Here is a 115343-nt window from a genome sequence, read left to right on the forward strand (position 1 = left end):
GCCCGCTCCCGTTCCTCGACGAGCGGTGCGAAAAGCAGCCCGTGAATCGCCTGCCGCCAGATGCGGGATTGGGCAGTCTGCAGCACCAACCCGGACAGTGGGCCGTGCAGCGTCGAAATATGCTGCGAGAGCTCGGCGGGATAGCGGTCGGCGGCATCCTTCGCCAGCCGCACGACGCCGGCATCGGCCAGGTTGTAAGCGAGGTCTTGCAACGATGCGTCGATCTGATCCGCGCTGATGCGCGCGTTCGCCCACGTGAACCCGATCGCCTCGTCGGGACTCGACGTTTCGCTGCCGAAATCGGTGACGTTGAGCAGATACGCGGGCGCGGCCCAGCGCAGCGCGCGGGCATGGCGCGCGAGCTGTTGGGCAAGCGCGTCGGTGTCGAACGGAGCATTGGCTGAACTGCGATTGCACGTCACGACCACGATCGCGTCGACCGGACGACGGCGGCGCAGGCGGCGGATTTGATCGAGCCAGTCCGTTTCGAGTGTGTCGCGGGTTTGCTGCGCGTACAGCAAGACCGCGTCGCCGGTAATCAGATACCCGGCCTCGACGAGTCCCGGCGCCAGGCGTTTCACCAGCGGCACGTCACCGGCGACGAGTACCCACCGTTCGCGATAGCGCCAGCGCCAGAAGTGACGGTCGGCAAGCAATTGCTTGAGCGCCGCTGCCCGCGACCGTGCGTCGTCCGGTTGTGCGCCGGCCGATGTGGAACGATCGAGAAGTCCCCGGTCGCGCGCCCATTGTTTGACAGCCCGCCATGCAATCGCGGGACGGGAGGAGTCGCTGAAGCTGAATGCAAGTAGCAGTACGACGAACACAATGCACAGCACAGCAATTGCCGGGCCGCGTTGCTCGGCCGATAGACCCACCCACTGCGGCCTCGACCAGATAATCAGCCCGGGCAGAACAACGCAAAGAATGCTACCCAAAAGGTCGATCTTGAATTTTCTGTTCATGCTGAAGCGAGCGTGTTATTTAGTTCGTGGTCGCCCTTGGTCACCACGGCAATGATGGTATGGTCTTCGTTGCGTTGGGCGACAAGCTGAGGCGTCGCCGAACTCGCTGCGCGAAGTACGGCACAGGTCGCTGTGAGCCACCCGGCTGACAGCCCTGCTCGCCCAACGCTGCGGTCGAGGTCAATTTCGGGCAGCGGTTCATTGCGCGGTTTGCCGCCACCGACGTGGCTCATCGCCGTATGCAGCGGTCCGACCGTTTCCCCATCAAACCCGGTCATCCAGGCCGACTCCAGTGAATCGAACTTGGCGTAGCCCCAGCGAAGGGCATAAGTCAGCGCATGTATCAGGTTCTCATTGCCAGACCGCAACGGGCGATGAAGCGAGGCAATAGGTCGCAACTTGTACCTGGCAGTGAGAGCTGTGGATGCGATAAGCAGCCCAATGCCGGCCTCCGCCGTACCCTCCGGCGGGTCTTCGTTGAGTACGGCGCTGAGCGAAACGGAAATCAGCAGGACGGCGGACCGGTCCAAAGGTGACGCTCCATCGCAGCCGTCGAGCCACGTGTCGACAGTCATCAGCCCGAGCGGCGCAGGAACCCGCTGAGTACGCGCGTCCCTCAAATTATGGTTGCGCCATTGCGCTTGCCAGAGCTCGACGAGGTCAGCGTTCCCGACATAGTCCGACACGTCGAGCAGGACGCGAAGCGGAACCTCGGCCGGCAGCGGTGTAATGGACTCAGTCAGATCGACCAGTAGCTTGTCGTAGAGCCATTCGAGAATCAGCGTATGGCGTTCTGCCTCGTCGGCGGCCAGGCGTGCGTCTATTGGCTGAAGCCACCGTGCAGCGACCGAGTCATCGACCGAGTGGTCGGAGGCCCTGGCGTCAAGTGTCATTGTTCGATCGGCAATATTCGCAACGCCATTCTCGGCATCGTCTTCCGTCACGCGTATCGCCGCTCCCAGGATGCGGAGCGGGATGCTTTCCTGCGTGAACTCCTGCTCGGCAAATTGTTTGCACGCCGCGTTCCACGCGAGTGCATCGAGACGACGCCCCTCGTAGACGCTGAAGACGCGTGACACAACGAATCCGGCGATGCCGGTCGGATAGACCGTGATGCAGATCCAGAACCACGGCGAGTGAGTTGACTCGCCTGCCGGCCAGAGCAGGAGCACTGCAAAGATACCGAGTAGCGTCAGCACGAAGAACACCACTGTCCAGACGAAACGAGACGGCGGCGTATCGGGAACCCGCTCTTCTGGTGGAAGATTGTCGAAGTCGAGCGCCATCGTTCAGCGGCGTCCGCTGTTCGGAAGTGAGGAAATCAGCCGGCACCCGCATTCGCACGAATCATCGTGCTGTGCGACTTCCAAACCATCGTCGAATGCGCCGGACGTGGCGGTACCGATCCGGTTGTCACCGTGCTTCGGGCAGGTAACGGGATCGTGAAGCCGAGCAAGGGCCTTGCCCATGAAATTCCGGTGTGGGGAACCGGATTCTACCTTTCCGCCACCTGTGTGGCTGTCGCCAACGCGAATAATGCCTGGCATATTAATCTCCCCTATAAACGTCGCTGAAGCAGCAAGCCTGCATACACCGCATCCCCGCAATCGATGTTTTGCACGCAGTGTTGAAGATCACTTTGGAACCACCATTCGATAAACCGTACCCAGGTCGTGTGAGCCTCCTGCGAACGTGACGCCGTAAAAGTAGCCATCCTTTCCGACCACGAGGCGTTCTTTGCTCGGACAGGTGCCGTCGACTGACGTGGCTCCGAAGGAGTACAGCGACGTCATCTCGCCATGCGGGCTCACGCGGTAGAATTGGCCCGCCGAATCGTAACCAATCTTGTTGGTCCCGCCGGAGCACGTTGTTCCATAAAGGTAGCCGTCACTTCCGACTACAATCGATGAAGGGCCTACGCCTATCGAACTCGCCGGTGGAAATGAATACACAATCGTGTATTTTCCGCTAGGCGAAAACCGGAAAATTGTCCCACTACCATTTTGTCCACCGACGGCAGTCGTTCCATACAGACTGCCGTCCTTCCCTTGTACAACGCCGGTTCCAGGGTTCTGGCCGTCATCGTCGAACACGGCGAAGGAATGCAGTACCGTGAATTCCCCGGATCGGCTTAACCGATACAGCGTTCCCCGATTCTCTTTGCCCCCGGCCCTTGTTGTACCGTATAGATTCCCGTCAAATCCGAGTGTAAGATCGCCTCCCGGTTCGGCACCATTCCGCTTATCTGGCTCGAAGAAATGCAGCACCGAGAACTCGCCTGATCGGGTGATGCGATAGACCGCGCCGCTGTCGGAGGGACCACCGCGTATCGTTGTGCCATAAAGGGTTCCGCCATGATCTTCCACAAGAAGGCTATTGGGCAATTGCGGTTCGGATTGCTTTACTCCAAACGTGTGCAGAATGGTAACTTTCCCTCCCGGAGTAAGGCGAAACAGTGTTCCAGTCTTTGTGTGGTTCTTATCGGTGTGAGTTGTTCCATAGAAATTTCCGTCCGAGGCCTGAAACACACCGTTAATTGGCTCAGCAGCGTCGACGTCCGGCTGATTAAACGAATAGACAAGCGACACATGCCCATCTTTCGTCATGCGAAAGATGGCGCCGAAACGGTCAGTTCCCGCCTTCGGTGATGTCCAATACAAGCGGCCATCATCAGCTTCCGTCAACCGTCCATCAATGGCAAGCGCAGAAGTATCCAACCGGTCTGCCCGTCCGTACGAACTGTCGATATTCATCAAGACAGATTCTCCAGGCGGCAGAGTGCTTTTGCAGGCAGTCAGCATCGCGCTGCCACTGACTGTAACGACGAGAGCGGCAATGACCATGCAAACACGGCGGTAGCCACTCATTTTCTGTCGTTCGGACAGCGAGGCATCGGTGGAACGACGGATCTGAAACGTGTGGTCGTCCCAAACGCGATGAATGCCTGACCAACGGCGTTCGCTGTCCGGCAACGAGGAAATCAGGTCGCATGTGCATTTACACAGATCGTTGTGTTGTGCGATCTCGATACCATCGCCGAATGGGCCGGACATGGCGGGTGCGATTCGACTGTCCCCATGCTCCGGTTCGGTGACGGGATGATAAAGACACGCAATTGCGTGCGTCATGAAAGAGCGCGCTGCTGAGTGCACCGGTACAACGCCGCCCGCAGTGCGTCTATCACCGATTCGAATGATGCCTGCCATATTGCTCCCCACGTTGAACTGCTGCCGCCACTGAGCTTTCGATAACGGTGTGCTATTGAGACGCGCTCAAAGACGACCCGATATCCGGGGGGGGCGGCGTCATGGCATCGCTAACCTGCCTGATACGCTCCGCAGCCTTTTCGTCGCGTTTGCGCTGCTTTTCCTCCTTGGCGTAGTCGCTTACGCCGAAGGTATCCGTTGCGCGTGTCTGGAAGTAGAGAGTCGACGACAACAAATGGTCGTGCCAGCTCGTCAGCATCGTGTCGTGAACCAGCAGATCGAACAACGCCATGACCTTGGGAGGAAGCGGATTGGACCCGTTCAGGCCCATCTTCCATGCCTGCGCAAGGGCCTCCTGCTCGGGCGACATCATCATTGCCTGGATCACGCCGACACTAAAGTCCGGGTCCGCATCCCAGGGCAAGTCACCGCTCTGGGCCATATCCTGCATTATTTTGACAGACCTCCGCAATCCAGCCTGTTGGGACTCGCGAGACATCATGTCCTGAGATTCCCGCTGGATGCGCTCCCAAATACCTTCTGAGGGGCGACGCTTTTCGATCCCCGCGTCGCGGCCGGAAACCATCTCCGGCAAGATCGAGTCTTGCCAACGTGCCAGTGCCTTGGCGAGCGTCGCACTGTCCGCTGGAGGGTTCTGATTTCTGAGCGCGATGTAAGCGGACTCGGCGTCCTGGTTTTCCTTCAACAGTGCGCGATGCTGTGCATCCAGCGTATCGAAGCGGCTCGTCACGGTTGAACGGAATGCGGGAGACTGATATCTCACCGCCATCCAGCGCAGGAACACCTGCATGTGCTCGAGGAAATTCAGTCGAGCGACTTTGGGAACGATCTCTTGGTATGCTTCGATCAGTTCTCCGATTTTGTACGTTGTTTTACCGTCGGAGAGCGGGTGGGCGAGTGTGAATTTGGCAAAGGTATCAGGCTTGTACTTGAACATATCTTCCATCAAATCAAGCACAATGCCATGCGTGATTGCCTCATGCAGCATATCGCGCAGAACCACGCGTTGCAGTTCGGCGCGAGCGCCCAGCGTACCCGCTGGCGCTCCACCAGTAATGTCTTCGCTGGTTCCGGGATAGAGATACTGAAGGCCTCGGGTTTTCTCGAGGCTATCGAGGCGCTGGTAGAAGCGTAGTTCATGAGCGGCTGCAAAATGCACACACCGCTCCACCGACTCAGGCACGGCAAGCTTTTGGTCGCCGTAGTTCTGCTTGATCATGTTGAGAGCTGGCACCATGCTCAAGACCTTGTTCTCTTCCATCAGCGACGACACGGCGTCGAGTAACCCGAGAAACTTGATCTCGATCGGTACGACTCTCTGGTTTGGGTCCTTCGGATCGACATACGCGAGCTTATCCGCGCTCGGATGCTTGTATTTTTCCGTCAGTTCGTTTGCCAGAGCCCGCGCAAGCACTGCGCCGCGGTCCGCTCCGAAGATCGAGACCTGAATACGCTGGATCTTCGGCATCTTCAATTTCGTGTCTTCGATGGCTTTTTCGAACTGTGTCTTCGCGGCGGCGACGCGAACCTCGACGCCGGTTCCGAGCAGCCGCGCCACCGCACGGTTGTCCCTGCACCACGGAATGAAATCCAGCGCGACGCCAATGAACACCTCTTTTGCAGTGTCCCATCCAACCTTCATCGGATTTTTCTTGGCGTCGTACAGAATTGCGCGCGCCGCGGCCCGTGCCCGTCGCACCCAGCGATCATCGTGCGCCAGCGTCAAGACGCGCCCGACGTTTTTCGGCACGGACGTCATTTTTCCGACCAGATCGTTGAAGGATTTGACGACCGGGCGGTAGGAAAAGTCCTCGAGTCCTTTCTTCACGCCGTCACTAAGAGCGCTTTGCGGCTTGACCGCCAGACGGTCGACGCCAGCCACCTTCTTTCCAATATCGACCGCTTTCTTCTCCGCGGCCGTGGCGGCCTCCTTGCCCGCCTTCATGACGGCCGAAGTCACCAGTCCTTCCCGAGCTTCCTTGTTCAGATCAGTGCCAAGGCCGGAATAGTAGAAGCGATACCAGAACTGGTTTGGTGTTTTCTCTCGCCGCCTATCTTTGTTATCTCGATGCGCCTCCCACAGGCGGCAGATATTCGAGTATCGAGACGTCGCAGGATCATCGTGATCGCGGTGCCGGCCAAATCCGTCGAAGAAGAACCCGATATGGATCACGGCACCGCACGGAATACAAGCGTCGGTCGGATATGCTCTCCGCTTTTCACCGATTGCAGTCTGCACGTCTATTGATGTCCGGTCGGCGGGATCGAGTTGAGTCGTGTCAGCCATGGTCGGCTCCTGTCAGTACATGCTCAAAATGGTTGCTCTTGATTTCCTGAACGACGGTATCGGGCAGTTTCTGAATCGCAACGCCGAATGCACCGGGTTTACCTTTTGTTTCCTGAAGGATGCGTTGCACGGCTGGATGCTCGTCAAACTTCGGGTTGACGAGCAGCGTGTAGTACACGTATTGCTCCAGATCTGCCGAGTCAGTCAGCCGGTATTTCAGCCAGCCTTGCGCCGCGACGCGTGCGGTTCGCCGAAACGCAGAAGCCTCATCAAGCCCGTCAGGATTCGCCGCTTTCCCATATTTTGTTTGGAACCAGTAATCGACCGCCGAATAATCAATTCGGCTACCACTAAGGTCATCCCGGAATTCAAACTCAATGTGATAATCCGGGTAGAAGTGCACAGCCAGCACCACCTCCCCGGCACCGCCAGAGATCTTCGTCTTGGGGAAATGCACCTGCGTTGTCTTGTGAATTTTCTTGATAGGCGCGTAAATGTTCTTAATCGCTTCATCAGCATCGTAAATTTCCCAGTCGACCGTGAAGTCCGTTCCTTTCAGCTTGTAGCAGCAGCTCAAACTGCCCTCACCAGCACCGGGCATGAGATCCCCTCCACCGCTGGCAGTGTTGCCATATTTGTCCCGAATCACGAATTTGGTGAGATTGAACGGGGTGTAATTCATCCCTTCCACACTGATCCCGCTATAGACCGGTTCCGAGGAAAATGCGTCGCAGCCCGCCAGTGACAACGCCACGAACAGGAGAATTATCCGTTTGATCACGCTCATCATGTTTAGCTCGCTTGTGAATTGGGCTGTTCGTGCATGCGGGAAGCCTGGCGCAGTACCTCACGATCGATGCCGGTCAAGGCATCGCGGTAAGTAATCTCGCCTTGCATCGCGCGTGTTAGCCGCTCCTGGATGAACGGGTGTTCGTCAAACCACGGCGAAATTACAAGTCCCTTGGAAACATAGTTCAAGAGATCCTCGTCGTTGGCAATGCGGTATCGTGCGGCTCGTCCAAGCTGTTCAGACACACGGTGAAACAGTGTCGTGTCCGATACGCTGTCGAGGATCGCGCCATACATTTCTCGCAACTGCATCGCCAGCTTATCGGCCCGACCGAGCTGGAGCAGGTTCGTATGTTGTTCAACTGTCAGACATTGCTCTTCAGGGAGAGCGGCAACCCCGACAGCAGCATCGTTGCGCCAGACAACGTGGTTCATGTCTCGATCGCGATACCTAAGCTCTACGCACGGCGAGAGAAATGCACGCGCCTCTTCCTCGGCCCAGATTGCGCGCAGGCGTTCAAGGATGCGATTGTCATAGAAATGCAGAAAGAACGCGCGCTTGTCTGGGATTGCGTATCTGCAGTAATGCCGGAAGTGCTGACTCAAGGAATCCAGTGTCAATGGTGAGCAGATCCACGTCAGCATGTGCCCTTCGAGTCCCTCTTTCCAGAGGCGCCGGACCAACCGACTCTGTAGGTCGCGTGGGTCGCTGAATGCAATCCGATCAATCTGAATCAGATACGGCGCGATGTCCGTGTAGGACTCGAGCACGGATTCCTGCCACAGGGATACCCAGGCGAGACCCGGCACCTGGGACAGGAGCTTGTCGACGCCAGGGTTGGCGCGAGAATCAATGAGGAGGTAGAGCTTTGCATGCTGCTCCTCGTCCGAATGAATTTCGAACTGCGCCAGCAGACGCTCGCGCCAGTTTTCCCAGGCAGACTCCACTTCCTGGGCCGAAGTCGGGCTCGTGGGCTCAGACATCATGCGACCTCCGTCATCGCTTCGACACCGCGGTGAGCGTCCAGCAGGCATTCCTTGCACGGCCCGATCGGCATTGCCGGTAGGGGAACGGACAGATTGCCCGGTCCGGTCCAGTGAAAGTTCCCACACTTGAGCGTGATGTCGCCGGGGCAGCCCAGTTCGATGTTGCCTCCGTCAATCTTGATGTAGGCTCCACGACTGGTCAGCGTCAATGCACCGCGGGACGCTGCGACGATCGATCCGTCAACGCTGTTGAAATGCAGGTCCTTCGATGCAGACAGCGCCATGGCGCCAGTGCGGGCTTGCATGATCACGTCCTGCTTTGCGGCAATGAGTCTCATACCTTGCGCCTGCGCGAAAAGCGCTACCTGGCGACCAGCCGCCACAGTAAAATTCCGCATGGTCCCGACATCGAAGTTTCCGCCCGCAGTGGCGATGAGGTTCTGGTCAGCGTTGACCTGCAGATGCTCACCTGACGTGAGTCCGATGCCCGATGGAGCGCTCACGAGAATGGCTGCCCGCTTCAGGCCATCAAGCGCTTCCGTATAGAGCGCTTTCTGCTTCTGCAGTTCGGCTACCGTGGCTTCCGCCGCCTGGACCGCCTGGGTCAGGGACTCCATACGTTCGATCGCCCGCTGCAACTGCTCCTGGGCTCCTTTCATGTCGAGCTGATGTCCCGATGCACCGGTCTGAGCTTCGGTGGTCAGCAGCATACCCCGCGGCCCGCGTGCCGTCAGATGCCCGTCGGTACGCAATTCAGCCCCCTGTCCGCGTTCCTTGCGGTCCCCATCGACCATGTGCCCGAGATTGAGCTCACTGGTCTGGAACGGCGTCGTCAGGTGGATGTGCTCGACGTTTTCCTTATCCTCCATCCGCAGCTCGTTCTGTGCGGCGGTGCGAACGATGTTGCGGGTGTGATTGAGGTTATTGACGAGATCCGGATGCAGGCTGTCGTGCATGGCCCCGATGATCACGGGCCGGTCCGGATTGCCATCGGTAAAGACGATGGCGACTTCCGCCCCGTCGATCAGCGGGAAGTGGTGCCCGTAGCTGTCCCCACTGTACGGCTTGGCAAACCGCACCGGCCGGCTCGTACCGCCCGGACTCCACTCGTCGAGATCGAACGGCAGCTTGATCACATACCAGCCCTGCTCGGTCAGGTACGCGTATTTGTAGTTGCCCGGCGATGTAATGCGGGCCGGCAGGATGCCGTCAATGGCCGGTCGCTTGATCGAGGCGATCGGCGTTCGATACGCGCGATCGGACGGAATCCCCTCGAAGCTCACCCAGTACGATTGGCTACGGCCGCCGCTCGATTCCACCGCGGTGATGAAGATCCCGTGCTTCGCGTCGGCCTGGACCGGCTCGACACGCATGACTTCGCCCGCCTCCAGCCAGAACGGATTGCCGGTGCCCTTGAAGGTGATCTGGTTCGCCAGATACGCCTCATGGCGCCGGCGGGCGATCTGCCTGCCCTCCTCCGGCGTTTCGTAATGCTCGCCCCAGCGGTAGTCGACACCGTTCGTCGACTTGTCGGCACGCGCGGCGTTTTCCTCGACGAGCAGCGATACGCCCGCCTCGCGATGGTTGTAGTCGTGCAACCGCACGGCTTCGGGTACGCGCCGGGTCCGCTTTTCTAGCGTCTTGATCGTGTCCGCGCCTGAGCTCTCGAGTCCGGCGTCTCGCAGGTAAGGCACCGTGCGCTGTTTGCGTGCATAGGCATCGAGATCGTCGCCGAACACGATCACCGCGTGATCCTTCTTCTGCTCCCAGCGGAACCAGATGCCCTCCTGCGCACAGAGGCGCTGGATGAAGGCAAACGTGGTCTCGTGGTACTGCGTCACGTATTCGTGCCGCTTGTACTGGTGGCGCAGTTGGAACACGAAGTCGACGCCGACGCGGTAGCCGTAATGGCGCAGCGTGTCGGTCACGATTTCCTCGATCGACTGCTTCTGGAACAGCCGGCTCGTCACGCCCCGGTGCAGGTCGGCGAGCACCGGCTCGAGCCGCACCCGGTAGTGCGTCTGGTCGGCCGTCGTGGCGAATTCATCGAATTCCGTGATGATGCCGTGGATGGTGTGCGCGGGCGGCATCTTGCTGAACTGCTCCGCGTTCTCACCGAACATCTTGCGCAGGTAGCCCATGTTCGGGTCAATCGGAGCGATGGTGAATCTCGCGGGCCGGCCGACCACCTGCTCCATCGGGATGCCCGCTGCCGGGCTGGTGAACTCGATGTCGTAGTGATACAGCTCGCTCACGGCGTCCCGGCCGCTGAACTCGAGCACCGAGAACGGCGCCGGATGCGGTGCGAGCTTCAACTCGTAGGCCTGGGTAGGCAGGATCGACGACATGCGGAAACTCCGTTGAGCAGGCACAAATACGAACCGCACCGCCGGAGCCTTCATGGCCCCGGCGGCTGATGCACTGAACTGGGCGGATCAGCGCGGCTTAACTCTTGGCCTTGGGCATCTGCGAAACCAGCGACAGGCCGATGTCCATCCCCTCCACCTGGAAGTGCGGAATGATGAAGAGCTTGATGCGGAAGAAGCCCGGGTTGTCATCGATGTCCTCGACCGTGACCTTCGCGTCGCGCAGCGGATGCGAGGCCTGCAGTTCGTCGTCCGGATCCTTCATCTCGGTCACGAGCCCCTTGATCCAGTTGTTCAGCTCGAGCTCGAGCAGACGCCGGTCCTTGGTCGTGCCGATGTTCTCGCGCTGGATCAGCTTCAGGTAATGCGCGATGCGCGACAGCAGGAAGATGTAAGGCAGGCGCGCGTTGATGCGGCTGTTGGCCGTCGCCTCCTTGGTCTCGTACAACGCCGGCTTCTGCGTCGAGCTGGCCGAGAAGAAGCACGCGAAGTCGTGGTTCTTGTAGAACGACAGCGGGATGAAGCCGAGATTCGCGAACTCGAACTCGCGTGTCTCGGGGATCAGCACCTCGGTCGGGATCTTCGGCTGCACGCCGGTGCCCAGGTCATACAGATGCACCGGCAGGTCCTCCACCTTGCCGCCCGCCTGCGGGCCGCGAATCTGCACGCACCAGCCGTTGTTCACGAAGCTGCGCACCATATTGGCCGCGAACGCGAACGACGCGTTGACCCACAGGTACCGGTCGTGGTCCGGGCCCTTCACCGCCTCCTCGTAATTGAAGGCACGCACCGGCGTGGTGTCCTTGCCATACGGCAGGCGGCCGAGCACGCGCGGCATCGTCAGGCCGACATAACGGGCGTCATCGGTTTCACGGAAGCTCTTCCATTTGATGTACTCGGCGCGGTCGAAGTAGTTGCCGATGTCCTGAATGGCCGCCACCTCTTCCATCGACTGCTTGCCGAAGAACGCTGCGCCCACCGAGCCGATGAACGGCATGTGGGCCGCCGCCGCCACCTTCGAGATGTTACGCAGCAGCGCCACGTCCATCGGCGAGTTCGTGAACTCGAAGTCGCTGATCATCGCGCTGATCGGCTGGCCTCCCGGCGTGTCGTACTCCTCGATGTAGGTGAGGCGATACAGGCCGCTCTGGATCAGTTCCGGCGTGTCCTCGAAGTCGCGCTGCAGCGCCTCCTTCGACACGTCGAGCACCTCGATCTTCGCGTTCTTGCGAAAGTCCGTGCGCGCGACGAGCATCTTGAGACCGCGCCAGCGCCCCTCGAGCGCCTGGAACGCCGGCGTGTGCATCACGGCGTCGAGCTGGCGGCTGATCTGGCGGTCGAGCTGGCCGATATGGAAGTCCAGCAGCGATTTGTCGAGGCGCTCGACCGGCTGGCTCGACTGCGCGATCAGATCCAGGAAGGCGCTCATGCCGCGCGCGATACGCTCGTCGGCTGACGCTTCGGAGAGCATGTCGTTGTCGCGGAAGGCCTCGAGCGGACGCGCCTCGGCGACCGGCGTGAGGTTGATCTTGCTGCAGAGCGAGGCATACACGCTGTCGTTTTCCAGCACGACGGTTTCGTTCACACCCTGACGGGATTCATTCTGCTTCATTGCTTGTCCTGTCTGCGTTCGTATGGATACCTGGGACCACGTTCAGGCCTGACCTTCCGGTTGGGTGGCTGCGGTGGCGACCTGCGCGAGCTCGCTGCGCAGCTTGTCAGACAGATGCTTATCCTTCAGGATCTTCTCGAACTCGCGCCTGAAGGTGCCGTTGTCGAGCAGGTTGCTTTTCAGATCCCGCAGCAGATTGCGCATTGCCAGCATCGCCTGCAGTTCCGGAATCTGCCGGGCCACCTGCTCCGGCTCGAAGTCTTTCATCGACCGGAACGAGAGGTTCACCGGCAACGCCGAACCATCGCCCGCGAGCGTGTTCTCGGCGGAGATCTTCAGGTCGGGGGCATAGTCGGCAAGCACGGCATCGAAATTATTCTTGTCGATATTGATCTTCTTGCGTTCGGCCAGCGGCGCCTGTTCCCGACCCGCGCTGAAGTCGCCGGCGACGAGCAGCTTGAGCGGCAGCTCGACCTTCTTCCGGGCTCCGCCCGTATGCAGATCCAACGTAATCGAGACGCGGCTTTTCGGAATTTCTCGCTGGAAGCTGTCCATAGGATTCCTCATCTATTTCAGGTTCACGACACCCGCAGAACTTGCCCGTTGCGATGCGGTGAGCTCCGTCGTGCGCATGCGCGTGAACGCGTACACGCGATTCACCAAGGAACACTGACAGCACCCCATAGCGCGGCCTCTATTCGTGCGTTTTTTATGACACGGCGTATTAAACAGGTTTACTGACGCAACGTCAAAGGCCCTTCGAGCGAAAAATAGACGGTACAGCTTCAAGAATCATCAAATAGATAAATTTAGTAATTTTTCTATTGCACGGCGATCATTCGGTGATGTAATAGACTGCTCCATTCACACGAAACACCTTACATATCAAGGCCTTGCTACATTCCATGATCTCGGTATTCGGCTGATTTTCAGATATCGGGTATTTTCTGAAATCTCATAAATTTCACAAACGCTTACCCGACAAGCATCAAGCAACAGCATTTAATCTTGATATTCAAAAATCTCAAGAAATCGTTCGCATGGTGAGCGATGCATATAGGATCACCGGACCTAGATAATCAACGAGAAGTCGCACACCACAGCTATGCGGATCGACAAACCGCTCTGGCATGAGGGCTTGGTCCTCACGCAGCAGCACTTTCAGCAACAGGACCGATGGGCGGGATTCGCGATGCAACAGGTCGCGGCCGCGGCGCACGCCGAACCATGGGACACCCTAGGCATCGAGGTCGACGAGGCGGCCCTGGCAACGGGCGCCTCAAGCTCACGCGGCTCAAGCTGCGCTTCCCGGACGGGACGCCGGTCGACACGACGATGGCCGATGAGGTTCCGCCGGCGCGCACGGCGCGGGACGCGCCCGCACCTGGACCCGGCCGACGGGCTGTACTCGATCATTGACGACAGGGGCTTGCCCACGAAGGGCAAGCATCCGGCCGGCGTGGTCCGGCAATACTGCGGTAACCGAGTTTGCAACCAAAGCGGAGATTGCGACAGGCAGTGGCGCAGCGCACGGCGAAGCGGCGCGCCCGCCGGCATCGTGCTGGCCGATGCCGGCTATGGAAACGACACCGCGCTTCGCGAAGCCGTCAGTGAGCTAGGGCTGGACTATGCGATGGGCATTCGCTAGAACAAGCCTGTAAGGGCTTCGGGCTCGGCCCCTCTACCGACCGAGCCCCCACGCGGAAGTCGGACCGGCCACGCAGCTTGTTGCGGCGCACGCCCGGGCATGAGCCGATCGGGGCAAGGATCCGGCCTCGACGCTCGATGCCCCGCGCTACCGCAACCTGAGACGGCACGAAGCCACGTGCGCGGTTAACGCTATGCCGCCATGCGCACGCGTGCTTCGCGCCGCAACGACTGGCGGCCCACACTGCGCGTTGAGAAACGGCGGCTGATCAGAATGGCTCGACGGTGATACGAAGCCACTCTGAATTCGGTTTGGGGCACTTCGAAGGACATGGCTGGCGTGGACTCCATCGCCCTGCGTCGTCGCGTGTTGCTGACACCATCGCGCGCCGGCTCAGGATGCGCCGGGCGCGGGGCATTCGTCCGGTCCCCCGCGCCGTGCCGATCGCCCGCTCGAACCGCCGGACGTTCGGCAGCACGTAGCGCCATTGCGCACGCGCTAGGAGGTGGCCGAAGTGTCGGCCGGCACCGTTACGCTGCCAGCCCGCCGCGGCTCAATCGCGGCATCGCGCTCGGTGCCGGGGCGGCCGGCGCCTGCCGGCTCGGCTTGGCGGCCTCGATCCGAAACACCGCAACCGCCTGGCGCAGCACCCCTGCCTGATCGGCCAGCGCTTGCGCCGAGGCCGAGGCCTGCTCCACCAGCGCCGCGTTTTGCTGCGTGACCTCGTCCATTTGACTGACCGCCACGTTCACCTGCTCGATCCCCGTGCCCTGCTCCGTCGATGCCGAGGCCACTTCCTCGATGATGTCGGTCACCTGCTGCACCGAGCGCACCACGTCGGTCATCGTCGAGCCCGCCTCCCGCACCAGTCGCGAGCCCGTGCCCACATGCTCCACCGACGCGCTGATCAGGTCCTTGATCTCCTTGGCCGCCGTCGCGCTGCGCTGCGCCAGCGTGCGCACCTCGCCCGCCACCACCGCGAAGCCCCGCCCCTGCTCGCCGGCTCGCGCCGCCTCCACCGCCGCGTTGAGCGCCAGGATATTGGTCTGGAACGCGATGCCTTCGATCACCGCGATGATCTCGGCCACGCGCAGCGAACTCGAGGAAATGTCCTCCATCGTCGACACCACCCTGTTCACGACATCACCGCCGGCGGTGGCCGTGGCCGACGCATTCGCGGCCAGCGAGCTGCCCTTGCGGGCGTTGTCGGTGTTCTGCCGGACCGCCGAGGTCAACTGCTCCATGCTCGCCGCGGTTTCCTCCAGCGAGGCCGCCTGCTCCTCGGTGCGCTGCGAGAGGTCGACGTTGCCTTGCGCGATTTCGCCAGCGGCAACCGCGATCGATTCGGCCGATGCCTTGATGTCCGCCACCATTTCACCCAGTCGCCCCCGCATCGACTCGAGCGATGCCATCAGGCTGTGCGTATCGCCCTCCTCGATCTGCAGGCTCACGGTCAGATCGCCGGCCGCGATGCGGCGCGCCACCTCCTGCGCCGCGGCCGGCTCGCCGCCCAATTGCCTCAGGATGCCGCGCGTGATGAAAAAGGCGGCGAGCGAGCCGACGGCCAATGCCAGCGCGACGAACGTCCATGTCGCCGCCTGCATGCGCTCCGAGCTCGCCTGGGCTGCCTGGGCCGCCTGTTCGTTCAGCTCATCCTCGAAATCGGCCAGCTCATCGAGTCGCGCGATCCAGGCGCGGGATGGCCGACGGGCCTCGCCCGTCAAGACCCGGATCATGCCGGCATTATCGTTGGCCCTGCCCAGGTCGACCGCCTTGGCCCATAGGGGCTTCGTGACCGCCTCGTCATCCTTCAGCTTGGCGAGCAGATCCCGCTCGCGATCGGTGGTGGACGGCTCCCGCGCAAAAATCGCGGCCAGCTTCGTGTACGCATCGGCGTAAGCCTGGTCCTGCTTGTCGATACGCGCGATCTGCTGGTCGCGCTCGGCCGGATCGGTCGACAGCGCCACGTTGCGAACCGCAATGGAGCGGTCTCGCACGGTGGATTTCATGCGGTTTGCCAGTCTTGCCTCCACGTTGTTCACGGAAGTGATTTTGTACAGGCTCACCGCAAGCGTACGCTCGGCGCGATATGCAGCTGCCGAAATCAGCAGGAGCAGAAACAACACAAGCCCGAAGCCCAGGGCGAGGCGAGTCGAAACTTTCATTTTTTCCATTTTTCGTCTTCAGTCTGGTGAGGGGAGCCAACGAGTCCCCCTTTATTACGTCCTGAAAATTGGAAAATTTAGTAATTTTTTATATGTATATATTTCAAACTAAATTGAAATATATACATGGTCTGTTCTGAATAAACTCTTTCGTAGCCCTATCGGCTATCACGCTGCCGGAACGCACCACCGTCCGCGGCGATCGACGCGCTGAATCGAGTTGCGCCGGCAACGACGTCGACAGGGTCGATGGCCAGCACGACATGAGGACGACAGCATCGGTGTCGCGCCCGACCCGTCTCCCCGCAGCGCCGCTGCCAGACGAACGGTGCTCCGCTTGCCCTGGCCGATTTTTTCGGCCGACCGGACAGCGAACCTCGACGCCATCCTCTGGATGATGACGAATCGCCGGGTATCCGTCATGTCGGGCATACCGCCGCCCTCGATGTGCCGGTCACTCTCACCGCAAACCGCCCGGCAATGTCGTTCGCTTCGATGTTCCGGCCGAGGCTCGCCCCAACACGCCCGGCACCTGGTACGACCGCAGTTCGCCCTTCGAGCCTTACCGCGGCTGTTGCACCGAAGGCGCGGACCGGCGTCTTGCCGGGCGTGCCGAACGCCTCGGCGATCATGCACCGCTCACGGGCGAAAGCGGCACCGTGCTGTTTTAAGCATCGGTTAATTCTCCCAACCTATCTTGGCAGCACCGAATAGATGTTTCGTGTGAAGGCCGATCCCGGTGTCGTCATCCCAATCGATGTTCTTGAAAGGAGAGTTGAAATGCGAATCCAGACCAAAAGGAAGGCAGCAGCTTGCTTGATGGCGGCAATTACCGTGGCGGTCGGTGCCTGGCCGGTCCATTACGCGTTCGCGTCAACCGTCGGGCAGACCGTCATGAAGCAGGACTTCACCAAGCTGTCCGACGCGGGAAGCCATGCCATGAACGATGTGGGAGCGGCACGTTCGGCGCTCTTCAATGGCGATCCGGAGGATGCGGCGCGTTTGCTGAGTCAGGCCAAAGTCGCGATGAAAGCCGCTGCCACCGATGATTCGGCATTTCTCCGTGCGGCATCATCGCTGACCGATGCAGCCGGAAAACACCCGAGCGCGTCCAGTGATACCCGATCAGCATGGCTTCCGGTCGCCGGCGAGGTGTCGATCCTGGACGACTTCGCCAGCCAACCGGCCAAGGCCAAAGCCGTCGATCACGCGAATGCGGCCTTGAAGAACGGTGACCGCTCGGCGGCGATCCGCGCGCTCAAGCTCGCCGATGTCAACGTCGATTACACCGTCGACGTGGTTCCGCTGGCCAAGACGGGGGCGAGGATCGATCAAGCTTCGGCGCTGCTGGATGCGGGCAAATACTACGAAGCCGGACAGGTGCTGCGCCAGATACAGAACAGCGTGCGGTTCGATCATCTCGACATCAATGCGATACCGCAGAACGCGGGCCGTGGTTGACAGCCATCCGCCGTCGAAGGGGGCCGGGCGTTCGGCCGCCTTGCCGATCTCCGGACAAGTACGGGTTTGGGCCGGTCCGCTCAGGCCCGGCCTGCCCGGCTCCCGACCTGCTGATCGCTTCGGCCGGATCCGTCGACCGCTATCACTTCGATATCCGAATCAATACCGTCTCACGAAAATAAAGTCGTATTGGATGGAGCGACATGTTGCGAGAGAAACTTGGATCGCATCTGAAATGGCTGATGGAAATATGCGAGCTGCTCGGCTTGATCGTGATCGGGCTCGGCACCGCGATCGCATTGGGGAATCTGGTATGGAGCGTGATCCGGACCGAGCAGGTGACGCTCACCGACCTGCTGCTGATGTTCCTGTTTCTGGAAGTCTTCGCCATGGTCAGCCAATATCTGAAATCCGGCCAGTTGCCGGTGCGCTTCCCGCTGTATATCGCGATTGGCTCCATTGCGCGTGACATCATTCTTCGGGCCGCGACGAATTCCGAGGCGCATTTGCTGGCCTCCGCTTTCGCGGTCGTCTTGATGGCGACCGGGGTGCTGGTGATTCGTTACGGACAGTACAAATTTCCCGGACAATCCACCGAGCCCAAACCCGAGGACATGGGTTAGCCGGGACGACAGCAGCGAGCTGCCGCACGGAGCGCGTCGGCGCGGCGCAGGCCGCCGCCGGGGCTGCGGGTTCCGCTCAGTCCATGAGTTCCGGCCAGTCGGCCTAGATTGCCTGCCGGGAGCCCTCCCTCAGGCAGTCGGCCACCCATACCGGATTGCCCGGCATCCTGAAGCGATTCAAGCAGTGGTACAGCCGGCCGGTACGCAGATCCAGCCCGAAGACCGAAGTCACGGCCTGGTCGGCGCTCGATGCTGAGTTTTGAGTCGAAAAGACGATATCGGTCGGCGTGTCTTCTACCAGACGGAAGGTTTCCCGATAGTCGGTGCCGTTCGGATCGCAGGCAACCGCCACCGAACCATTCCCATCGACCGATATGACGATATTCGATTTTCCGGAATCCAGATTTCTGGAGACATCGTAACCGCAGACGAACACGGGCTCCGCCCGCGGCCGAGCCGGAAAGGCGAAAATCAGCGTCGCCACGCACAAGGCGCCAATGAATACTTTCATTATTGTTTTGAAAAAATCCTTCTGTAATTGGCTTGTCGAATAATTTAAATTCCATGGAAAATTATTCGAATGGCGCCGCGCGTTTGTCAAGCAGAACGACGTGCGATCCGTCAGCGCGGCGGGTTTGTGCCATCATCAGGGCATCCCGGCACGACAGGCGGCGCCCACCATGAAGCACGGCCAGTGGTTTTCGCGGTTCTCCAGCATGCTGTCGACGGCGACCGGCCGCCCGGCCACCTTCATCCTCGCCGGCGGGCTCGTGATCGTCTGGGCCGTCTCCGGCCCGCTGTTCCACTTCAGCGACACGTGGCAGCTCGTGATCAACACGTCCACCACCATCGTCACGTTCCTGATGGTGTTCCTGATCCAGAACACGCAGAACCGCGATACCGCGGCCATGCAAATCAAGCTCGACGAGCTGATCCGCGCCGTCAACGGCGCGCATAACGCGCTGCTCGACCTGGAGGAACTCGACGAAAAGGAACTCGAACGCTTCCGGAAACATTACGAAGCGCTTGCCGAATGCGCACGGCGCGGGCTGCGAAACGGCGGGTCGGACACCGATTCGCCGTTCGTCGACACGGCGCAGCGTGAAGGGGACGGAACGCGCGTGAGGGAGGAGCAGAACAGCACGGATGACCACGGCGGTCGGCGCCCTTGAACGGGCCCTCGCGTGCAAACATGCCGGATGGCGGCGAAGTGGCCGGCTTGCCGATCCGCGCCTCCGAGCTTTGCCCTTACCGGCGCCACCGCGACGGGATCGCGCCGGAGCCGGCGCGGCCTCACCGGTTGACGCCGCGCCGACTTTCGTACCGCCGCGCAGCTATGCCGCCCCAAACCGGGGCACCCTCGTCCCGAGTCGTCGCCATATCAATGAAAGCTACGCCCCCGCACGGCATCGGACGTTGCGGCGATCACGATTCGCTCAGCGAAAACCGCCCGGTTCAAGGTAATCTGTGCATCTGAATCCGAATCCCGACATACCGTCCGCCGGATACCCCGTCCGCCGGAGGGTGTGCCCATAAAAACGCGGTCCCCGATTAGGGGAGTGTCCGCCGGCCTGGGTGGACAAAGGAAGTCCGACGCATGAGTACCAAAAAACAGAATATCGTCGATACCGCCACACGCCTGTTCGCCGAGAACGGCTATCACGCGGTCGGCATCGATCGAATCATCAAGGAGTCCGGCGTTGCCAAGATGACGCTGTTCCGTCACTTCGCGACCAAGAACGACCTGATCTCCGAAGTGCTGTCACAGCGCGCCAGTCAGGCGCTGCAGTCGATGGCCGACGCGATCGCCACGCGGTCCACGCCCGACGAGCAGTTGCATGAACTGTTCGAATGGCATCACCGCTGGTTCATGTCGAGCGACTTTTCCGGCTGCATGTTCGTGGGCGCGCTATCCGAGTTCCATGCGGACGCGGGCGAGATCGTGCGCATCTCGGTATCGCAGAAACAGGGGCTGCGCAGGTTCGTGCAGAACCTGCTGCGCGATCTGGTCTCGCCGGCGCTGGTCGAGCCGGTGGCGCGCCAGCTCGTGATGATTCTAGACGGTGCGATCATCGCGGCCACCAGCGGCGACCGCGACCATGCGGCCGGCGAAGCCTGGGAAGCGGCCCAGCGCCTGCTCGCCGCCTATCGCCGCGCGCCGGCCGAGCGCGAGGCCGCCGCGGCCTGAAGCCCGACACCTTCAGCCGCGCGGCTGACGGCATGTCCAAGCGGCTTACGCGCGGCCGGCCGGCAGCGCGGTCAGCTTCGCGTAGAGCGCGTCGTAATAGGCCTCGCAGGTCGCCATGCGCAGCGCGGCACCGAACAGGATGTCGTCGCCCACCGACGGCGTCTGCTGCACCACCGGCACGATCACGTCGTCCAGCCACCCTTGCGCGTGCACGATGTCGATCGTCACGTGCTCCTCGTAGTAGGCGAGCTCGCCGTTCGCGCCGAAACCCACGCGCTTGCAGCCGCGCACGAGCTTTTCGTACTGCGACGGGTCGAGCAACTCCGTCATCGCCATCACGCCGAGCAGCATGAAATAGTGCGCGCGGTTCAGGCTCGTCAGCATGAACAGGTTGTAGCCGGCATGGCCGTCCACCTCGAGCTGGCTTGCATGGCTGTCGGGTGCCTGGCCCACGCCCACCACGTCGAGCAGGCGGCGGAACAGGCTGACGTGGCTCAGGCTCGGGTTGCCGCGGCCCGCTTCGTCCCACAGGTTCTGCATCAGCTCCTTGCGCACCTCGACGCGCGAGCCGATCAGCGAATACAGCAGCAGGTCGAAGAAGCGGATGTTCAGCGCGCTGTCGCTGCGGAAGAACGTGACGATCTGCTCGCGCGTGGCGTCCTTCTCGAGGAAATCGAACAGCGGATGCGATGCGGCGCGATGCCCGGACCAGATCCCCTTCAACGCGCTCACCACCGCCGCGCTGTCGGTCACGCCGGTCTGGACCGACACCCGCTCGCGCTCGCTGGCGAGCCAGGCGCGTTCGATCACGCGGCGCGCCTGCGTGAGAAGCGGATTGAACTGATTGAGCGCACGCGCATCGGTACCGTCCGCGACGTGCAGGTCGTACAGCGTGAACAGCGCCGCGTGGACCTCGGCCAGCGCCGCCGCCTCGCGTGCGCCGAACGCGCGCGCCACCGTCTCGCGCAGCTTCGCGAGGAATGCCTCGCTCCGGCCCGGTGCCGCTTCGAACCACGCGTCGAGTTCCGGCTCCGCGCACAGCGCCGCCACCGCGGAATCGAGCGGCAGCGTCAGCACCGAGGCGAGCGCTTCGTCGACCTGAATTTCATTGACCGAATCGCGATCGGCCCCGCGAAACGGAGTCTCGTTTGCCACCGCTGCCATTTCGTGTCGCATGTTGTCCTGACTATTTTGTTGTGAAGTGCGTCCGGCGGCGCCCATCGCCGAATCCGTCAACACACTTGCCGGCATTCTACATAATCGAAATGGCGATACGTGAGGGGCATCGCGGTCGTATTGTCGTGATCGGCATGTGTCATATCAATACCCGATCGAATGCAATTCGCTGCGGCGTGCCGGCACGCCTTTCGGCTTGCCGGACTCCGCCTTCCTCAGGCCATGATCGAAGCAGGCAAAGCCATTCATCGGAATGCGGGCATCGATCATGTGCAAACGCAGCATTGGCATTTCGCGACGCGCTCGCGAGCACGGGCGAGCCGTTCGCAAGCATGGAACAACACCGGGAAAATGGCTGGAAAGCCTTATGGAGTGGGGGTTTCGCGGATCGGGGAACGGTAGCCGTCAGGCGGATTCCAATACCTTGCATATTGGAATCCGCGCCCTTGCTCGACAGCCTCTCAGGTCCTCGTTATTCGACCGGATATGATTTTTTTCGGAATATCCGTCCCGCCTTCGGAATGTCGAATTCGAATGTGCTACGCGATAGACCACTGGTATCAATAGACTATCGGTATCTTTTTGCCCCGTCTTTTCCACGTCCGGATCAAGCGCGGCACCGCCTCGTGCACCGCATTTTGATATCGACAAGACGAGACAGGTCGGTATCGCGCAGAGAATACTCCGAGATTTTTCCCAATGCAACAATTGGCCGACACCGATTGCATCGGGCACGACGGACAACGACGGCCGGGCAACGATTTTCGGCCGGGACGGTCGGGCGCCGCCCGCCGCTCGTGCGCACGACGCCACATACCGCCGTCGCGCGGTGGGTCCGATCCGTCGCCGCCGCGCGTATCCGTTAGAATCGCGTCACGCGCGATCCCCGATCGTCCCACCTCACCCGCGCCTGTGCGCCCTACCCCCTGCCCGGCCGCGCCGCGAGCCGGATGACGCCCGCTGCGGCACATGGCGCGCGAGCGCCCCGGCCGGCCCCAGGCGCCGCCGAATCCCGTTGGAGAAGATCTTGTTCATTTGCAAAAACCAGAGCTGCGGCACGCCGTGGGAACTCAGCGAAGTCGTCATCAAGGACGAGGGACAGGGCGACCTGTTCCGCTGCACGGTGTGCGGCGCGCGCAACTATCTCGAGCGCTTCGAGGACGACGAAGGCAACGTCGTCTACGAGCAGATCGAAGGCCGCCCCTTCTGAGTCCGGAGCCGAGATGACCCAACCCACGCCCGCGCGGCCGTTCAGCGCGCTGCCGCTCGCCCCCGCCGCGCTCGCCAACCTCGCGCAGCTCGGCTATCTCGAAATGACGCCGATCCAGGCCGCCAGCCTGCCCGTGGCGCTGGCCGGCCAGGACCTGATCGCGCAGGCCAAGACCGGCAGCGGCAAGACCGCCGCGTTCTCGCTCGCGCTGCTCGCGCGGCTCGACGCACGCCGCTTCGAGGTGCAGGCGATGATCCTGTGCCCGACCCGCGAACTCGCCGACCAGGTCGCGCAGGAGATCCGGCGCCTCGCGCGCGCGGAGGAGAACGTCAAGGTGCTGACGCTCTGCGGCGGCACGCCGATGCGCCCGCAGACGGCCAGCCTCGAGCACGGCGCACACATCGTGGTCGGCACCCCGGGCCGCATCATGGACCACCTCGAGCGCGGCAGCCTCGCGCTCGGCGCGCTCAACACACTGGTGCTCGACGAAGCCGACCGCATGCTCGACATGGGCTTCTTCGACGACATCGCCACCGTCGTGCGCCAATGCCCCACCGAGCGGCTCACGATGCTGTTCTCGGCCACCTATCCGGAAGGCATCACGAAGCTGAGCCGCCAATTCCTGCGCAATCCGAAGGAAATCCGCCTGGAGGAGACCCACGACGCCGGCAAGATCCGCCAGCGCTTCTACGAGGTGACCGAGGACCAGCGCCTGCACGCGGTGGGCCTGCTGCTGAACCACTACCGGCCGGCCAGCACGATCGCGTTCTGCAACACCAAGCAGCAGTGCCGCGACCTGCTCGACGTGCTGACGGCGCAGGGCTTTCACGCGCTTGCACTACACGGCGAACTCGAGCAGCGCGAGCGCGACCAGGTGCTGATCCAGTTCGCGAACCGCAGCTGCTCGGTACTGGTGGCCACCGACGTGGCGGCGCGCGGGCTCGACATCGCACAGCTGGAGGCCGTGATCAACGTGGACGTGACGCCGGACCCCGAGGTCCACGTGCACCGTATCGGCCGCACCGGCCGCGCCGACCAGGAAGGCTGGGCGCTGAGCCTCGCGAGCATGAACGAGATGGGGCGGGTGGGCGCGATCGAGCAGGCCCAGGGGCGCGAGCTCGAATGGCAGCCGCTCGCCGCGCTCGTGCCGACCGGCGACGGCCCGCTGCTGCCCCCCATGGAGACGCTGCAGATCCTAGGCGGGCGCAAGGAAAAGATCCGCCCCGGCGACGTGCTCGGCGCGCTGACCGGCGACGCCGGCTTCCAGAGCACGCAGATCGGCAAGATCAACGTGACCGAGTTCTCGACCTATGTGGCCGTGGAGCGCGGCATCGCACGCGACGCGCTGCGCCGCCTCAACGGCGGCAAGATCAAGGGCAAGAAGGTCAAGGTCCGCTTGATGACCGAATGAGGTGCGTCCGCTGGCCGGACGCCCGATCGAGCGCCGCGCTCCGATTGGCCGAGCGGCCGTCCAGCTCGGTACGCACCCGGCCGGGCGCGGCCACCAACACGGCGCGGCGGCTGTCGGGCCGGTGCGCGACGTGGCGTTTCGCGCTCATGGCGGGCGCTGCCCGGCTCGACGCCTAGCGATCCCAGGCGCCGTCGCTGCCGGCGATGCTCGCGAGTTCCGACGACATGATCGCGATCGTGCCGTCGGCGGACACGCGCGCCTCGAACATCTCGGCCAGCCGCACCGGGCCGAACGCGTTGACCCGCATCATTCCGCGAAAATCATGCTCGGGCGCCATGGCTGTCATCACCGCGATCACGAATCCGCGGGCTCGCGCCGGCAGTCAGAAGGAACCGCAAGGGGGTAAACGACACACCGCCCCGTGCGTTGCGAGACGGACGGGGCGGTGCAAGAGGCGATGCGGCGGACGGCGAGCCGCCGCGCCCGAATCGCGCGCGGGCAGCGGCTCGCGCCGCGCCCGCACGGGCGATCAGAAGCGCGTGATGATACCGGCGCCGACCGCCACCTGGCTGCGCGACGAGGACGGCGCGCTGTTCTGGCCGTCGCCGATGTCGGCCGTGGCCTTGATGATGCTGCCACCGAGCGCGAGCGTCTGGCCGCCGGCGCGCTGGTACGCCTCGAGGGCGTAGAGGCCGGTGCGCTTCGACAGGCTGTAGTATTGCGACAGGTTGAACTGGTGGTAGTAAGCAGCGTGCTGCACGCCGTTGGCGAGCGTCGCGCGCGTGTAGCTGTAGCCTGCCGCCAGATCCAGCGTCGCGGTCGGCTTGAAATGCAGCACGCCGCCGAAGGTGTTGAAGATCGCCGTGTTCGCGAACTTCGAACCCGTACCCGGGATGTATTGCACGTTCGAGTACGACGCCGTCACGTCCCACTGCGAGTTGAACGTCCAGCCGGCCGTGGCCGCGAGACGCTGTTGCGCCGCCGCGAACTGGTAGCCGTTGTTGATACCCGATACGCTAGGCTCCGAGCCGGCGTTCGAGGCCGTCGAGTTCGCCCCCCACGCGCCGCCGCCCACCGTCGAGTTGTTCAAGCGCATGAAGCCGACCGCGAGGCCAGCCGGGCCTGCCGCGTAACGGCCGGCCACGCTCCAGGTCGAGCCGTTGTTGACGCTGCCCGGCGTGCCGCCGAACGCATACGAACCGCCGAACGTGAAGCCGTTGTAGTTCGGCGACATGTAGACCAGTTCGTTGTTGACGCGGTAGGTCGTATCGAGCGAGTCGATATCACCCGGGTGCGCACCGTAGGCGCCCGTCAGCCAGGTGGTCGGGCTGTACGGCGAGAGCAGCGTGTAATACGCGGTGTACTGGCGGCCGGCCGTCAGTGCGCCGAAGCGGGCGTCCTGCAGGCCGACGAAGGCCTGGCGATTGAACGCCAGACCCGACACGGCCTGCGCGCCGGTCGCGCTGTTGAAGCCTTCTTCCAACGTGAAGATCGCCTTCAGGCCACCGCCCAGGTCTTCGCTGCCCTTCAGGCCGAAACGGCTACCCGCCCAAATGCCGTTGACCATCTTCGTCACCGACTTGCCGCCGGAGGTCGAACCGAGCGAGGTCTGGCTGCTTTGGTAGCCGATACCGGCATCGACGATGCCGTACAGCGTCACGCTGCTTTGTGCGTTCGCGACGCCTGCGGTCAGGCCGGTAAGCGTGGCCGCCGCCACCATGATGCGTTTCTTCATTGCGTCCCCTGTTCCAAAGCCTGCACCCCGCAGGCAGTGAGTCATGCATTTCAATTAACCGACGCCTTGCGTGCCGGCCGGTCTCCAGGCGAGGGGCGTTTCGTATCGCACACCGAGCGCCCCATCTAGTCAGACATCCTATAACAATATTGCGAAATTCAGCATTAGCTATTGCTTATTACTAGGGAAACCTCTGTGGCATTTATGCTGAAACCTGCTCTTGACAGTGCGATACGATTCTTATCCGATTGATTTTTATGACTATTTTATTTCTTTCATTTTCTTTTCGCAAACATACCGCACCGCTCCTGACGTGCTGCCGTCCTCGGACAACAAGCGGACACTCCGGCATTGAGCAGACGAAGCATGGGATGTACGACCAACTCCATGGAGTTGCCCCCGTAACTCAGGACACGGCACCCACTTAGGTTGCTGAATCCGTCGAACGTCGAAACTCGCGAGGCGAGCGGTACTTCAACGCGCTATGGGGATGCTTTTCGTTGTAGTGCTCGAATGCGATGGCCAGATTCCTGGCCGCGGTCGCTGCGTCCGGCTTCGGCATGATAGCGACGTAATCGCGCTTCATGGTCTTCACGAAGCTTTCCGCCATGCCGTTGCTCTGCGGGCTGCACACCGGCGTGGTCAACGGCTTCAGGCCGAGCAGCGCCGCAAACTGACGCGTCTCCTCGGCCGTATAGCCCGAGCCGTTGTCGCTCAGCCACTCGATTTCGGACTCGGTATGCAGCACATCCCCAAACCGGCTTTCCACCGCAGCCAGCATCACGTCGCGCACGATGTCGCCGCTATGGCCGGCCGTCGTGGCCGCCCAGCTCATCGCTTCGCGGTCGCAGCAGTCGAGTGCGAACGTCACGCGCAACGGCTCGCCGTTGTCGCAGCGAAACTCGAAGCCGTCGGAACACCACCGTTGATTGCTGCGCTCCACCGCAACCTTGCCATCGTGACGGCGCTGCGGCCGAACCGGTGTCGCTCTGCGTTGCATCAGCAGGCCATGCATGCGCATTACGCGGTAAATGCGCTTGGCGTTCAGCGGTGCCTGTCCCGCTGCAATGCGCTCGCGGCGCAACGCTCCCCATACGCGTCGATAGCCGTAGCTGGGCAGCTCGCTGATCACCCGCTGAATGGCTTCGACGACTGGTGCATCGTGGGTCGCTCTGGACTGCCGTGCGTCGCGCCAAGTCGCCTCGCGTGACCTGCGTGCCGATACGTTCGAGCGCGACACGCCGAGGACTTCGCAGACCAGTTTCACTGGCTGTCCTCCGGCAACGATGGCGAGTGCGCTATCCATTTTTTTGCCCGGCCGTATTCGACAGCCTCGCGAAGAATCTCGTTCTCCATCGTCTTCTTGCCGAGCATGCGCTGCAGCTCGCGAATCTGTTTGAGCGCGTCGGCCAGCTCCGAGGCCGGAACCACTTCCTCGCCAGCCTTGACCGCCGACAGGCTTCCATCCTGGTAAAGCTTGCGCCAGTGAAAGAGCTGGTTCGGATTCACGCCGTGCTGGCGCGCTACCATCGAAACCGATTTCCCCGGCTCGAAACTCTCGCGAACCATCGCCAGCTTTTGCTCTGCCGTCCAGCGCCGCCGACGCTCCGGGCCCGTCAACACGTCCATCACTTCCTGCCTGGTGTGAGTCAAAAACACGGTCTTATGCCTACCCGTTATTGTAAGTGGGTGACTGTGTCCGGTGTTTCAGGGGGCTGCTCCACTCCAGACCAGCCGAGCATTCACCGGATTGACAAGGGGACCGATGCAGGTCCTGGAATCACTGGACGCGGACGGCGCCCGCTCCTTACGCTGCGCTTGACGAAATTACGCCATTCTTACGACAGAATGCCGTCGGGTCCGTCCCGGCGGCCGGCACGGGCCGGCCACGCCGCCGCGCCATCCGCGGCTCAGCGCTGGCCGGCCGTCTCCGCCATCAGCATGTCGAGAAACGCGACGGGCGCCGGGTCGAGCGGGTCCGGCGCGTCCCCGGCCGCAGAGGCCGCGTGCGTGACCACCAGCTCCCAACACAGCTGGGTCTGTTCGAGCCGCACGCAGGCGAGCATGTCGGGGCGGCGCACCACGATGTCCTCGGGCAGCAGCGCAACACCGAGCCCCTGGCGGACCAGTTCGAGCAGTGTGTCGAGATCGCCGATCTCGAAGGCCACGCGCCGCTGGAGCCCAGCCTCCGCGAAGCCACGGTCTACCAACCGGCGCGTGCCCTGCCCCGGCACGAAATCGACGAACGCCTGCTTCGTGAGCCGCGACAGCGGCACCTGCCCCGACGCGGCGAGCGGATGATCACGCCTGCAGGCGAGCACCATCTCGTCGCAGGCGATCACGTGCGATGCGAGCCGCTCGTTGCGCTCCTCGATCGGCAGGATCGCCAAATCGAGTTCACGCGCGTCGACCTTTTCGTTCAGCTCGGCCGCGCCGCCCTGCACGAGCCGCACCTCCACGCCCGGATGAGCGTGGTAGAAACGCGACAGCAGCGCCGGCAATTCGAGAAATTGCGGCAGGCTCTGCACCGTGCCGATCGACAGCTTGCCGCGCCGCACCGAGGTGATGTCGGCCACCTCCAGCCCTGCCCGATCGAGGATGTCGAGCGCGCGCCGCGCGCTGTCGAGAAACACCGCGCCGGCTGCCGACAGGCTCACGCGGCGTGTGGTGCGCACCAGCAGCCTCGCGCCGAGTTCCTCCTCCAGCAGGCGGATCGAGGTGGACAGCGCGGACTGCACGATGTGGCAGCGCTCGGCGGCCCGCGTGAAGTTCGCCTCCTCGGCGACGGCGACGAAATGGCGTAGTTGTCTCAGTTCCACTGCAATCCTCTGGTCATTCCTCGTGGCATGCCACGGCCTCGTCGTTGCCTTGCCCGCCCGGCTTGCGCGGCGCCGGTCTCATCTCCGACGCGACCGGGCACATCGCCGGGCAGGCCCGGCCAAGGGCCGTCACGGCCATCGGGTTCGGATCAGCGCAACTGCCGCCCCCGCCGCGTAGACAGCCAGCGCCCGCGCCTCGCGAGTCGGCAATGCCGGTGCAGCGTGCCAGCGCCCAGGTCCGCGGCTTTCGCGATCGCGCTCGGCGCGACGCCGAGGAGCGCTGCCTATGCGTCGCGCGATGCGCACGCCGTGCACGATCGGCCCCGCGCCCCGTCGCCAGGCGAGATGTTACGCCGTGACGGCGCGGCGGGCGCCGGCTCGATGCGAGGCGACCAATCCGGGGCAAGCGGCCGGCTGCAACGCGATGCTGCGCGTGGCCGAGCCCACGCTCGCGTAGCTCCCGCGTGACGAGTGACGATCAGGAGACGGCGCGTGGCGCTGATTACGGCGCGCACGGCCGGCTGGCGGGCCGCAGCCGGCGCGCTTACAGGCCGCGGCAGGGCGCAGCCGGTGGATTCGCGAGATCGCCGCACCGCTGCGCGAGCCGCGTGCCGGCGCACGTCACGCGGCCGGGCCCGGCCACGCACCTGCCGGGCTCGTGAATCCGCGCGTGACCGCGCCGGTGCCGCGCATGAGCAGGCATGTCGCTGCGTCGAGCGAGAAGGCGATGCGCCTGCCCGGCTGGCGGCACCGGCCGCGAATCGAGCGCAGCGCCCGCGCAGACGCTAAAATCCGCCGCCAGAGGCATTCCCACGGCGAGCACACGTTTTGACTGATTTCGAGCAGGGTTTCATCCTGACCCGTCACTGGCGGGATACCGCAGCCGGCGTCGAAATCGAATTCTGGCTCGCGACCGACGCAGGCGCGCGCCGCGTGCGCCTGCGCCCGCAGGAATCGGTCGCGTTCGTGCCGGCCACGCAGCGCGAGGCCGCCGAGCGCGCGCTGGCGGGCGAGACCGGCGTCGAGCTGCGCCCGCTCGCGCTGCGCGATTTCCGCCGGCGCCCCGTGGTCGGCCTCTATTGCCGCCGCCACCGTCATCTCTCGGCCCTGCACAAGCGCCTTGCGCAGGCCGGCGTCGACGTCTACGAAGCCGACGTGAGCCCGCCCGACCGCTACACGATGGAGCGCTTCATCACCGCGCCGGTGCGCTTTCGCGGCCGGCCGGTGAGCGCGGGCCTGCTGACCGACGGCGAACTCAAACCCGACGAGGCCTACCGCCCCGCGCTGCGCTGCGTCTCGCTCGACATCGAGACGAGCGCGCGCGGCGAACTCTATTCGATCGCGCTGGAAGGCTGCGGCCGGCGCGACGTCTACATGCTCGGCCCGGCCAACGGCGGCGCGCCCGACCCCAGCCTCACGCTGGTCTACTGCGAAAGCCGCGCCGAGCTGCTCGCGCAGCTCAACGACTGGTTTACGCGCCACGACCCCGACGTGCTGATCGGCTGGAACCTGATCCAGTTCGACCTGCGCGTGCTGCACGCGCATTCGCAGCAGTTCGGCGTGCCGCTTCGGCTCGGCCGCGACGGCAGCGTGCTCGACTGGCGCGCGCACGGCGCGCAGCCCGACCACTTCTTCGCCGGCGCGGCCGGGCGGCTCGTGATCGATGGCATCGACGCGCTGAAGTCGGCCACCTGGAGCTTCCCGTCGTTCAGCCTCGAGTACGTGGCGCAAACGCTGCTCGGCGAGGGCAAGGCGGTCGACAATCCTTACCAGCGCATGGACGAGATCCAGCGCCGCTTCGATCACGACAAGCCTGCACTCGCGCATTACAACCTGAAGGACTGCGAACTCGTCACGCGCATCTTCGCGAAGGCGGACCTGCTGTCGTTCATGCTCGAACGTGCGACCGTCACCGGGCTGGCGGCCGATCGCACCGGCGGCTCGGTGGCCGCCTTCACGCATCTCTATCTGCCGCGCATGCACCGGCTCGGCTACGTCGCGCCCAACCTCGGCGACGTGACGGGACAGAACAGCCCCGGCGGCTTCGTGATGGATTCGCGTCCAGGGCTCTACGATTCGGTGCTGGTGCTCGACTACAAGAGCCTCTATCCCTCGATCATCCGCACCTTCCTGATCGACCCGGCCGGGCTCGTCGAGGGCCTCGACCGTCCCGACGACGCCCATTCGGTCCCCGGCTTCCTCGGCGCGCGCTTCTCACGCACGCAGCACTGCCTGCCCGACATCGTGCGGCGCGTCTGGGAAAGCCGTGAACTCGCCAAGCGCCAGCGCAACGCACCGCTCTCGCAGGCGCTGAAAATCATCATGAACGCGTTCTACGGCGTGCTCGGCTCGTCGGGCTGCCGCTTCTTCGATCCGCGCCTGGCTTCGTCGATCACCATGCGCGGCCACGAGATCATGCACCGCACGCGCGAGCTGATCGAGCAGCTCGGCCACGAAGTGATCTACGGCGACACCGATTCGACCTTCGTCTGGCTGCGCGAGCCGCATCGCGACGAGGACGCGGCCGCCAAGGGCCGCGCGATCGTCGAGCATGTGAACGGCTGGTGGCGCACGCACCTGCGCGAGCACTTCGGCCTCGAGAGCGCGCTCGAGCTGCAGTACGAGCGGCACTACCTGCGCTTCCTGATGCCGACCGTGCGCGGCGCCGAGGAAGGCAGCAAGAAGCGCTACGCCGGCCTCGCGCGCGCGGCCGACGGCAGCGACGACGTGGTGTTCAAGGGCCTGGAGACGGTGCGCACCGACTGGACGCCGCTCGCGCAGCAGTTTCAGCGCGAACTCTATACCCGCGTGTTCCGCCGCGAACCCTATGGCGACTTCATCCGCGACACGGTGCGCAAGACGCTGGCCGGCGAACTCGACGCGCTGCTGGTGTACCGCAAGCGCGTGCGCCGGCCGCTCAGCGAATACCAGCGCAACGTGCCGCCGCATGTGCGAGCGGCACGCACGGCCGACGCCTTCAACCGCGAGCGGGGCCGCCCGCAGCAGTACCAGCGCGGCGGCTGGATCAGCTACGTGATGACCACGGCCGGCCCCGAGCCGCTGGAAACGATGCGCTCGCCGATCGACTATGCGTTCTACCTGAGCCGCCAGCTGCAGCCGGTGGCCGATGCGATCCTGCCGTTCCTGAAGGACGATTTCGAATCGGTGGTGTCGGGGCAGGGCCGGCTGTTTCCGGCCTGAGCGCGGCGCCGTCGGCATCTGCTTCACGACCACGCACCAGCACGCCGAGGTGGGACGCGTTCGGAGCCGGCGCGGCGCGCAAGGCCGCTCGCGGCGACGCGGGCACGTTCGCGGGGGTGTTACTTACGCGCCGCCCTTTCGCCCTGAGCTTGCGCATGCAGGCATGGTGAGGCGAGGTGATCGAAACTTGCCGGTCGCGTCGGGGCAGTATCGAAATTCGTGCGGAAGCGCTAGAAACCCGCGCGCGGCAAGCCAGGGCCGGTGAGGCGAAAAAGCGGCGGGGCGCCGCCACGACGTGGGCCGCGCCCCCGGCCTTAGGGATGACGGCGGGAGGCGCTAAGAGGCCAGTTCAAAAACCCTGCTCAGCTCGTCTGAAGATGTTCCAACAGATGATCGAGCAGCCAAGTTTGAGGAATGCTTCGTGAATGTAGGCACGTCGCTCGAAGCGAGTGCGTAGGCGCCGGAAATTGTGGAGCCAGGAATGCGTACGTTCGACTACCCAACGATACTTGCCCAGACCACTGCCATGCTCGGTCCGGCGCTTGGCGATCACGGGCTTGATACCGCGTTCGCGCAACGCGCGACGATGTCGGGTGGAATCGTAGCCACGATCGGCGTAGACGACGCCGGGCTTCTGAAGCGGTCGGCCACGAACGCCGCGAATGGGTGGAATCGCATCAACGAGCGGCAGCAACTGCGTGACGTCGTTGGTGTTCGCGCCAGTCAGGATCGCAACGAGAGGAACGCCGTTGGCGTCTACGAGGACGTGGTGCTTGGAACCGGGTCGCGCGCGATCGGTGGGGTTCGGGCCAGTTTTTCGCCCGCCCCAACGGCGCGCACGGACGACGAATCGACCGCAGCGTATGACAGATCGATTTGGCCGGCCGCACGCAACTTGTCGAGTAGCAACTCGTGCAGTTGGTCCCATACACCAGCCTTTTGCCAGTCGCTCAATCGCCGCCAGCATGTGGCGCCCGAGCCAAAGCCCAGACGAGTCGGCAAGTGGTTCCAACGAATTCCCGTTTTGAACACGAACAGGATGCCGTTGAGAGCCGCACGGTCGGACACGCGCGGGCGACCAGGATCGCTCTTCGCTCGAAGCTTCGCAGGTGGCAGCAATGGTTCGATCAGTATCCACAGTTCGTCGTCAATGATTGGCGCTTCCATCCTTGGACTTCCGTTGTTCTGATGCCCAAGGTTAACAGCTTGCCGAGGAAGTAAACAGCCCCTCTCGGGAGTTTTTGAACTGGCCTCTAAGGGCTCGAGACCGGCGTAACGGCTCGGCGCCGCGCTGAGCAGCGGCCCCGGATGAAAGCCCCGATTCGTTTCGCGCGAACAACGCCGCATCGCGCCGCGCCGCAGCCTGCGGCTTCGCATGCAGCCCCTTTCGTGCTCGTCGCCCTCGCCCGGCAAGGCGCAAGCCATCCAGCATCCATCTCGAAGGCCGACGCCGACACGCGGTGCGCTCAGCGTACCGAGAAACGCAGCACGGTTTCCTCGCGCAGCGTGTCGCCGGGCTTGAGCACCGTGGTCGGGAACGCCGGATGGTTAGGCGAATCGGGGAAGTGCTCGGCCTCGAGCGCGAACGCGTCGGTCTGCCGGTAGGTATGGCCGCTCGCACCCACCACGCCGCCGTCGAGCGAATTCGCCGAGTAGAACTGCAGGCCCGGCTGCGTGGTGTCGACGGTCAGCACGCGCCCGCTGTGCGGGTCGCGCACGCTGGCCGCAAAGGCCGGCACGCGCTGGCCGCCGTGGTCGAGCACCCAGTTGTGGTCGTAGCCGCGCGCGTAGACCATCTGCTCGAAGTTCGAGCGCAAATACTTGCCGATCGGCGTGAGCCGGCGCAGGTCGAGCGGCGTTCCCTCCACGGGTGCCAGCTCGCCGGTGGGAATCGAGGTGCGATCGGTGGGCGTGTAGCGCGAGGCGGCAATCCGGATCTCCTGCTGCTCCACGCTGCCGCTGCCCTCGCCGGCCAGATTGAAATAGGTGTGGTTGGTCAGATTGACCACGGTGTCCCGGTCGGTGGTGGCCTCGTAGCGGATGTGCAGCGCGTTGTCGTCGGTCAGCAGGTAGGTGACGTGCGTCGTCAGCGTGCCGGGAAAGCCGTTCTCGCCGTCGGGGCTCACGTAGGTGAGCTCCACGCCGGCGCCGTCCTTGCCGCTCACGGGCTTTGCGCGCCAGACCTTCGAGTCGAAGCTGCCGGGTCCGCCATGCAGCGTGTTCGGCGCGTTGTTGATCGGCAACTGGTAGGTCTTGCCGTCGAGTTCGAACTTGCCGCCTGCGATGCGGTTCGCGTAGCGGCCGATCAGGGCGCCGAAATGGATGTTGCCGTTGTAGGCCTCGTAGTCCTTCAGTGACGCGAAGCCGAGCACGATGTTGGCAAACCGGCCGCGACGGTCGGGCACCTCGATGGCGGTGATGCAGCCGCCGTAGTCGATCAGCCTGACGGTGGTGCCGCGCGCGTTCTTCAGCGTGTACTCGGTCACCGGCTTGCCGTCGCTGGTCGTGCCGTAGGGCGCCTCGGACAGCGTTGCCGCCCACACTGACGACGCCGCCAGCCAGCCCGAAGCGGCGAGCGCGCGGGCGGCCAGCTTCAGACCGGGAAGAAGACCGCGGCGGGCGGGACAGGCTGCGCGGCGAGAAGCCGGGCGGCACATGGGCAGGGAAAGCGCTCTCATCGGATACCGGTTCCTTTCTGGCGAGGCGGGGAGGGCCGCTGGCCGGCGCGGCATGGCACTGCCACACCGGCCGGGCGGGACGCGTTCTGGCATGCGGCAAGGCCGATCTGTCGATTCTAATCATCCGGGGCCTGCGTCGTGGCACCGGCGGGCGCCGGGCCCTTCGGCCACGGCGCAGGCCATGCCGCCGGCGGACGCTGCGGCCGAGGCCGGGCCGGGGCGCGCCGGGGCGCCGCGGTGGCAAGCTCGCCGGAATTGCCGCAGACTGTCGGGCCGGCCAGCGCCCGCCTGTCCGCTGCCCGCCGCCGCGACACATGGCACTATCGTGACGCAATTCCGGTGCCCGCCGCGCCGCGCGCCGCGCGTCGCCGCTACCGCTCATGCCTCGCCTCAGGATCACGAACCCGGCGCACCGCGCCACGACGGACCACCAAGGACATCGACATGCCCCGCACTCCCGCCGAAAAACGCGCCGCCTTCCGCCAGCTCCACGAAAGCGGCTGCTTCCTGCTGCCCAACCCGTGGGACGTCGGCAGCGCGCGCTACCTCGCCTCGCTCGGCTTCCAGGCGCTCGCCACCACCAGTTCGGGTTACGCGTGGTCCACCGGCCACGCCGACAACACGGTGTCGCGCGCGGCCGTGCTCGCGCATCTGCGCGACATCGTCGGCGCCACGGATCTGCCCGTGAACGCCGATTTCGAGAACGGTTTCGGCGCGACCCCCGACGAGGTCGGCGAAAGCGTGCGGCTGGCGGTGGAGACCGGCATCGCCGGGCTCTCGATCGAGGACGCGACGGGCGACACGGCCACCCCGCTGTTCCCCATCGACGAGGCGGTGGCACGCATCGCCGCGGCGCGCCGCGCGATCGATGCCTCCGGCGGCGACACGCTGCTGGTGGGCCGCGCCGAGAACTTCGTGGTGGGCGTGCCCGATCTCGACGACGCGATCGCGCGGCTGCGCGCCTACGCGGCAGCCGGCGCCGACTGCCTCTACGCACCCGGCATCCGCACGCGCGGGCAGATCGAGGCGGTGGTGGCCGCGCTCGCGCCCAAGCCGGTCAACCTGCTGGTGGGCGCGCCGATCGAATTCTCGCTGGCCGAGATCGCCGGGTTCGGGGTGCGCCGCGTAAGCGTGGGCGGAGCGCTCGCGCGCGCGGCCTGGGACGGCTTCATGAACGCCACGCTGGGCTTGCTCGACGGCAGCTTCGCGCGGCTGCCGACGCTGTCGGGCAAGCAGATCGACGCGCAGTTCTGAACCGCGCGCCGTATCGTGCCGCGCGGCCGCCCGCTCGGCTGCACGAGAGCTTCCCGCAACCGCTCAACATCGGCGAGAGGGTACGCGCGGCGGGCAGGGAAATGCGGGCGCCGGCCGAACGAGCGTGGAAGCCGCACGACGGCCGTGGCGCACGTATAGCAAGCAGAGCCGCCCGCACGTCCGTTCGCGCCCGCGCCGGCACCGGAGCGTCGCCGGCGCGCCTTGCACGGCCTTCGCCCGTTTCCGCTACAGTGACATGCATGGCCCCGCACATGCGGCGCGGGCCGCCCTTTTTTTTCAGCCAGGGAGCGACGATGACTTCCAGCCAAGCCTATTCCGACGATGCCCCCACGCGCGCCGAGGTAGACGCGCTCGCCAGCGCCACCGTGATCGAGTTCGGCACCAACTGGTGCGGCGTCTGCAAGGGCGCGCAGCCCGCGATCCGCGAGGCATTCGCGGCCCATCCCGAGATCCGCCATCTGAAGATCGAGGACGGCCCCGGCCGGCCGCTCGGCCGCTCGTTCCGCGTCAAGCTGTGGCCCACGCTGGTGTTCCTGCGCGACGGCACGGAAGTGGCGCGCGTGGTGCGGCCCACCGAGGCCGCGCAGCTCGAGGCCGACGGCTTCGCCGCGCTGGCCTGAGGCGCACGCCGCTCATGAAACAGGCGATTCAGCACCTCGTCATCGAGACGCGCGGGCGCGGCCTCGTCGAATTCACCTCGCGCGTGCGCGCGTTCATCGACCAGCAATCGATACGCGACGGGCTGCTGACCGTGTTCTGCCGGCATACGTCGGCGTCGCTGCTGATCCAGGAGAACGCCGACGCGTCGGTGCAGCGCGATCTCGAACGCTACTTCGAGGAGATCGCGCCCGAGGACGCCGCCCGCTACGAGCACGACGCCGAAGGCGCGGACGACATGCCCGCGCATCTGCGCGCGGCTCTCACGCAGGTGCAACTGTCGATTCCGGTCGAGCACGGCCGCATGGTGCTTGGCACCTGGCAAGGCATCTACCTGTTCGAGCATCGCCGCGCCGCGCACCGGCGCGAGGTGGTGGTGCATCTGATCGGGTAGTGAGTGCGGCGCCAGTGCCGCCCACCGCCGCACAACGGCGGAACCGCGCCGCTCAGCCCTGCGGCGCGAAGTCGAGCAGCACCTTGCAGGCGTTCTTCGGGCTCTGTTCGGCCAGCTCCAGCGCGCGCCCCACCTCGCGGAAATCCACCTTGTGCGTGACGATCGACTCAGGCGTCACGAGCGCGCGCTCGAGCCAGCCGATCACGGTCGGGAACATCGCGCAGTTCAGGCGCGAGGCGGCCAGCGTCAGCTCCTTCTTGGTCAGCTCCTGCTGCGCGACCGACGACGGCGTGGACGAGAAGCCGAGCAGCCCGATGCGGCCCGCCGGCGCCGCGAGCCGCACCGCCTCCTCGAGGATCGACGGATGGCCGACCGCGTCGAAGATCAGCGTCGGGCCGCCCTCCACGCCGCGCTTTTCCAGCGCCTCGCCGATCGCTTCCTCGCCGGCGTTGATGGTTTCGTCTTCGGCCGCGCCGCAGCGGCGCGCCAGCGCGAGCCGCTCGTCGAGGCGGTCGGTGATGAAGGCGCGCACGCCGTACACGCGCTTGAGCACCTGCAGGATCGTCAGCCCGACGGTGCCGGCACCATAGACGAGCGCCACGTCGCCGGGCAGCACGCCGGTGCGTGCGGTCGCGTTGGCGGCCACCGCGAACGGCTCGACGACGGCCGCGCAGCTGTCGGCGATGCCCTCGGGAATCCGGTAGGCATTGGCAGCGGGCACGCAGACATACTCGCTGAAACCGCCGTCGCGATGCACGCCGAGCACCACCAGCTTGCGGCACACGTTGCGGCGGCCGATCCGGCAGGCCTGGCACCGGCCACAGCTGATCACGGGATCGACGGCCACCAGCTCGCCTAGGCGCGTGGCGTCCACGCCTTCGCCTAGCGCCTCGACGCGGCCCACGAACTCGTGGCCGATGATGCGCGGATATGAAACGAACGGGTTGTGCCCGCGATAGATGTGCAGGTCCGAGCCGCAAACGCCCGCGTAACGCACCCGCACGCGCACCTCGCCCGCAGCGGGCTGGGGCAGCGGCATTTCGCGCACGCTCAGGCTGTTCGGACGATCGACCACGACGCTCAGCATGTCAGGTTCCTCGGTGTTGAAGGCGTTGGAGATGGGGCGCGCGCGGCGGCGCTCACCAGTTCCACATTGCGCCGTCGCGCAGCCGCGCGACCGGCAGATAGGCGCGCTGGTAGGGATGCTTCGCGGCGAGCGCCTCGTCGATCTCCACGCCGAGCCCCGGCGCGTCGTCCATCACGAGGAAGCCCTGGTCGAAGCGGTAGCGGTGCGGAAACACCTCGTTGGTCAGCGCGTTGTGCGGCATCAGCTCCTGGATGCCGAAGTTCGGCGCCCATAGCCCGAAGTTCACGGCAGCCGCCATGCACACGGGCGACAGGTCGGTCGCGCCGTGAAAACCCGTGCGCACCTGGTACATCGCCGCGTAGTCGGCAATGCGCCGCGCATGCGTGATGCCGCCCGCATGCACGATGGTCGAGCGGATGTAGTCGATCAATTGCTCGCGGATCAGGTCCTTGCAGTCCCAGATCGAATTGAACACCTCGCCCACCGCCAGCGGTGTGGTGGTGTGGCTGCGGATCAGCCGGAAGCTTTCCTGGTTTTCGGCAGGCGTCGCGTCTTCGAGCCAGAACAGCCGGTACGGCTCGAGATCGCGGCCGAGCCGCCCCGCCTCGATCGGCGTGAGGCGGTGGTGCGCGTCGTGCAGCAGGTGCGGCCCGAAGCCCACCGCCTCGCGCACCTTGCGGAACAGCTCGGGCGTGTGGCGCAAGTAGAGCGCGGTGTCCCAGGGCTCCTCGGGCGGCAGGCCCTTTTGCGCCGGCTCGTATTCGCCGGCCACCTTGCCCACGCCGTAGACCTTGTCGAGCCCCGGCACGCCGGACTGCACGCGAATCGCCAGATAGCCCTCCTCGATATGCCGATGCACCGCGTCCACGGCTTCCTCGTGGTCGCGGCCGTTGGCATGGCCGTACACCATCAGGCCGTCGCGGCTCTTGCCGCCGAGCAGACGGTAGACGGGCATGCCGGCCAGCTTGCCGAGGATGTCCCACAGCGCCATGTCGATCGCCGCGATCGCCGTCATCGTCACCGGGCCGCGCCGCCAATAGGCGCCGCGATAGAGATACTGCCAGATGTCCTCGATGTTGCGCGGATCGCGCCCGACGAGACACGGGAACACGTGCTCCTCCAGGTACGCGCGCACCGCGAGTTCACGCCCGTTCAGCGTGGCGTCGCCGAGGCCGTGCACGCCCTCGTCCGTGACGATCTTCACCGTCACGAAGTTGCGGCCCGGACAGGTCACGATGGTCTGCAACCGTTCGATCTTCACTGTTTCCCTCCCTCTGCATGCAGCCCGGGGCGCGGCGGCCGGCGGGCGGTTCGTGTGGCGCCCGGGTCAGTCGGTGAAATGCGTGGGCACCCGCCCGCGCACCTCGGGCAGGTGCGAGCCGACGCGGTCGATGTGGCTGGCCACCGTGGCGCCCAGCAACGCGACGTTGCGCGACGCCAGTTGGGCGAGGATCAGCTCGTGCTCGTGCAGCGCGCGGCGCGCGTGATCGGCGACGCGGTCGAGCAGCAGCCAGCGCACGCGGTCGAATTGCCGCTTCATCGGCTGAAGCATCTCCCACACGTGGCCACGGCCCGCGAACTCGAACAGCCGCCGGTGCATGCGCTCGTCGAGATCGAAGAAGCGCTCCACGTCGCCGGCCTCCACGGCCTCGCGCTGCGCCGCGACGATCGCGCCGAATTCGGTCAGCTGTGCCGGCGTGATGGTCTGCGCGAGCTGCACGTGGTTGGCGCATTCGAGCGTGCTGCGCGCGAAGCGCCCTTCCTCCAGCTGCGAGACCGAGATCGGCGCGACCATCGTGCCGACCTTGCGGATGATGTTCACCAGATGCTCGTCGGCCAGCTGCGCGAGCGCCTCGCGCACCGGCGTGCGGCTGACCTCGAACGCTTCGGCGATGGCCGCCTCGGAGAGGCTCGTATGCGGCGGCAACGCGCCGCGCACGATCGCGTCGCGCAAAAAACGGTGAACCTGGGGGCGGTAGGGCTGGTCGGCGTTCGCCTCGAAGCCGCGCAGGGCTGCGAGCGCGATGTTTTCCTGCAGCGAGGGGGCCATGTCGGTCATAACGGATGGGCGTGCGATGATATGTACCATGGTAGCACTGCGATGATACGGGCAATTCCTAGCGTTTACACCGATAAAATCGGCGATACATGACGCCTATGCTTGGCTCATCACCAAATCTACCATGGTAAATGCCAGTCCCACGATGGCGAAACTCCTGAGCACCGCTGCGCTGTCGGCGCTGGCCCCGACCACACGACGGCCAACCTATGCGCGCGACCGGCTGCGCCGCGGCATCGTCCATCTCGGGCTCGGCGCGTTCCATCGCGCGCATCAGGCGCTCTACACGGAGGCGCTGCTCGAGCGCGGCGACGCACGCTGGGGCACGCTCGGCATCCATCTGCGCGAGCGCCGCATGGCCGACCGGCTCGCCGCGCAGGACACGCTTTACTCGGTGACCGAAAGCGACGGCGAGGCCGCGCACAGTCGCGTGATCGGCGGCCTGCTCGGCGCGCTGCATGCGCCCTCGGCGCTGTCCAGCGTGCTCGACGCGATCGCCGATCCCGGCGTCGCGATCATCAGCCTGACCGTAACCGAAAAGGGCTACTGCATCGCGCCCGCCAGCGGCCAACTCGACGAGCACGATCCCGACCTCCGGCGCGACATGCTCGCGCCCGACGCGCCGCGCACCACGCTCGGCGTACTCGCCGCAGGCCTGCGCCGCCGCGCCGCCGCCGCGCCGCTGACGATCCTCTGTTGCGACAACATGACCGCCAACGGCGATACGCTGCGCCGGCTGCTGATGCAGTACGCAGGGCTCACCGACGCCGCGCTCGCGCGCCGGATCGGCGACACCATCGCGTTTCCGAACACCATGGTGGACCGCATCGTGCCGGCCGCGACGCCGGCCTCGCTCGCCGCGGCCGAGGCACGCCTGGGGCTGCGCGACGAGGCCGCGATCGTCTGCGAACCGTTTACGCAATGGGTCGTCGAGGACCGCTTCAGCGGTCCTCGGCCGGCCTGGGAGGACGCGGGCGCGCTGCTCACCGCGGACGTCCATCCCTACGAGGCGATGAAGCTGCGGCTGCTCAACGGCTCGCATTCGGCGATCGCCTATCTCGGGCAGCTGCGCGGGCTCGCCACCGTGGCCGACGCGATGGCCGACCCGGCGCTGGCCGGCTTCGTGCATGGCCTGATGACCGAGGATCTGCTCGCCACGGTGGCCGTACCGGCCGGCTTCGACATCGGTGCCTATTGCCGCGACCTGCTCGCCCGCTTTCGCAATCCCACGCTCGCGCACGAGACGCGCCAGATCGCCACCGACGGCACCCGGAAGGTGCCCATGCGCTGGCTGCCGGCCCTGCGCGAGAGCCTGGCCGCCGGCGTCGAGCGGCCACGGCTCGAACGCGCGCTGGCCGCCTGGCTGCATTTCCTGGATACGGCGCGCAGCGACGCGGGCGAGCCGCTCGTGCTCGGCGATCCCGGTGCGGAGGCGCTGGCGGCCCGCCTGCAGTCGAGCGCCGCGCCGCTCGACAAGGCGCGGGCCGCGCTCGGCCACGCCAGCGTGTTCGGCAGCGTGCCATGGCCGGAGGCGTTCGTCACGCGGCTCGCGGGGCATCTCGACACGCTGCGCCGCGCCGGCACCGGCGCGCTGCTCGCCGTGCCCGGCCACCGCTGAGCGCCGCGGCACCGTTTACCGCGGCGCCCGGCCCGCGGGCCGGCGCCGCCTGCCCCGGCACGCGCGACACCGGGGACGGCCCGCCGGCCGGACGCGCGACCACGCATCAGGAGACAAGGCATGAAGCAACGCACCATGGGCTGGATAACGGTGTTCCTGTTATTCCTCGTCTACGGCATCAACTACCTGGACCGCGTGGCGCTGTCGCTCACCGCGCCGATGATCCAGCAGGACCTCGGCATCGATGCGGCGCAGATGGGCATCGTGTTCAGCAGCTTCTTCGTCGGCTACGCGCTGTTCAACTTCGTGGGCGGGCTGGCCAGCGACCGGCTCGGGCCAAAGCTCGTCTACGTGCTGGCCGTCGCGCTCTGGTCGCTGTTCTGCGGACTGACGGCCGTGACTATCGGCTTCGCGAGCCTGCTGCTGGTACGCGTGCTGTTCGGCATGGCCGAGGGGCCGCTCTGCGCCGGCGCCAACAAAATGGTCAACAACTGGATGCCGCGCGAGCGCGCCGCCACCGCGATGGGGCTGTTGAGCGCCGGCTCGCCGCTCGGCGGCGCGCTGGCCGGCCCGGTGGTGGGCCTGCTCGCGGCCAGCTTCGGCTGGCGGCCGGCGTTCTGGATCATCTGCGCGATCGGGCTCGTGTGGGTGGTGGTATGGATCGCCCTGACCGCCGACGAACCGGCCAGCAGCCGGCTCGTGGCGGCTGCAGAGGCGCAGCCGGCGGGCGCCGGCGTCGCCCGCGCCGCGCACGCGGCGTTCGGCGCAGAGGCCGCGCAGCTGTCGCTGTGGGCCTGGGTCCGCCAGCCGCTCATCATCGCGGCCGCGTTCGCATTCTTCAGCTACAACTACGTGCTGTTCTTCTTCCTGAGCTGGTTCCCGAGCTACCTCGTGCAGGCCCATCACCTGAACCTGAAGGAGATGAGCCTCGCCACCGTGGTGCCCTGGCTGGTGGGCACGGTCGGGCTTGCCGCGGGCGGCGCGATCTCCGATGCGATCTTCCGCTGGACCGGCAGGCTCATGCTGTCGCGCAAGATCGTGCTGGTGGTGGCGCTGGTCGGCACCGGGCTCTGCGTCGGGGTGGCCGGCATCGTGCATACGGCAGCGAGCGCGGTGGCGCTGATGTCGGTGGCGCTGTTCCTGCTTTACGTGACGGGCGCGCTGTACTGGGCCGTGGTGCAGGACGTCGTGCACCCGGCGAAGGTAGGCGGCGTGAGCGGCTGCCTGCATTGCCTGGGCAGCCTCTCCGGCGTGATCGGGCCGGCCGTGACCGGCCTGCTGGTGCAGCGCAGCGGCTCGTTCGCCACGGCGTTCCTGCTGGCGGGCGGCGTGGCGCTGGCGGGCGCGGTGCTGTCGGGGATCTTCATTCGCGAGCCGCGCGCACGCGACGCGATTCACGGAAGGCTGCTGCGCGAGCATGCCGGGCATTGAGCAAAAGGCGCGCGACGGCAAGGCAGGGCTTTGGAGCAGGCGCTCACCGAGCACTACGGCGAAAATCGCAGGATGGCGATCTCGCCTGGGCAAGCGATCGCCTCCCCGATGCCACGATTTCGAGGCAAGACGTCGAGGAAAATCGCGAAAGCCACCATCCGGCTTTCGTTGATTCGCGCTACGGCGGCAGCCTCCCATGCGCAAACCGGCACGCGGCTCGCGAAATGGCAATCGGTAGTGGATTCGCCACGAGGGCGTCCGCCAACCGCCTGTCGAGGCATGGCTGCAAAGCAGCCGACACTGTCGTTTCGGCATGTCATGCCTCGCGAAGCCCGCGATTGCACGAGGCCGCGACGTGATCCGGCTTTCATGGACGGGCGTGTCGATTATTTCCTCGCCGGAACTATCCCGAAAAAACTTCTGCCATACGCCCGGCCTCCTCCATGGGAAAGCCTGAAACCCTGCTTGCCAATCGACGATGCGAAGCCCATCGCTGCCCGCTCGTCACCCGCACGGCTCACCCCGATGGCCGCTCACCGAGCCCTCGTCCGCATCCTGCCCCGAACACTGCTGGCGCCGTCAGCGGCGCGTGCGCCGCGCGCGATAGATCGAGATCGTGCCTGCCCCCAAGCACGGCACGAGCCGCATCAGCATGCCGCCTCCTAGCGCCGCGAACGCGTCGGCGCTAGCCAACAGCACCGCTCCCAAACCACATTCGGCAAGCACTCCTACTCGCACCTTGCGATCGCGCAACGACATGCTTCGCACTCCGGATAATCTATCACCCCGTTACGCCATCGCAAGCCCACACGGCTTTGCCCATCAAAACCGGAATCACCCCATCCCCCCGCACTGCCCTGCTTGACCCGAGTCAACCCGGTCCGCTTCCCACGGGTGTTTCATAACTGCCGACATAGCAAAAAGATCCGCAATACACCCAGGGGGAACCGAGATGCCGTCACCAAGACTTTCATCGCGCTCGTACAAACGCCTTTCCATCGGCATCGCGGCCGCCGTCGTGCTCGGTGTGGGTGGCTTCCTGCTGCTGAGTTCGCCATGGATGTGGTCGATGACGCATCCGACGCGCAACGTCGCGAGTCCCGGCCCGGCCAATCCCGTCAACGGGCGCGAGCTCTTCTTGGCCGGCGACTGCGCGACCTGCCACGCGAGTCCGGGCCGCCACAACCCCCTGCTGCTCGGCGGCGGCAAGGCGCTCGACACCGCGTTCGGCAAGTTCTTCATGCCGAACATCTCATCCGATCCCGATGACGGGATCGGCCGCTGGACACTGGCGCAGTTCACGCGCGCGATGCGCGAAGGCGTCGGCCCCGACGGCCGGAACCTCTACCCGGCGTTCCCCTATACCTCCTACCAGCGCCTGAGCGCCGACGACGTGCGCGACCTGTTCGCCTATCTGAAGACGCTGCCGCCGGTGCCGGGCAAGGCGCCCGTCCACCAGTTGGCGTTCCCGTACAACCTGCGGCGCGGCGTGGGCATCTGGCGGCTCATGTTCCTCGACGGCAAGCCGCTCGACGGCGGCGGCCCCGCGCCCGGTACGCCGGCCTCGCTCGGCAGCACGCCTGCGATCCACGATCAACTGGTGGCACGCGGCCGCTATCTGGTGGAAGGCGCGGCCCACTGCGCCGAATGCCATTCGCCGCGCAACATGATGGGCGCGATCGAAAACGGCGAGCGCTTCGCCGGCGGCCCGGCGCCGGACGGCAAGGGTTATTTCCCGAACATCACGCAGAGCGACACCGGTATCAACTTCTGGGCCGCTGCCTCGATCGTCAATTATCTGAAGACGGGCGTGAGCCCGCTAGGCAAGACGGCCGGCGGCGACATGGCCGAGGTCGTGCAGAACACGCGGCAGTTGCCCACGCGCGACCTCTGGGCGATGGCCACCTACCTGAAGACGATCCCGGGCGTCGATCGCCCGGCTCCGGGCCAGCCGGAGCCGAACCGCACCGACAAGGTGGTGATGATCCCGGTGCGGCACGACGATTCGCCGCTGCCGGCCTCGCCGCAGGCCGACGTCGCCCGGACCGATACGCTCTACGTGGCGGCCACCAAGCCATTCTTCGGCAAGGCGGAGACGGTCGGCCGCAGCGACGGCAGCGACGGCAAGCTGCTGGCCGCCGCCACGCTGCACGTGCTCGAGCGCGACGGCGACGTGCTGCGAGTCGAGCTCGACGGCTGGCAGCCGGCCGGCGTGACCTCGGTTATCTACGCCCGCCGCGGCAAGCGGATCCTGTCCGCGCTGCTCGACGACACAGCGGCGGCCGGCCTCGAACGCGGCCCCGCCCAGGTCGATGCAGACACCGGCGCCGCGTGGACGCCAGTCAAACTCAGGGCGTGGATCGACGGCACCGATCTCAACACCAGCGTAGCGAATCTCTGGCGCTACTCGTCGGCGCTGCTGAACGGCACCTGCGCGGCCTGCCACTCGCTGCCCGAGCCGCGTCAGTTCTCCGCCAACCAGTGGGTCGGCACGCTCAACGGCATGCGCCGCTACACGTCGCTGACCGACGACCAGTACCGCATGCTGCTGAGCTACGTCCAGAACCATGCCCGGGACACGGCACCGCCTGCCGCGGCGAAGCCATGAGCCCCGCCGCCAACGGGCAGGCGGCCCGCGTTGACGAGCGCGAAGCGGCGGCAGCCGTGGCCGGCTGGTTCGGCCGCCTGCTGCTGGCGCCGCTCGACGCCGCGACGATCGAGATCCACCGCAACGACACGCTGCACCGCTTCCTGCTCGACCTCGGCAGCGCGCTCGGCCGGCCGGCCGCGGCCGAGGCGCTCTCGCGCTTCCTGCGCGAGCCCTCGGCCGAGCACGCCGCGGCCCGCATGGGCCATCGCTTCGTGCGACTGTTCGAGGGCGTGGCCGGTCCCGACGTCATCCCGCTCTACGAAAGCGCGCACACGGGTGACGGCTCGAGCCTCTATCGCGCGCCGTTCGTAGAAATGCAGGCGATCCTGCGCGAGCTCGACGTGGCCGTGGCCGATACCTGCCGCGAGCCGCCCGACCATCTCGGGCTCGAACTCGCCGCGTTGGCCGAAGCACTGGCCCAGCAAAAGCCGGCGCTGGCCGACCAGTTGGCCGCGCGCCTGCGCGGCTGGGTGCCGAACATCGCGCGCGCCCTGGCCGCGCGCCACGACACCGGTCCCTACAGCGAGCTCGTCACGCTGCTGGACGCCTTTCTCTCATACCTGCCACCGGCCGCGACGATGCATGGCGCGCCGGGCGAGCGACCTTCCTTCTAGGAGTCTCCGATGTCTGCCGTCACGCCCAAGCCTCACCCGACTCTCGACCGGCGCGCCTTCATCAAGAGCGCCTCCGCCCTGGCCGCGCTCGGCGCGCTCGGTGTGTCGCCGTTCAGCCGCGGCGCGCAGGCAGCAGCGCCGGACCGCACGGTGCTGTCGGCCTGCCACTGGGGCATCTTCCGCGCGCGCGTGCGCAACGGCCGCTTCGATCGGATCACACCGTGGGAGGGCGACCCGCACCCCACTCCGATGCTGCAAGGCGTGCGCGATTCCATCTATTCGCCGACCCGCATCAAATATCCGATGGTGCGCCGTGCCTGGCTCGAGCACGGCCCCGGCGCCGATCCGGACGGCCGCGGCACCGGAGACTTCGTGCGCGTGAGCTGGGAGCGGGCAATCGCGCTGGTGGCCGGCGAACTCGACCGCGTGCGCAAGCATCATGGCAATACGGCGATCTACGCCGGCTCCTACGGCTGGAAAAGCACCGGCAAGCTGCACAGCTGCCGCGTGCTGCTCTGGCGCATGCTCAAGCTGTACGGCGGCTTCACGAGTTCGCTGAGCAACTACTCGGACGCCGCCACCTCGGCCGTGCTGCCCTACGTGGTGGGCTCGGCCGGCGTAGTCGATCAATGCACGACCTGGCCCGTGATCGCGAAGCACACGCAGGTGCTGGTGCTGTGGGGCTGCAACCCGTTCAACACCTGCCAGATCGGCTGGCTCGTTCCCGATCACAACTACTTCGACCTGATCAAGACGGCGAAGGCGGCCGGCATCAAGGTGATCTGCATCGACCCGATCCGCACCGAAAGCTGCAAGCTGCTCGACGGCGAATGGATCGCGCCGCGCCCGCAGACCGATGTCGCGATGATGCTCGGCATCGCCCATACCCTCTACAGCGAGAAGCTGCACGACGAGGCATTCCTGAAGCGCTATACCACCGGCTTCGACGCGTTTTTGGCCTACCTGACCGGCCGCACCGACGGCACGCCGAAGACGCCGGAATGGGCCGCGGAGATCTGCGGCATCGAGCCCGCCAAGCTGCGCGAGCTCGCCCGCACCTTCGCCACGCACCGCACCATGCTCGCGCTCGGCTGGTCGACGCAGCGCCAGCAGCACGGCGAGCAAGTGCCGTGGATGCTCGTCACGCTCGCCGCGATGCTGGGCCAGATCGGCCTGCCCGGCGGCGGCTTCGGCCACGCCTACCACTACAACGCCGGAGTGCCCACCCACACCTCGCCGAGTCTTCCGGGCATGACCGACGGCAGCTCGGTCAAGGAACTCCGGCCCGGCTGCTATCCGGGCAACACCTCGTCGTATTGCCTCGACGAACAGGGCCCGGCGATTCCGGTCGCACGCGTGGTGGAGATGCTGCGCAACCCGGGCAAGACGATCGACTACAACGGCGGCAAGCTCACCTATCCGGACGTCAAGCTCGTCTACTGGGCGGGCGGCAATCCGTTCGCGCACCATCAGGACCGCAACGAAATGGTGCAAGCCTGGAAGAAGGTCGAAACCTTCGTCGTCCACGACTTCCAGTGGACGGCCAGCGCCCGCCACGCCGACATCGTGCTGCCCGTCACCACCTCTTATGAGCGCAACGACATCGAGCAGGTGGGCGACTTCGCGCTCAGCCACATCGTGCCGATGAAGAAGGTGATCGAGCCGCTCTACGAGGCGCGCTCCGACTACGACATCTTCGCGGACATCTGCGCAAAGATCGACCGGCGCGACGCGTTCACGGAAGGCCTGACCGAGATGGACTGGATCCGCCGCTTCTACGAGAAAGGCCGGCTGGTGGCGCGCGCCAAGGGCATGGAGATGCCGGTGTTCGACGTGTTCTGGGAGAGCGACGCACCGCTTGCATTCCCGCTCGCCAAGGGGCCGACCGACTATGTCGCCTATGCGGACTTCCGCGCGGACCCGCTGCTCAACGCGCTCGGCACCGCCTCGGGCAAGTTCGAGATCTATTCGAAGACGATCGAGAAGATGCACTACGACGACTGCCCGCCGCATCCGACCTGGATCGAGCCGGTCGAGCGGCTCGGCGGCCCCACCGCGCGCTTCCCGCTGCACGTCGCGGCGATCCATCCGAACTACCGGCTGCATTCGCAGCTGTGCGGCACGGCGCTGCGCGAGATCTATGCGGTGAGCGGGCGCGAGCCGTGCTGGATGAACCCGAAGGACGCGGCCGCGCGCGGCCTGAAAAACGGCGACATCGCGCGCGCCTACAACGACCGCGGCCAGATCCTGGTCGGCATCCGGGTGACCGACGACATCATGCCCGGCGTGATTCGGATCAACGAGGGCGGCTGGTACGATCCGGCCGATCCGCGCCGAGCGAACACGCTGTGCCGCTACGGCGATGTCAACGTGCTGACCACCAGCATCGCAACCTCGAAGCTCGCGCAGGCGACCTCGGCGCAGACCGTGATCTGTGAAGTGGAGAAGTTCCACGGCCCGATCCCGCCGGTGCGTGTGTTCGACGAACCGGACGCGCAGGCATCGCCCGCCGGGCGCAGCAGCAAGCGCTGAACGCCGCGCGGCGCACAAGCCCCCTGCCGTGCTGTCGGGCGGCATGGTGCAATGTGCCGCGACCGCGTCCGAGCTGACCGACAAGCCGGGACCGCTGCGATTCGAGCCGCGCTGCAGCGCCGCCGTCGCGCTCACGCCACCGGAATCGGGTTCTCGACCACCGCCTGGTTGAACTGCGCGACGAGCCCGTGCTCGCGCGGGCCGGCATTGTCGCGGAACGCCCGTGCTGCCTCCACCACCACCTCGTGTTCGGCCGTCTCGAGCCGCTCGAGCAGCTCGGCAATGAAAGCATCGAGCGGCATCGCGCGCGGGTCGCCGCTCTTGCGGACAAGATCGGTGTCCACCCACGGCGGTACGATCTCGAGCACCGTCACGCTGGTATCGCGCAACGCAAACCGCTGCGACAGCGTGTAGGAATGGATTGCCGCCTTGGTCGCCGAATACAGCGCGGTCGCCGCAAGCGGTACATAGGCGAGCACCGAGCTGTTGTTGATCAAATATGAGGCAGGCTGGCGCTTCAGGTGCCCGACGAACGCAGCGCTCACGCGCACCGGGCCGAGCAGGTTGGTGTCGATGAGCCGCACCGCCTGCTCGTCGTCGAGCGCGCCGGCAGCGTCGTCGAGCGCGCCGGCAGCGTCGTCGAACGGCATGATGCCGGCGTTGTTGATGACCACGTTCAACGACGGATGGCGTTCGATCACCTGCTGCGCGGCGCGCCGGATGCCAGCGGCGTCGCCGATGTCGAGCTCCACCGTGTCGATGCCGGGGTTGGCACGCGCGATCTCGTCGAGCAGCGCGCGGCGGCGGCTGGCGATGATCACCTGGTTGCCGCGCCGATAGAGCGCTTCGGCCATCGCGCGCCCGATGCCCGACGTGCTGCCGGTGATGAAGACGGTATTTCCGCTCAGCTTCATGATTCGTTATCCTCTGTTTTACCGTTAGCTATCGATTTGATGAAAAGTTCCGCCTTACCACCTCATCGCGCCACCGCATAACGCGGTGCCGGCAAATCGCTCGACAGGTGCGGCGCCATCGCCTGCCGCGCCGCCTCGTAGGCCTCCCATTGCTCGCCCGCGTGCAGCGACGGAATCGTCACCAACTCGCCGCGCTCGAAGCCGACCAGCGCGGCATCGACCATCGCCTGCACCGGCATCACGATCTCCTTCGGCAGATGTTCGACCGGCAGGCCACCGGTGCGCCAGAAGTCGGTGGCCGTCGCCCCCGGCAGCACCGCCTGCACGCGCACGCCCTGGTCGGCCAACTCGTGGTGCAGCGACTGGCTCAGTGCCAGCACGAACGCCTTGCTGCCGCCATACACGCCGTTCAGCATCTCCGGCGCGATCGCGACGATCGAGGCGATGTTGATGAGCGCGCCGCGGCCGCGCGCGACGAAGCCCGGCACGGCCGCATAGGTCAGGCGCATAAGCGCGGTGACGTTCAGCTCGATCATGCGCGTCATGTCGTCGACGTCACTGTCGAGCAGCGGCTTGTGGGTGCCCACGCCGGCGTTGTTGACGAGCAGCGTGATGCTGGCATCGCTGCGCAGGCGCCCCTCCACGGCCGCCAGGCCCGCGCGCGCGCTCAGATCGGCGACAAGGATTTCCACGTTGCGCTGCGTTGCAGCGGTAATGCGGCGCGCGGCGTCGTTGAGCCGCTCGCGGCTGCGCGCGACCAGGATCAGGTCGTAGCCGCGCCGGGCAAGCCGATCGGCATAAACCGCGCCGATCCCCGAGGAAGCGCCCGTGATCAGTGCCGTGCCTGGATGGGTGTGCGTCATGATTTCTCTCCGTAGTGGGTCAGATGGTGATGCAGTGAGAGAATTTTGATGCGATTCTGTTTCGGCACAAATGACGTAGATGGTCATGTTTTATGCCATTTCGGCGGCGCATGGAACCGCGATTTCTCGCCGGACACACCGTTCGAAATTTTTATCATCCGATTCGTCGGCACGGCTCCGCCGGCAGTCTTTCACCGATCGAGTTTGAACGGTGCTCCACGCTAAACGGCTCGTGAGCGCCCACGAACCTCTGGTCGGCCCAGGTATGGAATGCGCAGTTGCATCGCTTTCCCCCAAATTCCCCCTGAGGCAATCGGAAAAGCTTGAAAATCAAAAATTAAATAATATTTATTGATTTCAATATTAATTAATCAACATGCACGTTACATTACGATTTCATCTAGATTTCTTTCTAGTACCATCGACATATCCTGTTCTTGAGTAGCAGTGCGCTTCGGAGTCCGGCTACGATTCTGCGGCGAATGCTTGAATGGGCGCGGATTCACGAGCCCGCCTCACGCCAAGATGCCGATCGAGGCATGGCGACGAGAGCACAACGAGGTGCGGCCGAAGAAATCACCGGGTGGGCTGACACCGGCGACTTATGCTCGCCAACTGGCGGCAAAAGCAGAAACCTCAACCCCGGATGCTAAAGCCACATACCACTGAATGCGCAGGGCATCCTTATTTACATCGCAGCAGGAAGAGAACCCAGCCAACGATACAGGCATATTTTTTGACGGATGTTGTGCCCGATCGTGCTTGATCATGGAGCGCAGTCGTGAACAAAATTACCGTAGGCGTCGCGGACGACCACCCAGTCGTTCTACAAGGCGTTCAGCACATGCTATTGTCGAGCCCTGATATCGATTTGCATTTTCAAATCGATGCCATCAAACCACTGCTTGTGCAGCTAGTTGAGTCTCCGGTTGACGTGCTTCTCTGTGACTACGAATTCGAAGGAGACCCCGAGGCCGACGGCCTTCATCTGCTTGGCCGAATTAGGCGCATCGCGCCCCACACTCGAGTGTTGTTTCTCAGCTGCCATTGCGCCGCCTACACCGTCTCAGCCGCGCTGAGCGCGGGCGCCTCCGGGTTCATCGGCAAGAGACGCGAGGATTTCGCTAACCTCATCACCGCCATTCACGCGGTGAAAAGTCGCGGCTTCTACCTAGCCGACTCGATTGCCAGCCGACTGCTGGCAACGACGGGGCACGCCACCAACGACATTTGCTTGAGTCTCAACAAGCTTTCGGCGAAGGAGGCGGCCGTGGTGCGGCTAATCTGCAATGGGCTGTCGATCAACGACATCGCCAAACGCCTGAAACGTAGTCCGAAAACCATCAGCAATCAGAAGAACGCGGGCATGAAGAAGCTCGGCGTGAAGAACGATATCGAACTTGCCTCGGTGATGCGCGAGTGGCGTTGATTGAATGTACCCCTGTCTCCTTCGTCAAGCGCTAGGGCGCTGACTTGGGTTGGTACTCTCATGCCCCATGGCTTGGGACGGCCTCGCTCGTTCGCACAGTCTCCGAGATATTTAAGTGAAACGTCCGAGGCAATCAAGCTGCCGATAGGGTCGCAGGCCGCGTCGCGAAGTATGCCTCATCCGGCGTCTGATCTGTCCGACTCGAATGGGGCCGTTTCCGGCCGTACCACACGCCCTAGTCCCCGATCGTGCGCCGGCTTTGCGCTCCATCGACAGCCGGATGCCTCGGCCCGGCACCGGCTCGGTGAGCGCATCCGGCTTGAACTGGCTATCCTGATCCGGTTCACCATCTCCGGCAACCGGTGGCGGATCAACGCTTCTTCGGCCGTTCAGCGGGTCCAGATCAACGATGCATCGATGTCGCGAATCCGCGCTCGGCCGACGAGCGCCATCGCGGCCTCGAATTCGGTCTGCAGGATCGTCAGCATGTGGGCAACGCCGCGCATGCCCCCGACGGCAAGCGCGTGCACGACCGGTTGACCGATCAGCACTGCCGACGCACCGAGCGCGAGCGCCTTCACGACGTCGGTGCCGCGGCGGATACCGCCGTCGAGCAGCACGGGTACGCGCCCGGCAACTGCGCTCGCAACGCCCGGCAGCGCCTCGAGCGCGGCCGGCAGCGTGTCGAGTGTGCGGCCGCCGTGGTTCGACACGATCAGTCCCGCCGCGCCGGCCGAGAGCGCCTGCTGCACGTCGGCCGGGTTCAGTACCCCCTTCAACAGGATCGGCAGTACGCTGCGCTCGGCCAGCCACGCGATGTCGGGCCAGGTCGGCGCGCCCCCCAGCATCTGGCTGAACACCGGGCTACCCGTGCGTGCGACGGCGGGCGGTGGCAGCGCGCAAGCAGCGAGGTTGACGGCCGACACGCCATGCGGCAGGCGAAAGCCCGCGCGCTGCTCGACGTTGCGCGCGCCGCTCACGACCGCGTCGAGCGTGACAACGATCGCGCGGTAGCCGGCCTGCTCGGCGCGCCGGACCAGCGTGAGCGTATCGTCCCGGCGCGGCAGCCAGTAGAGTTGGAGCCACAGCGGCGAACTCGCGCGCTGCGCGATCGCTTCGAGCGGTACGCTCGCCTGCGCGCTGACGGTCATCCAGGTGCGCGTCAGCGACGCTGCCTCGACCGTGGCGAGTTCGCCGTCGGGATGCACGAGACGATGATAGGCGGTGGGCGCGAGCAGGATCGGATAGGCGAGCGGCGTGCCGAACAGTTCGCTGCTGGCGCTGGCGCCAGCCAGATCGGCCAGCGCGCGCGGCAGCAGCTTCATGCGCGTGAACGCTTCGTGATTGTCGCGCTTCGTGATGCCGTCGGCTGCCGCGCCATCGATGTAAGCGGCAATCGCCGGGTCGCAAAGCCGCGCGAAGTGCCGCGCGTAATCGGCGAGCGACACCGTGTCGTCGGGGATCGTGTACGGGGCGCTGTCCGCGCGTGCGTTCGGCTCTCCGCTCATAGCTCCGACCACCGGCGCAGCAGGTTATGGTAGTGGTTCACGAGGCTCAGCACCGCGAGATCATGGTCACCGAGCTTGCCGCGAATGTCGATGATCGCGAGATCGAGTTCATGCAGCATCGTGCGCTCTCCGGCGTCCTTCACGAGCGACTGCGCCCAGAAGAAGGCCGCATCGCGAGTGCCGCGCGTGATCGGCTCCACGCGGTGCAGCGTCGACGCGGGGTAGACGATCTGATGGCCGGCGGGCAGCTTGACCGCCTGCACGCCTGCGCTCGTCTCGATCACCAGTTCACCACCGTCGTAGTCGTCGGGGTCCGACAGGAACAGCGTGCTCGACACGTCGCCGCGAATCCACGCGCCGGCGCCCCCGGGGATGGCCTGGATCGCATTATCGACGTGCCTGCCGTAGGTCATGCCGGGGCCGTAGCGGTTAAAACGCGGCCTCAGCACACGCAAGGGCAGCACGGCCGAGTGATAGGCGCTGTTGCGACCGAGCGCGGCCAACACGATCTCGCTGAGCTCGCGGGCGACCTCGCTGTCGGCCGGGATCTGCAGGTTATGCTTGACCCGCGCAGCCTGATCGCCGGCCGTTACGGTGCCGTCTTGCCAGGGCGCGGCAGCCAGCAGGCGCCGGCACGCGGCGATTTCGTCACCTGTCAGCACGTCTGGGATGTGAATGAGCATGGGTTCCTCCCTTCGTATGAACTGCGGTGCGCACTCGCGGCGGCGAGTACGAATGGGCGGGGGAGCCAGCCCGGTGCCGACGGAGCCCGACAAGCGCCCGGTGGCACCGCGTTCGGCATGTCGCGGCTCAGAGCATGACGCCGAAGTTCAGCGTGACCGTGCGCCCCGAGGTCGGTACTGCGCGTCCTGAACTGAAGGCCGACTGGTAGTTCAGATGGTTGGTCAGGTTGTAGCCGTTCAGCGAGAGGCTGTAGCGCCCGTACTGATAGGCGATCATGGCGTCGAGCGAGAACGTGCTCGGTATATGCCCCGGATTCGCAGTCTTGGCGGCGTTCGCGAGATACGACGACGCATACTGCAGGCCGCCCCCGATCGTAAGCTTACCGGGCACCGGCAGAATCACATGTGGCAGGTCGTAGCTGGTCCAGAGCGTCAGGTTGTTATGTGGCACGTCCGGCGCATCTTCCCCGGCCCTGAACGGGATGCTCGAGTATGTAACCTTGCCGTCGAGATACGCGTAGGCGAAGTTCGCCGACCAGTGCTTCGTGATCTTGCCCGTCAGCCCCACTTCGAAGCCGCGCACGCGCAGCCCCTCGCCGTCCTCCTTGAAGCCGGCCAGCGTATCTCCCGTCTCCGGGTCGATCGAGTACGCATGGGTCTTCTTGGTTTGGAACAGCGCACCCGTCAAACCGAGCCGGCCGTTCAGCAAATCCAGCTTGGAGCCGATTTCCACCGTGTCCGAGCGCTCCGGTTCGCTCGACGGGCCGCCACTCGGCACTTCGGACCGCGAGCCACCCACCGCGTAGGCGATGTCGGTGCCGATCGGCCGGTAGGTGCGGGCAAACGACGCATAGAGCATCACGGCCTTCGTCGGCTCCCAAATCGCGCTGATCGACGGACTCAGCTTGTTGGTGTTCGAGGTGCCGCCCATCGACGAGGTATTCGTCGAAAACGTGCTGCGGAAATAGTCCCAGCGCAGTGCACCGAGCAACGAGAACTGGTCGTTGAGCCAAAAACGGTCGCTCGTGAACAGGCCGATGTCGGTTGCGTTCGCCGAGCGCGTGGTCGCGCCGTATGTGAGCGAATGGTTGCCCGGCATCGAATGGACGGGATCGATCACGGTCTGATTGTTAATGCGCCCGGTCCACTTGCCCAGATCGCGATGGTCCCGCTCGTAGATCGTGTCGAGGCCGACCATCGCCTGGTTGCGGAACCGGGCGAGGTGGAAGTCGAATTTACCGCTCAGCACGTTCTGAACAGCCCAGCCGCTCTGGCGGTAAGCCACGCCGCCACCCGCGCCGTAGCGAAGCGGCACATTTAGGCCGCTCAACAGCGTGTGCAGATCCGAGTTCTTCAGGCCGGTGGGCGTGGTAGCCGAGAATTCGCGGTCGTAGACGGTCACGCGCGTGTCGTTCTCGATCGCGATGCCGTTGCCGAGCGCCTTCTTGAAAAGCGAGGTGATGATATGCGTGTTGGTGTTGTCGCGGTCGGTATCGCGCACGTAGGAGGTGGACGGCGAGAGGCCCGGAACGTTGTATTCGGTGAGCGGACGATAGATGCCGTCATCGCCCGGCGCCATCGAGACGCCGTAGTCGGGCACGCCCTTTCGATGCAGGTATTCGTAATTCAAATGCCATTCGGTGTTCGTGCCGATCCCGGTGCCGAAATCGATCGCGACGCCGCGCCGATCGTCGCGGACCTGATCGCGGTCCGGCACGTTGCCGTCTTGATACATGCCGTTGATGCGCACCGCCGTGGTATCGCCGAGCTTGAAGTTGCTGTCCACCGTCGTGCGGAACGTCGACGCCGAGCCGATACTCTGGTTGACGCTGGTGCCAGTGTCGAGCACGGCACGCTTGGTCGTCTGGTTGATGATGCCGGCCACGTTGCCGACACCGAACGCGGCGCCCGACGGCCCCTTGATGACCTCGATACTGTCCGTGTCGAAGCTGTCGCGCTTGTAGGCGCCGAAGTCGCGCAGCCCGTCCACGTAGATGTCGCCCTTCGCCGACATGCCGCGGATGCTGAACTGGTCACCGCTCTGACCGCCGTTGCCTTCGCCGGTCGACATCGTGATACCGGGAACGTTTTTCAGCGCCTGCTCGAGCGAGGTGGCGTGCTGCTGCTCGATCAATTTCTGCGAGATGACGTTGATCGTCTTCGGCGTGTCGTGCACGGTGTCGCCGAGCCGCGCAATGCCTACGGGTGAGCGGTTCGTATTGCTGGTCGACTTGCCGTGGATGTCGATGCGCGGCAGCGCGGCGCTTTCCCGTATCGCGCCGGGCGTCGTGCCGTTGGCGGCGGCGCCGGCCTGTGCATGGGCGGCGAGCGATGTCAGCGAAGCGCTCATCGCAAGGCTGGCAGTGGTGGCGCCAGACGCAAGCACACGGAGCGCCGAGCGGCAGTTGATGAATGACATGATGTGGATACTTTCCCCCTTGGCAGTGGCGTGATGAAGCACCATCGAACCGCCCGGCTCATTGCGGCGCCACCGGCCACCGAATGCGGTGGAGCGCGCTGCCGACATCGTAGATAGCGAACCAAACTGCCCGTGTTCAGGCTTGTCATGCAAAGACATTTGATTCGGATACCAAAGTTATTGTCCTGAAATCGGGCAACGAAATGATGCTAACAAGAATGTAAATTATTACGATTTACGATTGTTGTGTTTGTTTCGTAAAATTGAGGACGATCAATATCAGGCAGAGTTTGCCGATAACCGATGGGCAGTATTTTGAGATCGTGGGCGATCCTACGACGCGCCGGCTCGCCAGATCGAATATCGCTGCGAGAGACAGCCAGCCTTCCCCGGTCCTGACAAACGTGATGTGCCTGCCACCCCCAGGGCGCGATCAGGCTGCCTGCCGTTGAAACGACGTTCGAGCAGGTTCGACGCTACGGGCCGGCTGTGCTCCGAGTCCGTCGTGACCCGCCTGGCATGCCTGTAGACCGGACCCAAGCCCGGCGCTGCAAGCTGCGTCGCACTCGCTGCTCGCTCGCCGAGCGGCCTTGAGTTCGCAATAGCCGCAGCATATGCGCGCGGCCATACGCGCCACGATGCTTGCGATGGATGGCCCCGACTTCCCCGTCCAGGGCCGCGTTCGCTTGCGCCTTCGCGCTGGTGGGATGAACACGCCACTGGCAATATCCGCTGCGCGACACGCCCAGAAGCCGGCACAGCCGCGTGACGCTGTACGGGTCGCGGTGCTCGTCGATCCATGCGTACTTCACCGCGCCCCCTTCGCGAAGTACGCCGTCGTTTTTAGCAAAATTTCGATATCGAGTTTCGCGCTGGCCTGTTCCTTACGCAGTCGACTGTCTCGGCAGCGAACTCGCTGATCGGGCGTGTCGCACGCCTGGCAAGCGCATCATGACCAACTGTCTTTTCCGTGCTGCTCGCGGGCGGGTTGCGTCGAGTTCAATTCCCTAACATTGCTACTGGAACGCCAAGCCCGCGCCGATGAATGCTGGCCGACCGATGCAGCAAGCCTGACAGCCTCAATCTCGAACTCGTCCGTGTATTGCCATTTCGGCATTGATTTTTCTGACGTGCAACCGTCCATACATATGAGAAATTGACTGAATTCATGCTGTACGTGAAATCGAGGCAGGGTCACACAATAGCCGATCGATGTGATAGCCGAATTTACCGGAACGACGATTTCCCTTGGCGAAATCGATTGCCGCGCACTCTCGGGCGGCAAACATAACAACTGCATCAGTTGAGTCACTCTTTCAGTTGGACATCACTGGATTGCCGCAGACGCTATCGTCGCGGCCCAGACGCGATTTGCTTCGCTCACGTGGCAAACGTCGATCACCTTGCGCACCACAGCCCCGAGCTCGTGATGCTGATGAATTATCTAGACATTGTGCGCGACGGCAAGGCGAGCTTCGTTGGGCGCTTTGACACGCCGCCGTTTCTGGCTGACATGACCGATACCGTGGTGTCGCATCAATGGTCGAACCCTTTGGACTATTTCTATTTCGACGTGTGCTGGCAAGGCTAGTCGGCATCGCGCAGCAGTTCGTCGGCCGAGGCGCCGGCGTTGACGGGCGCCAGCGAGAGCGCCGGTGCGGCGGGGGCAGCGGGGCAGCGGGTTCGGGCGCCGGCGTCTGGGCGTGCGCGAGGCTTGCCGCGCCGGCGGCCAAGCATGCGGCCGCGCATCGTACTAGAGTCGCTTTCAAGAGGCCTCCTGGCTGGTTCGAAAGGCGTGAAAGGGGCGGCAAGGCCGCGCGTCAGCGATAGACCGCGGCGAGCGCTTCGGTGTAGGCCGCCACGTTGTCGGGGTTGTGGATGTCGACCGAGTGCAGCAAACGGGCGGTGCGCTCGCGGTAGGCATCGAGATTCGCGTCGTGCTCGCGGTACGCGCGCAGCAACTGCCGGCCGCCTTCCTGGCAATCGAAGTCCGGATAGTAGTAGCCGCATTCGCCCAGGTAGGGCGAGTTGTGGACGAGCGGATAGCCGCCATACAGCAGCTCGTAATAGAGGTAGTTCTGGGCGTTCTCCCACGTGTGGGAGACCACGGCGTCGCCGTATTGCGACATGAATTCGTAGATCGCGAAGCGGCCCTCGAAGCTGGCCAGGCCGTGATTGACGAGGTCGAGGCTGCGCGCGAAATGCACGAAGGTGGTGTGGTCCTTCAGGTGCAGCGTGTTGCATACCCGCACGAACTCCACGAACGACGGCTGCGCGCGATACGCTTCCTCGGCCACCAGCATCGGGATGATGCTCGTCTTCACCATGCAGATGTTCGGCTCGAACATCGCGATGCGCCAGCGCGAGCGGCCCGGGCGATAGCCGAACGCGCGGCCCGTCTCGAGCGCGCCGCGCGCCTTGTCGAACAGCATCGGATGCCAGATGTGCGGGACGATCGTCACCTTCTGGCGCAGCCCCGTTTGCAGATAGTGGCGGCACGAGTGCTCGAATTCCGGAATCGTCCAGACGCCGTCGTACTGCGCGCCCGAGAACAGAAAGCCTGGCGGCTTGTCGAACATGGCACGCTCGATATCGATCACGTAGTCGTTGCCCACCCGCATCGTGATCACCTTGCCGCCGCGCTTGCGGAATACCGAGAGCCAGTCGGCGTTGAACAGCGCGCTCATCTCGATCAGCACGTCGCAGCGCGCCATCGCCTCGTCCATCGAGATCAGCGGCACGCTCCATTCATCCAGCATCATCTGCGGATCGGCCGGCTCGGTGCCGGCGCCGTTCACCATCACCGCCTCGGCCACCAGCGGCGACTGCCGCAACAGCAGCACCAGCAGCAGACAGTTCTGGAAGATGCCGTTTTCCCACAGCGACTGGCCGGCGCCGCGCACGTACAGCGAGACGCCCACCACGAGACGCTTGCTGCCGTTCTGGACGTCACGGACGGGAATATCGGACATGCAGGTTCTCCCGCTGAAATCGCTCAGGCCAACAGGCGTTCGACGTAGGCGTCGAGATTCGCCGGATTATCGATCGAGACGCGCCGCAGCATCGCGTCGGCCTTCTCGCGGTAGCCGGCCAGGTTCGCATCGTGTTCGCGCCACGCTTCGAGCAACACACGGCCGCCCGTGGCCGAATCGAATTCCGGATAGTAGTAGCCGGCGTCGCCGAGCATCGGCGAATTGTGGATCAACGGATAGCCGCCGTAGAGCACGTCGTAGTAGAGATAGTTTTGCGGATTCTCCCACTGGTGCGAAATCACCGCGTCCACGTGTTGCGAGAGAAATGACGGCAGTTCCAGGCGCGGTTCGAAGGTGGCCTTGTGGTGGCGCACCAGGTCGAGGCTGTTCGCGAAGTGCAGGAAGGTGCGATGTTCCTTCATGTGCATCGTGTTGACGACGTAGAGGTGCTGCACCGCTGCCGGCTCCGCGCGGTAGCATTCATCGGCCACCAGCATCGGGTAATGGCAGCTCTTGACCACCGAGATGTTCGGCTCGAGGATCGCCAGCCGCCAGGCGCCGCGGCCCGGCTGGTAGCCGAAGCGGATGCCTTCGCCGGCGAGCGCCGCAATGCGCCGGTCGATGAAGTGCGGCGACCAGATGTGCGGCATCGAATGGACCGGCACGCGCATCAGCGTGCGCAGCAGCGGCTTGGCCGTCTTGTCGTCCTTCGGCAGCATCCAGACTTCGTCATAGGGGCCGCCGTTGAAGATGTGGCCCGAGGGCTGGTTGAAGATCGGCGTTTCGCAGAGGCCGGCGTAGACGTTGCCGACGAAGCACATGATCAGCTTCTTGCCGAGCGTCTTCATGTAGCGCAGCCAGTCCACCGGCAGTTGCGCACCCATTTCGATCACCACGTCGAGTTCGTGCGAGACGTCGCGCGGGTTCACCAGCGCGATGTCCAGATCGGTGAAATCGAGGCCGGCAGGGATCTGCCGCGCGTCGCCGCCGTTCAGGAACACGATGCGGGCGATGCGTTCCGATCGCCTGAGCATCATCGCGAGGAACGCGATGTTTTGATGGATGCCGTTCTCCCAGATCGCCTGGCCGTTCCTCGCGAACAGCGAAATGCCGACGGTCAGGCGCCGGTCAGCGCCGTGGCTCGGCGTGGCGTGAGAAGTATCGATCACCAGCTGTATCCATATCCGACACCATACGTCTTGTTCTGGCCCGAGACGCCGATGCCCAGTTTCAGAATGCCGTTGGTTGTCACGTGCGCGCTTGCGCCGAACGCCATGCCCGACTGACCGGCGAAGCGCGCCACGCCGACCGCGACATTGATCGTCTTGCCCGGTTCGACCTGCGGCAGCATGGTCAGCGCGGTGGCGGCGGCAATGCCCTGGCGCGCCATCGTATCCGTTTGCCGCAGAGCCTGCTGGGTCTGCGTGATCTGCGTACCCAGCGTATTGATCTGGTTCTGCTGGCCGGCGAACGATTGTGACATAGAAGTCGACAGCGCACTCAGCTGGTTGAGGTTGACCGCGTCCGTGCCTTGCGTGCCCGGCGCCACGTTGGTGAGCTGGCGCTGTTGCGATGCACTGCCCACCGACACCACGTTCGAGCGCCCGTCGTCGTTCGAGCCCTGGCCGAGCGCGACCGAGTTCGAGCCGGCCGTGACCGACGGCGCCTGGGCGGCCGGACTCGACATGTCCGCCGCGTAGCCGCCGGAACTGAGCGAGCGCGTGGTGTTGTTGTTTATCGCCGTTGACAACTCGTTCAGCGTGTTGTCGATGTTCGTCACGCCGCTTGAGAGCGACGCAATGTAGTTATTCGTCGTGCTCAGGCCCGTGGATAGCGAACCGATGCTTGTCGAGATCGAGGTCGACAGCGAACCAATGGAACTGATAGCCGACGACAGGCCAGTCGAGGTCGACGTGGACAGCGAATAAAGCTGACTGCCGTTGATCGCGTCGGTACTGGTCGACGACACATCGCCGGGTGCGATGTTGATAATTCGGCGTTGAGTCTCGCGGTTCCCTACGCTGAAGACATTCGACTGTGCGTCATCCGTACTGTCATTACCCACCGCGACACTGCCGTTACCGGTCGCCTTCGAGTCTGCGCCGATGGCGACGCTGTGAAAGCCAGTCGCCGTTGCAGTATCCCCGATAGCGGTACTACGGCCGCCGTTGGCGGTCGCCGACGTGCCAACGGCGGTGTTGGCGTTCGTGTCATCGCCGCCAGCTAAAGTTTCGTAGCCATTCTTGGTCCGCGAGACGGCATAACCAATCATGTTCTTCGCGTCGTCTCCGACCGCTAGGTTGTTCGCCATTGCCGATTCGCCTAGGACGAATCCCAGAGCGAAGACGAGCGGGATTCTCGCGCTGACCCGGCCGACCTTCGGAATGGACGACTTATTCGCTTTACCCTGAGTGGAACAGAGTTCCGATGCAGCAACCCAAGCGCCGAGGGCTTCGTTCCAGATCGAGCGATATGCACGGTTCATGCCCTGCACCTCCAGACGACATCGGAACGATGTCCGTCGAAGTCGATGGAAGCCAGACGGAATTGATAGCTGCCGACAGACTTGATCTTATGCTCGACGCAATCATTGCTTTTATCTGAGACCGAAAAAGCATCGCTGCCTGCCGTGGCGATAACGCCAACGATTTCCGCAATCATTGTAGAAAAATTGCACATTCTCAAATTCCCCCAAGCAAGAGATATTGCACTCACGACATTCACCGCAGCGCTTACTTCTTCCTCAGAAGCGCATAACATCGATACCCAAACTATAATAATTAACGAAAAGAGTTTTTCTGATGCGGCGTGGACGCATCCGTCACCGATAGACGTACTTGCGCGTCGGGTATGGGATAATCCACCCAAAAGCAAGGATTTTTTCTATTTGCGAATGCAAGCTCAGACGCCGGAACCCATCCACCCAGCCATGCCTCGAATAAAATATATATTTTCGATAAATTAAAGGGCACAACCCGCTCGCGACTCTTTCAACACCGACCCGCACCCGATTTTCATACGCGCCACAAAAACCATTTATTCACGAACGCATTTAAAATGCAAACCATATCTAAACTGGGTGAATACAGTCACCATATGAAAAACCAGTAGACAACAAAAATCTGTCGAAATGGTTTCTGCAATTAATTAGAACTTGATCTTGCCTCAATCAAAACAAATGCCAAATCCCAAGAATGCAGATAAGAGTTGAGCGAGTCAGTCAAAGTTATCAAGCAGAAGTGCCCCACCGCCCTGATTGATGCCGCGCCCCATCAACCAACTCGATTCGGTCTAATCTCGATCAAAACAAGCCCCGGTCGGAATACGCGGAATTGCGCCCCACATATCGCAACACATATTTGCGCATCTCTAATTTCCTCACCCGAGCTACAAATGCAAGTGTATTGAATTTCACATAGCGGGGCACGAAGCATGCATTACATTTCTAGCACATAATACAGCATGCGATACACAGCCAAATTCGTAATTAATCGAGCAAAACAACAAACAATCTACAGATATCTGTTAAATTTTTTATAATCCCGAAAATACTCAACAATGCCACTCACCAAGCGACATTGAATTCGATCATGTGACTAACACGCGCACGCGACAAATGAATCCTTTTCCTTAGCGCGCCTGGCACCAGATCAAGCCACTCCCAATCCACAATCTACGTTTAGTACTACAGCCGTAGATTTGGCGAATCGGGAAGTATGCAAGCACGCCGTCGAGAAGGGCATTGTTGGGCGCGATACTGGTGCCTATGACGCTATATGGGCCAAGCCGGTACGTACTCGACGGTGTAAGAACCGCCAACACAAATCATCCGCGCATCTTGTGCAGATGACGGCGGCAGCCAGGACGCGCATGGCGTCGTGAATATCGAGACGACGCTCGAAGCGAATCCGCCGCTTACAAATCCAGAGAACCGGGAGTGCGTGCGCTCGACCGCCCAACGATGCCGCCGGAGCGGCTCGCCGCTCTCGAGACCACGGCGGTCAGCACAGGCCTTGATGCCGCGCCGTCTCAGATAGCGCCGACAACGGGCGAGGTCATATCCTTTATCCGCGTGTAGTTTGCTCGGGCACTTGCGAGGCTGCCGTTCAGTCCTCGGTAGCATCCAGCGTCGCCTCGAATGCCATCGACCGGTTTGCATCACATCTAGGATACCGTTGAGCGTAGCTCGGTCATCCCCGGTGCGTCGCCAGAGAGTGAACTCCGGAATCGGAGCTTCCAGCGCCACCCGCCACTCGTTGTCGATTTCGCGCCTTGTCATGTCGCATGGCAAGACGACGTCTGCGGCGTCATGTCTAGGTTCTGTCGGCGATTCTTAACAATAGGTCCCCAGTCCTGACACATGGTCGCTATGCCCGGACGTTTCACACACATGTCCCCGATGCGACTCGAATGCTGTCGCCTAGTCCATCATTTCTCATGCCGGGGATGAAGGAGCTTCGATAATCACATGAATTTGATGGCGCAGTCAGTTCAGGTTAAAAAATGCAACAACCTTACACAACATAAAACAACTGTATTGTTGAATCAACCGCATGCTTAGATTGCAGTCAAGTCAGCGACGGGCAGCTGATGTGTTTCCTTCAGCTCTCTCAAAGATAAGTTCGATCGAATGCTTGATACTCCCGGCAATTTTCGCAGCACTCGGTCGACGAAGCGGCTGTAATCATCAAGATCCCTTGCAACAACCTGCAGAAGGAAATCAGCTTCACCAGTCGTGTTGTGACATGCCAGCACCTGCGGGCACGCAAAAATTATTCGCTCGAACGCCGCCGTCACCTCATCGCCATGCTGAGTGCACACGATTTGCACAAAGGCCATGACTCCGCCCCCAACTTTCCGACGATTGACGATCGCCTCGTAGCCCTGAATGATCCCTTGCTCTTCCAATCGTCTCGTGCGCCGCCAGCATGAGGCATCGCTTATATGCAATTCTTCTGCCAGTTTTGCATTCGACAGACGCCCATCCATCTGCAATCGCCGAACAATCTCAACATCGACTTTATCAAGTTCTTCCATCCCAAAAATTCCCTCAAAAATTCAAATTATAATCTTTGCGCCATCTCTTGCGGCGAGGGCTACGGTGGCCGGCGTCAATGACGAATGCCACTCGGTCTTCCTTCTCCTTGCGTGGATTTGTCCACGATTTATGACCTAACAGGCTGCCGCAATACCTCAGCTGGAGTAAGGAAAACCAGGCTTTCAGAGCTGCCTCCTTGGCTAGATGGCACGAGCGGCATAAGAGCCGCGCCGAGAGGCTATTCTTCACGATATCGACCTAAATAGCACCCCAATAGCCCACCGTCATCCTTGCTTAAATCTTTCAATCAATGCCACAGAATGAATGATTCTTTCTAAAAATGATTATTCTTTTGTAGAATTTGAAAAGCTATTTCTGCTAAATTTGCCAAAATAATTGGATAATTTTGCTTGACATGGTGTGCGAGAAAGTGGCAATCGATAAGTTATTTTTCGCCCTCCAGCAGTATCCCAATGACCTCGATCCAGTTTGAGTCAAATATGGTATGTGCGTGGAATTCGTGGCGTGCGACATTTTCCCCAGCAACTGCCACGACTTGATTTTGCGGAAATCAGATATTATGCTGCCTCAAGTTCCGAATTACGAATTATCGAGTATCGCCTCGACCGCCAGACAGAAACTTGAAACGTCAAAAAGCGGGTGATTGATTATTTCGTGGCCATGCGCGAAAGCAGTTCGAAGCATCGCTTCGAAAAAAGCGGTTTTGCAACTATCCGTTTCAACCGAGCTTTATGCATGGAAACCCATTGACTGACCATGCTTTCGCAAGTGGTGCGGAGTTTCTCATAGTGGCACGGCCCGGTTTTGTTGACTGCGGCTCGCTAATCGCTCTGGGATGCCGTTTGGGTGGGTCCTTCGATGTCCTCGTCGATCAAGGGAAACGCCCGCCGGGTATCGAGGTGCGTCTCTATGTCTTTCGTTGGAGAGAGGCTGACTCGGGTTGGTAAATGGTGCCGTTGCGCGGCATGACGAGCCGGACGTCACAATGTCGCCGTGCCGGACCGGGGAGCGCTTGGCCGTGACACTTGCCTTGCCGGAGTTTGCGCGAATCGTGGCGACAAACTGCGCGACGAGCACGATCACGGCTTGTTCGCTCAGTGCTTGAACGATCGCAGCCGACTAGTCCTTGCTCGTGCGTCGAGCAAGCTTGGTCAGGCGATTAACACGTACCTTCTCGCTGAGGCCGGCAAGTGCGGTGGATAGCGCTCAAGCAGATCAAGCATCACCGCATGGTCGAGGCACCGTCCAAGAGCGCGCTCGAGCGCGTGATGGATTTGTGTAGACAGACCGCGAACGCGGTCACTGGTCTGCCTGGCCTGAGCGGCGGAATCATCACCGAGGCCGCACCGCGAAACCAGCGGCGAGTACGCCCTTGGCCGGGCGGCGGCAACGGCAAGTACCCCAATGGTGGATGGCAGATCGACGATGGGCAGTGGTTGACTGTGAGTCTCGAGTTCGGCGATGCGGGCTCTCAGCTTGAGATCGTCATTGGGTGGCGCTTTGCCGGACAGGCGCTTGCTATTCCGGCCGGGCCCGACAGCGTGATGCTGGCCATTACCGATGTCGACGCCGACGAACATATCGGCGCCATCATGCTGTTATTTTTTGCGTCGCATTTATGCAAAGCGAATGGAGCGGTCAGTAACGGTGGCGGCAAGTCTCGGCATTCGTTACGGACGGCGCCGAGCTATTTCGACCCAACGCTTATCAGCGATCACGCGCCGACAGGAAACAAAGATCACGCAGAATCCGACCAGTAAAAAATCCGATTATTGAATTGTGAAGACCGTAAACCAAAGCTCGCGATCGCACTTGATGCTCCGAACACACCACACTAGTAATTCCGTTGGCGAATCGATTCGTCGAAGCCAGCTTGCCCATCCAATCGCCCCCCATATGGCGACCGGGTAGCACATGCACTGCCAATTGAAACCCAACAACCTCGACTGAACCACAAACGACAAAGTAATTCTGGAACACTTACTGCAATCAAAATCTCGCTCAACAAGACAATGCCATTGAAAATCTTGATTATTGCAAATCACCCTATAATAAAATTTGGATTGAAGGAAATTATTGGTGAAATTCCCGGATATGATGTGATCGAAATCGATGAACTTGAACGACGTTCGCTCGATCTTCTATCGAAACAAGAATTCGATATCGCAATTGTCGATTTGCCCATGTCGGATCAAAGCTCCCCGATCGATTTCGCCTTGATTGAAGACGTGTCAAGGAACAGTCCCGCTTCGGAATTTATCATTCTGACCGCATCGGATAATCCGATTGCACTGAGGAAACTCGACTCCTTACAGCCTTCTGGAATGGTCAGCAAGTCCGATCCGCTCTCATGCATCTCAGAAGCATTAGGCGCCATATCAATAGGTAAGCGGTATCACTCGCCAACAGTCCGAAAGCATTTGGCAATTTTTTGAAGTGCCGGTGTGATGATAGCCTCACGGGAGAAAGCGGATTTCCATGATTGGAAAAAGAAGTCTGATGGCCTGGCGTTTCCGAACTACGGTGTCTGAAGCAACTGGAAGAGGAGAATGCCCGGCCCGGGCGACGGTTGGCCGATAGCCGTGTTGCAATGGCGGCAGGCCATGTATTTTTATCGGCCTCCCCCGGACGCTCGGCTAGTCGCGAGGAGGTCACGTCCTAGCTGTCGCCGTGATTTGCTCGCGATTCGTTGATGAATTCTGTTAACGGGCTTCAACCGCTTTCGGTCCAACGCTGACCAGCCGCTCGATCTCGGCTATCAGTATCGTGCAGCGCAACTCGAGTGTCTCCCAGTCGGCTTGTTCGCATTGGGCATGCAGTGCCGCGCATGTAGAAGCGAGAGCGTCATACCCCATGATAGACAGCGCGCCCTCGAAACTATGCAGGCAGCGCTTCAGCTTTGCACGATCGTGTGATGCGGTTGCCGCAGCCAGCCTCGCACGCGTGATTGAGCAGCTTTTCGCGAAGGTATCACGCGGAACGAGCAGCATTGAATCGCGATGCGTCTCCCGCGCTGCGGCAGCAGTGTCCGTTAGCGATCGGGCCACCGCATAGGGCCGTATAGTGCGCTGCACATCATTGAGCACACGTTGCAGGTCTTGCAGCGCCGCAGGCTTGCGCAACACGTGCGAGAAAAGTCTCGAGCCCGTGCCCAGGTGCTCGGCAGCAAACGCGGTCATCGCGATGACGATCGCCGCTTCATCGTACTTGCGCAGGACCGCTAGCAATTCCGTGCCATTCAGACATGGCAGGTCGATGTCGGTAATAACAGCGTCGAAGTGCCGCTCGCTCCACGCCGTCAGCGCCTCGCGGCCGTCACGCGCGACGCGCACTCTTGTCTGGCCGAGTGTGGCTAGCTGATGTCGAATCAGCGTTAGGCTGACGGCATCGTCGTCGATCACCAGCAGATCGAGCGGGGGGAAGTGGTTCGGGGCTTGCTGCTCCTGCTTCGAAGCCATGGCCACGGCTTTCTTCATTTCAACGACTTCCGTCATTTGCACCGTGGCCGGCGCTTTCATCTGCCGCTTCGACGAAGGCTCAGCCCAGCCATCGCCGTCAATCAGCATCATCAATGCCTGCAGGAGCGCGCGGTTCGACAACGGACCCACTTCAACGCCATCACCAGTGCGCCGCGGTGCGAGCGGCCCGTCGGGCGTGATGCGCAACGTGCCGAAATGCGGAACTGGCCATTCTCTGTCGTCACGAACCTCGCCGGCCTGCACGCGTAGGGACGGTGCCGCCCTCAGCCGAGGCGCATCCTCGACAGTCGCGCCCCAAGCCACAAGACGCCGCGCCAGCGCGTCACGCCACGCGGCATGCTCGCAGATCAGTTCGACGCGCCTCGTCGCGAGCGGTTGGCCGTGACGCGGTGCGTCGAGCAGCGCGACCGGTAGTTCCACGCCGAACACGCTGCCCTCGCCTGGCTTGCTCGCGAGCGTCATGCGGCCGCCCATCAGTTCGACGAGACGGCGGCACAGAAACAGGCCCAGGCCGCTACCGCCAAAACGGTGGCTGATTGTTGCGTCGGCTTGTCGATGCGGTTCGAAAATCGCCGCCTGCGCCTCGGCCGGAATGCCGATGCCTGTGTCGCGCACCTCGAAACGCACCCAACCGTGCTGCTCGACGGTATTGAGGCAATGCACCGACAGCACGATTTCGCCCCGCTTCGTGAACTTCACTGCATTACCGAGCAGGTTGTGCAGGATGCGCGTCAGCCGCCGCGCATCGACCTGGGCCGGCGCGTCCAGTGCGGGATCGGTCAGGCAATACAGTGCTAAGCCGCGGCTGCGGGCGACAGGAGCGAACACTTGTGCGCAATGTTCAGCCAGTTCGTCGAGCCGGGTCGGCGTGAGATGCAGGAGCGGCGGATCGTCCCCCAATCGCTTCAGATGCTCGACTTCGAGCAGATCGTCGAGCAAGCCTAGCAGTTCGTCGAGCGTGTGCCGGATCGTCACGACACGCTCGCGTTGCTCGGGCATTAGAGGCGAGTACGCGAGCAACTCCAGGTTGCCCATCGCTCCATGCAACGGCGTCCTGACCTCGTGGCTCACCACCGCCAGCAGGCTGGGCACGGCATGCGACTCACGCTCTCCGACCTCGGACACCGCGTTCGAGGCCGCCCCTTCCCGCTCGCGATGCGGCATGGCACGATCGGGACAGCTGAACTCGGCAACAACGAGCAGCAGCGCCTCCTGCCCGGCGTAGCGCGTCCGTGACATCGTCACGCCAAGGCGAATCGTCCGCTCGGCGGACAGCGGCCAATCGAGCTCGACTAGCGGATCTGCCGCCCCGCAATTCACGCGCTCCCACTCCGGCTCGATGCGCTCGAAGAAGCTTCGCCCCGCATCGTGCTGCCCCGCGTCGATCAGCCGTTTCGCGGCAGAGTTCTCGATCAGCAACTCGCCGCTGGGAAGCGCATAGATCATCATGCCCACCGGCCATGTGTCGACGACGAAGCGGTCGATCTCCGACGCCTCGTCGACACCATCGGCAACGGACGGCCGGGTCCTGCGCTCCGGTATCATGTTTCCCGCGCCGCGCCCGCGCCGCGCGACGCCCCGTATGAAGAACGACGCAGACGACAAACAAGAACAAAGATTGTCTGCATCAAGCCAAGGTAGAGCACGTAGTGTCCGACCTGTGCCGGCAGCAGATCGGATAGATCGAACGCGCCCATCAAGGCCCAGGCCTGCTGCCTGCAATCTAGGGAAAGCGCCAGCAAACCGAGCCAACCCACCATCAACGATGGAATGGAAACAGAAAGCGCCGTTAGAATACAGAACATGGTCCGCTACTAATTACGGCAATAGAGTTGAATTGAATCACGCTCCGCAGTGACTCACCCCTCGGCGCTTGCCGAAACGTCGAGCGGCAAACCATCGTCGACCAGGCGAAACGCAATCGCTTCGGCGGGTGCCGCATCGGGATCGACCGAGGCCATTTCGATTTCGATGCGCGCGAGCCGCCGATTCGAGATGAGCGCGTCGAGCCAATGCCGGGAGAGCGCCGGCAGCAGATGCTGCTCGATAAAGCCGATCATCAGCCGTGCGCCTGTCTCCTGCACGAGGCAGCGCGCAACGACGTAGTCGGCGACAGCCGGCGCATAAACGAGCTCGACGCCATGATGATCCGCCATGCGCCGAGCGACCCGATCCAGATACAACCGGGCGATCTGCACGAGCGAACCCTGGGCGAGCGGACGGAATGGCACCACCGTCACGCGTCCCAGGAACGCGGCCGGAAACGCCTTCAGCAACACCGGACCGAGCGCCATGCGCAGCGCGTCGGACTCGGGCGCCAGCGCCTCATCCGCGCACAAGCTGGTTAGCAGCTCTGCGCCAACGTTGCTGGTGAGCAGGATCGTGGTATTGCGAAAATCGATATAGCGGCCGTCGCCGTCTTCCATGTAGCCCTTGTCGAATACCTGGAAGAACATCTCCTTTACGTCGCTATGCGATTTCTCGATCTCGTCGAGCAGCACGACCGAATAGGGCCGACGGCGCACCGCCTCGGTCAAGACGCCCCCCTCCCCATAGCCGACGTACCCCGGTGGGGCGCCCTTCAGGCTCGATACCGTGTGCGCTTCCTGATACTCGCTCATGTTGATGGTAATAAGGTTTTGTTCCCCTCCATACAGCGCTTCCGCGAGCGCGAGCGCCGTCTCGGTCTTGCCAACGCCGGACGGCCCGGTCAGTAGGAACACGCCCAGCGGCTTGGCTGGATCGGCCAGGCCCGCGCGAGCAGTCTGTATGCGTTCGGCAATCTGCCGCAACGCGTCCGTCTGCCCCACGACCCGTGCCGAAAGCGTCTCGGAAAGACGCCGCACCGCCGCGATTTCATCAGTGACCATGCGACCGACCGGGATGCCAGTCCAATCGGAGATGATCGCGGCCACCATCGCCTCGCTCACCTCCGGAAACACTAACGGACGCCCGCCCTGCAACTGCCGCAGCTGACGATCCAGCAGGTGCAACCGTTCGAAAGCCGCCGTGTCGACGTGAGCAGCCGCCGGCGCGACAGCGCGCTCGGCGGGCCCGGTGTCCGGATCGGCAGGGAGGCAGGGCTGGCCGGCGCCACCGTCCGGTTCGCCGCCGCGCTCGTCCTCGCCCTCCGTCTCGGCACGCGCCTCAAGCAGGGCTCGCACCGCCTCCACCTGAGCCTGCCATGCCTGCTCGATATCACGCGCTTGTACCTCGAGTTCGGCGATGCGCTGTGCCACCTCGGACCACGACGCGCCGTCGCCGATGCCGACGCGCCGCTCGGCATCGAGCAGCGCGCTTTCGATACGCGCCGCCTCGAGCTGCTGACGCAAATACTGTAATTCGCGCGGCGGTGCGTGCTGCGACAAGGCAACACGCGCGCAAGCCGTGTCGAGCAGGCTGATCGCCTTGTCCGGCAACTGACGCGACGGCAGATAGCGATGCGACAGCATCACGGACGCGCGCACGGCCTCATCGAGCACGACAACGCCATGGTGCCGCGAGAACGTGCCAACCAACCCGCGTACCATGTCGACGGCGGCGCCCGGTTCCGGCTCGGCCACCTGCAGCACCTGGAAGCGACGCGTGAGCGCCGGATCCTTCTCGATATGTCGCTTGTATTCGGCCCAGGTGGTGGCGCCGATCACGCGCAGCGTGCCGCGCGCGAGCGCGGGCTTCAGCAGGTTCGCCGCATCTCCGGTGCCGGCCTGGCCACCCGCACCGATCAAAGTATGAATCTCGTCGATAAACAGGATCACCGGCACGGGCGCCTTTCCCGCCGCCTCAATCACCGATTTCAAGCGCGCCTCGAACTCGCCGCGCATACTCGCGCCGGCCAGCAACGCGCCAACATCGAGGTTCAGCAGCCGCACCTCGGCAAGCTTGGGTGGCACGTCGCCGCGCGCGATCGCGAGCGCCAGCCCCTCGACGACGGCGGTCTTGCCGACGCCAGCATCGCCAGTCAGCAATGGATTGTTTTGCCGGCGTCGCAGCAGCACGTCCACCATCGTGCGAATCTCGATATCCCGGCCCACCACCGGATCGATTTCGCCCTTGAGCGCGCGCGCCGTCAGATCGGCACAGAACTGCTCGAGCGAACTGCCGCGGGCCGGCGCCGCCATCGCATCGGACGCCTCTCCCGGCACCGCCGGCGAGAAATCGCTGTGATCATAGGGCGTGTCGTCGGCCTCGGGCGACCCGGCGATCCAGGCCGGCAGCGCCTCGTGCAGGCCGTCCACCGGGATCCGGCCGAACTCCCTCGAGCAGGACAGCAATACGCGCCGCAATTCGGGCGTCTCAATCAACGCGGCCATAAGCCACGCGCCACGAATTCGGTGCTCGCCAAACACGAGCGTCGCAAGTACCCACGCGCGCTCGATCGCCGCGTCCACGTGATGTGAGAAATCACTCAGCGAGCCGGCACCGGACGGCAGAGCCGCCAACGCATCCTGCAAGTCTCGATCGAGCCGCGCGCGATCGATCTCGCAGTGCCGCACGATGCGCTGCAGATCACCGTCGGCCAGCGCGATCAATTGATGAAGCCAGTGGACCAGCTCGACGTAGGGATTGCCGCGCAGTTTCGAGAAGGTGGTGGCAGATTCGAGGCTCCGGAACAGCGTCGTGCCGAGTTTGCCGAATAGCGCGTGACGTGAAATGACCATGGGAAGGTGCCGAGTAATGAAACGGATGGTTGGCGGAAATCGACGAAATGGCTAGTGACGGCCTGCCCGGTGTGACGGCCCGAGGCACCGCTGTGGCGCTGTAGGGGAGGGCGTGCAGCCAAGAATAGTCGGCCAGCGCTCACCTGTATTTGGGCCATCGCCCATATTCCGGCGCTGAGCGGCACCCTATGATCGGATCCGTCATTCGCTCATCAACGGGCGTGCCGGCCCGCCGCCGTTCGCCTCGCGGCAAGCGTCCCGTTTCCCCTGCCGTGCGGGCGGATCCGATTGGCCGCCACCGATACTCGCCAACCATGACCGATTATCACGCTCGCTGGCACGACGTCCTCATCGAAGCACGCATTCCGAGAATGTTCGCGAGAACCGTCGACTCGATCTCGCGGCCCGCGAAGGCAACTGACCACGATGCGGCTGACACGCCATGCTCCAAGGCCGTTCGGGCATCCGATGTGGCGATCGGGGTGGCCTCGGCGGCCAGCGCGTCTGCGGATCCAAGCCTCGCCGCGGCTGCCGCGAGTTCGATTTCGATCGCGCCCGGCTCGTCAACGGCCGGCGGCGCCACGGCGGCGCCCGACGCACCGGCGGCAGCGCGCTTCGAGATAGCGGCGCACGACGAGCCCGACTCGTTCGAGTACGAGCCGCAGCATTTCGCCGAGTTAGATGGCTTGGCCAGCGACGTCGGCGAACCGGCCGCGCACTCCGCCCAGGCACGCCCCCCGTCATCGCGCGAATCGGCAGCCGGGCCCGGCACGATTCACGAGCCGGGCCCGCTCCCCGCGCCGGAATCGGCTGCTCCTATCTCACCCATCTTTGCCGGCTTCGATCTCGCAGCGGCATCGATTTTTACCGAGAGGAGCGGGTCGGCAGAAACAGACGTCGGCGCCGACGTCGATCTGGCTCCAGTGCGGCACGAGGCTGCGGCCTGCGCGTCCCAGGGCACGGACGCCTTCGACGAACTGATCGCGATCGCCGGGATGACCGTGGACGCCGTCCACCAGGACGACCCGATGCTGTCCAGCCGCTCGATGCTGCCCCTCGTCGACGAAGAGGATCCCGATCCGCTCGCCGCGCTTGCCCGCGAGTATCAGCGCACGCTGCTAGGCGGCGAGCCGCGCTCCGCGCACGGCCTCAAAGCCGCGGCCAGCGCAAGCGTCGAGCATGCCTTACCCGTCCCGACGGCGCGCAATATATTCGATCGCCACGCCGCGCCACCGGGCCACGACGCCTCGGTGTTCGATCTGCTGACGAAGGACAAGAACATCGACGCGCTGCTCGACGAGCTCGACACGTTCGGCGCGAACCATCTGTTCGAGCCCGAACCTCGCCACGAAATCCTCTCGCTGCTCGCGCCACGCGGCGTTCGCGCATCGCTCGCGGCTCAGACCGCCCAGCTAGCGCGCGCCGAACATCACCTAATCAGTCTGGACAGCCATCTGGCCATGTCCGATCCCACCGCACCTTTCGATGACGACAAACACTGACCTTCCCGGTTCGGGTGCTCCGAGCCACGCCCGCCTCGACGCCGATACGTTCGACGCACTGAAATCCCGAACCGAGGATCACGTGCGCCGCTGCCCCGCCGATTCGCGCGAGCGCTGGCTGCTGTTCGAACTGCTGTGCCTCGACGGTGCCTGGGAGCGCGCGCTGCGCCATCTGCAGACCTGGGCGACGCTGCGGCCCGACGGCGAATCGCGCGCGCAGACGTTTCGCCTGCTGGTGCAAAGCGAGGCGTTCCGTGCCGAGGTATTCGCCGGACGCCGCTTGCCTTGCTCGCTCGGTCCAGTACCGGCCTGGCTGGATACGCTGCACCGCGCCAATGCCGCGCTCGCGGACCAGGACCTCGCCACGGCCGACGCGTTGCGCACGGTCGCACTGAACGACGCGCCGGCCCGCGGCGGCGACGGCCAGCCGCTCGGTGCGTTCGCCTGGCTTACCGACAGCGACAGCCGGCTCGGGCCGGTTTGCGAACTGATCGCCACCGGCTGCTACCACTTGCTGCCGTTCGACGACCTCTCCTCGCTCACGCTCGGGCCAGTCACGGCGCCATCGGATCTGATCTGGCGCCAGGCGACAGTGACGCGAAACGATGGCAAGGTGCTGCACGGCTATGTCCCAATGCGTTACCCGGGCTCGGAGCGCGGCCCGACTCCGGTCAAACTCGCGCGACACACCACCTGGACGGAACTCGGCGAAACCAGCGTGATCGCGCTCGGGCAAAAGACCTGGACCACGGACCACGGCGATTTCGGCCTGCTCGGCCTCGATACCTGCCGCTTCGACACGCGGGAGCGCGCATGAGCCTCGGTACCACCCGCCACCGGCAGGCCTGCATGCCGTCGCTGCTCGATCGCCTGCTCGACGACGCGCCCGGGCGGCCCAGCGAGCGCCCGGAAGACTACGCGCCCGACGCAAAGGGCATGCTCGCCATCATCCGGCGAGATCTCGGCCTGCTGCTCAACACCACTAATTTCGAGGACGAGCCCGATGTCATGCGGCATCCGGCGGTAGCGGCCTCGGTCGTCAACTACGGCTTGCCGGCGCTATCAGGCGGCTATCTGCCGCATCGCAACTGGGAAGACGTCGAGCGACGGATCCGCACCGCGATCGTGCGTTTCGAACCGCGCCTGATCCCGGAATCGCTGCGGCTGCGCCCGCTCCACGACACGGATCCGGTCCGCTACAACTGCCTGGCGTTTGAAATCGAGGCGCTCGTGCACTGGTCGCCCTATCCGCTCGAACTGCGCATCCAGAGCGCACTGGATATGGAAAGAAACCAGGTCACCTTCGAACAAGCCACGCACGCGGGGCACTGAGATGGATCCGCGCTTCCTCGACTACTACAGCCGCGAACTCACCTATCTGCACGAGCTGGCGGGCGAGTTCGCCGCGCAGCATCCGAAGATCGCGCGCCGTCTCGGCATGGAGGGCATCGAGGTCGCCGATCCCTACGTCGAGCGGCTGATCGAGGCCTTCTGCTTCATGTCGGCACGCACCCAGTTGAAGCTCGACGCAGAGTTTCCCCGCTTCACGCAGCGCCTGCTCGAAGTCGTCTACCCGAACTACGTCGCACCGACACCGTCGATCGCCGTGGCGCAGTTGCGGCCGAGCCTGCGCGAGGGCGATTTCACGCATGGCCTGACGGTGCCGCGCCACAGCCCGCTGCGCGCAGCGATCCCGGTCGGCGAGCAAACAGCCTGCGAATTCCGCAGCAGCCAGGACATCACGCTGTGGCCGATCGAAATCGCCGAGGCCCGCCTCACGGCCGTGCCGCCCGACATCCCCGACACCGACCGCCATCTGCTGCCGCATCAGCAGTTGCGCGGCGCGCTGCGACTGCGGCTGCGCACCACCGGCGAAGTCAAGTTCAATCAAATGACGCGGTTCGACCGGTTGCCGATCTATATCGGCGGCGACGAGCGGATCGCCTCGCACCTGTTCGAGTTGATTCATGCCGGCAGCGTCGCATCGGTGGTCCGCAAGTTAGGCGCGGCGCGCGGCGAGGGGTATGTGGTAGCGAAAACCCCGGTGGCGTTCGAGGGTCTGCAGACCGATCAGGGCTTGTTGCCATTGCCGTGGAACGCCTTCCACGGCCACAACCTGCTGCAGGAATACTTCGCCTGCCGCCAGCGTTTCTATTTCTTCGCGCTCACGCAGCTCGCGCCCGGACTCGCGCGCGTGGACGACAAGGAGGCCGAGATCGTCCTGCTGCTCGACCGGCTGCCGGAGGAACTCGCCACCCACGTGGACGCCTCGCGGTTCCTGCTGTTCTGCACACCCATCGTCAACCTGTTCCCCAAGCGCACCGATCGAATCGAGATCAACCGTGCGCACACCGATTTCCATCTGATCGCCGATCGCACCCGGCCTCTCGACTATGAGATCTTCTCAGTATCGCGCGTATTCGGCCAAAAGGCCGAGACCTCGCAGGAAGTCGAGTTCAACCCGCTGTACCAAACGCTGCACAGCGACATCGGCAACCATGGGCGCTATTTTTCGGTGTGCCGCGAGCAGCGCACGCTGTCGGCGAATGCGCGCAAATACGGCACCCGCATGCCATACACCGGCACCGAGGTCTACGTGTCACTGGTCGACCAGGCGGAGGCGCCGTACGCCGACGATATCCGTTACCTGTCGGTCGAGGCCTGGGTCACCAATCGCGACCTGCCGTGCCTCATTCCTCGCAACGGCCGCGACGACCTGACGATGTCGGACTCGGTGCCGATCGAAGGCGTGCGCCTCGTGCATCCGCCGAGCGCGCCGCGCGCCCCGTACGCAAGCGGCGAGACGGCGTGGCGACTGATCCGCCAGCTGAGCTTCAACTATATGCCGCTCTCCGACCTCGACCACGGCGACGGCGGGCAGGCGCTGCGCAACATGCTGCGCCTCTTCATCGCGCCGGACGAACGCGAGCAGGCACGTCAGATCGAGGCGCTGGTGGGGGCGCGCACCGAGCCGGTGGTGCGGCGCCTGCCGGGCCAGGATTTGCTGGTCTACGGGCGCGGCGTGCGCTGCGCGCTGACGCTCGACGAGACCGGCTTCTCGGGCGTGAGCCCTTATCTCTTCGGGCTCGTGCTCGAGCATTACCTCGCGCGGCACGTATCGATCAACGTGTTCACCGAGACCGAGCTGCATTCGATGCAACGCGGCCTCGTGACGCGCTGGCGACCGCGCATGGGCGGCCGAGGCGCCGTATGAGCCGCGACCCCGCCGGCGTCGCGGCGCCGAATTGCGGCAACGACATCGAGCCTCCCCGAGCGCGGCTCGATCCGGGCAAACTCAGGGCTTGGTTCGACCCCGATGCGCCGTGGCGGGCCGGCTTCCTCAGCCTGTTGCGCACGATCGCCGCTCGTGAACCCGGGCTGCGCCCGCCCGGCACGGCGAGCCGGCCGTGCGACGAGCCGTTCCGGATCGGCCAGCAGCCAACGCTGACGTTCGCGCCGCGCGAGATAGCCGCGCTCGGCATCCACGACGGCCGCCTCGACATCAGGCTGTTCGGTCTCGGCCTGTGGGGGCCGCAGGGGCCGTTGCCGCTGCATATGACGGAGCTCGCGTACAGTCGCGTCGAAAGCCATCAGGATCACGCCCTGGTGCATCTGCTCGACGTGTTTCACCACCGCGCCTTGTCGCAGTTCTACCGCGCCTGGGCGTCGGCGCAGAGCATCGCCTCGCTCGACCGGCCCGACGAGGAAACCTTCTCGTTCTATGTCGCGAGTCTCGCCGGCACCGATCCGGACGAGGCGCGGCGCTCTTGCCTGGCCACCCATGCGCGCTACAGCGCGGCGGCGCATCTGGTGCGGGAGGCACGCAACCCGGACGGCATCGCCACCACGCTGTCGCATTACTTCGGCGTGCCGATGCAGGTCGAGGAATTCGTCGCGCACTGGATCCGGCTCTCCGATACCGAGCACACGCACATCGGCAAGCCCGGGCATGCCTCGATTATCGGCGAGGGCGCGCTGCTGGGCGAAGCGATTCCGGACCGGCAGCACAAGTTCCGGTTGGTGGTCGGGCCGCTCGATCTCGGCCAATACCTGCGCCTGACGCCGCACGGCGCCGATCTCGCTACCTTCGTCGAATGGGTACGCGCGTTCGTCGGCCACGAGTACGCGTGGGAGGTCAAGCTGCTGATAAAGCCGTGCGAGGTGCCGCCCGCGCGCGCCGACACTTCGCAGCGGCTCGGCTATTCAACATGGCTCGGCGAGCCGACGCACGATCGCCCCGTGGTCGGCATGGTGTTCGAGCCGGAACAGTACACCGACTGAACTCTGGAGCCAATACGCATGACACTCGAGACGCCCTCTCCCGCCACCCGTTACACCGATCTGCTCGAACCGGTTTCCTCCGACGCACCGTGCGGCGCCGACCTCGAATACGACCCGGCGTTCGTGATGCTGCAAGCGGCCGTGGCGCCACGCGTCGAGGCTCAGTATGGCGACTTCGTCGAACTGCCGCCGCCTGCCAACTGGGCCGAGATCGAACGCGAATGCCGCGCCCTGCTGCTGCGCACCAAAGACATCCGGGTCGCGGTGATCCTGCTGCGCTGCCGCGTCCGGCTGGAAGGCGCGACCGGACTGAGCGATGCGCTGGCGTTTCTCCAGAGCCTGTTCGAGCGCTACGGCGAGGCTCTGCACCCGCTGCCGGTGGCAGACGGCGAGCGCGACCCAGTAGCCTATGTCAACGCGATCGCCGCGCTGGCCGACCACGACGGCGTGCTCAGCGACGTGCGCGACATCGCGCTGCCGAGAGCCGCGGGTCTCAAGCTGCATCTGCGCGACGTCGACAAGGCGCTGGCCACGCCTCGCCCCAAGGACGCGCTGGCGCCCGAATCGGTCGTGCGGGCGCTGCGCGAGCTGTGGAACCGGCGCGACGCGGTGCTGGTTTCCCTGGCCGACGCGCAGCAGCGGCTCGACACGCTCACGGCCTGGTGCGCCGAGGCATTCGGCGCCGACGCGCCTGACCTTGGCGCGCTGGCGCGCCTCCTTCAACCGTTCGCGCCGGTGCGGCTGAACGGCGAAGGCTCTGCGGCGCCCGACATGCCGGCGGCCCCGCAGGCCGCCGGCAACGACGCGCGGGCCGATGCGCCGCCTAGCGCAAACGCGGCGGCGACGGCCCAGCCGGGCGCGAACGATGGGGGCACCGTGGGTGCGCTGCCGGACGACGTCGATCGCTGGGCCGCACTCGCGACGCTGCGCGACACGCGCCTATGGTTCGAGCGGAAGGAGCCGAGCAGCCCCGTGATCGTGCTGTTGAGACAGTGCGAGCGGATGGTCGGCAAGCGCTTCTCCGAACTGGTCCATCTGATCCCGGCCGACTTGCTGGCCAAGTGGGATGCGATCGACGACTGAAGTTTAAGGTGACGCGCGAGGCCTGCCAGCGTTCGCGCCCTGCCGCTCGAGGATAAAGAATTTCGATGAAAACATTCGCCAAGCTTTTCGTCCTGGCCAGCCTCGCGCTGTCCTCACCCGTGTTCGCTGCCTGCCGTCAGATGACGGACGCTGAGATCAAGGAGGAGATGGACCGGGGATATCTGTCGTTCAAGAAGATAACTGTCGCCATACAGCCCGAGCAACAGGTGGTATCGATCGATCCGCGGCTCGAGATCGGCGGCGTGATCGCCACCGCCAAATCCACGCTGTTCTCCGTCTACCACAACTTCGCATCTTGCCCAGGCGGCGGCATCATCCGGTTCGACTCGACGCATTCACCTACCGCGCTACCCAACGTCTACGATAGCGGCACGCCCGGTATCGGCTATCGCCTGACCTACATGCGCAGAAGCGGATTCAACTCGTTGTTGCCGTTCAGTTCGAACATACCGGACGGCCCGGCGAGCGGAAACTGGGCACGCTTCGGCATTGGCTCCTACTTCAAGCTGGAGTTGATCCGAACCGGGCAGCTCCAGACCGTCAATCAGGTGGCGAACCTTGGCGAGATCGCCCTCGGCACGGGCAATGGCGATCACGTCCAGATCATCTCCGTCAAAACGGGGCCGATGACCGTCAAGGTGCTGCCGCACTGCTCGGTCGCCGCAGACAAGCTCAACATCGATTTCGGCACGTTTGGGCCTGACGCCGTCTCCTATACCGACGGCCCTACACAACCGATCGACTTCACCGTGCAATGCATCGGCCCGACTCCGCCGGTCTCGATCACCGCGGCGCTGTCCGGCACGCCCGACCCGGAGAATCCCAGCTTGATCAAGAACGAAGGCGCGGCGCATCTCGGGATTCTCGTGCACGACAGGATTACCGGCACGACCCTCAAGCCCAACGATCCCAACAGCACGCTCGTACAGAATCCGGCAAGCGCACTCCAGTCGCCGTTCCAACTCGCGGCCACGGTGCTACGTGTCGGTACCGCGACACCGCCGCCCGGCAAGATCCAGGCGACCGCGACGATCACTCTGACGATCAACTGAGCTTCCTTCCCAATTTCAGGCCGCGCCACGCGCGGATTTACACGCATGCTCGGCACGCCCGCACCCTCACCCGGCACGATCTTCGTACAGATCGCGAGCTATCGCGACCCGCAACTGATCCCGACGCTGCTCGATCTGATCAATCAGGCACGCCACCCCGGCCGCCTGCGCATCGTCGTCTGCTGGCAGCATGCGGCCGACGAAACCCTTGGCCAATTCGGGAGGCACGGTTTCGGCGGCTACCATCGCGAGCGATCCGGCGAGCGCATCGTTCAGCATCTGGCCTATCGGGGGGCGCGCGTCGAATTGATCGACGTGCCGCATCTGATGTCGCAAGGCGCGTGCTGGGCGCGCAACCTGCTGCAACAGCGCTACGACGGCGAGCGCTACACGCTGCAGCTCGATTCGCATCATCGTTTCATCGAGGCCTGGGATACGCTCGCCGTCGAGATGCTCGAGTCGCTGCGCGACGAGAGCGCCAAGCCGGTACTGACCGCCTATCTGCCGAAGTATGATCCGGCGGACCCGTCGATCCAGGACACCGGCGAGCCGCAGATCATGACCTTCTTCCGGTTCAGCGTGGAAGGGGTCGTGATGTTCCGCTCGGTCAGGCTGCCCGACTGGCAGCGTACGCGTCCCGTACGCGCACGCTTCTACAGCGGCCATTTCACGTTCGCCGACGGCCATTTCGCCGCTACCGTGCAGCATGATCCCGATTACTTCTTCCTTGGCGAGGAGATCTCGATCGCTGCGCGCGCATTCACGCACGGCTACGATCTCTATCACCCGCACCGCCTCATTGCGTGGCACGAATACACGCGCCGGCACCGCGTGAAGATATGGGACGACCATACGGACGAGGCCAAGGCGCGCGGCGAGATCAGCGAACATTGGAGCGAGCGCAACGATCGCGCCTACCGCCGCAATCGCGCGCTGCTGGGCGTGGACGGCACCACGGCCGAGCCGGGCCAGTTCGGCCGCTATGGACTCGGCACCGCACGCTCGTTGGCCGACTACGAAGCCTACGCCGGCATCAGCTTTGCCTGGCGCGGCATCCAGCGTGCCACGCTGCATCACGAACTGCCGGTGCCGGACGCGCCACGCCTGTCCGAGGCCGAATGGAAAGCTTCGCTGCTACGTGCCAACGACGTGCGTGTCTGCCTGCATCGCGGCCTGTTCGACGAGTATGCCGCCACGCCGGGCCGGTGCGGAACACTGTCGGCGGCGGTATCGGCGCGCGTCGTGGTCCATGACGCCAACGGTGCCATCCTGCACGAGGATGCGATCGACGCCGAAGATCTCGCAAGATACCGCCATAACGACTGGCTCGACTTCTACGCCAGCTTCGAGTCAGCGCTCGACGAACTGCCAACCCGGTATGTCGTCGAGCTGTTCGACGAGGCGGGTGATTTGCTGAGCCGGGTCGGGAACAAGGTCTCCGATTGAAGCGCAGGCCACGGCGACGCACGGTGTCGGCTGCGGCGTCGGGCCGCCGAGCGGATTGCACCAGGTAAGCGGATTCGGCGCGTAGCGGTAGGGACTGAGGCCGTCAGGTGCGGTGCGGTCGGGGCTCAGGTAGCGGCCGGAACCAGGATCATAGATTCGCCGGCCGTTGTGATGCAGCGAGGTTTCCTCGTCCGCGTACTGCCCCGCGAAGCGCAGCGGCTGCTCAACCGCTTCATGGCCGAGCGCGAGCGGCGGCAGCGGCTCGCCCCATGCGCGCGACTCGGCGCGCCACACCATCGCGCTGCCCGAGTCGCTCAGCGCGAGCGCAGTGCCGATGCCGTCGGTGTGATAGTGATAGAGCTGCGTCGCGGCCGCATCGATCTCGCCGTTCTCGTCGAGCGTCTGGTCGAGCCGGGCGAGCGGCGCGAAGCCGATCGTGCCGTCCAGTTCCGGCAGATACAGATAGGTGCGCAGGCGGTTGCCGCAGCGCTCCTGAACCAGCCGCTCGCCCTGCCACAGATAGCGCGTGACCACGTCGGCGAGCGGCGCATGAGCTCGCCGCCGGACGTCGCGCTCGACGCGCTTCTCGATGCGCCGGCCCAGCGCGTCGTAGCGATAATGCACAGTGCATCCCTGACACCGAGCCATGGTCAGATGCCCCTCGTCGTCCCAGCTCAACGACAGCGGATGACCGCGTCCGCCGCGGCGCACGAGCCGCCCCCATGCGTCATGGTCGTAGCGATAGCCGTGGCCCTCGCGGATGCGGTGATCAGCCCGGACTGGCGTCAGCCGGCGGCCACCCGGCATGTCGCGCAGGTTGCCGGCGCCGTCCCAGGTGAAATATTCAATGCCCGGCTGACCGGACACACGTCTTACCAGACAGCCGCGCCGGTCGTAGTCGTACCAGACCGTCTCCTCGCCGGGGCCGCGAGTCGATACGATCTCGTCCGCCGCGCCGTAATCCGCGTCGCGCCAGAGTTGCCGATCGCGCTCAGTCGGCTCGCTCGGCGCGCCGGGATCGTCGCTCGTGACCGCGCGCCAGCGTTGCGGGCGCCCGAGGGCGTCGTACCCGACGTGCACCAGCAGGCTGCCCAGCATCCGCGCGATCGGCCGGCCCGCCGCGTCGTACCAGAACCGCGCGAGTTCCCGCCCGTCCAGCTCGACGAGCGCGATGGCTCCGCCGGCGTAACGACGGTGGCGCAATTCTTGGCCCGGCGGCAAACGCGTCGCGATCAGCCGGCCGGCCGCATCATAGCTGTGGTGCAACTCGCCTGCGGCCCCCCGCTCGGCGAGCACACGACCGGCGGCGTCGCGCTCGAAACCCACCTCGTCGCCCTCGACGCCGAGCCGCACGCCCGCGTCGGTCGGCACGCGCGCGACTGCCTCGAGGGCGCCGCGCGCGTCGTAGCGGTAAATATGGCGAGCATGGCGCGACTCACGCGCGATCAAGCGCCCGATGGCGTCGTAGGCAAACGTCTCGCACCACCGCTGCGTTCCGGCAGTCCAGGTGATGCCGGCGATCCAGCCGTCTTCCGTATAGTCGAACTCGCGCGACACGCCGTCGGCATCGGTGATCGACAGGCAGTCCCTCGCGCCCCAGGCGAGACGCCGCACGCCACCGTTCGCACTCTCGACGCGCAGCAGCCGGCCATGCGCATCGTAGCGCCGCAGCACGGCGTGCCCCTCCTCGTCGACGGTTCGCACCACCTTGCCGCGCCGGTCGCGATACCAGTGCCGGCTCGTGCCGTTCGCGCTGGTGAACGACACGCGCTGGCTGGCCGCGTTCCAGACATGACGCTCCACACGCCCGTCTGGACGCCGGATGGCCACCGCGCGGCCGAGCAAATCGCGCTCTATGCGCGTAACCGCACCTAGCGCGTCGGTCACGCCGACCAGATTGCCATCGGCATCGTATTCGTATGTGGTCGTCGCGCCGTCGGACCTGATGCAACACGTCGGCTGGCCCCAACGGTTGCATGTAGTCCGAGTTTCGACTCCGAGTGCATCGATCGTGCGCTCGAGCAGGCCGTCGGCATCGTAGACGAAACGCTCAAGCGCGCCGGACGGCGTCTGATAATGCACCGGCTGCAGGCAATCGTTGCGCCCCCACATCCAGGTACGGCCGTCGCTCATCGTCACGGCGATGGGTTCGTTCGTGGAAAACGCGTACTGGGTCGAGCGCACGCCGCCCAGCGGATCGATTTCGCGCACGACGCGCCCCTGCGCGTCGTATTCGAGGCGCACCGTGCGATTGCCGGGCAGATGGAGCGTCCCAGGCGCGTTGACGTCGGCGTAGTCGAACGCGTAGCGCCGTCCGTCGAAATCGACACACGACGTCACATCGCCGCGTTCGTCGTACTGCCAGAACGCGGTATGGCCAAACACGTCGGTCACCTCGACGCGTCGGCGCTGCGCGTCATAGACGAAGCGCTCGCGCGCACCTTCGGAGGTGGCGCGCTCCGTCACTCTCGCGGCAGCACCGGCGCCGCGCCAGCGGTAGCACGTCGTCATGCCGAGCGACGTAGCCACCTCGACGAGCTGCCCGTCCCGATATGCGAAGCGACGCACCTGTTCGCCAGCACGGTTGCGCACCGCGATCAGTTCTCCATGCGACCCGTAGTCGTAGCGGACCAACAAGCCGCCCGAGCCACCATCCACGCACTCGATCGCGCTCAGGCGCGCTCCGTCGTGCGCCTCGTAGTGCATCTGCAACTCGTGACCGCAGGTGCCCCGCATGCGCAGCAGGCGTCCTGCTTCGTCCCAGATACAGCCGATGCGCTGCCGATGCAAATCCTCGACATATTTGAGGCGTGCCACGCCATGCGCGTCGAACCCGCCGAACACACGATAGCGCGGCGACCAGTCGGCCACGACCAGACGGCCATCGGGAAGGTGCGCGATCTGCAGTTGCGCGGAAGCGGCGACCACCATCGAGCCGCACGCCGGAAACGGTAGTTGCAAGATGGCGCCAGCCTCGTCAAGGTAGGTCAATTGATCGCCATCCCGGCGCAGCGTGACCTCCCAGGCGGTGTGCCAGCCGACGCCGAGCAGCCCGACCGCCTCGCGCGCGCTCGAGTAATGACGCGCCCACACCAGCGGCAGCCGCCCGCGCAGCGCGAAATCGGTCTCGTCCCGGGGCAGGCATACCAAGCTTCCCGAGACGACGTCCACCGAGCCGAACAGGATGCCCGAGAGCGCACGACGGATACCGTACCGCTCGACTATTCCGGCGAGACGCCGGCAGCGGTCCACCGTCGGCCCCTGCCTCGTCAGCGGCAACACCACGCCGGCCAGCCCGACGAGTTCCGCCCCCATGGCACCAATCGCGCCAACTATAGGCATCGTTCCGCTCCGACCTGCCTGATCGGCCTGCGTCACCACCACGTCACCCCTCTCTCGTCAGGAGCCGATTCGAACGTCCGACGAACCGGTAACGACCGGCGCGCCACAGGACGTCAGGCCGGTGACAAATACGGCCGCCGCGTTGTTGATGAAGACCGTTTCTGAACTCTTGCACAGCGCCTGTGCCCCGGGATGCAGCATACACACCGCAGCCTTTCCGACGCACGCGGCGGCGTTCTTGTTGATGTTCACGTTCGACGAACCACTGATGATCACGCCGCCGTGCCCTATTGCGTCACCTACCCGCGCTGCTGAATACATTTTCCCTTCTCCTTTTCGAAAGCTGGAAATGCCGTGCGGCTTACGCACGGCGGGTTACGACATGCCTTGTCGCCGCGATCAGGTGTCGTGACCGCTGGGCTGCGGCGTTTCCGTCGGTAACGGCGTCGGCGGCGGTGTCGGTGTCGGCGTCGGCGTCGGCGTCGGCGTCGGCGTCGGCGTCGGTGTCGGTGTCGGTGTCGGTGTCGGTGTCGGTGTCGGTGTCGGTGTCGGTGTCGGTGTCGGTGTCGGTGTCGGTGTCGGTGTCGGTGTCGGTGTCGGTGTCGGTGTCGGTGTCGGTGTCGGTGTCGGTGTCGGTGTCGGTGTCGGTGTCGGTGTCGGTGTCGGTGTCGGTGTCGGTGTCGGTGTCGGTGTCGGTGTCGGTGTCGGTGTCGGTGTCGGTGTCGGTGTCGGTGTCGGTGTCGGTGTCGGTGTCGGTGTCGGTGTCGGTGTCGGTGTCGGTGTCGGTGTCGGTGTCGGTGTCGGTGTCGGTGTCGGTGTCGGTGTCGGTGTCGGTGTCGGTGTCGGTGTCGGTGTCGGTGTCGGTGTCGGTGTCGGTTCAGGTGCCGGCGTCGGTTCAGGGGCCGGCGTCGGCTCAGGTGCCGGCGTCGGCTCAGGTGTCGGCGTCGGTTCAGGGGCCGGCGTCGGTTCAGGGGCCGGCGTCGGTTCAGGGGCCGGCGTCGGTTCAGGGGCCGGCCCCGGCAACGGTAACGGCAGCGGCAGCGGCAACAGCAATGGCAACGGCAAGGCCGCAAGAACGAGCGGAGTCGGTGCTGCCAGACCGATCCCAACATCAGGATCACCCGGGTTGAGATCGAGCGGCGAACCCTGCAAGACGACGCGATCGTCGCCCTGAATTTGGACTGTCCTGCCGATCAGCTTGATCGTGCCGTCCGCGCACAGCGTCAGCGACGACTTGCCGGACGAAATCGATATCTCGCCACCCGCGGTCAACGCGTACATGCCACCGACGGTATGCAAGGACGCGCCTCCCACCGTGACGGATCGCGCCTCGCCCACGGTCAGCGTCGAGGCACCGGCCACCGCCGTGGTCTGCGCCCCACCCACCAACAAGCTGTGCGCAAGACCCACGGCGTAGGACGCCATGCCCAGCACGTTGCAATTGACTTCCCCGCCCACCTCGACGTTGAACGCGGCACCGACGGCGACCGAGAAATCGACACCCACAACGTGCGACTCGTTCAGCTTGGTCAGCCAGTTCATTTCGCGCTCAGCCTGGATCAGGACCTCTTCGGCTCCCGCCTTGTCCTCGAATCGAATGGCGTTGAAATTCTGCTTGCCGCCATTGATCGAACGGCTCATCACGCCGCTCTGCGTCGCGTTGCCCGGCAGATCCCATGGCGGCGGCGTCAGCGTGTTGTAGAGACTGCCGAGGATCAGGGGGCGATCGGGGTCGCCATTCCAGAAATCGACGATCACTTCCTGACCGATGCGCGGAATATAAATGCTGCCGAAATTGGAGCCCGCCCAGGCCTGGCTCACCCGTACCCAGCACGAATCGGTCTCGGCGTTGCGGCCATAGCGGTCCCATGCAAAATGCACCTTCACGCGACCAAACTCGTCGGTCCACAGCGTTTCGCCTTCCGGACCCACCACGATGGCCGACTGCGGCCCCCTCACGAATGGCTTGCGCGTGACCATCGGCAGCCGGAACACCTCGCTGGTCGGCTGTACCTTAAAGCGATTGGAAAACCTGTACTGATAGCCGCTGCCCGATTCGTCCGGGTTGCCGATCACCTTGAGCTCGGCGCCTATCACCAGATATTCGCGGTTGGCATCCGTGCGATCGAAATTGATCAACTCGAAGGTCTGCCCGCACGCGAGCCCGCGCAGGTTGCCCTTGCCGCTCGCGCGCATGCCTGGCGCACGCAGCATTTCCATGCGCGTGCGCGCCAGCAACTCGCCGTGATGGCTATCGCTGTAGTCGCCGGGCCATTCATAGCGCTCGAACGTATTCCAGTCGGTATCGCGCGCCTGCTGGTTGACCGCATGCAAATCCGCCCGCGGCCGCGTGAAATCGAAGTCGTTCGTCAAATAGCTGCCCGGGCAGATCATCTCGGCCGTCGAGAACGCGCTGATATATTCCGCGTCGGTCTTGCCCTCCTGCGGCTGGAACGCCAGCTTTTGATACGCCGGGTTCGGCGACTTGCGGTGCGCGCCGACGTGGTCGCACAACACCAGCCGCTGCTTGCCGTCGGAGTGCTCGATGAACCAGTAGATGCCCCACTCCTCCATCAGGCGCTGCATGAAGCGGAAGTCGGACTCGCCGTACTGGACCTGGTAGGCTCGCGGCTCATTCCGCTCGCTCTCGCCCATCAGCACATAACGGCTCACGTCGAGCCGCTTCTCGACCGGATACGGATACTCGCCGAGGATCGTGTCGAGGATCTCGATCACCGTCTTGTCCTGGAAGATGCGGTAGTCGGTGGTCAGCGTGGCGAGCCACAGCCACGGCTTCAGGGTCACGCGATAGACGTTGAAACGTCCCTCGCGGCGCACGAACTCCGACTTGATGATCAACCCGGTGATCTCGCGCACGGCGCCCTGTGCCGTGCCCTGCACACCAGCCGGCGCATCGAGTTCGATCGACACGGTCAACTCCTTGCCGAGCATCGCGCGCAAGTCGAGATTCGCGCTCTCGGCCAGCGGTATCACGTAATCGTCCGGAGTACGCAGCAGCACTTTGTAATCGAACAGCTTGCCGAGTTCCTCGCTACCCTCCATCGCCATAAATTCCAGCGCGGCATGCCCCAGCACCTGCGGTATCGCCGCGCTCGTCACGCTGACTGAACGGCGTCGAGGGTTGATCGTCTTCGAATCAGTTGCCATACGCTCCCCAATACTGTTGATCGAACGCCGTCCCGATGCGCGGCTTCGACCCACTTGCGCCTCGGGGCGTCAATGCCCGTTGCTGGCTTGAACCTGTACCGCCGACGCCTGGCCGGCGAGGCTTCTGTCGCCCGCAACCGCCCTATGCATCACCCGGGTTGAGATCAAGCGGCGAACCCTGCACGACGACACGATCGTCGCCCTGAATACGGATTGTTCTGCCGACCAGCTTGATCGTGCCGTCCGCGCATAGCGTCAGCGACGACTTGCCGGACGAAATCGCTATCTCGCCACCCGCGGTCAACGCGTACATGCCACCGACGGTATGCAAGGACGCGCCTCCCACCGTGACGGATCGCGCCCCGCCCACGGTCAGCGTCGAGGCACCGGCCACCGCCGTGGTCTGCGCCCCACCCACCAGCAAGCTGTGCGCAAGACCCACGGTATAGGACGCCATGCCCAGCACGTTGCAATTGATCTCCCCGCCCACCTCGACGTTGTACCCGGCACCGACGGCGACCGAGAAATCGATGCCCACAACGAGCGACTCGTTCAGCTTGGTCAGGCGGTTCATCCCACGCTCAGCCTGGATCAGAAGCTCTTCGGCTCCCGCCTTGTCCTCGAATCGGATGGCGTTGAAATTCTGCTTGCCGCCATTGATCGAACGGCTCATCACGCCGCTCTGCGTCGCGTTGCCCGGCAGATCCCATGGCGGCGGCGTCAGCGTGTTGTAGAGACTGCCGAGGATCAGGGGGCGATCGGGGTCGCCATTCCAGAAATCGACGATCACTTCCTGACCGATGCGCGGAATATAAATGCTGCCGAAATTGGAGCCCGCCCAGGCCTGGCTCACCCGTACCCAGCACGAATCGGTCTCGGCGTTGCGGCCGTAGCGGTCCCATGCAAAATGCACCTTCACGCGACCAAACTCGTCGGTCCACAGCGTTTCGCCTTCCGGACCCACCACGATGGCCGACTGCGGGCCGCTCACGAATGGCTTGGGCGTGGCCATCGGCAGCCGGAACACCTCGCTGGTCGGCTGTACCTCGAAGCGATTGGAAAACGTGTACTGATAGCCGCTGCCCGATTCGTCCGGATTGCCGATCACATTGAGCTCGGTGCCTATCACCAGATATTCGCGGTTGGCATCCGTGCGATCGAAATTGATCAGCTCGAAGGTCTGCCCGCACGCGAGCCCGCGCAGGTTGCCCTCGCCGCTCGCGCGCATGCCTGGCGCACGCAGCATCTCCATGCGCGTGCGCGCCAGCAACTCGCCGTGGCTGCTATCGCTGTAGTCGCCCGGCCATTCATAGCGCTCGAACGTATTCCAGTCGGTATCGCGCGCCTGCTGGTTGACCGCATGCAAGTCCGCCCGCGGCCACGTGAAATCGAAGTCGTTCGTCAAATAGCTGCCCGGGCAGATCATCTCGGCCGTCGAGAACGCGCTGATATATTCCGCGTCGGTCTTGCCCTCCTGCGGCTGGAACGCCAGCTTTTGATACGCCGGGTTCGGCGACTTGCGGTGCGCGCCGATGTGGTCGCACAACACCAGCCGCTGCTTGCCGTCGGAGTGCTCGATGAACCAGTAGATACCCCACTCCTCCATCAGACGCTGCATGAAGCGGAAGTCGGACTCGCCGTACTGGACCTGGTAGGCTCGCGGCTCATTCCGCTCGCTCTCGCCCATCAGCACATAACGGCTCACGTCGAGCCGCTTCTCGACCGGATACGGATACTCGCCGAGGATCGTGTCGAGGATCTCGATCACCGTCTTGTCCTGGAAGATGCGGTAGTCGGTGGTCAGCGTGGCGAGCCATAACCACGGCTTCAGGGTCACGCGATAGACGTTGAAACGTCCCTCGCGGCGCACGAACTCCGACTTGGTGACCAACCCGGTGATCTCGCGCACGGCGCCCTGTGCCGTGCCCTGCGCACCAGCCGGCGCGTCGAGTTGGATCGACACGGTCAGCTCCTTGCCGAGCATCGCACTCAAGCCGAGGTTCGCACTCGCGGCCAGCGGTATCGCGTAATCGTCCGGAGTACGCAGCAGCACTTTGTAATCGAACAGCTTGCCGAGTTCCTCGCTACCCTCCATCGCCATAAATTCCAGCGCGGCATGCCCCAGCACCTGCGGTATCGCCGCGCTCGTCACGCTGACCGTGCGGCTCCGAGCGTCCATGATCTTGGAATCCACTGTCATATCTTCCCCTCATTCCGTTAATCGAACGCCGCCCCGGTGGGCGGCTCCGAGCCGCGTGTGCCCTCTCCAGCGTCATCCGCTTCGCCCGCCGGTGCCGCCGCAGCGGACCGCGGAGCCGAGGTGGCGGCCGCTGTCATCCCGCCGGTCACGCCACCGAAGCCCGGGCAGCGAAACCCCTTCAACAATCCAATCGGCTCCCCTCCGGCCCGGCCGCCAGTGTTCAGTTCGAGCACCGCGTGCCGGCCGTCGAAATCGAAATCCTCGGTGTAGCGCGACGTGTCCGATGTCGGCACCAGACGGCCGCGATCGAACAGGCGGAAGAGCGCCCACGGCCCCTCCGCGCCAAGCGTCGAACTCTGCGCGCTAACCTGCGGCTCTGCCGTGATGCCAGCCATCGAGCCACCGCGCGGTCCCGGCCAGGTGACCGGGAAGGTGGTGACCGGGCCATGCGCGTAACGCAGGCTCTGCCCGTCGATATCGAGACGCAGTTCAGTAATATCGGGATCGAGCGACACCACCCGGATGCCAAGTTTCCAGACCAGCCGGCTCGCGCCCGGACCGAGGAAGAACGCCCTGCGGATCGCGGCGGCGCGCTCGAACGGCTCGAGGCTCGGCCCGCGCATCGGTGGCATCCCGGGAGCGGCCGGCCGATAGCGCCATGGGTGGCTACCCGTATCGACGTGGTCGGCAAGGGTCTCGCGAAAGAACTTGTCGAGCAGGCCCTTCGCGGCGAACACGCGGTTGAAATCGGCGATGCTGACCTCCTGCGCGCTGTCCGCGAACGGATACCGGCCTTCGATCAGGCTGCGACACGGATCGCCCACGTTGGCCTCCAGCCGCGAACCGAGCAGCGCGCCCATCTTGCGATTGACCTCCTGGGTGGAGCGCTCGGCCAAACCAGCCAGTACAGCGCGAAACGGTGCCGGCAACTTTTCGGCCTCGAGCCGCATCGTGGCACCCAGATCGTCGGCGGGTGGCATGGAATCAGTGGCGAGCACGTCACCGGCCAGCACGAGGCGTGTATAGCGCTCGCCGATCAAGCTGACGATGCCGTCGAGCTGCATCGGCCCGCCGCCTCCCGGCGAAGGTAGCGACGGCAGCGACGACAACGAGGCCGATGCCGACCAAGCCCGCACCAACTTGCCGCCATCGGTGTCGGCCTCGCCCGTGACGACGGCACGCAAGGCGGCGAAGCGCTGCTCGACCAGATCGTGCTCCATCCTGCGTCGCGCCAGCCGATTGATCGTCGAGGTGGCGCCGCCGATCGCGAGCACGGCCGAGGCGGCGCGCGAGCGCCGCGACGCGATGGCCGCGGCGCTGCCGGCCAGCGATGGGCCGTCCTGCGTATCGGGCGTCGCGAGCGAGGTCTCGCGAGCGGCCGTGCGTGCCAGTCTGACGAGCGGCGAATCGGGCGCGGAAAGCGTCCGCAGCATCTGCAGGTCGAGCGCCGGTGCAGCGCCGCCGGAAGCGAGCCGCACGCCGTCGAGAAAGCGCTGCCAGTAATTCCCGTAATCGATCAGGTACTGACGGCGGATCTCGTCGGCGAGCGCCCGCTCGCCGGCACGCAGTACACGGCCCGCACGCCCCCATGTCGACGATCGATCGCCCCGCCCCATGAGCCATGCGTCCCGTTCATGCGCCTGCTCGAGAAATTCGGGCAGGCGCCGCGTAAAAACCTCGTGATAGCCCTCGTAGGTATAGAGCCCCGGCACTCCCTGCGCGAGGGCCGGGTCGCCGGCCATCGCGAACACCGACAGCGCCTGCGGGCCGCCCGCGCGGGCCAGCGTGATGTTCTCGGGTGCATCGGGCTCCATCGCCTTCATTGCGCGCTCGTAGAGCCGCCCCGAGGCCGAATTGCGGCCTAGCAGCTCGCGCGCACGCTTGATCAGCGCGCCGTCCATCGGCGTGGCGGGCGTCACGGGCACACCGTCGCGAAACAGCGCGTCGAGATGGCCCGCCACCACATCGCGATCGCCCAGCATCGCGACGCTGCCCGCCTGCTCCCAGTCTCGCATCACCCAGGCCTTGACCTCCTTCGCATCGTAGTGCGAAGGATCGTAGAGCATGAGATAGACCGGCAGGGTTTTGTAGACCTCGTCGGCGTTCTGCGCGCGCACCTCGCCGTCGAGCACCGTCGCAATACGGGCAACGACGGGCGGCAGCAGCATCTGGTCGAGCAGCGCCGCATAGGTTCGGCTCGAAGCATCGACCACGCCGGGGGCCGCGTACAGCCCGTAGCGCCACGCGATGCCGGGGCGATCAAGGTCGAGCTCACCGAACCGAGGCAAATCGAGCGACGCCGACAGCAGTGCGCCCGTGTCACCCGGCTTCGGCGTCCGGCGCTGTGCCTGCACGCGCGCGGCGAGCGCATTCGTCTGGTGGTCGATCGCAGCGAGATAGTCGCGATTGCGCTGGAAACTGCCGGCCATCCCATACACGAGCCAAGCCGCTACCGCGATTGACAGCAGATGGCCGACCACCCGCAACGCGCGAAAGCGGATTTCCCAGCGCAGATTCGGGCGCACCAGATGCCCTTCGGCAACGATCACGCGTTGGAACAGGTTGCGCAAGAAATAGCCGCGATACTCGACGGGCGCGGCGCCGTCCGGCGCCGGTGCGGAGACCGCTGCGGCATCCGCGCCGAAGCGGGCCGCCAGCCCTCGCCGCAGACGTTGCAGCAGCGTGTCGCGATCGGCAGGCACCACGTCGTGAGTCTGCGCCGCACTACTGAAATATACGCCGCGCAGCACGCCGTTCAGCTCGGTATCGTCGTATTTCGAATCGACGAACACGGACGCGACGAATTCGACCAGTATCGCGCATAGGCTGCGAAATTCCGCCGGCAACGCATAAAGCCTTCGACGCCGATCGAGCTCGTATTCCTCCTGCAGCCGCGCGTTGAGGCCGTCTTCGAAACCTTGTTCCAGTTCACGCAGCTCCTCGATACAGGCCAGACGCAACGCGTCGCGCCGCTCCTCGGGCGCGTCGCGATGATAGGGCAGCGTAAACCCGAGAATCTGCGCGCGACTCTCCGCCGTCAACGACTGGAAATACTCGAGAAAGCCCGGCAGCAGGTCGAGCTTCGTGACCACCAGATAGGCAGGGTAGCGAATCCGCAGATCGTGCTTCAGCTCGCCGAGCCGCGCGCGCATCGCCGCGGCGAGCAGCTTGAGCTCGGACGGCGAGCACGTCAGCAGTTCCTCGACCGAGACCACCAGCAGCACGCCATTGACCGGCGCGCGGGGCCGGCGCTTGCGCAGCAGAGCGAGGAAGCCGCGCCATTCGGCGGCATTCGCCGATCCCACCGCGCCGGCGGCGTGGTCGGGCTCATCGGCTCGTGCCGGCATGTCATGCATCAGGTAACGGCCCGCCGTGTCGATCAGGATCGCGTCGTTGCCAAACCACCAATCGCAATTCACCGTTTCGGCGTGGTGGCCGAGCGAGGCCGCCACCATCTGATCGGCATCGGGAAACTCGAGGCCGGAATTCAGGATCATCGTGGTCTTGCCCGCGCCCGGCGAACCCATCACCAGATACCATGGCAACGCGTACAGATAGCGCTGGCTTTCGAGCAGCCGGCGCAGGCCGAACGCCCCACCGCGCAGTTGCTTGACCTTGTCGATGGCCTTCGTCACCACCGAGTTGACAGCGCGGATTTGCTCGCGCGCCGGCGCGTCGTCACTAGCCTGGGTGGAGAACGGGTTCAGGATGCGCTGCAGCAGCGCGTCGTTGCTGCGCATTGCCTTCCAGAGCCGGTACAGGCCGTAGGCCGCGTAACAGGCCACCAGCACCGCGATCAGCAGCACGCGCACGCCCGTCGACGCCAGCGGCCGCACGGAGCCGAACATGAACAGCGGCCCGAGATACCAGATCGCGAGGCAAAGCAGCGCGGCCCCGATCACGCCGAGCGACCAACCGAGCAAACAGAACAGCAACATCGCTAGCAGCGTGACGATCGACAGCGCGCGCGCCAGCACCGTCGCGAGAGGACGATAGTCGCCGAACGCGATAAGCGGGCCGATGAACCAGATGGCCGCGGCGACCGCCACGATCGCCACGAACACGAGCGTTTGACGCGAGATGAGGAATTTGAAGAAGCGGTTCAGATGGGACATTCGACCTCTCCGTCATTGCACCACGAGGACTTCCACGCGCCGGTTGCGCGAGCGCCCCTGCGGCGTGGCATTGTCGGCCACCGGCTGCGCGTCGCCCTTGCCGATCGACACAATCCGCTCGGAGGGCGTGCCATGCGCCTTCAGCACGTCGGCGACGAACGCCGCACGCTTCTGGGACAGGACCAGATTGTCGGGAAACTCGCGGGTATGGATCGGCTGGCTGTCGGTATAGCCGGTCACGATCACACGCCCGCCCACCCGGGCGACCTCGCGCGCCACCTTTGCCAGAACCGGCTCCAGCTCGGGTCGGACGCGGCTCTTGCCGGTGACGAACATGGTGTCGCCCCGGAACACCACCTTGCTGTGCCGCGCGTCCTCGTCGACCGTCAACTCGCCACGCGCGATTTCATCCTTGAGCAGCACCGACAGCCGTAGCGGCAGATGCGCCGGCGCTGCATGTGCGGCCGGCGCGGGCGAGCGGCCGATCGCGAGGATCCGCGCCTCCAGCGGATTGCGGACCGTTAACAAGTGATAGGTGTACCAGCCGAAGCGACCAAACACGACGAGCGCAGCGACGCTCGCCGTGGCCCACACGGGGACGCTGCGCAACAATTTCAACTGGTCATACGCCTCGCCGCGCCAATGTGGCGAGAATTCCAAGCGCATCGTGTCGCGCGCGCCGCTCACGAGGGTGAGCAGCCGCTGGCGTATCTCCTCGAGATGGCGGCTGCCATCCTCGGCGACGCTATAGCGCCCCTCGAAGCCGAGGCCGAGAATCCGGTACATCACCTCGAGCACGTCGACGTACTCCTGCGGGTCTGTCGCCATCCGACCGATCAGCAGGAAGAATTTCTCGCCGCCGTCGACCTCGCCCTCGAAACGGATCAACAGGCTGCGCGCGGCCCAGATGCCGCCGCCGCCCCACTGGGTGCGATTGGCCGCCTCGTCGAGTCCGGTGCACAGTGCGTAGCGCACCGCAGCGACGTGCTTCCATGGCAAATTCGCCTTGTCGCAGACCTTCTGAAACGCGGCGACCTCGCGCACCAGCAGCGCGCGCAGGCTTTCGACGGCCGCCGACGATTCGAGCGAGGCCGGCATGTCGCCGAGCATGCGCAGCAACGAGCGCGCCGCCTCGAGCAAGGGATTGCGCGCAGCTTGTACGCGCGCGAGGCGCGTGGCCGCGTCCTCGGGTGGCTCGAACGCGACGCTGTCCATGGCCGCAGGGGGCGGCCCGAAAGCGCCCCCCGACGCGCCCGCGCCGGACACGGTCTCGCCCTGCCCCGGCTCCGCGAGGAAACTGAAGGCCTCGTCATGAGCATGCGTGCTCATTTCTGGCGCACGCCCCATAGTTCAAGCTTGAGCTCAGGGAAATGCCCGGCGATATGCATCGCGAGACCACCTTGCCGAGCGATCTGATCCCAGAACGGCCCGGTACGGGACAGCTCGAAATAAATGAAATTCGAATTGAAGGGAATCTGCCGTGGCGGCACCGGCAGCGGCACCATCGTCAATCCCGGCAGATGCGAGCGGACCAGTTCGGGCAGGCGTTGCGGATGGCTGATCTTGGTCTGCGCGAGGAACTGCTGCTGCAGCACATCCGGTGATAGCTGGGCGCTGACTGCGAGCACCAGACTGGAATAGCCGGCCAGTTCGTTCGGCAGCACGGCGACGGTACGAATGCCGTGCGGCTGCTCGCTGATCGGGATCGGTTGAGCGCTGCGGATCAACACCTGGTTGAGCAGATGGTGCACCTCGTCGACCAGCGGCTTGATGCTGCGATACAACTGCGCGTGGTCATAGCCCGGCGCCGTGAGCGGACGCCGCGTCTGCGGTCGCACGAAGGTCGACAGCTCGCCCGCCAGCATCGCCAGCTCGCGGTATAACACCACCGGTGGGATTTCCTCGATTTGACAGATGTGCTCGAGCAGCGGCTCGTAACGATTCAGCACCTGCAGCAGCAAATAGTCGGCCACCTCGGCGGCCGCGCCGGGCCGGCCGTCAGTGCCGGACAGGCGCGCGGCCAGCGCGTCGGCGCGCAGCTTGGCGAGGCCATGCAGTTGCATCGTCCATTCGCGCAGCAACGGATTGGCGCCGTAGCCGGAAACGGGCGGAATGTGATCGGTCACGTGTAGCGACGCCGCGCCGTCAGCGTGCAGTGCCTTCACGCGCGTGAGTGCGATGCCGATCCACGACTGCGTGAGTTCCTTCTCGGGCAGCAGCCGCAGCCGCAGGTTCGCGAGCTGGACGAGCTTCGGCCCCTGACCGATGGCGTTGCTGTCGCGCAGTTCGGTGTCGTAGGCAACGTAGCGTGCGAGCGAGCCGCTCTGCTCGGCGAACGTCACTTCCTCGGTGTTCGGCAAGCGCAGCGGCACGGCCAGGTAGATCAGTTGGTCCTGATGCGCGGGCTCGATCGTGAGCGGCGGCGGCGGCGGCGTGTGGCTCGGCACGTCGAACGGCGTGCCATCCGGAAACACGCCGCTGCCGCCCTTGAACACGAGCTTGCCGAACGACAAGGACTCCTGGTCGATCTCGTACTGGCCGAAACCCCAGAAAAACGGACTCAGCGCAACGCTTCTGCGATGCGCGAGATATTCGAAATATCGTTCTTGCTGTTGGAACAACTGCGGACGCAAGAACAATCCTTCGCTCCAGACCACCTTGTTATACCAACTCATCGCGACTGATCCGATTGGTAAATGGAAACCGCGCGCCGGCCGAGGCGGACAGTCAGGTTCTGACGTTGGACCGGAATCGTGATTCGATACCATGCGGCGTCGGGGCGGGGCGGTAGCCGATAGATGCCGCGCCAAACCGATTTTCCGAGCTCGCGGTAGCCTGCCAGCACGCCGATCGCGGTGGCGGCACGATGGGACTCCCGCTCGATGTCGCGCTCCTCGCCGGGACGAAGGATGAATTCGTCGATGGCGAGCACGTCGTCGCCAATGGCCTTGCGGTCGTGATCCTGCAACGTAAAAAAATCGGCATTCGAGAAGGCCGCCGCCGATTTCAGCTCGTAGATCCGCACCAGCACCGGAGACGCGACGCCCCACTCGTTCGGGTTGACACCTTCGCTCGCGACCACGCGCAACCGAAGCTTCACCGGCTCCTTCACCGCCGTAGCCGGCGCCCCGCCGCACGCTCCGAGCCCCAGGGCGGCCACGCCGATTGCAAGCCAGCCCATGATGCCCAGCATCGCCGCGCACCGAAAAAGTGGATTTGAAGCCATCGATTGGAATCAGGAAACGCATATCCGTCGTTCCGAACGAATCGGCCAGGATGTCGACCTGCCGCATCGGCGTCCTGGCCCACGATCACGTCGTGTCGCGCAGGCCTCGCCACGCGACACGTATCGGACACGAGCCTGCCTAGGACACTCAGGCGCTGTTCTTCTTGATGTCGAAGGTGGCCGTGATCGCCCCGCCGCTGCCGCCTTGCGCATTCTGCACGACGTACTCCTGCTTCATGCGCGAGAACGAAAGCGACACCACTTCACGCGGTCGCGATTCGCTTTCGCTCACGCCAGACGGGTGCACCGAAGTGACCAGCACGTCGTTCATGGTCAGCTTGAGGTATTCGAGCGGGTTGCCGCCTGCCTTGCGCACGACGAGCCTGGCCTCGTCGATGTGCTTGCCCGTCAGGCAGTACTGCGTGAGGTTCGGCGTCGAACGGTCGATGAAGTGCTCGAAGGTGAGGTCGTCAACGGTCGCCCGACCCGCACCGCCTCCGGAACCGACGTGCATGTTCGACTGCTGCGAGACATTCCACGACCAGCTAAGAACGTCGATTTCATTCTTGTGGCTGGCGTCCTCCGACTCACCATCGATCCCGTTGAGTTTGAGAAAGATGTCTTGTGCCATGAAGATGCTCCTTGGTGCGTGATTGAATGGAAGGTTCGAAACCGCCAGGCATATTTAACGAGCGCCGGCACCGCTCGCTCGCGGTGCAACCGCAGCCCGCCGGGCCACCGGCCCGTTGGGCCGCCGAGCCGTCAGGCCGCTTGCTTCACTAGCGGCAGCTTGGCGACGAGACGCAGCGACACCGTCAGGCCCTCGAGCTGGAAATGCGGGCGCAGGAAAAACTTCGCCTGGTAGTAGCCGGGATTGCCCTCGACATCCTCGACTACCACCTCGGCGGCCGCGAGAGGCCGCCGGGCCTTGGTCTCCTGCGATGAATTCGCCGGATCCGCGTCGACGTAGTTCATCACCCACTCATTGAGCCATTGCTGCATCTCGTCGCGCTCCTTGAACGAGCCGATCTTGTCGCGCACGATGCATTTCAGGTAATGTGCGAAGCGCGAGCACGCGAACAAATAAGGCAGGCGCGCCGAGAGATTGGCGTTCGCGGTGGCGTCCGGGTCGTAGTATTCGACCGGCTTCTGCAGCGACTGCGCGCCGATGAATGCCGCGTAATCGGTGTTCTTGCGATGAATCAGCGGTATGAAGCCGTTTTTCGCCAGCTCCGCCTCGCGGCGATCGGAAATCGCGATTTCGGTCGGGCACTTCATGTCGACCCCACCATCGTCGGTCGGGAACGTGTGGCAGGGCAGATTCTCCACTACCCCGCCACTCTCCACGCCGCGAATCAGGGTGCACCAGCCGTAGTGCTTGAACGAGCGATTGATGTTCACTGCCATCGCATAGGCCGCGTTCGACCATACGTACTTGCGATGATCGGCACCGTCGGTCGCTTCCTCGAAGTCGAACTCGTCGACCGGATTCGTTTTGATGCCGTATGGCAAGCGCGACAAGAAGCGCGGCATCGCGAGCCCGATGTAGCGCGAGTCCTCCGAGTTGCGCAGCGAATTCCACGGCGCGTATTCGAGGTTCTGGGTAAATATCTTGGTCAGGTCGCGCGGATTCGCGAGTTCCTGCCAGGTGTCCATCTGGAGCACCGACGGTGCGGCACCGGCGATAAACGGCGCGTGCGCGGCAGCGGCAACCTTGGCGATCGAGGCCAGCAAATCGACATCGGGCGGCGTGTGGTCGAAGTAGTAATCGGCGATCAGGCAGCCGTATGGCTCACCGCCGAGCTGGCCGTACTCCTCCTCGTAGATTTGCTTGAAGAACGGGCTCTGATCCCAGGCCACGCCCTTGTAGCGCTTCATCACGCGCCGCAGGTCGTCCTTCGAGACGTCCATGAAGCGGATCTTGAGTCGCTCGTCGGTCTCGGTGTTGGTGACCAGATAATGCAGGCCACGCCACGCACTCTCGAGCTTCTGGAAATCGTCGTGATGCAGCACCAGATTGATCTGCTCGGAGAGTTTTCGATCGATCTCGCCGATGATCGCCTCGATGTTCTTGTAAGCATCGTCGGCGAGCACTGTCGAGGTGAGCAGCGCCTGTTGCGCGAGCGTCTGCACGGCGCTCTGCACGGCCTCTCGGGCCCGCTCGGTTTTCGGCTTGAATTCGCGCGACAGCAGCGCGTTAAAATCGGACTGGCTGACGACGCTCGGCGCCGCCCCCACGTGAGCCTTCGATTGACGTTCGACCATTATTTCTCCCGTTTTTTTTCAAATCTCGCGGCCAAGCAAAAACAGACGACGCATGCGTGGCGTCCATCGATGGACGCTCACTCACCGGCCGTTGCGTCGTCGGAGGATGCGGACCGCGGCTTGGGCGCCTTGGCGAGTGCTTCGAGCAAGGCGGGATCACGCAATACTTTGCTGACGAGACTTTCGGCCCCGGCCTTGCCGTCCATGTAGGTTTGCAGGTTGGCGAGCTGTGTGCGTGCGTCGAGCAGTTGCGCGAGCGCGTCGACCTTCCTCGCCACGGCAGCGGGCGAGAAATCGTCCATGCTCTCGAAGGTCATGTCGACCATCAACTCTCCCTGATTCGTCAGCGTGTTCGGCACCGAGAACGCGACGCGCGGCTTCATCGCCTTCATGCGTTCGTCGAAATTGTCGATGTCGATATTGAAGAACTTGCGTTCGGCTACGGCCGGCAACGCCTCGATCGGTTTGCCTGACAGATCGGCCAGCACGCCCATCACGAACGGCAACTCGACCTTCTTTTCCGAGCCGTAGATTTCCACGTCGTATTCGATCTGCACGCGCGGCGCGCGATTACGCGCAATGAATTTCTGAGAATTGTTGGAAACGGACATGCTTGCTCCGGCGAGATTCACACGATGAAAAGGGCGGACCACGTTGTTGCGACCGGCCCGAAGAAATCGGCTTCACGGCAGATGGTAGATGGCGAGTTCGGAGCGGAACATGGGCCATCGCCCAAAGTACGTGCCGGACGTGCAATCACGAGGCAGCACTGGGCGCGCCGGTGGCGTGGAGGTTGCGAGCGGCGGCCGGCGCGCGCTCACGAGTGCGCGCCCGGGTCCGGGATGAACAGAATTTCCACGCGGCGGTTCATCGCCCGCCCCTGAGGGGTCAGGTTATCGGCGATCGGGCGCGTGTCGCCGTAAGCCTGTATCGCGAAGCGGGTGACCGGCAGTGCCCCGACGCGCACGAACCAGTCGCGGATCGCAAGGGCGCGCGCCTGCGAGAGCTTCAGGTTCGCTTCCGGCGAGCCGACGTCGTCGGTGTGACCCGCGATCAGCACGCGCTGGTCCCGATTGGCGAGGATCCGTCCGAGCACGTTGCGCAGTTTCGGGATCGCGTCGCGCTTGAGCGTCGCTCGGCCGCTGTCGAATAGCGACAGCTGATCCAGCGTCACGCCGCTCGCGGGCCGCCAAGACGCGATCGCGCGCCTCACGGCTTCGTGCAGCGGCGCACCACGATAGAGCCCCCAGCCGAGGCCGGTCGGTACGCCCTGGTTCGCATAGCGCTCCAACTCGGCAAAGCGCGCGCGAAGCGCGCCGACGGCTGCACGCTTGGCCGCGATGTCGAGCGCCGGCGTATCCCGGTAGGCGTCGAGCGCGTGCGAGACACGCCTGACCAACAGACTGTTCTGCCAGGCCGACACGCAGATGGACAGGGCCAGTGTGACGGCGACGGCCGAAAGCGCAGCCTGCATCGGGCGCGGCGACGCGAAGCGCTCGTGCCGGGCGAATTCGACGTTGCACCAGACGCCGCGCCGCGGCACGACGCCGGTGCCGTATGCCTCCCGCGGCGCGGCAGCGATTCCGGGCAACGGCAGCGGGTCGGGCCGAGGCGCGCCGATCGGCACGTGAAGGCCCGTTCGGCGCGTCAGCCACTGCGTCCACACACCCGCATGCCCCGACCGGGGCTCCGGTCCGACATCGGCCAACAGCATCCCCTGCAAGGAAAGCGGTGCGGCGTTGGCCAGCGAAATCACGAGCGACAGCAACGCGGCATGTTCCAGCCAGTCGAACACGGCATGTCCGAGCGCCGCACGCGCCACGCCGGCCTGCCGCGCAGCAGCGAGCCAGGCCTGGTCAAGCTGATGGCGGAGCATCAACCGTTGCCGACCGGCGCCCTCGCCGCCGTGCCCAGCCAATGCGGCGTCGAGGTAACCGAACCATACCGGCTCGCCGCCGGCAGCGCGCGCGTCGCCGTCATGGCCGAGGCTGGCGTACACGGCGACGTGGCACGGCAGCGAGCAAGCACGATAGCGCGTGCTCTCGTCGAGCGCGCGCCGCCAACGGCCAAACTCCTGGCGCAGCACGGCCTCGTCGGCATCGGCGTCGGCCACGATCGGCAACAGCACCGCGTCGGGCAGCCGTTGATACGATTCGCGCACCGAGTCGATTACTCCGGCCAGCGCGTCGGGCGTGGCGACGAGCAGCCAGATCACATCGTCGCCGCGACGCGAACCGGATACGCGTGCGAACGCCAGCGGCGCATGCGGTCCCACCACCAGCATCACGGCTGGCCACTCGGCCGCGCTGGCCGACCGCACCAAGGCGGGTGCGAGCGTCGGCGACCCATCGGTGCAACCGCGCTCGTAGGCCGACAGTGCGATGGCCACGGCGGCCGTCCCCAGCACCAGGCCGAACACGGCCAGCCACGACGGCTGACCGTCGAGCGGCAGCCACAGCCACGTGAGGCCGGCCGCGAGAATCGCGAGCCAGATGAGCGGTACGCGATAGCGTTGTGCGAACCTCATTGCGCGTCTCCCTGCGGCGGAATCGCGACGGGCAGAACCTCGCTGCTTGCCAAGCGGCCAGCGACCTCGCCAAGTCGTGCGTCGAAGAAGATCCATAGCGCGACGGCGAGCACCGCCGGCACGATCACGCCGATCACGAATCCCGGCAGGATTGACAGACCGCCTCGAGGGGGCGGAGGCGGCGTCGGCGAGATTCGCAGCGGCGGTGGCTCGGCCGGCTCCACCGGCCCGGATCGCGCCAGCGTCAATTGACGAGACGGCAACATCGCAGCGTGCCTGGCAGGACGCGCAGCGCCGTCGAGCATCGTCCACAGACGCCGCGCGACATCGTCCCGATCGCGGCGGCCGCCCTCGAAGCCGAGCGTCAACACGATGCCATACCACTCCAGCGCCAAGCGGTTTTGCCGCTCGCCACGCAGCAGCGCGTCGATCCGCGCCCAGACTCGCGCGGCGCCGTCGGTCACCTCATGGAGGCTCGCCTGCAGCGGCTCGCGCAGCCATTCGTCGCGTTGTCCGGCCGGCAAGGCGCGCAAGCTCAGTTCGTCGAGCAGCACGCACTGCGCGAGACTCGCCTCCTCGGCGGCGGACGCCGGGTAGCCGGCATCGAGCATCGCCTGTCGCAACGCTTCGGCGAGCGCCAGACAGCGCGCTCGCCAGACGTGTGCAGGCGGCAGCATCGCGCCGCTCGACAGCAACGCGGCGTGCAGGGCGGTGTCACGCATCAGCGTGATCAGCGAATCGGCTTCGTCTGACATGGGATTCCGGGAGGTTGATCACGGCACTTCGATGACGTAGGTCACATAGGCGCTCACCCTGCCAGCAGTGGTCGGGGCCGTCGCGAAGTAGCTCGCGACGAATTGGACCGGAATCGGATTGGTGGACGTGACGGGCACCACCTTCATCGAGGACCGATCGCCTACCTTTATCTGCGTGCCGTCCGGATTCGACAGCCTGATCTGCACGTTGCCTGCCGTGGTCTGGTCAGTCGTCGGCTTCAGATTGCCGGTCGACCGATCGACCGTAGTCGCGTCACCCTCGAAATACACGCGCACGCTCGACACGCCGCTGTCGCAACGCAGCAACAACGTGAACATTGTCGAGCCTGCCTCGGCGCCCACCGTCGCGAGCGATTGTGTCGATACCTTCGGCATGGTCACTTCCATGTCGCTCGCGCCCTCCACGCGGCAGGTATTTCCGAGGTAACGGCCAGTGAAGTTCAGCAACACCGCCATGGGCGCATCCGCTGCCAGCGCCGGCGGTATCCCGAACGCCAGACCAAGCACCAGCATCCAGCCGACGACCTGCCTCATTTCGGCTCCTCTCCTGTCGATACTCGACCCAACGGCGCGGTGCCGCGCGCCTTCGGGCGGCTTGCCGCGGATGCGGCATCCGCGCCTCGTGCGTCGCACATCATTGCGAAACTCCCGTCGTCGTTACCGACCGCGTCTCGGATCTCGAAGGCGAGGCCCAGACCAGCGACGGGTCGCAGCTCAGCTTGATGCGCGCGACGATGGCGTGACTGCCACCCTTCGAATCCCCCACCACCTTGTCGTCATCGGGCATCGCGTACCGCGTCACGCACTGCTCGTCGTCGCGCCGGCCCCAGCGCACGCGCAACTCGCCACGCCCTTCGAGGCCGCGCAGGTACGCCAGGCCTCCCTGACCGACGATGCCAACCGACTTGCCGCTGTGGTCGAACAACTCGGTGCCCATCGGCATCGCCTTGCCCTGTTCATCCTCGACGTCGGCAAAGATCGGCCGGCCCAGTTTGGTCGCAATCTTCACCTTCACGAGCGACTCGGCGCGCGGCACCACCTCCGCGCTCGTGTTCGCAAGTTCGACCTCGAGCGGCACGTCGCGCGAATCGAGCGCCACGGTGTTGACGCGATACGGCATTAGCGAGGTCACCACCGCATAGCCGTTACCGTCGATCCGGGCGCCGAGGCCATTGACGAGCCGGCCGCCCTTCGCCCCCTTCGCCTCGACGAGCGCGAACGCCTGCCCGAGCGGCGGACTCAGTGTGATGCCGCCGCTGTGCATCACCACCGCGCCGTCCACGGTCAGCGCAGCCTGACGCGTCTGGTTGCCGAACGATGCGTTGACGTTGTAAGTGCCGAATGGAGCGCGATAGGTTGCATTGCCGCCGATTCCGACGATACGGTCGCCGTCGTTGACGACGCGGGACGCGTCGATGCCGTAACTAAGCGATTGCGCCGCATCGGACGAGTTGCCGGAGGCCGCCAGTTGCATCGTGTTGTTGCCGCCCGAGCTGCGCGTCAGACTCGATGTCAGATAGTCGAACGGGCGATGTCGCGTCGAGTCGGCGCGGCCGAGGGGGATCGTGAGGTTCAGACCGACCTGCGTGCTGATACGGGCGTCCTCCAGACGCGAGCGCTGCGCATAGAGCGAATAGCCGATGTTTCGAAACGTGCTGGAAAAGCCGACCTGATAGTCGAGGTCGTACCCGTGATTCCCACCCCAGTAATTCTGCGAGCTGCCCGAGATGTATAACGAACTGACGCTGCCGAGCGGCTGGTTGATGTTCACCTGTACCCGGCTGCGCGCACGATAGCCGTAGAGCCGCTCGCCGCCGCTCATTTGGTGGCGCGCGTCGATTGCGTCGCGCAAGCTGTAGAAGCGCGAGCTGGAATAGCGATAGGCGGCGATCGACAAATTGGTGCGCGCGCCCGGCACCACCTTGCTGTAGCTGATTCGGGTGCTATAGCCGGTGCCGCCGTCAAGGCGGCCCGGCAGTTCCACGCGGGCCATCGTCAGATCAAGCGCGAAGGCACCGATGCGCGTATTGAACGCGATCCCGAGGAGGCCCGACCGATAGCCTTCCGAGAATTGCGCGCCCGCATAGGCAGTAATCAGGTTCGAGAGCCCGCGCTGGAAGACGGCCTGCGCCACCCATGGGTGGATGTCGAGCACCTGGTCGCGATACATGCCGGTGGCGATGCTGAAGCGCGAAATGCCGGGCCGCAGCAGTTGCGGCACCGAGGCGAATGGAACCCGGAAGCTGCGCTGACGGCCGTCAGATTCCATAATCGTCACTTCCAGATCCCCACCGTAGCCGGTGGCGGGCAGATCGGACAACGCGAACGGCCCCGGCGGCACGCTCGTCTCCGTCAGAATCGTGCGATTTTGTCTCACCGTGACGCGCGCGTTCGTCTCGGCAACGCCGCGAACCACCGGCGCATAGAAACGAACCGAATCCGGCAGCATGCGATCGTCGCTCGCGATCTGGATGCCGCGCAGGTCGAAGGAATCGAATACATCCCCGCTGGTCGAGCTGTCACCGATCGTCAGCTGGCTCTTGAGCGCCGTCAGATCGTGCTGGGCGAATAGCGCCACGCTCTGCCAGTGCGAGCCGGCCCCGCGGTTCTGCCAATTCGCATTGGACCATTGGCGTAGCCGCCAACCCTTGACGTTGAGCCCCGTTCGCAGGCCGAGATAGACGCTGCTCAGGTCGCTACCCGTGCCGCTCTGATGGCTCGTGTAGCTGGCGACGTTGTATTGCACGAAGCCGGCGTCAATGCCGCTGTCCCAGCGCGACGGATCGACATAACCGGACGCCTGGTTCAGCATGTCGACCTGCGGCACCGTCAGGTCGAGCTTCAGATCGGCGGTATTGAAAAGCGCCGTTCCGCCCGGCAACGCTTTCGAGAATGGGATGCACATCGATGCCGCAGCAGACGTGTCAAGCCCTTTCCGGCCGGCGGCCTCGAGCCGTTCGATCAGGCGATCCGTATTCACGCCCATCCGATCGAAATCGGACAGTGTGAAGCACGGCGCGGCGACGTCTGAATTCGGCACTGCCTGGAACAGCACTTCGTAGCGGCCGCGCGAATTGCCGTTGACCGACAAGTCGACGGGATACGAGCCGGGTGCAACCGGATTGCCATGCGTGAACCGCGACAGATCGGTGACGTCGCCGGTGAAGAACTTCGGGTTGAACTGCACGGCTTGCGCGACCTGGCCCGGCTTGTCGGCAGTGGCAGCGTACTTGATGGCCGCCGGCGGTTCGATGCCACGCGCCGCTCGCGCCCCCGGTGATGAGGTTTCGCCCGCCGACTCCGGCGCCCCCGGCGACCGGAACGCCGCGCTCGCCGCGCAGTCGCCGGATCCGGAGCCGTCTGACGAGCAGCCAGCGGCGATCGCATCGGGATGCCATACACAGCAGCCGAACGCGAGCACCGCGGCACGCGCGAGCGGGGAGCGGCACAACGCCTCTTCGCGCCGCCGGGAGTCGGTCCGCCGCAGATGAATTCGCCTACCGGACATGGGGGAGCCCATCAATGGCTATTATTGGCTTTTGCCTGCGGCGCGCCGTCGAACTGCGTTGACGCCTCCTCGGCCGCGCCATAGTCACTCAAGACCGAATAGGTGAGCGTCCCCGGCACATCGGGTTCGATCTTGCCTGCCACCGGCACCAGATCGACATGCCCGAACGGCGGCGCCATCTCCGGCTGCAGCACCAAGGTGCGCGCGCCGGCGGTCAACACGGCCCGCCCGATCGAAATGTAATAGGGAGAAGGATTGTCGAGACGAATCCGCCACTGGCCCTTGTCGTTCGCCACCTCGCTCCACTTGAGCTGCTTGATCTGTACCGTCGGTGTTTCGGTCAACGAAGCCGGCCGATAAAACATCTTGATGCGGGTACGGAACGCGAGCTGGATCATGCTGCGCTGATCCGCATCGGGCGGCACCGGAGGAATCTCAAGCACATTCAGCCAGTAGACGACCTCGCGGTCCGTCGGCATCTCGCCACCCGTGAACATGATGCGCATCGCCTGCCCGCGATGTGGTTCGACTCGGAATATCGATGGCAGCAACACGAACGGCACCTTGATCTCGTTGGGCGCGGCGGACGCGTCTCCGGTGTCCAGCCACGCCTGCACCAATACGGGATGATCGTCGACGTTGTCCAGCCGTACACTGACTTGGCGCTCCTGAGCGGGATACACCACACGCGTGCCGACGATCGTGATAGCAGCCTGAGCAGCCTGCGCGGCGAGCGCGCAAACCACACCCATGGCCACCGCAGTAAGAAGACGATAGAGCGTCGAATTCATGGAAATCCGCTCCGACGGATTGCGTGATCGAAGTTACCTCATGGGGTACATGAGCCCATCGAAGCGCGATTCCCGGCTCCGTTGCGGTGCAAAGATTACTGGTAGGCGATCGTGTACTTGACTACGGCCTGCACGATGCCAGCCGTCGTTGCGCCCGTCGCGTAATACTGGCCACCGTAGTCCAGCCTGGCGCCACGCTCATCGCCGGTACCTGAGACGGCGACATACTTACCCGCATCGCCGAGCTTGACGGCCGTGGTGCCGTCGCCGTCGACGAGTTGCACGGTCACGTTCTTTGCCGCCCCCGCCGCATCAGCAACGTTTCTTGCGTTCCCGGTCGCCGCATCGATATTGAATGTTTCGAAGTGGGCGGCAATATTCGTAACATCGGCTGCGCACTTCTCCACGCGAATCTGGAACATGCGTGAACCAGCGATGGCCCCCGCCGTAGACAGAGACGATGTAGAAACCTTCGGCAGCTGTACCGTTTGATCGACGTCACCGCCATTGATCGAACAGGTGTTCGCGGTCAACTCACCATTGAACGTGATCCTGCCGGTACCCGGCGCCGTTTGTCCGTACGTCGATGACAAGACAAACAGGCCAGCCAATGCAATAGTTATTTTCTTATATTTTGATTTCATCTTTCTATCTCTCCAATTTGCAACAAAAGTTCGAACTCAGTGATGAGTTTTAGCACCAGGAAATTCGATAAGCCCTTGAAATTCCGACCATGATGGCGTCATCGAAAGACGCCGCGAATGGGCATCGGCCCAAAAAAAGCATCAATCCCGCCACGGTTTTGATGAGGCTCCAACTCTTGAGGGAACGGCGTGCTGAACAAGGCGAACCGGTTCTCACCGGAAGCGCGTGAGCGCCGTGCGCATCGTGCAGAGCAAGGAGGCGGGTATCTGCCGCCCTGGGCGACGGCCGACCATCGCTTAGGTGGACGCCTCCCCGGTAGCAAGCGGTCTTGCCGTGGTGTAAGCGGCCGGTTCGCGCCCTGCTCGACCCGCCTGAACACGTTCCAACAGACGGGCAAGCCGCGACGGGCGAGCAGCCAGGTTTCTGGAATGCTTCGTGAGGGTAGGCACGTCGCTCGGCGATCACGGGTTGGGTATCGCGCTCGCGCGACGCGCCACGGTATCGGGTGGCATCGTAGCCGCAGTCGCCGTGGACGAAGCCGCACTTCTGAAGCCGAAGGCGGGGGAGATCGCGAAGGGGGGAGTTGCATCAAGGATGCGGCAGCGACGCGTGACGCCGTTGGCATTTGCGCCAGTCAGGATCGCGACGACGGGAACGCCGTTGGCGTATACCGGGATGGGGCGCCTGGCACCGGGCCGCGCGCTCGGCGGGCTCGGGCCAGGCAGCATCACTTTCCGTGAGGGCCAGGCCGGCCTGGCCTGAGGGAGCTAAGGCGGGGCAGCATTGCTGCCGGAGACGCACGGTGTGGAAGGCCACATCCGGCGATTTCCACCACGGAGGCCCGCATGGAGCACGACGGCACGGCGTACCTCGGGTTGGATGTTCACCGAGCGTCGATCACGATCGATCGGCGCCCGCATTGCGTCGTCGATGATGGCGCTTCCATCCTTGGGCACCCGTTGTTCTGGTGCCCAAGGTTGACGGCTCGCTGAGGAAGTCAGCAGCCCCTCTTGAAGTTTTTGAAATGGCCGCTAAACCAACCTGCCTCCTCGAGGCTCGGGGCAGCTCACGCCTTTCCCGGCTCACCCGGCATGCATCCTCAGTCTCTGATATTCGTGTGCGCGATATCGAGGACTTCATCGCCGCGCCCGTTGAGGATCGCTTTAAGCATATAAAGACTGAACCCTTTAGCCTGTTCGGCCTGGACTTTCGGCGGTATCACCAGTTCCTCCTTCGCCGTCACGACATCAAGAAGGACGGGACCACGGTGAGTGAACGTTTGCTTGATCGCTTCGGGCAATTCGATCGAATTCTCGACCCGGATACCTTTGATGCCGACAACATTGGCTAGCGCGGCAAAGTCCGGATTGAGAAGGTCCACACCGGTGTCGAGATAGCCGGCGGCCTTCATCTCCATGGCCACGAACCCGAGCACCCCGTTGTTGAAGACGATGATCTTCACCGGCAGGTCGAGTTGCTTGATCGTAAGCAGGTCTCCCATCATCATCGAGAAACCGCCGTCGCCGGACAACGAGACGACCTCTCGGCCCGGGGCCGCTACCTGCGCACCGATTGCTTGCAACATCGCATTGGCCATTGATCCGTGATTAAACGAACCGAGCAAACGGCGGCGGCCGTTCATGGCCAAATAGCGCGCCGCCCAAACCGTGGGAGTGCCGACATCTGCGGTAAAAATCGCATCGTCGGCCGCTTGGTCGCTGATAAGGCGTGCGAGATATTGCGGGTGTATAGGCCGGCCCGACGCACTGGGCTGCGCGAGCTCGTCCAACTCGGCGCGGGCTTTCGCGTAGTGCGAGCGCGCTGCGTGGAGGAAGCCTGGATCGCGCTCACCATGCAGCAGGGGAAGCAAGGCCGCGATTGTCTCTCCGACATCAGCCGCGATCGCGAGAGAAAGCTGGGCGCGTCGTCCGAGTGCAGACGGGTCGCAATCGACTTGAATGATCTTGGCCGACTTCGGATAAAAGTGGCGGTAAGGAAAGTCGGTGCCTAGCATCAACAGCGTGCTGCAGCCCAGCATGGCCTGATAGCCGGAAGAAAAGCCGATCAGGCCGGTCATGCCGACGTCATATGGATTGTCCCATTCCACATGCTCCTTGCCACGCAATGCATGGACGATCGGTGCACCGAGTTTGCCGGCGAGCGTCACCAAGGCGTCGTGTGTGCCAGCACAACCACTGCCGGCGAGAATCGTCACGCGCTGGGAGCGGTTGAGCATGGCGGCCAGTTCCTGGAGCTGCGCATCCGTGGGGCGCGCCTTCGGCACAACGACCGGCGCGTATTCGCTACACGCGCCCGCCGGAGCGCTCTGAAGCGCGATATCACCCGAGATGACGATAACCGCAACGCCGCGACGCCCAACGGCTGTCCGCATCGCCCGATGAAGGACCTCGGGCATCTGCGCCGGATTGGACACGACTTCCACAAAGTGACTGCATTCGCGAAACAGCTCTTGTGGATGCGTTTCCTGAAAATATCCGAGCCCGACCTCCGACGACGGAATATGAGCCGCGATGGCCAGCACAGGAACGTGATTGCGATGGCAGTCGAATAAGCCGTTAATCAAATGAAGATTGCCTGGTCCGCAACTGCCGGCGCATACGGCCAGTTTGCCGGTAATCGCCGCTTCCGCGCCGGCTGCAAAGGCAGCCGTTTCTTCGTGTCGCACCGACATCCACGCAATGCGACCGAGCCGTCGCATGCTGTCGTTCAGACCGTTCAGGCTGTCGCCGGTCACACCCCAAATACGTTGAACGCCTGCGTTGGCAAGTGTGCGCGTCAACAGATCTGCATTGGTCATCGTCATGCTGCAAGCTCCATGGTTTCGAGTCCGGGAGACACCAGGTTAGAGCGGCTTATGTCGGCAATCGAGCGCGCGCCGGTCAGGGTCATTGCAACCCGCATTTCGTTGCGGATCAGATCGAGAAGATGAGCGACACCGCGCTCTCCGGCGCTGGCAAGCGCGTATATATAGGCCCGTCCGAGCAGAACAGTGTCGGCGCCCAGCGCCAACATGCGCACCACGTCGAGGCCGGAGCGGACTCCGGAATCGACCAGGACGGTGATTTCCTTTTTGACCGCATCGGCTATGGTGGGCAGGGCCCTAGCCGTCGATAGCACGCCATCGAGCTGGCGGCCGCCGTGATTTGAAACGACGATGCCGTCCGCACCAAACTTCACCGCATCCCGCGCATCGAGCGGATCGAGAATGCCTTTCAGGATCATCGATCCCTTCCAGAAGTCTCTGATCCACTGAAGATCGCGCCAGCCAATGGTGGGATCGAAATTCGCACCCAGCCAACCGACATAGTCATCAAGCTTGCTTCGACGCTTCAGATACGCCGAGACGTTTCCAAGATCGTGAGGCATTCCCAGCAGTCCGACTGCCGTGGCCCAGTGCGGATGAAAGACCGACTGCCAATAGCGGCGGATCGCGGCGTGAGGGCCTGACATGCCGGAATGCTTGTCTCGGTATCGTGCGCCGGGGACAGGCATGTCGACGGTGAATACAAGGGTACGTATTCCGACTGCCCAAGCTCGCTCAAGCACGTTTTTCATGAAGCCGCGATCCTTGAGCACGTATAGCTGGAACCAGATCGGTCGTGCCACCTGCGACTGCACCTCCTCGATCGAGCAAACGCCAACGGTGGACAGCGTGAAGGGCACGCCCTTGGCGGAGGCTGCCCGTGCCGCTTGCACCTCACCGCGGCGTGCATACATTCCGGTAAGACCGACCGGCCCGAGCGCCACGGGCAGAGCCAGTTGTTGGCCGAAGATCCGCGTGGAGAGATCGACATCGCCAACCTCCTTGAGCACTCTCTGGCGCAAGGCAAGCGCCCGCAGGTCCTCCGAGTTGCGCCGCAGCGTGTCTTCGGCATAGGCGCCGCCATCGATATAGTCGAATAGAAACCGGGGCAAGCGACGCCGGGCTGCCTCGCGATAATCGAGTGTGGAAGAAATAATCACGCCCGCTCTCCTTGCTCTTTGGAAATGTGTCGAAAAGCTCGCGAAGCGCGACGCTCACGTGCCGAAATATCATCGATGAGCCGCAGACGGCTTTCTACATAGCTCAGATGCGCGGCGGCGGCACGACGGGCCTCGTCCACGCGGCCGCCCAAAATGGACTCGAAGATCTGCTGATGTTGGCCGTCGAGAAGCTCGATGATTCCGGGAAGGCCGTAGAGCTTGCGCAGGCTTTCGGAGATGCTGACCTCCAGCAGCCCCAGCAAGCCGGACATGACCTGATGGAGTACGACGTTGTGTGAGGCCCGGGCGATCGACATATGAAATGCCGCGTCCGCTTTGGCGTGGATCACCGGGTCGCCGCTCGGAGCATTGGCCGCGGCGCGATAGGCGGCTGTCAGCAGCATTTTGTCGTCGGCGTTGGCGCGCAGCGCGGCGAAGAAAGCAGCCTCGCCTTCAAGCGACCTGCGGATCTCCATCACGTCCGCCCAATAACCCGTCTCGCTTCGAGCAAGCGGCGCGATGGGAAGCAAAGCCGCGCGCAAGGGCTCGGCGGCGTCCGGCGCCGCCACGAAAGTCCCTTGACCGTGGCGGCTGACAAGGCGGCCGCGGCTGATCAATTGGTGAATGGCTTCTCGCAGGCTTGAACGGGACACGCCCAGGTCTGCGGCAAGATCGCGTTCGGCTGGTACGCGGTCGCCGGGTTTGAGGTGCCGGCTGTCGATCAACATCTCTATCTTTTCCGCTAAGAGGCCAGTTCAAAAACTCCCGAGAGGGGCTGTTTACTTCCTCGGCAAGCTGTTAACCTTGGGCATCAGAACAACGGAAGTCCAAGGATGGAAGCGCCAATCATTGACGACGAACTGTGGATACTGATCGAACCATTGCTGCCACCTGCGAAGCTTCGAGCGAAGAACGATCCTGGTCGCCCGCGCGTGTCCGACCGTGCGGCTCTCAACGGCATCCTGTTCGTGTTCAAAACGGGAATTCGTTGGAACCACTTGCCGACTCGTCTGGGCTTTGGCTCGGGCGCCACATGCTGGCGGCGATTGAGCGACTGGCAAAAGGCTGGTGTATGGGACCAACTGCACGAGTTGCTACTCGACAAGTTGCGTGCGGCCGGCCAAATCGATCTGTCATACGCTGCGGTCGATTCGTCGTCCGTGCGCGCCGTTGGGGCGGGCGAAAAACTGGCCCGAACCCCACCGATCGCGCGCGACCCGGTTCCAAGCACCACGTCCTCGTAGACGCCAACGGCGTTCCTCTCGTTGCGATCCTGACTGGCGCGAACACCAACGACGTCACGCAGTTGCTGCCGCTCGTTGATGCGATTCCACCCATTCGCGGCGTTCGTGGCCGACCGCTTCAGAAGCCCGGCGTCGTCTACGCCGATCGCGGCTACGATTCCACCCGACATCGTCGCGCGTTGCGCGAACGCGGTATCAAGCCCGTGATCGCCAAGCGCCGGACCGAGCATGGCAGTGGTCTGGGCAAGTATCGTTGGGTGGTCGAACGTACGCATTCCTGGCTCCACAATTTCCGGCGCCTACGCACTCGCTTCGAGCGAAGTGCCTACATTCACGAAGCATTCCTCAAACTTGGCTGCTCGATCATCTGTTGGAACATCTTCAGACGAGCTGAGCAGGGTTTTTGAACTGGCCTCTAAGGATGACGCCAAGGATTTCTCCATTCTCAGTTCGAAAGTGGTCGTACCAATTTTCTAATATTTATATAAATTCCCCGAAGCGGCCTATGTTAAACAATTTCTTGATATTGAGTGGTACGACCACCTGCCATTTAATTTGATTTTCATCAAGCTCGGCGTACTCGAAAAATCTATTTCTGACCTGAACTCGCCATGAATGGACGACGCACAAGAAAGCCGTCGTGCGCCACGCTGCCGAGCCGTCTGCGGCGAATAGCCACGGCAGCCCGCAGCGAGACCAGCCGGTTTGAACTCGGCTCAGTGGACTGATTGACTTACCAGGCGATTGCACCTCAACGCACGCGTGGCTTGAAACCGGGCTGAACTCGCAAAAATTCCCTGGCGACCGATATTGTCGGCTTGAATATCAGTTAAATATTTTATTTTTAAAATAAATCCGAATCTTTTCGCATGTAGTGTCGATGGCCGACGCTGTTTTGACGAACGAATCTAGACTCCGCATTCAGGCCGCGTCATGCCCGGCATATTGCGATAATTTCCCTGCTGGTCGTCGCTTGGAATGGTGCGCCGTCCCAATCGCCGAACCATTCGACCGCGCGGAAGCCGGCCGTTGCGATGGCATCAGCGAGGTCCTCCCGCGACGAGAAGCGCAATCGGCTCTTATTGATGAGATGCGTGCTGTCGCGCTCGAAAACGTAATGCGTCTCGAACGCCACGAGCGGTTCCGTCACGGCTAGGCACCGGTCGAAGACGGCTACCGGGCCGTGCTGTTCCGACTCAACCGAGCGCGCCGAAAGCGCAGGCGTCCACGATTCCCATGGGCGAACGGCCGGATTCCTGCTTTCGAACATGAAGCGCCCGCCGGTCGCCAGCATTGCGCGGACCGTTCGCAACATGTC

The 115343-nt window shown here is 64.1% G+C and carries 86 protein-coding genes and 8 pseudogenes (2 of these 94 cut by a window edge); 31 read left to right on the forward strand and 63 right to left on the reverse strand.

All coding sequences use genetic code 11. The features are described 5' to 3' along the window. The 10 genes from KS03_RS01970 to tssB (KS03_RS02005) all read right to left on the reverse strand — a co-directional run. On the reverse strand, positions 1 to 962 hold the 5' end (the start) of the coding sequence (locus tag KS03_RS01970) for an ImcF-related family protein (RefSeq protein ID WP_088499491.1). 2560 nt of this gene lie to the left of the window's left edge; the window shows 962 of its 3522 coding nt (coding positions 1–962); the start codon lies at positions 960 to 962; its stop codon lies off the left edge, out of view. Further along, complete coding sequence (locus KS03_RS01975) at positions 959 to 2248, reverse strand: hypothetical protein (protein WP_012733089.1); 1290 nt, start codon at positions 2246 to 2248, stop codon at positions 959 to 961. The genes KS03_RS01970 and KS03_RS01975 overlap by 4 nt, the downstream gene beginning before the upstream one ends. Before the next feature lie 3 nt (positions 2249 to 2251). Further along, the gene (locus KS03_RS29340; protein ID WP_012733088.1) at positions 2252 to 2509 is read right to left on the reverse strand and encodes a PAAR domain-containing protein; all 258 of its coding nucleotides are present in this window, start codon (positions 2507 to 2509) and stop codon (positions 2252 to 2254) included. A gap of 87 nt (positions 2510 to 2596) precedes the next feature. Continuing rightward, positions 2597 to 4168 (reverse strand): choice-of-anchor tandem repeat GloVer-containing protein, encoded by a 1572-nt coding sequence (locus KS03_RS29345; RefSeq protein ID WP_012733087.1) that lies wholly within the window; start codon positions 4166 to 4168, stop codon positions 2597 to 2599. A 52-nt stretch (positions 4169 to 4220) separates the two neighbouring features. Continuing rightward, on the reverse strand, positions 4221 to 6476 hold the full coding sequence (locus KS03_RS01980) for a DUF2235 domain-containing protein (protein ID WP_012733086.1): 2256 nt from the start codon (positions 6474 to 6476) through the stop codon (positions 4221 to 4223). Beyond that, positions 6469 to 7266, reverse strand: coding sequence for a DUF3304 domain-containing protein (locus tag KS03_RS01985; protein WP_012733085.1), 798 nt, complete (start codon positions 7264 to 7266; stop codon positions 6469 to 6471). The genes KS03_RS01980 and KS03_RS01985 overlap by 8 nt, the downstream gene beginning before the upstream one ends. Positions 7267 to 7268: 2 nt before the next feature. Further along, on the reverse strand, positions 7269 to 8252 hold the full coding sequence (locus KS03_RS01990) for a DUF4123 domain-containing protein (protein WP_017432667.1): 984 nt from the start codon (positions 8250 to 8252) through the stop codon (positions 7269 to 7271). Further along, complete coding sequence (locus tag KS03_RS01995) at positions 8249 to 10600, reverse strand: type VI secretion system Vgr family protein (protein WP_012733083.1); 2352 nt, start codon at positions 10598 to 10600, stop codon at positions 8249 to 8251. Before KS03_RS01995 ends, KS03_RS01990 begins: the two co-directional genes overlap by 4 nt. A gap of 97 nt (positions 10601 to 10697) precedes the next feature. Further along, positions 10698 to 12230 carry a type VI secretion system contractile sheath large subunit gene (tssC, locus tag KS03_RS02000; RefSeq protein WP_012733885.1) on the reverse strand — a complete coding sequence of 511 codons (1533 nt, stop codon included), beginning with the start codon at positions 12228 to 12230 and terminating at the stop codon, positions 10698 to 10700. Positions 12231 to 12272: 42 nt separating this feature from the next. Next, entirely contained in the window at positions 12273 to 12785 is a 513-nt protein-coding gene (gene tssB / locus KS03_RS02005) for a type VI secretion system contractile sheath small subunit (RefSeq protein WP_012733886.1), read from the reverse strand. 550 nt (positions 12786 to 13335) lie between these two features. Here tssB (KS03_RS02005) and tssK (KS03_RS33140) point away from each other — a divergent pair. Both tssK (KS03_RS33140) and KS03_RS33480 read left to right on the forward strand, forming a co-directional pair. Continuing rightward, positions 13336 to 13592: pseudogene (tssK, locus tag KS03_RS33140) on the forward strand (type VI secretion system baseplate subunit TssK); the annotation flags it as partial. After that, a complete protein-coding gene (locus KS03_RS33480; protein WP_017924709.1) occupies positions 13573 to 13878 on the forward strand; it encodes a transposase in 306 nt (101 codons plus the stop codon). The pseudogene tssK (KS03_RS33140) and the gene KS03_RS33480, both read left to right, overlap by 20 nt. 530 nt (positions 13879 to 14408) lie before the next feature. On the opposite strand, the gene KS03_RS02015 is transcribed toward KS03_RS33480, so the two are convergent. Beyond that, positions 14409 to 16052, reverse strand: a complete 1644-nt coding sequence (locus KS03_RS02015; protein ID WP_045678719.1) for a methyl-accepting chemotaxis protein — start codon at positions 16050 to 16052, stop codon at positions 14409 to 14411. Positions 16053 to 16823: 771 nt separating this feature from the next. Between KS03_RS02015 and KS03_RS02020 the strand changes: the two genes are divergently transcribed. Further along, entirely contained in the window at positions 16824 to 17504 is a 681-nt protein-coding gene (locus tag KS03_RS02020; RefSeq protein ID WP_012733079.1) for a YfdX family protein, read from the forward strand. A 203-nt stretch (positions 17505 to 17707) separates the two neighbouring features. Beyond that, positions 17708 to 18127, forward strand: coding sequence for a phosphate-starvation-inducible protein PsiE (locus tag KS03_RS02025; protein ID WP_012733078.1), 420 nt, complete (start codon positions 17708 to 17710; stop codon positions 18125 to 18127). Between the two features lie 103 nt (positions 18128 to 18230). Here the strand turns inward: KS03_RS02025 and KS03_RS02030 are convergent, their stop codons facing one another. Beyond that, entirely contained in the window at positions 18231 to 18638 is a 408-nt protein-coding gene (locus tag KS03_RS02030) for a hypothetical protein (RefSeq protein WP_017424503.1), read from the reverse strand. Positions 18639 to 18807: 169 nt separating this feature from the next. Here KS03_RS02030 and KS03_RS02035 point away from each other — a divergent pair, with 169 nt between their 5' ends. After that, a complete protein-coding gene (locus KS03_RS02035) occupies positions 18808 to 19299 on the forward strand; it encodes a low affinity iron permease family protein (protein WP_012733077.1) in 492 nt (163 codons plus the stop codon). A 425-nt stretch (positions 19300 to 19724) separates the two neighbouring features. After that, positions 19725 to 20315 (forward strand): TetR/AcrR family transcriptional regulator, encoded by a 591-nt coding sequence (locus tag KS03_RS02040; protein ID WP_012733076.1) that lies wholly within the window; start codon positions 19725 to 19727, stop codon positions 20313 to 20315. A 45-nt stretch (positions 20316 to 20360) separates the two neighbouring features. Here the strand turns inward: KS03_RS02040 and KS03_RS02045 are convergent, their stop codons facing one another. Together KS03_RS02045 and KS03_RS31955 are read right to left on the reverse strand one after the other, a co-directional pair. Then, positions 20361 to 21479, reverse strand: a complete 1119-nt coding sequence (locus tag KS03_RS02045) for an iron-containing redox enzyme family protein (RefSeq protein WP_012733075.1) — start codon at positions 21477 to 21479, stop codon at positions 20361 to 20363. Between the two features lie 156 nt (positions 21480 to 21635). Then, on the reverse strand, positions 21636 to 21776 hold the full coding sequence (locus tag KS03_RS31955; RefSeq protein WP_153478468.1) for a hypothetical protein: 141 nt from the start codon (positions 21774 to 21776) through the stop codon (positions 21636 to 21638). 742 nt (positions 21777 to 22518) lie between these two features. On the opposite strand from KS03_RS31955, the gene KS03_RS02050 reads away from it, so the two are divergent. Further along, positions 22519 to 22701: a hypothetical protein gene (locus KS03_RS02050; protein WP_012733074.1), complete on the forward strand. Its 183-nt coding sequence runs from the start codon at positions 22519 to 22521 to the stop codon at positions 22699 to 22701. A gap of 13 nt (positions 22702 to 22714) precedes the next feature. After that, positions 22715 to 24112: an ATP-dependent RNA helicase DbpA gene (dbpA, locus tag KS03_RS02055; RefSeq protein ID WP_012733073.1), complete on the forward strand. Its 1398-nt coding sequence runs from the start codon at positions 22715 to 22717 to the stop codon at positions 24110 to 24112. A 172-nt stretch (positions 24113 to 24284) separates the two neighbouring features. On the opposite strand, the gene KS03_RS31960 is transcribed toward dbpA, so the two are convergent. From KS03_RS31960 to KS03_RS02075, 4 genes are all read right to left on the reverse strand, one after another. Beyond that, a complete protein-coding gene (locus tag KS03_RS31960) occupies positions 24285 to 24422 on the reverse strand; it encodes a hypothetical protein (protein WP_017424497.1) in 138 nt (45 codons plus the stop codon). Between the two features lie 219 nt (positions 24423 to 24641). Further along, a complete protein-coding gene (locus KS03_RS02060) occupies positions 24642 to 25847 on the reverse strand; it encodes a porin (RefSeq protein WP_012733072.1) in 1206 nt (401 codons plus the stop codon). A 424-nt stretch (positions 25848 to 26271) separates the two neighbouring features. Continuing rightward, positions 26272 to 27476, reverse strand: a protein-coding gene (locus KS03_RS02065; RefSeq protein ID WP_085962358.1) for an IS3-like element IS1417 family transposase whose coding sequence is annotated in 2 segments (ribosomal slippage) — positions 26272 to 27161 and positions 27161 to 27476 — 1206 coding nt in all. Because the reading frame shifts where the segments join, the coding sequence is not laid out codon by codon here. A 281-nt stretch (positions 27477 to 27757) separates the two neighbouring features. Beyond that, positions 27758 to 28666: a LysR family transcriptional regulator gene (locus KS03_RS02075; RefSeq protein ID WP_012733071.1), complete on the reverse strand. Its 909-nt coding sequence runs from the start codon at positions 28664 to 28666 to the stop codon at positions 27758 to 27760. Positions 28667 to 29494: 828 nt separating this feature from the next. Between KS03_RS02075 and KS03_RS02080 the strand changes: the two genes are divergently transcribed. Then, positions 29495 to 31867 carry a DNA polymerase II gene (locus KS03_RS02080; RefSeq protein WP_012733070.1) on the forward strand — a complete coding sequence of 791 codons (2373 nt, stop codon included), beginning with the start codon at positions 29495 to 29497 and terminating at the stop codon, positions 31865 to 31867. Positions 31868 to 32216: 349 nt separating this feature from the next. Here KS03_RS02080 and KS03_RS29360 read toward each other — a convergent pair. Both KS03_RS29360 and KS03_RS02085 read right to left on the reverse strand, forming a co-directional pair. Beyond that, positions 32217 to 33034 (reverse strand): IS5-like element ISBugl2 family transposase gene (locus KS03_RS29360; protein ID WP_085962356.1). Its coding sequence is split into 2 segments (ribosomal slippage): positions 32217 to 32686 and positions 32686 to 33034, totalling 819 coding nucleotides; the frame shifts between segments, so codons are not numbered across the junction. A 299-nt stretch (positions 33035 to 33333) separates the two neighbouring features. Continuing rightward, positions 33334 to 34545: an aldose epimerase family protein gene (locus KS03_RS02085; protein WP_012733069.1), complete on the reverse strand. Its 1212-nt coding sequence runs from the start codon at positions 34543 to 34545 to the stop codon at positions 33334 to 33336. Between the two features lie 444 nt (positions 34546 to 34989). Between KS03_RS02085 and KS03_RS02090 the strand changes: the two genes are divergently transcribed. The 3 genes from KS03_RS02090 to KS03_RS02100 all read left to right on the forward strand — a co-directional run bounded on the left by KS03_RS02090 (position 34990) and on the right by KS03_RS02100 (position 36871). Continuing rightward, on the forward strand, positions 34990 to 35799 hold the full coding sequence (locus KS03_RS02090; RefSeq protein ID WP_012733068.1) for an isocitrate lyase/PEP mutase family protein: 810 nt from the start codon (positions 34990 to 34992) through the stop codon (positions 35797 to 35799). Between the two features lie 314 nt (positions 35800 to 36113). Beyond that, on the forward strand, positions 36114 to 36440 hold the full coding sequence (locus KS03_RS02095; protein ID WP_012733067.1) for a thioredoxin family protein: 327 nt from the start codon (positions 36114 to 36116) through the stop codon (positions 36438 to 36440). 14 nt (positions 36441 to 36454) lie between these two features. Then, positions 36455 to 36871 (forward strand): secondary thiamine-phosphate synthase enzyme YjbQ, encoded by a 417-nt coding sequence (locus tag KS03_RS02100; RefSeq protein WP_012733066.1) that lies wholly within the window; start codon positions 36455 to 36457, stop codon positions 36869 to 36871. Between the two features lie 52 nt (positions 36872 to 36923). Here KS03_RS02100 and KS03_RS02105 read toward each other — a convergent pair whose 3' ends face one another. The 3 genes from KS03_RS02105 to KS03_RS02115 form a co-directional block, all read right to left on the reverse strand. Beyond that, positions 36924 to 37958 carry a Zn-dependent oxidoreductase gene (locus KS03_RS02105; protein WP_012733065.1) on the reverse strand — a complete coding sequence of 345 codons (1035 nt, stop codon included), beginning with the start codon at positions 37956 to 37958 and terminating at the stop codon, positions 36924 to 36926. A 52-nt stretch (positions 37959 to 38010) separates the two neighbouring features. Then, on the reverse strand, positions 38011 to 39219 hold the full coding sequence (gene manD / locus KS03_RS02110) for a D-mannonate dehydratase ManD (protein WP_012733064.1): 1209 nt from the start codon (positions 39217 to 39219) through the stop codon (positions 38011 to 38013). Between the two features lie 66 nt (positions 39220 to 39285). Then, positions 39286 to 40017, reverse strand: a complete 732-nt coding sequence (locus KS03_RS02115; protein WP_012733063.1) for a GntR family transcriptional regulator — start codon at positions 40015 to 40017, stop codon at positions 39286 to 39288. Positions 40018 to 40162: 145 nt separating this feature from the next. Between KS03_RS02115 and KS03_RS02120 the strand changes: the two genes are divergently transcribed. Continuing rightward, complete coding sequence (locus KS03_RS02120) at positions 40163 to 41635, forward strand: mannitol dehydrogenase family protein (RefSeq protein ID WP_012733062.1); 1473 nt, start codon at positions 40163 to 40165, stop codon at positions 41633 to 41635. A gap of 120 nt (positions 41636 to 41755) precedes the next feature. After that, positions 41756 to 43066: an MFS transporter gene (locus KS03_RS02125; protein WP_012733061.1), complete on the forward strand. Its 1311-nt coding sequence runs from the start codon at positions 41756 to 41758 to the stop codon at positions 43064 to 43066. A 579-nt stretch (positions 43067 to 43645) separates the two neighbouring features. Here KS03_RS02125 and KS03_RS30835 read toward each other — a convergent pair. Continuing rightward, a complete protein-coding gene (locus KS03_RS30835) occupies positions 43646 to 43825 on the reverse strand; it encodes a hypothetical protein (RefSeq protein ID WP_127913870.1) in 180 nt (59 codons plus the stop codon). Positions 43826 to 44018: 193 nt separating this feature from the next. Between KS03_RS30835 and KS03_RS02130 the strand changes: the two genes are divergently transcribed. Genes KS03_RS02130 through torA form a run of 3 tightly spaced genes read left to right on the forward strand, consistent with a single transcriptional unit; the run spans position 44019 to position 48862 of the window. Further along, positions 44019 to 45674, forward strand: a complete 1656-nt coding sequence (locus tag KS03_RS02130; RefSeq protein WP_012733060.1) for a c-type cytochrome — start codon at positions 44019 to 44021, stop codon at positions 45672 to 45674. Next, complete coding sequence (locus tag KS03_RS02135; RefSeq protein WP_012733059.1) at positions 45671 to 46330, forward strand: TorD/DmsD family molecular chaperone; 660 nt, start codon at positions 45671 to 45673, stop codon at positions 46328 to 46330. The genes KS03_RS02130 and KS03_RS02135 overlap by 4 nt, the downstream gene beginning before the upstream one ends. 9 nt (positions 46331 to 46339) lie before the next feature. After that, a complete protein-coding gene (gene torA / locus KS03_RS02140; RefSeq protein ID WP_017432137.1) occupies positions 46340 to 48862 on the forward strand; it encodes a trimethylamine-N-oxide reductase TorA in 2523 nt (840 codons plus the stop codon). A gap of 131 nt (positions 48863 to 48993) precedes the next feature. Here the strand turns inward: torA and KS03_RS02145 are convergent, their stop codons facing one another. Both KS03_RS02145 and KS03_RS02150 read right to left on the reverse strand, forming a co-directional pair. Further along, the gene (locus KS03_RS02145; protein ID WP_012733057.1) at positions 48994 to 49776 is read right to left on the reverse strand and encodes an SDR family oxidoreductase; all 783 of its coding nucleotides are present in this window, start codon (positions 49774 to 49776) and stop codon (positions 48994 to 48996) included. A gap of 62 nt (positions 49777 to 49838) precedes the next feature. Further along, complete coding sequence (locus KS03_RS02150) at positions 49839 to 50639, reverse strand: SDR family NAD(P)-dependent oxidoreductase (RefSeq protein WP_012733056.1); 801 nt, start codon at positions 50637 to 50639, stop codon at positions 49839 to 49841. Between the two features lie 453 nt (positions 50640 to 51092). Here KS03_RS02150 and KS03_RS29365 point away from each other — a divergent pair. Next, positions 51093 to 51308: pseudogene (locus KS03_RS29365) on the forward strand (integrase core domain-containing protein); the annotation flags it as partial. Here KS03_RS29365 and KS03_RS32155 read toward each other — a convergent pair. Continuing rightward, complete coding sequence (locus tag KS03_RS32155) at positions 51242 to 51409, reverse strand: hypothetical protein (protein ID WP_162486896.1); 168 nt, start codon at positions 51407 to 51409, stop codon at positions 51242 to 51244. The pseudogene KS03_RS29365 and the gene KS03_RS32155 overlap by 67 nt on opposite strands. An 11-nt stretch (positions 51410 to 51420) precedes the next feature. On the opposite strand from KS03_RS32155, the gene KS03_RS02155 reads away from it, so the two are divergent. Then, positions 51421 to 52068, forward strand: a complete 648-nt coding sequence (locus KS03_RS02155) for a response regulator (protein ID WP_012733055.1) — start codon at positions 51421 to 51423, stop codon at positions 52066 to 52068. Positions 52069 to 52457: 389 nt separating this feature from the next. Here KS03_RS02155 and KS03_RS02160 read toward each other — a convergent pair whose 3' ends face one another. The 5 genes and pseudogenes from KS03_RS02160 to KS03_RS33285 all read right to left on the reverse strand — a co-directional run. Beyond that, positions 52458 to 53576, reverse strand: coding sequence for an alpha-hydroxy acid oxidase (locus KS03_RS02160; RefSeq protein ID WP_012733054.1), 1119 nt, complete (start codon positions 53574 to 53576; stop codon positions 52458 to 52460). After that, a complete protein-coding gene (locus KS03_RS02165; RefSeq protein WP_012733053.1) occupies positions 53573 to 54259 on the reverse strand; it encodes a Fe2+-dependent dioxygenase in 687 nt (228 codons plus the stop codon). Before KS03_RS02165 ends, KS03_RS02160 begins: the two co-directional genes overlap by 4 nt. Positions 54260 to 54386: 127 nt before the next feature. Next, positions 54387 to 56609: a TonB-dependent receptor gene (locus KS03_RS02170; RefSeq protein WP_012733052.1), complete on the reverse strand. Its 2223-nt coding sequence runs from the start codon at positions 56607 to 56609 to the stop codon at positions 54387 to 54389. A gap of 400 nt (positions 56610 to 57009) precedes the next feature. Next, positions 57010 to 57605, reverse strand: a pseudogene (locus KS03_RS32550) (transposase family protein); the annotation flags it as partial. A 75-nt stretch (positions 57606 to 57680) separates the two neighbouring features. Next, positions 57681 to 57822 (reverse strand): annotated as a pseudogene (locus KS03_RS33285) (IS3-like element ISBvi3 family transposase); the annotation flags it as partial. A gap of 204 nt (positions 57823 to 58026) precedes the next feature. On the opposite strand from KS03_RS33285, the pseudogene KS03_RS29370 reads away from it, so the two are divergent. Next, positions 58027 to 58266 (forward strand): annotated as a pseudogene (locus tag KS03_RS29370) (DUF2827 family protein); the annotation flags it as partial. Positions 58267 to 58498: 232 nt separating this feature from the next. Here the strand turns inward: KS03_RS29370 and KS03_RS02175 are convergent. From KS03_RS02175 to KS03_RS29380, 6 genes and pseudogenes are all read right to left on the reverse strand, one after another. Beyond that, positions 58499 to 59650 carry a DUF2827 domain-containing protein gene (locus tag KS03_RS02175; RefSeq protein WP_012733051.1) on the reverse strand — a complete coding sequence of 384 codons (1152 nt, stop codon included), beginning with the start codon at positions 59648 to 59650 and terminating at the stop codon, positions 58499 to 58501. A 23-nt stretch (positions 59651 to 59673) separates the two neighbouring features. After that, positions 59674 to 60819: a DUF2827 domain-containing protein gene (locus tag KS03_RS02180; RefSeq protein WP_012733050.1), complete on the reverse strand. Its 1146-nt coding sequence runs from the start codon at positions 60817 to 60819 to the stop codon at positions 59674 to 59676. Continuing rightward, on the reverse strand, positions 60816 to 62135 hold the full coding sequence (locus KS03_RS29375; RefSeq protein ID WP_012733049.1) for a YadA-like family protein: 1320 nt from the start codon (positions 62133 to 62135) through the stop codon (positions 60816 to 60818). Before KS03_RS29375 ends, KS03_RS02180 begins: the two co-directional genes overlap by 4 nt. Further along, a complete protein-coding gene (locus KS03_RS32555; protein ID WP_127913871.1) occupies positions 62132 to 62329 on the reverse strand; it encodes a hypothetical protein in 198 nt (65 codons plus the stop codon). The genes KS03_RS29375 and KS03_RS32555 overlap by 4 nt, the downstream gene beginning before the upstream one ends. Before the next feature lie 1085 nt (positions 62330 to 63414). After that, positions 63415 to 63752, reverse strand: a pseudogene (locus KS03_RS32560) (hypothetical protein); the annotation flags it as partial. Positions 63753 to 64207: 455 nt separating this feature from the next. Beyond that, positions 64208 to 64687, reverse strand: a complete 480-nt coding sequence (locus tag KS03_RS29380) for an Lrp/AsnC family transcriptional regulator (protein ID WP_012733048.1) — start codon at positions 64685 to 64687, stop codon at positions 64208 to 64210. Positions 64688 to 65938: 1251 nt separating this feature from the next. Here KS03_RS29380 and KS03_RS33290 point away from each other — a divergent pair. Together KS03_RS33290 and KS03_RS29385 are read left to right on the forward strand one after the other, a co-directional pair. Then, a complete protein-coding gene (locus KS03_RS33290; protein ID WP_173941228.1) occupies positions 65939 to 66469 on the forward strand; it encodes a hypothetical protein in 531 nt (176 codons plus the stop codon). Positions 66470 to 66727: 258 nt separating this feature from the next. After that, positions 66728 to 67144, forward strand: coding sequence for a response regulator transcription factor (locus KS03_RS29385; protein WP_157384073.1), 417 nt, complete (start codon positions 66728 to 66730; stop codon positions 67142 to 67144). 267 nt (positions 67145 to 67411) lie between these two features. Here the strand turns inward: KS03_RS29385 and KS03_RS02195 are convergent, their stop codons facing one another. The 3 genes from KS03_RS02195 to tssH are packed head-to-tail and all read right to left on the reverse strand — an operon-like array spanning position 67412 to position 72849. Further along, positions 67412 to 69733 carry a hybrid sensor histidine kinase/response regulator gene (locus KS03_RS02195; protein WP_012733047.1) on the reverse strand — a complete coding sequence of 774 codons (2322 nt, stop codon included), beginning with the start codon at positions 69731 to 69733 and terminating at the stop codon, positions 67412 to 67414. Further along, on the reverse strand, positions 69730 to 69993 hold the full coding sequence (locus tag KS03_RS30855; protein WP_017432145.1) for a hypothetical protein: 264 nt from the start codon (positions 69991 to 69993) through the stop codon (positions 69730 to 69732). The genes KS03_RS02195 and KS03_RS30855 overlap by 4 nt, the downstream gene beginning before the upstream one ends. Before the next feature lie 54 nt (positions 69994 to 70047). After that, on the reverse strand, positions 70048 to 72849 hold the full coding sequence (gene tssH / locus KS03_RS02200) for a type VI secretion system ATPase TssH (protein ID WP_012733046.1): 2802 nt from the start codon (positions 72847 to 72849) through the stop codon (positions 70048 to 70050). A gap of 314 nt (positions 72850 to 73163) precedes the next feature. On the opposite strand from tssH, the gene KS03_RS28905 reads away from it, so the two are divergent. The 8 genes from KS03_RS28905 to KS03_RS02240 all read left to right on the forward strand — a co-directional run bounded on the left by KS03_RS28905 (position 73164) and on the right by KS03_RS02240 (position 82234). Then, the gene (locus tag KS03_RS28905) at positions 73164 to 74351 is read left to right on the forward strand and encodes a TagK domain-containing protein (protein ID WP_012733045.1); all 1188 of its coding nucleotides are present in this window, start codon (positions 73164 to 73166) and stop codon (positions 74349 to 74351) included. Beyond that, entirely contained in the window at positions 74335 to 75168 is an 834-nt protein-coding gene (locus KS03_RS02210) for a type VI secretion system accessory protein TagJ (RefSeq protein ID WP_012733044.1), read from the forward strand. Before KS03_RS28905 ends, KS03_RS02210 begins: the two co-directional genes overlap by 17 nt. Further along, entirely contained in the window at positions 75165 to 75683 is a 519-nt protein-coding gene (tssE, locus tag KS03_RS02215; protein WP_012733043.1) for a type VI secretion system baseplate subunit TssE, read from the forward strand. The genes KS03_RS02210 and tssE overlap by 4 nt, the downstream gene beginning before the upstream one ends. 1 nt (position 75684) lies before the next feature. Then, positions 75685 to 77565 (forward strand): type VI secretion system baseplate subunit TssF, encoded by a 1881-nt coding sequence (tssF, locus tag KS03_RS02220; protein ID WP_012733042.1) that lies wholly within the window; start codon positions 75685 to 75687, stop codon positions 77563 to 77565. Beyond that, on the forward strand, positions 77562 to 78632 hold the full coding sequence (gene tssG / locus KS03_RS02225; RefSeq protein ID WP_012733041.1) for a type VI secretion system baseplate subunit TssG: 1071 nt from the start codon (positions 77562 to 77564) through the stop codon (positions 78630 to 78632). The genes tssF and tssG overlap by 4 nt, the downstream gene beginning before the upstream one ends. An 18-nt stretch (positions 78633 to 78650) precedes the next feature. Continuing rightward, complete coding sequence (locus tag KS03_RS02230) at positions 78651 to 79715, forward strand: type VI secretion system protein TssA (protein WP_012733040.1); 1065 nt, start codon at positions 78651 to 78653, stop codon at positions 79713 to 79715. Positions 79716 to 79780: 65 nt separating this feature from the next. Beyond that, positions 79781 to 80788 carry a fimbrial protein gene (locus KS03_RS02235; protein WP_012733039.1) on the forward strand — a complete coding sequence of 336 codons (1008 nt, stop codon included), beginning with the start codon at positions 79781 to 79783 and terminating at the stop codon, positions 80786 to 80788. A gap of 45 nt (positions 80789 to 80833) precedes the next feature. After that, positions 80834 to 82234, forward strand: coding sequence for a GlcNAc-transferase family protein (locus KS03_RS02240; protein WP_012733038.1), 1401 nt, complete (start codon positions 80834 to 80836; stop codon positions 82232 to 82234). On the opposite strand, the gene KS03_RS02245 is transcribed toward KS03_RS02240, so the two are convergent. The 21 genes and pseudogenes from KS03_RS02245 to KS03_RS02345 form a co-directional block, all read right to left on the reverse strand. Beyond that, complete coding sequence (locus tag KS03_RS02245) at positions 82139 to 85549, reverse strand: RHS repeat-associated core domain-containing protein (protein WP_035978578.1); 3411 nt, start codon at positions 85547 to 85549, stop codon at positions 82139 to 82141. The genes KS03_RS02240 and KS03_RS02245 overlap by 96 nt on opposite strands. Before the next feature lie 84 nt (positions 85550 to 85633). Further along, positions 85634 to 85897 (reverse strand): PAAR domain-containing protein, encoded by a 264-nt coding sequence (locus KS03_RS29390; protein ID WP_012733036.1) that lies wholly within the window; start codon positions 85895 to 85897, stop codon positions 85634 to 85636. Between the two features lie 78 nt (positions 85898 to 85975). Then, positions 85976 to 88744: a type VI secretion system Vgr family protein gene (locus KS03_RS29395; RefSeq protein WP_080942739.1), complete on the reverse strand. Its 2769-nt coding sequence runs from the start codon at positions 88742 to 88744 to the stop codon at positions 85976 to 85978. A gap of 145 nt (positions 88745 to 88889) precedes the next feature. Beyond that, a pseudogene (locus KS03_RS02260) lies at positions 88890 to 90944 on the reverse strand (type VI secretion system Vgr family protein); the annotation flags it as partial. Between the two features lie 17 nt (positions 90945 to 90961). Then, positions 90962 to 95059, reverse strand: coding sequence for a type VI secretion system membrane subunit TssM (gene tssM, locus KS03_RS02265; protein WP_035979585.1), 4098 nt, complete (start codon positions 95057 to 95059; stop codon positions 90962 to 90964). Between the two features lie 12 nt (positions 95060 to 95071). Continuing rightward, positions 95072 to 96388 (reverse strand): type VI secretion system protein TssL, long form, encoded by a 1317-nt coding sequence (gene tssL, locus KS03_RS02270; RefSeq protein WP_012733032.1) that lies wholly within the window; start codon positions 96386 to 96388, stop codon positions 95072 to 95074. Beyond that, the gene (gene tssK, locus KS03_RS02275) at positions 96385 to 97734 is read right to left on the reverse strand and encodes a type VI secretion system baseplate subunit TssK (RefSeq protein WP_012733031.1); all 1350 of its coding nucleotides are present in this window, start codon (positions 97732 to 97734) and stop codon (positions 96385 to 96387) included. Before tssK (KS03_RS02275) ends, tssL begins: the two co-directional genes overlap by 4 nt. After that, positions 97731 to 98285 (reverse strand): type VI secretion system lipoprotein TssJ, encoded by a 555-nt coding sequence (tssJ, locus tag KS03_RS02280; RefSeq protein WP_012733030.1) that lies wholly within the window; start codon positions 98283 to 98285, stop codon positions 97731 to 97733. Before tssJ ends, tssK (KS03_RS02275) begins: the two co-directional genes overlap by 4 nt. Positions 98286 to 98433: 148 nt before the next feature. Further along, positions 98434 to 98916 carry an Hcp family type VI secretion system effector gene (locus KS03_RS02285; protein WP_012733029.1) on the reverse strand — a complete coding sequence of 161 codons (483 nt, stop codon included), beginning with the start codon at positions 98914 to 98916 and terminating at the stop codon, positions 98434 to 98436. Between the two features lie 131 nt (positions 98917 to 99047). Beyond that, entirely contained in the window at positions 99048 to 100550 is a 1503-nt protein-coding gene (gene tssC / locus KS03_RS02290; RefSeq protein WP_012733028.1) for a type VI secretion system contractile sheath large subunit, read from the reverse strand. Positions 100551 to 100627: 77 nt separating this feature from the next. Then, entirely contained in the window at positions 100628 to 101161 is a 534-nt protein-coding gene (gene tssB, locus KS03_RS02295; RefSeq protein WP_012733027.1) for a type VI secretion system contractile sheath small subunit, read from the reverse strand. Between the two features lie 206 nt (positions 101162 to 101367). After that, positions 101368 to 103077, reverse strand: coding sequence for an OmpA family protein (locus tag KS03_RS02300; RefSeq protein ID WP_012733026.1), 1710 nt, complete (start codon positions 103075 to 103077; stop codon positions 101368 to 101370). Next, positions 103074 to 103832: a DotU family type IV/VI secretion system protein gene (locus KS03_RS02305; protein WP_012733025.1), complete on the reverse strand. Its 759-nt coding sequence runs from the start codon at positions 103830 to 103832 to the stop codon at positions 103074 to 103076. Before KS03_RS02305 ends, KS03_RS02300 begins: the two co-directional genes overlap by 4 nt. A gap of 18 nt (positions 103833 to 103850) precedes the next feature. Beyond that, positions 103851 to 104387 (reverse strand): fimbrial protein, encoded by a 537-nt coding sequence (locus KS03_RS02310; protein ID WP_012733024.1) that lies wholly within the window; start codon positions 104385 to 104387, stop codon positions 103851 to 103853. Between the two features lie 100 nt (positions 104388 to 104487). Continuing rightward, positions 104488 to 107304, reverse strand: a complete 2817-nt coding sequence (locus KS03_RS02315; protein WP_012733023.1) for a fimbria/pilus outer membrane usher protein — start codon at positions 107302 to 107304, stop codon at positions 104488 to 104490. 68 nt (positions 107305 to 107372) lie between these two features. Beyond that, a complete protein-coding gene (locus KS03_RS02320; RefSeq protein WP_012733022.1) occupies positions 107373 to 108152 on the reverse strand; it encodes a fimbria/pilus periplasmic chaperone in 780 nt (259 codons plus the stop codon). A 95-nt stretch (positions 108153 to 108247) separates the two neighbouring features. Then, on the reverse strand, positions 108248 to 108796 hold the full coding sequence (locus KS03_RS02325; RefSeq protein ID WP_012733021.1) for a fimbrial protein: 549 nt from the start codon (positions 108794 to 108796) through the stop codon (positions 108248 to 108250). A gap of 356 nt (positions 108797 to 109152) precedes the next feature. Then, positions 109153 to 109498: pseudogene (locus KS03_RS32570) on the reverse strand (IS5/IS1182 family transposase); the annotation flags it as partial. Between the two features lie 398 nt (positions 109499 to 109896). Then, positions 109897 to 111621, reverse strand: coding sequence for a ubiquinone-dependent pyruvate dehydrogenase (gene poxB / locus KS03_RS02335; protein WP_012733020.1), 1725 nt, complete (start codon positions 111619 to 111621; stop codon positions 109897 to 109899). Next, positions 111618 to 112781 (reverse strand): FMN-dependent L-lactate dehydrogenase LldD, encoded by a 1164-nt coding sequence (lldD, locus tag KS03_RS02340; protein ID WP_017423258.1) that lies wholly within the window; start codon positions 112779 to 112781, stop codon positions 111618 to 111620. The genes poxB and lldD overlap by 4 nt, the downstream gene beginning before the upstream one ends. Beyond that, positions 112778 to 113515, reverse strand: coding sequence for an FCD domain-containing protein (locus tag KS03_RS02345; RefSeq protein ID WP_257739415.1), 738 nt, complete (start codon positions 113513 to 113515; stop codon positions 112778 to 112780). The genes lldD and KS03_RS02345 overlap by 4 nt, the downstream gene beginning before the upstream one ends. Positions 113516 to 113614: 99 nt before the next feature. Here KS03_RS02345 and KS03_RS29400 point away from each other — a divergent pair. Continuing rightward, a protein-coding gene (locus KS03_RS29400; protein WP_088499494.1) for an IS5-like element ISBugl2 family transposase occupies positions 113615 to 114432 on the forward strand; the annotation gives its coding sequence in 2 pieces (ribosomal slippage) (positions 113615 to 113963 and positions 113963 to 114432; 819 coding nt in all). Positions 114433 to 114956: 524 nt separating this feature from the next. Here KS03_RS29400 and KS03_RS02350 read toward each other — a convergent pair. Further along, a protein-coding gene (locus KS03_RS02350; RefSeq protein ID WP_012733017.1) for a class I SAM-dependent methyltransferase crosses the window boundary here: on the reverse strand, positions 114957 to 115343 show its 3' portion. It continues 363 nt past the right edge of the window; 387 of the gene's 750 nt are visible here — the last part of the coding sequence; its start codon lies beyond the right edge, outside the window; its stop codon occupies positions 114957 to 114959.

This window comes from Burkholderia glumae LMG 2196 = ATCC 33617 (assembly GCF_000960995.1).
GTDB classification, from domain to species: domain Bacteria; phylum Pseudomonadota; class Gammaproteobacteria; order Burkholderiales; family Burkholderiaceae; genus Burkholderia; species Burkholderia glumae.

Bases quoted from the DNA above. Each gene is read 5' to 3' on its own strand.
- KS03_RS01975 (WP_012733089.1), bottom strand. From the start codon at position 2,248: ATGGCGCTCGACTTCGACAATCTTCCACCAGAAGAGCGGGTTCCCGAT.
- KS03_RS02285 (WP_012733029.1), bottom strand. From the start codon at position 98,916: ATGGCACAAGACATCTTTCTCAAACTCAACGGGATCGATGGTGAGTCG.
- poxB (WP_012733020.1), bottom strand. From the start codon at position 111,621: ATGACGATGACCAATGCAGATCTGTTGACGCGCACACTTGCCAACGCA.
- tssB (WP_012733886.1), bottom strand. From the start codon at position 12,785: ATGGACAGCTTCCAGCGAGAAATTCCGAAAAGCCGCGTCTCGATTACG.
- KS03_RS02300 (WP_012733026.1), bottom strand. From the start codon at position 103,077: ATGAGGTTCGCACAACGCTATCGCGTACCGCTCATCTGGCTCGCGATT.
- torA (WP_017432137.1), top strand. From the start codon at position 46,340: ATGTCTGCCGTCACGCCCAAGCCTCACCCGACTCTCGACCGGCGCGCC.
- tssH (WP_012733046.1), bottom strand. From the start codon at position 72,849: ATGGTCATTTCACGTCACGCGCTATTCGGCAAACTCGGCACGACGCTG.
- KS03_RS02115 (WP_012733063.1), bottom strand. From the start codon at position 40,017: ATGACCGACATGGCCCCCTCGCTGCAGGAAAACATCGCGCTCGCAGCC.
- KS03_RS02090 (WP_012733068.1), top strand. From the start codon at position 34,990: ATGCCCCGCACTCCCGCCGAAAAACGCGCCGCCTTCCGCCAGCTCCAC.
- KS03_RS02325 (WP_012733021.1), bottom strand. From the start codon at position 108,796: ATGAAATCAAAATATAAGAAAATAACTATTGCATTGGCTGGCCTGTTT.
- KS03_RS02150 (WP_012733056.1), bottom strand. From the start codon at position 50,639: ATGACGCACACCCATCCAGGCACGGCACTGATCACGGGCGCTTCCTCG.
- KS03_RS02175 (WP_012733051.1), bottom strand. From the start codon at position 59,650: ATGTCCGATATTCCCGTCCGTGACGTCCAGAACGGCAGCAAGCGTCTC.
- KS03_RS32155 (WP_162486896.1), bottom strand. From the start codon at position 51,409: ATGATCAAGCACGATCGGGCACAACATCCGTCAAAAAATATGCCTGTA.
- tssJ (WP_012733030.1), bottom strand. From the start codon at position 98,285: ATGGCTTCAAATCCACTTTTTCGGTGCGCGGCGATGCTGGGCATCATG.
- KS03_RS29390 (WP_012733036.1), bottom strand. From the start codon at position 85,897: ATGTATTCAGCAGCGCGGGTAGGTGACGCAATAGGGCACGGCGGCGTG.
- KS03_RS02130 (WP_012733060.1), top strand. From the start codon at position 44,019: ATGCCGTCACCAAGACTTTCATCGCGCTCGTACAAACGCCTTTCCATC.
- KS03_RS02125 (WP_012733061.1), top strand. From the start codon at position 41,756: ATGAAGCAACGCACCATGGGCTGGATAACGGTGTTCCTGTTATTCCTC.
- KS03_RS02305 (WP_012733025.1), bottom strand. From the start codon at position 103,832: ATGTCAGACGAAGCCGATTCGCTGATCACGCTGATGCGTGACACCGCC.
- KS03_RS29340 (WP_012733088.1), bottom strand. From the start codon at position 2,509: ATGCCAGGCATTATTCGCGTTGGCGACAGCCACACAGGTGGCGGAAAG.
- KS03_RS02310 (WP_012733024.1), bottom strand. From the start codon at position 104,387: ATGAGGCAGGTCGTCGGCTGGATGCTGGTGCTTGGTCTGGCGTTCGGG.
- KS03_RS02145 (WP_012733057.1), bottom strand. From the start codon at position 49,776: ATGAAGCTGAGCGGAAATACCGTCTTCATCACCGGCAGCACGTCGGGC.
- KS03_RS02060 (WP_012733072.1), bottom strand. From the start codon at position 25,847: ATGAAGAAACGCATCATGGTGGCGGCGGCCACGCTTACCGGCCTGACC.
- KS03_RS02160 (WP_012733054.1), bottom strand. From the start codon at position 53,576: ATGAGCGGAGAGCCGAACGCACGCGCGGACAGCGCCCCGTACACGATC.
- KS03_RS31955 (WP_153478468.1), bottom strand. From the start codon at position 21,776: ATGCTGCGTTTGCACATGATCGATGCCCGCATTCCGATGAATGGCTTT.
- tssE (WP_012733043.1), top strand. From the start codon at position 75,165: ATGAGCCTCGGTACCACCCGCCACCGGCAGGCCTGCATGCCGTCGCTG.
- KS03_RS02020 (WP_012733079.1), top strand. From the start codon at position 16,824: ATGCGAATCCAGACCAAAAGGAAGGCAGCAGCTTGCTTGATGGCGGCA.
- KS03_RS01995 (WP_012733083.1), bottom strand. From the start codon at position 10,600: ATGTCGTCGATCCTGCCTACCCAGGCCTACGAGTTGAAGCTCGCACCG.
- KS03_RS02015 (WP_045678719.1), bottom strand. From the start codon at position 16,052: ATGGAAAAAATGAAAGTTTCGACTCGCCTCGCCCTGGGCTTCGGGCTT.
- KS03_RS33290 (WP_173941228.1), top strand. From the start codon at position 65,939: ATGGTCGAGGCACCGTCCAAGAGCGCGCTCGAGCGCGTGATGGATTTG.
- KS03_RS02320 (WP_012733022.1), bottom strand. From the start codon at position 108,152: ATGAATTCGACGCTCTATCGTCTTCTTACTGCGGTGGCCATGGGTGTG.
- tssB (WP_012733027.1), bottom strand. From the start codon at position 101,161: ATGTCCGTTTCCAACAATTCTCAGAAATTCATTGCGCGTAATCGCGCG.
- tssG (WP_012733041.1), top strand. From the start codon at position 77,562: ATGAGCCGCGACCCCGCCGGCGTCGCGGCGCCGAATTGCGGCAACGAC.
- KS03_RS02210 (WP_012733044.1), top strand. From the start codon at position 74,335: ATGACGACAAACACTGACCTTCCCGGTTCGGGTGCTCCGAGCCACGCC.
- KS03_RS02245 (WP_035978578.1), bottom strand. From the start codon at position 85,549: ATGGGGGCGGAACTCGTCGGGCTGGCCGGCGTGGTGTTGCCGCTGACG.
- KS03_RS29395 (WP_080942739.1), bottom strand. From the start codon at position 88,744: ATGGCAACTGATTCGAAGACGATCAACCCTCGACGCCGTTCAGTCAGC.
- KS03_RS31960 (WP_017424497.1), bottom strand. From the start codon at position 24,422: ATGATGCGGGTCAACGCGTTCGGCCCGGTGCGGCTGGCCGAGATGTTC.
- KS03_RS02170 (WP_012733052.1), bottom strand. From the start codon at position 56,609: ATGAGCGCTTCGCTGACATCGCTCGCCGCCCATGCACAGGCCGGCGCC.
- KS03_RS02195 (WP_012733047.1), bottom strand. From the start codon at position 69,733: ATGATACCGGAGCGCAGGACCCGGCCGTCCGTTGCCGATGGTGTCGAC.
- KS03_RS01985 (WP_012733085.1), bottom strand. From the start codon at position 7,266: ATGATGAGCGTGATCAAACGGATAATTCTCCTGTTCGTGGCGTTGTCA.
- KS03_RS33480 (WP_017924709.1), top strand. From the start codon at position 13,573: ATGAGGTTCCGCCGGCGCGCACGGCGCGGGACGCGCCCGCACCTGGAC.
- tssC (WP_012733028.1), bottom strand. From the start codon at position 100,550: ATGGTCGAACGTCAATCGAAGGCTCACGTGGGGGCGGCGCCGAGCGTC.
- tssK (WP_012733031.1), bottom strand. From the start codon at position 97,734: ATGAGTTGGTATAACAAGGTGGTCTGGAGCGAAGGATTGTTCTTGCGT.
- KS03_RS02045 (WP_012733075.1), bottom strand. From the start codon at position 21,479: ATGGCAGCGGTGGCAAACGAGACTCCGTTTCGCGGGGCCGATCGCGAT.
- KS03_RS02105 (WP_012733065.1), bottom strand. From the start codon at position 37,958: ATGCTGAGCGTCGTGGTCGATCGTCCGAACAGCCTGAGCGTGCGCGAA.
- KS03_RS29380 (WP_012733048.1), bottom strand. From the start codon at position 64,687: ATGGAAGAACTTGATAAAGTCGATGTTGAGATTGTTCGGCGATTGCAG.
- KS03_RS01980 (WP_012733086.1), bottom strand. From the start codon at position 6,476: ATGGCTGACACGACTCAACTCGATCCCGCCGACCGGACATCAATAGAC.
- KS03_RS02030 (WP_017424503.1), bottom strand. From the start codon at position 18,638: ATGAAAGTATTCATTGGCGCCTTGTGCGTGGCGACGCTGATTTTCGCC.
- KS03_RS02100 (WP_012733066.1), top strand. From the start codon at position 36,455: ATGAAACAGGCGATTCAGCACCTCGTCATCGAGACGCGCGGGCGCGGC.
- KS03_RS32555 (WP_127913871.1), bottom strand. From the start codon at position 62,329: ATGTGCAATTTTTCTACAATGATTGCGGAAATCGTTGGCGTTATCGCC.
- KS03_RS02120 (WP_012733062.1), top strand. From the start codon at position 40,163: ATGGCGAAACTCCTGAGCACCGCTGCGCTGTCGGCGCTGGCCCCGACC.
- tssC (WP_012733885.1), bottom strand. From the start codon at position 12,230: ATGAAGCAGAATGAATCCCGTCAGGGTGTGAACGAAACCGTCGTGCTG.
- KS03_RS28905 (WP_012733045.1), top strand. From the start codon at position 73,164: ATGACCGATTATCACGCTCGCTGGCACGACGTCCTCATCGAAGCACGC.
- KS03_RS02095 (WP_012733067.1), top strand. From the start codon at position 36,114: ATGACTTCCAGCCAAGCCTATTCCGACGATGCCCCCACGCGCGCCGAG.
- KS03_RS02040 (WP_012733076.1), top strand. From the start codon at position 19,725: ATGAGTACCAAAAAACAGAATATCGTCGATACCGCCACACGCCTGTTC.
- dbpA (WP_012733073.1), top strand. From the start codon at position 22,715: ATGACCCAACCCACGCCCGCGCGGCCGTTCAGCGCGCTGCCGCTCGCC.
- KS03_RS02025 (WP_012733078.1), top strand. From the start codon at position 17,708: ATGTTGCGAGAGAAACTTGGATCGCATCTGAAATGGCTGATGGAAATA.
- KS03_RS02165 (WP_012733053.1), bottom strand. From the start codon at position 54,259: ATGCTCATTCACATCCCAGACGTGCTGACAGGTGACGAAATCGCCGCG.
- KS03_RS02235 (WP_012733039.1), top strand. From the start codon at position 79,781: ATGAAAACATTCGCCAAGCTTTTCGTCCTGGCCAGCCTCGCGCTGTCC.
- tssM (WP_035979585.1), bottom strand. From the start codon at position 95,059: ATGTCCCATCTGAACCGCTTCTTCAAATTCCTCATCTCGCGTCAAACG.
- KS03_RS29345 (WP_012733087.1), bottom strand. From the start codon at position 4,168: ATGGCAGGCATCATTCGAATCGGTGATAGACGCACTGCGGGCGGCGTT.
- KS03_RS01990 (WP_017432667.1), bottom strand. From the start codon at position 8,252: ATGATGTCTGAGCCCACGAGCCCGACTTCGGCCCAGGAAGTGGAGTCT.
- KS03_RS30835 (WP_127913870.1), bottom strand. From the start codon at position 43,825: ATGTCGTTGCGCGATCGCAAGGTGCGAGTAGGAGTGCTTGCCGAATGT.
- KS03_RS02135 (WP_012733059.1), top strand. From the start codon at position 45,671: ATGAGCCCCGCCGCCAACGGGCAGGCGGCCCGCGTTGACGAGCGCGAA.
- KS03_RS29375 (WP_012733049.1), bottom strand. From the start codon at position 62,135: ATGAACCGTGCATATCGCTCGATCTGGAACGAAGCCCTCGGCGCTTGG.
- KS03_RS02230 (WP_012733040.1), top strand. From the start codon at position 78,651: ATGACACTCGAGACGCCCTCTCCCGCCACCCGTTACACCGATCTGCTC.
- KS03_RS02240 (WP_012733038.1), top strand. From the start codon at position 80,834: ATGCTCGGCACGCCCGCACCCTCACCCGGCACGATCTTCGTACAGATC.
- KS03_RS02085 (WP_012733069.1), bottom strand. From the start codon at position 34,545: ATGAGAGCGCTTTCCCTGCCCATGTGCCGCCCGGCTTCTCGCCGCGCA.
- KS03_RS02035 (WP_012733077.1), top strand. From the start codon at position 18,808: ATGAAGCACGGCCAGTGGTTTTCGCGGTTCTCCAGCATGCTGTCGACG.
- tssF (WP_012733042.1), top strand. From the start codon at position 75,685: ATGGATCCGCGCTTCCTCGACTACTACAGCCGCGAACTCACCTATCTG.
- KS03_RS30855 (WP_017432145.1), bottom strand. From the start codon at position 69,993: ATGTTCTGTATTCTAACGGCGCTTTCTGTTTCCATTCCATCGTTGATG.
- tssL (WP_012733032.1), bottom strand. From the start codon at position 96,388: ATGAGCACGCATGCTCATGACGAGGCCTTCAGTTTCCTCGCGGAGCCG.